Origin of the sequence: Sorangium sp. So ce363 (assembly GCF_051520435.1) — a bacterium.
In the GTDB taxonomy this organism is placed as follows: Bacteria; Myxococcota_A; Polyangia; order Polyangiales; family Polyangiaceae; genus Sorangium; species Sorangium cellulosum_B.
This window is the reverse complement of the sequence record NZ_CP150333.1, coordinates 7,740,438-7,855,780: the sequence shown is the minus strand read 5'-3', so window position 1 is coordinate 7,855,780 and position 115,343 is coordinate 7,740,438. Positions and strand designations below refer to the sequence as shown.

The window sequence follows — 115,343 nt, the reverse complement described above, 5'->3', positions numbered from 1 at the left end:
CGATCAGCGCCATCGCCAGGGACGCGTTCACACGCTTCGAGCCCGCCATGGCGCCGGAGCATCACTCGCTTACGCCTCCGGCGTCAAGTGACCGTACGGCTGGTTCGACCTGGGGCCGTGGTTCGATGCACGCACGACACGCGTGCTCGTCAAATCTGTTACAATCGTAGCAATCGCATGTTCATGGACGCCGGCACGCATGACCGCCGCCCCCGAACTCGGCCTGATCGCCTTGCCGTGCGCTGCCACGTCGTGGCTCGCCATGGCACAGAAAACCAGCGTGGTTCTCTCGTGCCGGAGCGGGCATGTCCCGTGCTCGACGCGGCGGCCATGACACACAAGTGCTTTCTCTGGTTGGCTCGTGGTTCCTTCATTGCGTGGGCGACGCTGGGCGGCGCGGCGTGCGGCGAAGATGACCATGGACCTGCGAGCGCGGAATCCACCAGCACCAGCGGAGCGGGCGCGAGCGGCAGCGCCGGCGCTGGCGGCTCCGGGGGCGGCGGCGGCAGCGCCGCCAGCGGCGGGGCCGGCGGCTCCGGGGGCGGGGGTGGCAGCGCCGCGAGCGCCGGCGCTGGCGGCTCCGGGGGCGGCGGCGGCAGCGCCGCCAGCGGCGGGGCCGGCGGCTCCGGGGGCGGGAGCAGCCATGGCCTGACGTGCCGCGAGTCGAGCTTTCCGGCGTTCAGCAAGGCCTGCGAACAGGCGAGCGACTGCGTCGTGTTGCCGCACGTCACGACCTGCTGCGGAGACATCCTGTTCGTCGGCGTGGACGCGGACGACAAGGAAGCGTTCGAGGCCGCCGAGGCGGCGTGCCTCGCAGGCTCGCCGCTGTGCGATTGCCCGTCGCGTCCGTCGCTCGCGGAGGACGGCCGGCGGCTCGAGAGAGAGAGCGAGCAGGCGGTCGCGGCGCGCTGCGACGAGGGCTCGTGCACGTCGGAGATCAGAGATCTGCCCTAGCTCGACCTTCGTTCGCGGGGACACGAGGTGCTGGCGTCACTCCAGATCCCGGGTGTCGTGCGGTACATCGCGAACGGTGCGACCGCCGCGGGGTGCCCCTACCTCGCGATGGAGTGGCTCGACGGCGAGACGCTTGGTGAGCGTTCGCCCCCGCGCCGCTACGCCGTGCGTTCCACCGAGCTGTCGGCCGCGCTCGCGGACCGCTTCAGGCCGAGGCGCGAGAGCCGGGCCGGGGCCTCCCCGGGCGCGGGGTGCCGGATCGTCCCTCTCGGCTCGAGCGGCGGCGCGGCCGGCTCGTTGCCGGTGAGCTGCTTGAGGCCGTAAAAGCCGTTCATCGCCGCCGACAGCATCATGGCGCCGCGGCTCAGCGACCGCGCGCCGCGCGCGAGGCGCTCGAGCACCGCCGCGGGGCCGAAGGCGCGATTCCACATCTGGCGGTGGGCGGCGAGGAGCTGCTCGGGGGACATGCGCGCCGGCCGGAAGGCGACGCCGTAGCCGCTGTAATGGGGCCAGTCACGCTCTTCCAGGATGCGCCCGTCTCGCCGGTGCTCGTCGTACAGCGGCGTGCCCCGGAACGGAGTGAGGATGCTGAGGAACGGGACGTCGACGCCGATCTCGTTCAGCCGATCGGCCGTGGAGGCGATGACCTCCGGCGTCTGATCGTCGAAGCCCGAGATGAAGCCCGCCATCACGCAGATCCCGCGATCGTGCAGCTTCCGGATGGCCTCGCGGTACTCGCGCGCGCGGTTCTGGCGCTTGTCGACGCTCTTGAGATCGGCCTCGTCGAGGCTCTCGATGCCGAGGAAGATGCCGATACAGCCGGACCGCTCCATCGCGTCGAGGAGCTCTCGGTCCTTGACGATATCGATGGATGCCTGCGTGAGCCACCAGCGATCGAGCCCGGCGAGCTCGCGCAGGAGCTCCTTGGCCCAGCGGCGCTGGACGAGCAGGTTGTCGTCCCAGAACCACGCGACCTTCTCCTGCCAGAAGCGGGGGAAATGCGTGGTGGCGATGTCGCGGATCACTTCGTCGACGGGGCGCACGCGGAAGCCGGGGTTGAGGTCGGGCACCGTGCAGAAGCTGCACGTGAACGGGCAGCCGCGCGTCGCCTGGAGCACGCGGGGGACCAGGAAGCGCTCTTCGAGCAGATCGTAACGAGGGGTCGGCAGCCCCGCGAGCGACGCCGGTTCGCCGTGATAGACGCGGCGCTGCGTGCCTCGCGCGAGATCGCGCAGGACCGAGGGCCAGACCGCCTCGGCCTCCCCGGTGACCACCACGTCCACGTGCTGGAGCGCCTCCTCGATCCAGTACGAGACATGCGGCCCGCCGGCGACGACGCGCACGCCGAGGGCGCGGTAGCGATCGGCGAGCGTGTACGCGCGGCGCGCGAAGCCGGAGAAGAACGAGAGCGCGACAACGTCCGGCGAGGCGTCGACGGGGACGGGGCGCACCTGCTCGTGGAAGAGCTCGACCTCGTGCTCCGGCGGGGTGATCGCCGCGAGGTGGATCCCGGTGACCGGCGGGACGAAATGGAAGCGGTGGCCCCGGCGATAGCGGGGGACGTAACTCACGACGATCCTCACCTTCATCAGCGCCTCCTCGGGAGCATGGGTCTCATCGGATCGGACCCGCGATGACGGCGTGGATCCGATGGCGGAAGGCGATCCGATGAGAGACGCCGAGAATAACGGAAGGCGGCCGGTGTCGATTCCAGAAGGGAGAGGAGCTACCGTGGAGGGACGGTGGTGGATGCGTGCGGGGGCGGAGGAAGCGAGAGCCTCATGGGGCCTCGACCGCCGGCGCCGTCTCCGCCTCCGCTCCCGGTTGAGCCTCAGATCAGATCCCGCTTGATCTTCTCCCGCCATTCACGACTGGCGAAGCGGGTGTCGTCCTCGAAGGCGTCGAGCTCGCCGCTGATATAGAAATGGTCGCGGTCGGCGTGGAGCCTGGTCGCCACCTCGATGCGGATGTCCCAGTCCGGGCGCGACTGCACATACGTCTGCCGGCAGGTGAAGGAAGCGTGAAGCGGATCGTCCGGCGCGATGCTGAGCTCGCGGCGGAGTTGGTGCAGCACCTCGGTGCCGATCTCGTCGAGGCGCTGACGCCCTTCTCCGAAGACGCCCACTGTATCCGTCACGGTCGTGACCGCACCCGAGGTGATGTCGAAGGTCACCGAGCGCGTGACGCTGCCCGCGTTCACCTGGGTGATCGACGTCGCTCGCGCCGCTTCCGGCTTCAGGAAGGGTTCACCGCCGTCGGCCGCTTGCGGTCTTCGATGCGGCAGCATGAGGCGGCTGGCGCCGGTGATGATGCCGAGCGTCGCCCGCTCGGGCGCCGGCCAGATCAGCGGCCAGTAGGCGCTGGAAAACGATATCCGCAGGCGATGGCCGGCAGCAAAGCGATGCGCGCAGGCATTCAATACCAGCTTCAGCTTGTAGCGCTTGCCGGGTTCCGGGCAGCTCCCCGACGCAGCCGGCCCCCATCCACTCCCCGCCCTGAAGGCCGACATGCTGGGGCGAGCGCAGCGCCAAGACATCCTCGGCGCCGCTCACCGGGGCGAGGCCGTCCTTGTCGAGATAGAGAGTACAGGGTTGGAGCTCCGGCGACGGCCAGCTCTGCTCGGCCACCCAGTGTCCCGGATGGCGACTTCGTGTCGTTTCCGGCGCCGTGTAGTCCTGCAGCCAGGCGCGCAGCATCGGCTCCTCGTCGACGCCGTTCTCGATGCCGTTCAGCCAGCGATCCCACCAGGCGATGGCATCCTGCAGGAAGCCGATCGCCGGGCCCGGCGTTCCGTCGTGCGGGTAGAATCCAGGCGATCACTTCGAGGGCATCGTCCTGCTCCTGCTTCAGGTACTCGTCCCACATCAGCCCGTCGCTCTCGCCGGATCCACGCATGTCGACCCGCAGCACGGCATAGCCGTGGCCGGCGAAATAGCCATGCATCGGCTCGTCACGGGCGCGGGTTCCGTCCCGCTTGCGATAGGGGATGTATTCCAAGATGGCTGGCGCCGGCTTTCTTCGCGCTCCTTCTGGCAGCCATAGGCGCGCCGCGAGACGGCAGCCATCCCTCAAGGTGATCCAGAGATGCTCGGTAATCTCGACCTTCAGGGGCGTTTCAACCGCGGCCGCCATGGTTCACTCACTGGTTCGCGACCTTCCTCTTGGCAAGGAGGTTCGTCCGCCAGTCGGGATCCAGTTCCGGGACCGACAACAACAGGAGTTCAGTAGAGGCGGGAGTTGGGGGGCGGAGCTGGCCGCTCACCCCATCCCCCGGACGCGGCGCAGCAGCGCGTCCGCCGGCTCGTAGCCCCGCCCCTCCGCGCGAGCCTGCGCCGCCTCGGTGGGGACGAGCTCTCCGGAGAACGCCCTGGCGAGGATCGTGTGCGGGAGCCTGTCGGCCCGGGCCGCGGCGCGGGCCACGCGCTCCTCGACCTCGCTGGCGAGCGCGAAGAGCGCCTGTGCGCGGCGGACGATCTCCGCCTGCTCCTCCGCCGGCGGCACCGACACGGGGATGCCGTTGAGCGCCGCCTGCGTGAGCTTCGGCTGGGCCGAGCCGGTCACGTGGTGCTGCAGGTCGAGCGCGTTCAGGAGCAGCTCGAGGTACCCGAGGACCACGCCGGCCTTCGGTTGGACCACATGAGCATGGTTGTTCACCCAGAACCTCCCGCTCGCGGCGAACGCCACCCGGGTGTTCCTCGACAGGAGGTTCGCGCCGTCCTCGGCGATCAGCAGGTAATCGCCGTCGAACAGGTAGTCATCGATCGAGTCGATGACCCCCGACGCGCCGTAATACGGATATGGCCCCCGGCGCCTCGCTCGAACCGCGGAGCTCACGGGGACGCGTCGGCCATCGTGGTTGTCCACCAGGGCGCCGAACGGGCAGCGGACCCAGGACGGCGGCAGGGGACGCTCCGGACCGTCGCTGCTCGCCCCGGGCGCGGCCGGCGCCGACGTCGAGCAGCGCGGCGGGGGCTCCGCCGGTCCCGCGGGCGGCGCGGCGGCGCCCGGCGCGCGCAGGTCCTCGGTGAGCCTCCCCGAGCACGCCGCCCCCAGCACGGCCTGCCGGAGCCGCCGGAGGAGCAGCGACGACCTCGCCAGCCGGGCCTTCGCCGCGTCCACCTCGCCGAGCAGGGCTTCGGCCTTCGCGACGATGCGGCGCTGCTCGGGGAGGGGAGGCAGGGAGAAGGGCCGCCCGAACGTCTCGCGCACCTTCACGAACGGCTGCGCGGAGCCGCCCTTCACCCAGAATCCCTCGTCGTTGAGGTGGAGGAACAGGTAACCGACGTCGATGGCCCGCTCATCCGGCCAGACCACATGGGTGTTCGCGATCGCCGACCACCGCCCGCGCGCCTTGAACGCCTTCCCGCACCGCGTCCCCACGGCGGAGACCACGATCGCCTCGCCCTCGTGCTCCCAGCCGTCGCACCACACGTCGGGGCCGGCGGCGCTGAACCCCTGGTAGCGCCCTGGCCGCTGCTCGGCGTGGAGCTTCCCCTTGATGAGCTTCGAGCTCCCGCTCCGGTGCGAGCAGATCGACGCGAGCGTCGTCTCGGCCCACCCCTCGGGCAGCGGCCCGCTCACGCCTCCGCCGCCTTCGCCCCGCCCTCGAGCAGCGCGAGCACGCGGTTCAGCGCGGCGACCGCCTCCGTCAGCTCCTGGAGGGCGTCGGTCGCAAGCTCCTCCGGCTCGGGCGGCTCGCCGGCCTCGTCGAGCGACTCCTCCTTGAGCCACCTCAGCCCGTCGAGCTTGAACTCTCGCTCCTTCACCTCGCGGAGCTCGAAGCTGCGGAATCGACCCTCGCTGGAGCTCGCCGCCTCCCGCACGCCGCGCCCGTCGGGGTCGCCGCCGTAGCACCGCTCGAACTCCGCGAAGTGCGCCGGGGAGAGCGGCCGGCCCTTCTTGGTGATCGACGGGACGCCCGTCCGGGCGTCGTAGATCCAGACCCTCTCCGTCGCGCGGCCCTTCGTGAAGAAGACGACGTTGGCCTTCACCCCGGCGCTGTACGGCGTGAAGGTCCCGTGCGGCAGGCGGAGCACCGTGTGCAGGTCGCAGCCCCTGGCGAGGATCTCCAGCACCGCGCCTGCCTGGTCGGCGAACAGGCAATGGTCCGGCAGGACCATCGCCGCCCGGCCGCCGGGCCTCAGGATCGTCAGCACGTGCTGGATGAAGTTGAGCTGCTTGTTCGCGGTCGCGATCGCGAAATCCTCGCGGCGCGGCGTCTCGTAGGCCCCCTTCGTGCCGAACGGCGGGTTCGTCAGGATCACGTCGAACCGATCGTCCGGCGGCGGGGCGTCGAGCGAGTCGCCGAGGGTGATCCTCGGCTCGATCCCGTGGAGGTACAGGTTCATCAGGGCGAGCCGGCGGGGGCGCGCGACGAGCTCCTGGCCGAAGAACGCCCCGGCCTTGATCCGGCGCGCCGCCTCCCGGTCGAGCGCCCCCCGCGCCTCGGCCTCGATCCACTCCCAGGCGGCGACAAGGAAACCCCCGGTGCCGCACGCCGGGTCGCACAGGGCGAAGCCCGGCTTCCCCTGCGGATCGGGCCTGATGCACCGCACGATCGACTGGATCAGGGCGCGGGGCGTGAAGTACTGCCCCGCGCCCTTCTTGCCCTCGGCGGCGGCCTTCTCCAGGAGGCCCTCGTACGCCGCGGCCTGGATGTCCACGCCGAGGCGCGTCCACTCGATCTCGTCGATGAGGTCGACGAGCTTCCCGAGGCTCGCGGGGCTCTTGAAGCGCGGCTGCGAGCCCGCGTAGATCTCCCCGAGGACGCCGGGGGCTCCGTCGAGGGATCGGAGGACGTCGGCGTAGCGGTCGAGCAGCGCTTGACCGCTGCGCGCGCGCAGCGCGGGCCAGGAGCAGTCTGTCGCGTCGACCTCGCCGCGGGGCGTCCTGTGCTCGACGCGCGAGAGATCGATGCCTCGCTCGGCGGCCATCTTCAGGAAGAGCAGGTAGGTGATCTGCTCGATGTAGTCCCCGTGGTCGATGCCGTCGTGGCGGAGCGTGTGGCACAACCCCCAGAGCTTTCCAACAACGTCGGTCATGCGGCGGCGGCTTCGTTCGGGTCGTGGAGCGGGAAGGCGAGGCGCGGGAGGAGCCGGCTTACCACGGCCGGGCGCTTCACGGCGGCCGCCGCGCTCGTCCATGGCGCTGGGACGCGCCGCCGCCGATGTACTAGGCTCGTCCCGTGCCGCGCGCCCTCACCTCGCTGCTCGCGCTTTTCTTGCCGCGATTGCCCCGATCTCCGCGGCTGCCGCTGCCGCTCCTGTCGCTCTTGCCGCTGTCCGGCCTCGCCTGCGCGTCGTCCTCGCTCCCCGATCCCAAGGAGGCGGTGCAGGTCTACGCCGACGCGGCGGCGCGCGGCGACGCCGACGCCATCTACGGCATGCTGAGCGACAAGAGCCGCACCGCGATGTCGCGCGACGAGGTGCGGCGGCGCGTCGCCGAGGCGCGCGCCGAGCTCGCGGAGCAGGCGCGCAGCGTCACGGCGCCCGGGGTCGTGGTCAAGACCCGCGCCCGCGTCCGCTACCCGGACGGCGAGATCGCGACCCTCGAGCTCGACGAGCGCGAGCGCGCCTTCCGGATCTCGGCCGCCGACGCGCTGCCTGCGGGCGGCCGCACCCCCGAGCAGGCCCTCGAGCAGCTCCGCCGCGTCCTCGCGCGCCGCAGCTACGCCGGCCTGCTGCGCGTCCTCACGCCGGCCACGCGCGCCGCCATCGAGAGCGACCTCCGCTCGCTCGTCGAGGGGCTCGCTCAGCCCGAGGGGCTCGAGGTCCGGATTGCCGGCGACTCCGCGACGGTGCAGATCCCGGGTGGGCACGAGGTGAAGCTCCGGCGCGAGGCGGGCGTATGGCGGGTCGAGGACTTCGATTGAGACGATGGCTCGGCCGGCTCGGCGCTCGCCGGCCGCGCGGCCGGGGCGGTGAGGTGGCGCTGCCGCCCTCGCGCCCCGCCGCCTCGGCCCGGCCGCGGCGCCTCGCGGCCGCGGCGCTGGTGCTCGTCTCCGCGCTGCTCCTCCTTGCGGTGCCGCGCCCCGTGCGCGCCTTCGGCGAGGAGGGGGCGTGGAACCCGCGGCCGCTGCTGACGGGCGACGCGCGATGGGAGGGGGTGCGCGCCACCGCCCCCGCGCGCTGGTCGTTCGAGCTGGAGCGGCGGACGAGCGCGCCGGCGCGCCGCAACCCGACCACGGTCCGCGCCGACGACCCGGCGCTGCTCGCCGAGCCGTTCGCGCTCTGGGGCGGCGAGGGCGATCTCCCGCCGCTCACCGAGCGCGAGGTCTTCGGCCTGCGCCGCTTCCTCGCGCTCGGCGGCGTGCTCCTCGTCGACGACTTCGCCCCGGGCAGCGGCGCGTTCGGCCGCGCCGCGCGGCGCGAGCTCGCCCGCGTCCTGCCCGAGGGCTCTCCCATCCCGATCGGCACGGAGAACGTCGTCTTCCGCTCCTTCTATCTCCTCCCGCGCGCCGTCGGCCGCGTCGAGGGCCCGCCGAAGCTCTCCGCGATCGTGCGCGGCGGCATGCCGCAGGTGATCTTCTCCGACCACGACCTCGCCGGCGCCCTGGCGCGCTCGGAGGGCGGGGGGCCGAGCGTCGAGGTCACGCCCGGGGGCGAGGCGCAGCGGGAGCGCGCGTTCCGCCTGGCCGTGAACATCGCGATGTACGTGCTCTGCTCGAACTACAAGGACGACCAGGTGCACGCGCCGTTCCTGATGCGCCGCCGCGCCATCGACGACAACCGACCCCGCTCCGCGCCTGCGCGGCCGTGAGGCGCGATGACATCGGGTCGCCTCGCCGCTGCGCCGAAGCTGGTCTGGCAGGACGACCACTTCACCGTGCTGTTCGACGCGTCCCTGCACGTCGTCTGGACCGTCCGCAGCTCCAGGCCGTTCGTGTCGCTGGAGGAGATCGAGGCCGTGATGGGAGAGCTCATCCGCGTCCTCGACCGGCTGGGCCGCTCCCATCACGCCCTCTTCGTCGACGTCCGCGCCGTCCCCGGCAGGAACGATCCGTCGTTCGAGGCGACGATGAAGCGCTTCCGACCGCACTGGCTGCGGGGCTTCCGGCGGGTCGGCGTGCTCGTGCAGAGCGTCGTCGGCGCGCTCCAGATCCAGCGCTTCGCGAGGGATGACGGCATCGAGCGGCTGATCACGAGCGATGAGGCCGCGCTCCTCCGGTACCTCACGCAGGAGGGCTGAGCGGCGAGGGGCGGAGGTCCGGCGTGAGCCGAGTCTGTTGTGGCTTGGGTTACGTCGCCCGCGAAAGTTGTGTTTATTCCATGGGATGCATCGACCCCGACCACAACGTGATGTGGTCGCGGGCGAGACGGGTCGGTAGTGGTCACGTTTGCCTGAAACGCGACCACTACCGCGGACTGTGTGCCCGTTTGCGAATGCCACGCGGCCGTCTGCATCGCGAAGGGCAGGGCGCCCGTGTGCGATGAGCGGCTGATGTGCACGCTGGAGCGCCGGGGAGGGACGATGGATTGCGGCGGCGGCTGCCTCTGCAAGGACGGCCGGCGCACGGCTCGCCTGGTCGACGTGCCGACGCCCTGTGCCCCTCTGCGTCAGGAAAGATGTGGCAGCCGGGCGAGGTGCGCCGCGTCGGGGAGGCGCTGCTTAATCGCTCGGAAGCATCGACCCGTCGCGCGCGAAGAACGCCGCCATGGTCCATTTCCCGTCGGGGGTCTCACCCGTCTTCAGCACGGTGGCTGCGCCTTGCCAGAACCGGTCCTGGCGGCGGAACCCTTGCTCGAAGAACGTCGCGACCTCGTCCCTGTCGGCGCAGACGAGCTCCGCTTTGCAGAGCGTGTTCTTGCACTCGACCGATCTCAGGGCGCCCGCGGGGAGGACGCTCTCGATCCCGTCGCGCAGCTTATGGCTCGCCTCTCGCGCCCATGCGTGATCGACCTGCTCGGCCTGGAACACGAGGTCGTGCTTCGCGGCCCTCTCCTCCGGCGTGGACGGCTCGGCCGGGGCGGCGCTCGGGGCGGGCTGCGGCTCGTCTTCCTGGGGAGGCGTGTCCTGCTCCTCCGCTGGACGGGCCCTCTCCTCCACGCGCGCCAGCATGGGTCGAACGACCTGGCTCGTCCTTCGCCCCTGCTCCGCCTTCAACGTGGCTACCTGTGAGCTCAGCTCCTTGCGCAGGTCTCCGACCTCCTGGGATGCACTCCTGCGCTCGTAAACCACGAGCGCGACGAGCGCGATAACAACCAATGCTAGAAATGGGCTGAGGTATTTCACGTGTATCCCCTGTCCGCTTTTGCCAATCTCACCAGATCACGGCGCGCAGGATCCCATCTGCAGAGAACGTCGCCGCAGCGCCATCGAGGGCGCCGCGGCGACGGAGGCCGCGCAGCCGATCCATGGCTCCCTCGGCCCCGCAAGCTCACCACCGCGAGCAGGACGGCGGGCGCGCCTCGATCGGTCGTCGCATCGAGGCATCAGCTATCCCGCTCGGTAGCGCGCGGTCAGAAGGCGATGTGCGCGCTCCCGAGCTTGCTGCCGGCCGGAACCCAGCAATCGATGGAGTAGGAATCACCGTTGTGCAACGTGACGGCGTTGGTCCCGTTCAGGGGCACGTTGCTCGCCGGGCCGCTAGGGAGAGAGGTCCCCCAGTTCTCCTTGAAGCCGACCGACCAGCTCGTCAGCTCCGCGTCCATGGTCACGGCCTGACACTCGAGGGACGTATTGCTGCTGCTGGAGTACACCCATGCATGCACCACGGAGCTGGAGCTCACCGCGATGTCCGACATGAAGGTGACCATCTTGGTCGTGGCGCAGATGTTCTTGAGCTGCGCGCCGTTGTCCTCCCAGCAGGCATCGTTCCCGCTGCGGGGCCGAGCCGTCATCGGCATCATGTGGACCTCGCCTGCGGCGCTGTCGACCGCGAACGTCGCGACGGCACCACCTAGAATCATGGTGGACACGAGGATTTGCATCTTGTTGAACATGGTTTTCTCCTCTGGCGCACGCTGCGCCAGAACGATGGCGTGAGTGCGGCGGACACGTCATGCGGCCGCCATCCTGCATGCGAGGATTTCGGGGCCAGCGTCGACGTGCCCCGGCGCGCTCGGTCGTTCCGCCTCTTCACGAGAGGAGTCGAACGGCGTGAGAAGCTCTGCGCCTGCCCTGTCTGCCTCGAACGTATCGCCGATTGGCAAGGCACGTGCCAGTAGGTGCTCCTCGACTTTCGCGCAACATTGCCGGGCGCGAGCGCCGCTCCACCTCGCGCAGAGACCACAATGATGGAATTTTTGCGGTTACCTGTCGGCTCGGCCGAGCCGTGACATGTCACGGTAGATGTCGTCGCGATGGGACCACAACGTGAAGTGGTCGCGGGCGAGCGGGGTCGCGATGGGACCACAACGCGGAGTGGTCGCGGGCGAGCGGGGTCGCGATGGGACCACAACGCGGAGTGGTCGCGGGCGAGCCGAGCGACGGCTCGCCGCTACCGTCTGGCGTGGCGGAGGGCGTGCGCGATGCCGCTTTGCAGCGTGCTCAGCGTCGTGATCCCGGAGAGATCCACGCCGAGCGTGACGAGCGTCTGCGCCACCTCCGGGCGGACGCCTGTGAGCACCACGCGGGTGCCGAGCAGCTGGGCGGCGCGCGCGGTGCGCGTCAGCGCGTCCGCGACGTGCGTGTCGACGGCGCGCACGCCCGTGATGTCCAGGATCGCCGTGTGGGCGCCCTGGCTGCTGATGCCGGAGAGCAACGTCTCCATGATCTGCTCCGCGCGCCCGCTGTCGATCGTCCCGACGAGCGGCATCGCGACCACCCGGTCGGCGAGCGGGATGAGCGGCGTGGACAGCTCCCGGAGGGCGGCCTGCTGCGCGAAGATGATCTCCTCCTGCAGCGCGGCCCGCTCCGCCTCCGCGCGCTTCAGCGACGTGATCTCGGTCACGACGCCGCCCATGCCTATCGGCGTCCCGCGCTCGTCGTGGATCGGGAATTTGACAGTGAAGAAATGGTGTTGAACGCCGCCTATCGGCACCACCTCCTCGAACTGCATGACCTGCCCGCCGGTGAGCACCTCTCGCTCCTTCGCCACGATCGCCGCGGTGGCCGCGGGGTCCAGGGCGCCCAGCTCGAACTCATCCCGGCCGATGAGCTCGAGGACGTGCCTCTGCATCATCTGCGCATGGATGCGGTTGGCCAGGACGTAGCGCCCCGCGGTGTCCTTGACGAAGATGGAGCTGCGCGCGTTGTCCACCAGCTGCAGGAGCAGCTGGTATCGCCCCTGCACCGTCTTCTCCCTCCGCTGCCGGTCGCTGGTGTCATCGACGAGCGCCGCGATCTCGTGCGCGTCGCCTCGGCCGTCGCGCAGCACGGCGTAGGTCCACCGGCAGAGGAACGCGTGACCTCCCTTCGTCCTGCACTCGCTCGAGGTCGCGGCGAAGCGGCTCTCCTCCCGGGCGAAGTCGAACGCCCGCGCCGCGGCGGCGGACACGGGGACGGCGCCCACGAGGTCGGCCAGCCGGCGGCCGACGGCCTCGCTCGCGCTCCAGCCGAAGAGGCGCTCGGCGCTGTCGTTCCAGTACGTCACCGCGCCGTCCAGGCGCCACTGGATCACCGCCGGCACCGCCGTGGGCAGCCCCTCGAGCGCGTCGAGGGCCTCCACGTCTGCCGTGCCTTCCGGCGCGGCTGCGCTCTGTGCGTGACCGTTGGAGCGCTCCGCCAGCGCCTTCTCCAGCGCCTCGACGCGCGCGCGCAGCGCCGTGTTCTCTGCCCTGAGCCGCCCGGCCTCGTCCAGCTCTTCGCGCATCGTCACGAGGGTTCGAGCCTACGCGCGGCGTACCCGGCGTTTCAAGGTGGCTCACCGTTGTTCGAGGTCGCCCGAGAGGTCGCAGCAACGGCGCCGGGCTGGGACACTCCGCCCCGATGTACTAGGCTCCGCGCGTGCCACGCGCCCTCGACTCGCTGCCCGCGCTGTCGCTCTCCCACGCCGGCGCTGCGAGCGGGACTCCCTCTTCTCGCGCGCTTCCCGCGCTTCTCTCGCTCCCGGAGCGGCCGTGACCCGGAGCTTCGTGCCCTCGGGCGACCTCTCGTCGCCGGTCGTCGCCGTCGCCTGCGTCGTCGCGGCCCTGAGCTTCGGCCTGCTCGTGCTCGAGCTCGTCCGCGCGCGCGGACGCGCCGCCGGGGCGGTGGGCGCCGCGCCCGCGCGCGCGGCGCTCGGCACGGCGCTCACGGGCGCGCTCGCCGTGCTCGGCCTGCTCGCCGCCATCCTCCGCCCGGTCGCGGTCACGTCGCGCGGGAGCCTCGTCGGCCCCAAGGTCGTGGTGCTGGTCGACGGCTCCCGATCCATGGATCTGCCGGGCGTCGCGGGGACCCGCCGCGACAGCGCCGAGCGCGCGCTCGAGGAGCTCGGGAAGCGCGCCGACGTCCGGCTCTCCCGCTACGTGTTCGGCGAAGGGGCGCCGCTGCCGGCCGACGGGCAGGCAGGCGAAGGCGCTGGCGCCGCGCCGGCGCCGGGCGGGAGCGCTGGCGCCGCGCCGGCGGCCGACAGGGACGCGGGCGCGGGGGCGCCGGCCGCCGCCCCCGGGTCGGCCGCGGCGCCCGCGTCGCCCGCGCGAGGCCGACCGCAGCGCCGCTCGGACCTCAGCGCCGCGCTCGAGGCGCTCGCCCGCGCCGCCGACGAGCGGCCGTCGGCGTTCGTCGTCGTCTCCGATGGCCGGCTCGACCGCCCGGGCCCCGACGACACGGCCGCGGCGACGCGGGCCGCGCTGGAGGGGCTCGACGTCCCGGTGCACACGGTCGCGGTGGCGACCGAGTCCGTGCGCGACGCCGGCGTCCGCGCGGTCCGGACCTCCGGCGCCGCGGTCGCCCACCAGCCGCTCTCGCTCCGCATCGACATCGGCTGCAGCGGCGGCCTCGCGTGCGACGCCGTCCCTGTCGTGGCCCGCGAGCTGCGCGAGCAGGGCGCGCCCACGACGCTCGCCACGGGCACGGCGCACGTCGAGGGCGGCGTCGGCACGGTCGAGCTCGGCGTGACGCTCGACCGCGCCGGCACCCGCATCCTGGAGGTGTCGATCAAGGCGCCGGACGGCGACGAGCTCCCCGAGAACGACGTCCGGTACATCACGCTCGACGTCGCGCGCGACCGCATCCGGGTGCTCCACGTGGCGGGCCGGCCGACGTACGACGTGCGCGCGCTCCGGATGTGGCTCAAGGCCGACGCCTCGGTCGACGTCGTGGCCTTCTTCATCCTGCGCACGCCCGGCGACGAGGTGAACGCGTCGTCGGACGAGCTCGCGCTGATCCCGTTCCCGGTCGACGAGCTCTTCAGCGTCCACCTCTCGAGCTTCGATGCGGTCGTCCTGCAGGACTTCGACGCCGCGCCGTACGGCCTGACCAAGCACCTCCCGGCGCTGGCCCAGTATGTCGACAAGGGCGGCGGGCTCATCATGGTGGGCGGCCCGAACGCCTTCGTGTCGGGCAACTATGCGCGCACGCGGCTCGCCCGCGTCCTGCCGGTGGATCTCGACATCGGCCGCGCGCCCAAGGTGGATCTCGGCGCCTTCGTGCCGCGCATCACCGCCGCGGGCCGCGCGGCGCCGGTGCTCGCGCCGCTGCTCGCGCTGATCGGCGACGAGATGCCGGAGATGCCGGGGACCAACGTCGTCGGCGATCCGCTCCCCGGGGCGACGGTGCTCATGACGCACCCGACCCGCACGACGGCCTCGGGCGCGCCGATGCCGGTGCTCTCGCTGGGCGAGCACGAGAGCGGCCGGACGATCGCGCTGACGCTCGACGGCAGCCACCGCCTGCTCTTCAGCGCGTTCGCCTCGAGCTCCGCGGGCCGCGCGCACGGCGCGTTCTGGGACGCCCTTCTCGGCTGGCTCATGCGCGATCCGCGCTTCGAGCCTGCCGCGATCGAGCCGCGCGGCGGATGCCTCGCGGGCGAGGAGACGGCGCTCGTGCTGCGCCCCCTCGCCGGGCAGCGCGGCGAGGCCAGGGTGACCATCGCGCGCCTCGGCAGCGGCGCGGTCGTGAAGACGTTGACCGCGCCGATCGGCGAGGGCGGCGAGCCGGTCGAGCTCGCCGCCGGTCGCCTCGAGTCCGGGGGTTATTCGGCCACGGTGGAGATCGTCCCGGAAGGCGCCGCTGGCGACGGAGGTGACCAGAAGCGGGCGACGACGCGGCGCGACTTCGCGTGCGAGCGCGGCGGCGACGAGTGGGCCGATCCCCGCCCCGACGTCGCCCGCCTGGAGGAGATCGCCCGCGCGACCGGCGGCGCGTCGGTGCTCCCGTCGGGCGCCGGCTCGCTGTCGCTGCCGGCGGCGACGCAGGTGGCGGCCGAGCGCCACGTCGCGCCGCTCCTGCCCCCCTGGGCCTGGACGCTGGCGGCGGCCGCGGCGCTCGGCGCGCACTGGATCGTGCGCCGGCGCGGGGGCCTCGCCTGAGGCGAGGGCGCCGGCCGGAACCCTGGTCTCGTCTCAAGGGAGCGACGGCTTCTCGAGCGGATCGGCCTTGTCGCCGACCCAGACCCTCAGCACCCCGAAGTGCGCGGGGTTCCTGGTGAAGCTCGCGTGATTCACGATGAGCAGCGTCTGCGCCGGGTCGTTGAAGGCCACGTTGGCGGGGGCGTCGAGGGGAATCTCCTCCCCTGGTGCGCTCTCGATGCGCGATTCCTCGACCCCGTCCTCGTCGAGCACCGAGATTGCGTTGGCCGCCGCGAGCGTGACATAGAGCTTCCCCGACTTGCCGAACGCGAACCCGTCGGGCGCCTCGCCAGCATCGTAGTCGTGGACCAGCTCCAGATCGGCCTCTTCGGGGGCTTCGACGAGGGGGAGCCGGTAGATGGACCCCAGGCTCGTGTCCGACGGGGAGAACGTCACCGAGAAATAGACGTGCTCCCGCTCCGGATCGAGCCGGATCCCGTTCACGCCGATCGGCAGGTCGCCGCTGCCGACGAGGGCGGTGCTCTGGAACCAGATCTCCGGCGCGCCGCCCCCGGGTGGGTAGCGGAAGATCGTCGCCTGCAGCGAGTCGGTCACATACGCGTAACCCTCCTCGTCGAAGGCGATATCGTTCGGTATCGGCGGCGTCGGGAAGGGCGTCGGCGAGCACGCCTCTCCCGGCGCGGCCATCACGCACGCCGGTAGATCCGGCAGCGGATCGCCGTAGCTCTCCTGGACATATCCATGTCCAGTCTTCGTGAAGCGCAGAAGGCCGAGCTGCGTGCTGAGCGCGTAGACGCGGCCGTCCTCGTCGACGGCGATGCAGCTCAGCGCATGCTCGGCGGCGAGCGCCTCGCCCGCCACCTGGATCGTGTTCTTGTGGACTTTGCTGTCCCTGTCGAATACGTCGATGGTCGACGGGCCTTGACCTGCGGTGCCGAACGTCGCTGGGCCGGACACGTAGACCCGATTCCCATGGACCGCGATGCCTTCGGGGAACCCCGGAGCCGCCGGAACCGTCGCGAACGTCTTGATCTCGCCGTAGCATCCCCCCTGCGCCAGCGCCGGACCCGGGATCAGCGGCGACACCGCGGAGAGGAGCGCCAGCGCGCCGCAGGCCAACCATTTTCCGTTGGAGTGCGATGATTTTGACGTGACGGAATGCGGCATATGCCCTCCATGGGTCCATGGTTGCGGGACCGGAGTTGTCGAAATAGGCCGCGTCGAGAAGCCAAAGTGCAAATTGCCTGGCTTCGTCAGGCTGACGATGCGGCCATGATAGCTGGAGTATATGCGGTTGAGCTGATTGGCTGTCGAGTCGAAATTCTTCGGATCATGAAATATCAAGGAGGCCGCAGACCGGCTGACCGGCGCCGCGTCGCCTGCGTCCTGTTTCACATGTGTGTCCGCGTAGTTACGCGCTTGCGCCCTGACTGCACGGCGCGGTCACGTCAGTCACGTGGTGCACGTAGTGCACGTGGTGACAGATGTGTGCAACAGGCGGAGAACGCGTCCTGGTGGCGTGTTGGTGAATGCTGCCGAATGTTCCCGAAGGCCATTGATGCGCGTCTGGTGATGCCCTGCCGGCCCGCTGCGCATGCGCCGACGGGAACGCGCGCGTCGGTTGGTCCGCGAGACGGCGGCACGAGGGCGTCGCCGTCGACTCGACGGCTCGGCGGGCTGCGCAGCATCTGGCGCGCGGCGGTCCCCGCGGTCGAGGTGTCGCGCTAAGGCTGCGTCGGCCAGGCGACGCGCGTCGGCACGAGCCGGGGCTCGACGGTCCCGTCGCCCAGCTCGCCGTTCCTGTTGTCACCCCAGCAGAGCATCTCGCCCGTGCGCTTGAGCGCGCAGCTGTGGTCATCGCCGAGGGCCAGCTCGACCACGTCGGTCAGCGCGAGCGGCTCCGGAAGGAGCCCCGGATCCTGCGTGCCGTTGCCGAGCTGCCCCTTCGCGTTGTCGCCCCACATGAGCACCTCGCCGCCCGCCAGCACCGCGCCGGAGTGCCTCGCGCCGAGCGAGATCCGGGTCACGTCCACGAGGTCCGAGATCTTCCGGGGATTCGCCTCAGGGTTCACGACGCCAGTCCCGAGGCGGAACTGCTCTCCCTTGCCCCAGCAGGAGGCCACGCCGCGCGCCGGCGCGGCGCATGTGTGCAAGGCGCCCGCGGCCGTGAGCGCGACGCTGGTGAGGCCCGCGACGGGCTGCGGGGTGCTCTGCTGGTTGAAGTTGCCGAGGCCGAGCTGGCCGCTCTCGTTGTGGCCCCAGCAGTTCATCGTGCGCTCGCCCATCCGCTCGATCATGCCCGCGCAGGTGTGCGAGAGGCCGGCGCTCACGGAGTCCACGCCGTCCAGCATCACGGTGGGCTCGACCCGATCGACCTCGTCGCCGTAGCCCAGCTGGCCGGAGCTGCCCTCGCCCCAGCAATAGAGCTCGTGCGACGCCGTCACCGCGCAGGTATGGGTCCCGCCGACGGCGACCTGGATCGCGCCCGCGAGCTCCTTGGCGCGCACGGGGGAAGGGGAGTTCGTCGCCTCGCCGTCGCCGAGCTGTCCGCTGTTGCCCGCGCCCCAGCACGCCACCGCGCCGTCGGTGAGCACCGCGCAGGTGTGCGCGCGCCCCGACGAGATGCTCGCCGCGACCCTGGCGGCGCCGCTGAGGCCCATGACCGGCCTCGGGATCGGTCGATCCTGCTGCAGCGTCCCGTCGCCGAGGTTGCCCCAGGTGTTCCTGCCCCAGCACCAGACCGAGCTGTCGCTGAGCACCGCGCACGTGTAATCCGTGCCGGCCGCGATGTGCGTGGGCACGATGCAGGCGCCCCGTACGCACTGGCCGCCGCAGGGCTTGTCGCACCTGCCGCAGTGCGCGGTGCTCGTGAGGAGGTCCACCTCGCAGGCGTTCTCGGGGTCCTTGTCGCAGTTGCCGCGGTTCTCCTCGCACGCTGGCGACTGGCAGACCCCGTCCTGGCAGGTCGGCTCGCCGCCGAAGGTCGGGCAGGCGACGTCGCACGCGCCGCAGTGCTGCGCGTCCGTCATCGGGTCGACGCATGCGTCACCGCAGACCATGCCGCCTCCAGGACACCCACCGCCGCTCCCGCCGCTCCCGCCGCTCCCGCCGCCGGTGCTCGAGCTCGTCGACGCGTCGGGCGGGCGCGCCGTGAACTCGTCGCCGCACGCGGCAAGGGCGATGGCGACGGCGGCAGGCATGTACGCCGCCGCGAGGGGCAGCGAGGCGAACGGGAGCCGGCTGGCCCGAGGTCGATGCGTGGAAGCCATGGAGGGCGTTCTTCCCTTGCGTTGAGGCGCGGCTGCGCCACGAGGCGCGGCGTGCGACATTCTAGACGAAGTCGCGCGCAGAGATCTCTCGCCGCGCGCCGCGCCTGTCGCGCCGCGCGCCCGTCGCGCCGCTCAGCGCGTCGCGACGAGCACCTCGTCGATCGGCGGCGCCTTCTCGAGCACGCCGAGGTCCACGAGCTGCTTCGCGAGCGTCTCCCAGCGCTCGCTGGTCATCACGCCGAGGCCCTTCTCCTTGGTCTCGGTGGTCTCGATCAGCGGCCGCTGCGCCTCGGCCGCGGCGACGAAGGTCTCCGCGTCCATCGAGGTGTTGAGCTTGGCCATGATCTCGTTGGACCGCGTCGGATCTTGGAGGTATGTGCGCCAGCCCTCGCGCGTCGCGCGGACGAACGCGCGGACGCGCTCCGGGTTCTCCTTCCAGAGGGCTGCGCGCGTGATCACGACCACGACGTACGGGTTGAACCCCTCGCTGGCCACCAGGAACGCGGCGGGATCGCTCCCCTTGCGCTTGGCCGCGATCGGCTCGGCGGTGATGAAGCACTGCTGGGAGAAGTCCTTGTCGGCGACGAAGCGGGCGACGCCGCCGTCGTACGGCACGACCTTCACCTTGTTGAACCCGTACTTCTTCTTGAGGTACGCGGCGTAAGGCAGCCCCGGCTCGATCGCGAGCGTGCCCGACTTGAGGATGTCGGCGATGCTCTTCGCGCCGCGGCTCTCGTGGGTCATGATGGCCTGCGGCGAGGTCTGGAACACGGCGAAGAGGGGGAGCACGTCCGCGCCGCGGGCGCGGGCGGTGAGCACCTCGTCGGCGCCGGAGATGCCGAAATCCACCTGCCCGCCGGCCACCATCTGGACGACCGGCACGCCGGCGCCGCCGCCGAGGATCTCGACATCGAGCCCCTCCTTGGCGAACGCGCCCGACTCGCGCGCGGCGTAGAACCCGCCGAACTCGGGCTCCGGGACCCAGTTGAGGGCGAGCTTCACCTTCGCGGCCGGCGCATCGGGGGCAACCGCGGCGGGCGCGGCCGGCGCGCTCTGCGAAGGCGCGGCCGGCGCGCTTCCTTGCGGGGACGCGGACGAGGCGCGCCCGTCGCCTTCCGGCGACTGCGAGCGCGAGCACGCGGGGGCGAGGAGGGGGACGGCGGCGAGGGAGGCGAGGCGTCGCAGGAACAACCGGCGGCTGTCGGGGAAGTGCATCAGCGATTGATCTCCGAAGGATGCCAGCGCCGCAAGAGCCGCCTGCCGGCGAGGTCGACGGCGCCGAACAGCGCGAGGCCGAGCCCGGAGGCGAGCAGCACGGCGGCGAAGAGCAGATCCGTGCGCAGCTGGCGGTAGGCGGAGAGGACCAGGATGCCGAGGCCGGCGGCGTCCTCCGAGAAGCCGGCGACGAACTCCCCGACGATCGCGCCGATGACGGCGAGGCCCGCCGCGATCCGGAGCCCCGTCACGAGGTGGGGGAGCGCCGAGGGCAGCTCGAGCTTGCGGAGCGTGGCGAAGCGGCCCGCCCCGTAGAGCCGGAAGAGATCCCGCAGCGCGGGCTCGACGGAGCGCAGGCCCGCGAGCGTGTTCGCGATGACCGGGAACACGGAGACGATGAACGCCGAGACCGCGACCGCGCGCAGGCCGGGGCCGCACCAGAGCACGAGCAGCGGGGCAATGGCGACGATCGGGACGGTCTGCAGGAAGACGGTATAGGGATAGAGCGCCCTCTCGAGCGGGCGCGACGAGGCGAGCGTGATGGCGGCGAGCACGCCGACCGCGGCGCTGAGGAAGAAGCCCGCGAGCGCGGCCTTCGCCGTCGTGACGGTGCCGGCGAGCAGGGTGGCGGCGTTCACCGCGCCCGCCCGCGCCACGTCCGAGGGGGGCGGCAGGAGGTAGGCAGGGACGCTGAGCGCTCGGGCGAGCGCCTCCCAGAGCGCCAGAAGGATCACGAGCGCGGCGAGCGGCGGCGCGACGGCTTGGAGCGGGGTGGGTCGCACGGCTCGGCCTTCTCTAGCGCGAGGCCGCCGCGCCAGGAAGATGCTGCGGTGGAAGAAATCAGGCTCGTCCGTGGCCCGGCGCCGAGCGACGCGCGCGCCGAGCCACGGGAGAGGCGAGCGGGGACCTTTGTCGAAGCGGGGAGTGAACCGCGCCGAGCGCGACCCCGCTCGGTCCGGCTACTTGCCCTTCTTGGCGGGCGCGGCCGGAGCAGGCGACGCCTTGGCGGTCGCGGCTGCCTTCTTCTGGTTCTTATCCGCCGTGTCCTGCTTCTTCTGTCGCTCTTTGGCCTTCGGAGATTTGTCACCCATGGGAGCACCGCCTCGGTGGATGTGTTGGTGTTATCCGCCTTGACCGAGGCTAGCACCATCTCTCGTGGCGCAGTCACGAACTTTGTACTTCGCGAGCGCTTATGTCTCGGCTTCTCCGCGTCTCGTCTGGTCTCGTCTCGCCGCCTCGTCGGTTTGTCTCTCGGTCGCCTCTGGGTTGCCTCTCCCACCGACAGGCAGGGCGGCGGGGAAACCGTCGACGCGTTCGGCTGGGACCCTTGCTGGTTCCGGCGGATGGGTGGCCGCTGCGGGCGTCCACGACGTGAATCGCGCCGGCCTGGCGCTCGCGTGCGCGCGTCCTTCCGATGAGAGGCCGAGCGTGGCGCCGGCCTGGCGCTCGCGTGCGCGCGTCCTTCCGATGAGAGGCCGAGCGTGGCGCCCGCTGCCGCCGGGCTCGCTTGCCGGCATCGAGGGGCGGCGCTACGAAGGCGCCGCGTGTTCAAGGCCATCCTCTGGGACAACGATGGAGTCCTCGTCGACACCGAAGGGCTTTACTTCCAGGCAACGCGCGAGACGATTGCGTCGGCCGGCGTCGATCTCACCATCGACGACTATCGCCAGCTGTTCCTCGTCGAGGCGCGCGGCGCCTGGCACCTCGCCAGCGCTCGCGGGGTCGACGAGGCGGGCGTGCGGCGGCTGGCCGACGAGCGGGATCGCCGGTACCTCGAGCTCGTCGCGGGCGGAGACACGCTGTTGCCGGGCGTGCGAGAGGTCGTCACGGAGCTCGCCGCGCGCTTTCGCATGGCGATCGTCACGAGCAGCAAGCCCGAGCCGTTCCACCGAGCGCACGCGGCGACGGGCCTCCTGCGGTGGTTCGAGTTCGCGCTCACGCGGGATCAGTACGCGCGCGCCAAGCCGGATCCCGAGCCGTACCGGATCGCCTGCGAGCGGCTGGGGCTCGCGGCGCGCGATGTCCTCGTGATCGAGGACTCCGAGCGCGGGCTCCGGTCGGCCAAGGCCGCGGGCCTGACGTGCTGGGTCGTCCCGTCGCCGCTCACGGCGCCGTCGGACTTCACCGGCGCGGACGCGGAGCTCGGATCGCTGCGCGAGGTGCTCGCTCGCCTCCGAGGAGCGTGAGCGCGACCTCACGTTCGCGCGATGAGGTAGCTCACCGCGCCTGTGTGTGCGCGCCGCCGCCGCGCTGCGTCGCCCCCACCCCTGGATTTTTGCACGCTGCACATCTGCTGGGTGCATGACCATCTGGCGGTTCACGAACGGTTCGTGGCACCTTCGGGCCCGTGGCTTCCGGTGACGGCATCTCGCTCATCGAGCTCGTCGTCCTCGGCTGGTCCTCGGCCACCGCGGCGCCGGCGCCGATCCCCATTCGCATCGACTTCGATGCCCCGGCGGACTGCTCGACCGCCGACCAGTTCTACGAGGGCCTCCGTGCCCGGTCGGACCGCGTGCGCCTCGCGGCTGACGGAGAGGACGGCTGGGGTGTCCGCGTCCGGCTGAGCCGCGGCGGGGCCGGGGTCCACGGCGAGCTGCGCGTCGTTCACGCAGGCGGCGAGACCGACACGCGGATCGTCGATGCCACGTCGTGCGACGTCGTGGTCCAGGCGCTCTCGCTCACCGCGGCGATCGCGCTCGACGAGGTGGTCGAGGTGACCGCGCCCCTCGCTCCCCCTGCGCCGCCGCCCGCTGTCCCCCCTGCGCCGCCGCCCGCCCCGCGAGAGGCGCCTCCGCTCAAGTTCGCGCTCGGCGCGCACGTGGTGGTGACCCAGGTCGTCGCACCTCATGCGAGCCTGGGCGCCGCCCTCGGTGCCCGGGTGACCCCGCACGTCGAGGGCCCGTTGAGCCCTTCGTTCGGCCTCTCGCTGATGTACGCGCGGAACGACCTGCTGTCGGGCGGCGACGCCCTCATCCAGTGGGCGGCCGCGGCCCTCTCCGCGTGCCCGGTGCGCTGGCAGCTCGGCCCTATCGTCAGCGCAGAGCCGTGCGTCGTCGCCGCCGGCGGCTGGCTCGCGGCGACGGGACGAGGTATCTCGAACCCGGAGTCCGCCGTGCGATCGTGGTGGAGCGCGGGAGGCTTCGCGCGCGCCGCTGCGCTCCTCGGCGGGGGCACCACCCTCGAGCTCGAGGCCGGCGTCCTCGTGCCGCTCGTTCACCGGCGGTTCACCATGGGGTGGTCTGCAGAAACCGTCGGCGAGACTCCGGTGATCTCGCCGCTCGTTGGCGTTGGAATCGTGCACAACTTCTAAGCCAGGATTCTGTGATCACTCCGACTCGCGCTGGGAATTATGACCCATGGACGGCATCCGGAAGCTGGGCCGCAGGCACGCTGCCCTCCCCGACCCGAGGACAATGTTCCGCTCTGGCTGTCGCCCATTGCTTCCCGGTAGAGTCCATTCTTCACTGGTCTCATGCCTCGCCTCGCGGTGAGTATGGTTGCCGACGTCATGACATCGCCTGCTTTGCCTGACAGCGAGCCGGCGAGCGTGGCTCCATCGGCGGCCAACGTGAAGCAGCGGGACGCGCGCCTGCGACGGATGGTGGACGCTCATCTTGACTTCATCGGGCGGGTGCTCCGCAACGCGGGGACCCCTGCTGCCGAGATCGACGATGCGGTGCAGCGCACCTTCATCGCCGCCGCGCAGCGGCTGGACGACGTCCGGCCGGGCGCCGAGAAGAGCTTTCTTCTCCAGACCGCGCTTCACGTAGCCGCCCACGCGCGCCGCAGCGCCGCGCGCCGGCGAGAGTTCCCCGCGGCCGAGCCGCCGGAGGTTGTGGACGCTGCGACACCCGAGCAGCTCACCAGCCAGAAACACGCGCGACAGATGCTCGATCAGGTCCTCGACCAGATGGAGTCCGATCTGCGGACCGTGTTCGTGCTGTACGAGTTCGAGGAGATGAGCATGGTGGAGATCGCCGGCGTGCTGGGGATCCCGCAGGGCACCGTGGCCTCTCGGCTGCGAAGGGCCAGGGCCGATTTTCGTGAGCGCGTCCGCGCGCTGGAGCTCGTTTCGACGAGCGAGGTGAGACGATGATGGAACCACGTCGCCTACTGGAGGAGAGCGACAACCCGCTCGAACGCGCGCTGCTGAACGCAGGCGCGTCGTATCCCACGTCACCGGAGACGCGCGCGAAGACGCTGGCCGCGCTGGGACTCGCCGGCGCTGCCGCCCTGACGGCCAGCGTGGCGGCGCCTGCGGCGCTCTCCGCGGCAGGGGTGTCCGCTACGTCCTCGTCGCTCGCCGTGAAGCTCGGCTGGACCAAGATCCTCGTCGCGCTCTCGACGGTGGGCATGCTCGCCGGCATCCCCGCGGGCTACCTCGCCTGGCGCGGGCAAGACGCGCCGGACGTCACCGCGGCGCACCGCTTCGGCGCCGCGCTCGCCGACCCGGTCGCGCAGATGGCGGTGCAGCCTGTGCAGGCGCCTGCCTCGGAGCCAGCGCCGGTGGAGGCTCTCGCGGAGGAGACGATGGCACCGGCGCCTGCGGGTGGCAGCAGCGCTGCGGCCACGAAGCTCGATCCGAAGCCGTCCGGTACGGGCGCCGCCCTGGAGGCGGAGCTCGGCGCGCTGGACGCGGCGCGCACGATGCTCGCGAGCGGGAACGCGCGAGGCGCGCTCTCGCTCCTGGACGCCTACTCCAGGGCGCATCCGCGCGGGCGGCTGAGCCTCGAGGCCGAGGTCCTGCGGATCGACGCGCTCGCGAAGAGCGGCCGCTCCGACGCTGCCTCGCAGCGCGCCGCGGCGTTTCTTCGCCGGCATCCGAACAGCGTGCTTGCTTCCCGGGTACGGCGCTATGTAAACAACTAAACTCTGGGTCATGCGTTGCCCTGCCCTCCTCCGTTCGTTCCGCGCAGCTTCCGGCGTCGCCGGTGCCTGGATGGCGGTGTGTGTGCTGCCTGGGTGTGTGACCACGGTGGATTCGCTCGGCTACGACCGGATGAGCAGCGATGAGCTCGGCCCGCTGACGGGCCCCTCCGAGTACCCCAACGCGTTCCGCGACGTGCTCGGCAAGACGGACGAGGAGATCGCGGCCAAGATCGAGGACAGCTTCGATCAGCTCTTCTACGGCGATCGCGACAACGAGACCGTCTACTACCCGGTGCCTGGCACCGAACAGGCCTACATCTGGGACGACTACCACAATAACGTGCGCTCCGAGGGCATCGGCCTCGGGATGATCATCACGGTCGAGCTCGACAAGCGAGACGAGTTCGACCGGATCTGGAGATACGCCAAGTCCACACTCCAGCTCAAGTCCGGTCCCGGCCAGGGATATCTCATGTCATGGTGCGACGTCCCGGGGGGCACGGTGGTGGCGTGCTTCGATCCTTTTGGCCTCCAGCAGATCGCGATGGCGCTGTTCTTCGCCCACGGCCGCTGGGGGAGCGACACCGGGACCATCGACTATGGGCTGGACGCGATCGGCCTGCTCGAGGTGATGCGCCACAAGGAGGCCCTGAACGGGGGGGTCGCCTCGGGGGTGACCAACACGTTCGATTCGACGACGAAGCTCGTCTACGACTACCCGCACGTCTCGGCGGCGGACGTCACCCGTCCTTCCATCGAGATGCCCGCCTATTACGAGCTCTGGGCGCAGGCCATGCGCGACCCCTTCTGGTCCGAGGCTGCCGCCAGCGCGCGCACCCACTGGCAGGAGGCCGCGCACCCGAGCACCGGGCTCATCCCTGTGCGCGCCCACTTCGACGGCACGCCGGTGCTCAACTGGGACTACTTCGGCTCCGAGGCCTACCGCACGCAGCTGAGCCTCGCGCTCGACCACGTCTGGTTCGGCGTCGACCCGTGGCAAGTGGAGGAGGCGGACCGGCTGCTCGGGTTCTTCTCGAAGCTGGGCATCGACAAGTACGGCGCGGTCTTCAAGATCGACGGCGCGATGCTCAACGCCACGCCGGAGTCGGCGCTCATCTTCATGAACGGGGTCACCGGGCTGATCGCGACGAACGACGATCGCGACGCCTACATCGAGGCGGTGTGGACGACGCCGCCGGCGACCGGGGAGACCCGCTACTTCTCGAGGTTGCTCCACATGCTCTCGCTGTTGACGCTGAGCGGGCAGTTTCGCGTGTACTGATCCGGCGCGCGGGCATCTCCGCGCGGCGGCTCCTCTCGGTCCGCGCCCCGGGGGAGGGACATCGCTCCTCGGGGGCAACGCCGTTGCGCGAACCGCGAGGCTCATTCGAAGCGGAGGTGGAGGACCGGCGGCGCACCTCTGCCGCGGTGCCGGCCAGGCATCCCACGCAGGCCGCGCAGCGCTCGCTCTGGCGCCGGAAGAGCGTCGCTCTCGCCGACCGGCCGCAGCCGCGGGTAGCGCGCGACCGAGCCATCCAGGGCCGGGATCTCCAGGCACGCGCGCTGCCGGAGCGACGCTCGCAGGGGCGGGGACACCTCGTGATCGAGGATGATCTCCGTCCCTGTCGGGAGGCGCGCGGAGGCTCGCGTGAAGAAGGCGTCGGCGAGCTCGCGAGGCTGCCCGGCCAGGGCGCCCTCGGCGATGAGGAGCGTCGGCACGTCGCTCGCGCCGCGGAGGGAATCCATCCAGCCCGTGCACGCGATCGAACAGCTCCTCGCGAGGGCGTGGCGCTCGGACGCGTGGCAGAGGCGGTGCGCGCACTTGAACTCCGCCACGTGGGGCGGATCGAGATCCACCCAGCGGAGCGTCCCGTTGTCGATGCGCGAGAACCGCGTGCAGAGCCCGGCGTTGAGCGCGATGGCGAGGCCGAACGGGTTCCGCTCGAAATAGCGCCTGACGAGCCCGTCGATGATCATGGCGCGCGCCGCCGAGGTCCGGAGCGCGCTGGCGTCGAAGCCAGCCGGATCCACGTCGAGCGTGGCCAGCATCGCCTCGGCCCACGGATCGGCGAAGCCGAGATCCGGAAAGCGCACCCGCGCCTCGGCGCGCCCGACCAGCGAGAGCACCGCGTCCCTGGAGACGGTCATGGAGCTCATGAGCCCTCCTTGCATCGCCGGACACGAGGCCGCGCGAGCGCGGGCGCCCCCCGGAGACACGGCGTCACGACGCCACCCCGCCGTGGCCTCGAACGACCTCGGCGACGAGGGCGAGCTCGAGGCGGAGCACCGCCACCCGCTCCGGGAGCTTCGCCTCGACCAGCCCGCCGAGGAGCGTCGCGAGCTTGTCGTAGTCGGGCGCCTGCGCCTTCCAGTTCGCGATCGGATACGCCTCGTAGAGCCCGCGCGTGAGCCGCGAGGGCGTCAGTATCGAGACGCGCGCCTCGGGGTGCCAGAGCTGCAGGTGCCAGAAGCCGTGCGTGACGAAGTAGTCGAACTTCCGTCCGCCGAAGAGGCGTACCTCCCAGCCCGCGACGACGAGCGCGAGCTCGCGCTCGCGAGGATCGTGCGGCGGCGGAGGCCAGCCCTCCTCGCTCGCGGGCTCCGGCAGGCACGAGGGCCCAGACGGGAGCGGGCGGCCGACGGAAAGCGGTGTGCGAGAGCTCACGAGGCTTCTCCCTGGCGAGCGTCGGACCAGAGGAAAGCGGCGAGCGCTGCGCATCGGTACAGGCTCGGGGCAGGAGGCGTCTCTCGGATCACGTTGGCTCCGTTGTTGATATTGAAAGTGATGTTCAACTTCGATATGCTGTGATCTCGCTGACGTCAAGAGAAAAACGGGCGCCGTTGAAGGGGGCCGCTCCGATGGCGGGCGACGGCATGGGCGCCGGCGGGAGGTCCAGGGGAGCGTGCTCGCGCCCCGGCTTCTGGATGGCCCCGAGGGTTCTGTCGGAAGGGGATGGTGATGCTGGGGGGGCGGATCGGGATCAGCGCGCACGTCGTGGCGATGGCTCCGGCGGGGCCGCGGCGCGGATACCGTGTTGACGCCTGTGTCCGGTCTGGGTGGAAGAGCTGGTGTGCTCGGGTCTGCTGGCGCGCCGGGACGAACAAAGCTTTGGGCGGGTGATCATCGGAGACCGGCGTTGGTTACAATGAGCGCTAGATGAAGCCTCTCCGCGCAGCTCGTCCTCTCGCGATCTCCACGAAGTCCCTTGTTGCCCTCGTGCTTTCCGCGTCGCCGGCCGTCGCGTTCGGCGCGGGCTGCGGCGTGGCGGACAGCGTGCCGATCCCGAGCGCCGGAGCGCACGAGGGGACAGGCCATGAGCCGACCAGCACGGGCGCCGCGAGCATCGGCGCCGGGCCGAGCGGCGGGAGCGCAGCGGACCCCGGAGCGAGCTCGGGCGCGGGGCGCGCCGAGGTCATCGGGGCCGTCGTCTCTCGCCATGATGTCGTCAGGATCATCGCTCTCGGCGACACCGGAGAGGGAAACCTCGCGCAGAACCAGGTCGCCGATCGGATGAGCGAGAAGTGCATCGAGGTCGGGGGCTGTCATGCCGTGATGATGAACGGTGACAATTTCTACGACCACGGCGTGGTCGACACGAGCGATGCGCAGTGGGGTCCCAAGTTCGAGCAGCCCTACGACAGGCCCGGCCTGAACGGCCTCCCGTTCTATGCGGTGCTGGGCAACCACGACCATGGCCCCAGCAGCAGCGGCGTGCGGCAAGCGCAGATCGACTACTCGCAGCTGCCCGTGGGCGACGGGCCTGGCATGCGGCTGACCGCCAAGTGGCACATGCCCGCCTCGTATTACGACGTTCGCGTCGGCGACGTCCATCTCTTCGGGATCGATACCGTCGACTTCACCTCCGATGACCAGGCGCGCGACATGAGCGCGCGGGTCGCCGCCTCGGACGCCACGTGGAAGATCGTCTTTGGCCATCACCCCCGCTACACGTCCGGAGTTCACGCCTCGGACAACCCGTCGCTCGGGATGAGCGGGATGTTCGCCATGCAGCAGGCCATCTACTGCGGGGCCGACATGTACATGGCCGGCCACGACCACAACCTCGAGTTCATCGACAAGGGGCGAGACGAGGGCTGCCCGAACGTCTATTTCGCCATCAGCGGCGCCGGTTCGAAGACCCGCCCGGTCGTCTCCTCGGTCCCGACCGAGCGGGGGCAGCTCTTCTTCACGGACAAGACCGAGGGCTTCGCCTATCTGCGGTTCGAGGGGAGGAACCTGCTGTTCGAGTTCATCGACAAACAAGGGGCGCCGATCTTCACGACGACCATGACCAAGTGAGCGGGCGCCGCCCTCGGCGGCCGAGCGGCGCCGCGGCCGTCAGCGGCGCTCGTCGTCGCGCGGCGGGCCGTCGTGCTCGTCGTCGCGCCGCCTCCCGAACGAGATCGTGCTCTCGGTGCCCGCGAGCATCCGCCGGATGTTCGGGATGTGCTTGAGCCAGACGAGCGCGGCGAGGAGCAGCGAGAGGCAGAGGGCCGGGGCGCCCCGCTCGCCGAGGAGCCAGAGGAAGAGGGGCAGGGCGAGGGCGCCGGTGAGGGAGCCCGCCGAGACCATGCGGGTCGCCCGCACGATGACCGCGAAGACGGCCAGCGTGGCGAGCGTGGACCGCGGCGCCAGCACGAGCAGGACACCGCAGGACGTCGCGACGCCCTTGCCGCCCCGCATCCCGAGGAAGACCGTGTAGTCGTGGCCCAGCACCGCGGTGAGGCCGCCCGCCGCGACGACCCACCCGCCCGGCGCGACGGAGAGCCACGACGCGAGGGGCCCGGCGACGAGCGCGCCCTTCGCCACATCCGCGGCGAGGACGGCCAGGCCAGGCCCCCAGCCGAAGGCGCGCAGGACGTTCGTCGCGCCGATGTTCCCCGAGCCGACCTCGCGGAGGTCGACCCCTTTGACGAACCGCGCGAAGAGGTAGCCTGTCGGGATCGCTCCGAGGAGGTAGGCAAGGGCCAGGTAGATTGCCGTCATTGCCGTCATCGCGCGCCTCCATGCCCGCGCTCACGGCGGGTGTAGCACGCGCGCCGCGTCGAGCGCGCGCCAAAGAGCCCATGTCACGATGGCGATCATGGTATTCTGCGAACATGGCTGACCTGGCGCCCGTCTCGACCCGGAGTGGCCGCGCCCCCAAGATCGCGCTCGTCCTGGCCGGCGGTGCCGCGCGCGGCGCTTACGAGGTCGGCGTGGTGCAGCACATCCTCGAGGACGTCTCTCGCGATCTCGGCCGCGAGGCGCCGCTCGATATCCTGTGCGGCACCTCGGTCGGCGCCATCAACGTCTGTGGGCTCGCCGCGTTCGCGGACGAGGCGCGGAGCCGCGCGCGGCGGCTCGCCGCGGTGTGGACGCGCCTGCGCATCGACGACCTCGTGCGCCTCGACGTGCGCGGCGTGCTCGCGGTCGGGCACGACCTGCTCCGCGGGGGCGCCGCGAGCGCGCGCGCGCCATCAAGCGGCGGCCGCGCCGCGCTCCTCGACACGTCGGGCCTCGAGCGGCAGATCGCGGAGGCCGTGCCCTTCGAGCGGATCGACGGCCACCTCGAGAGGGGGCTCCTGTCGGCGCTGACCGTGTCGACGACGCTGGTCAAGAGCGGCCGCACGGTCGTCTTCGTCCACCGTCGCGAGCCCGGCCTGCCGCCCTGGAGCCACGACCCGACGATCTCCCCGCGCGCCACCGCGATCCGCGCGCAGCACGCGCTCGCCTCGTCCGCGCTCCCCATCCTGTTCCGCCCGGTGAACATCGACGGAGAGCTCTACTGTGACGGCGGGCTGCGCCAGAACGTCCCGCTGTCGCCCGCGCGGCGCCTCGGGGCCGACGGCGTGATCGTGGTCAATCCGCGGTACATCGAGCCCGCGTCGAGCGCGGCCGAGCGCGACGGGCCGGGCTTCCCCGGGCCCCTCTTCCTGCTCGGCAAGACGCTGAACGCGCTGATGCTCGACCGGATCGACAACGACCTGGCGCGGCTCGAGAGCATCAACGGGATCCTGGAGGCGGGGCGGCGGCGCTATGGCGAGGGCTTCATCGGCGAGCTCAACGACGAGCTCGGGCTGCCGCCGGGGCGCGCGCTCCGGCCGATGCGGTCGCTGCTCATCCGCGCCTCCAAGGACATCGGCGGCCTGGCGGCGGAGTTCGTGCGCTCCCCGGCGTTCCGCGCGCGGGCCACGGGCGTGCTCGGCCGCGTGATGCGGCGCCTCGCCGAGGGAGACGAGCAGCGCGAGGCCGACTTCCTGTCCTACCTGCTGTTCGACGGGGAGTTCGCGGGGCGGCTCATCGAGATAGGCCGCGCGGACGCGCGCGCGCGGCACGAGGAGCTGTGCGCGTTCTTCGAGCGGGCGCTGAGGCCGGGCGGGTTCGAGGAGCGGGCGCCCTGAGGGGGCCTGGAGACACAGGCACGCTCTGGATCCGTCCGGATCCTCTCGGGCGCCGAGGCTCAGACGGCGTCGGGGCGCTCGGCGCCTATCTCGGCGCGAGCTCCGCGCGGCCGCGGCGCCCGGTGTAGACTCGCGCCGCGAGATGGCACCTTCGGATCCCTTCGGCTGGGTGGGCGCGACGATCGGCGGCAAGTACCGGCTCGACGCCGTGGTCGGCGAGGGCGGGTTCGGCGTCGTCTACCGCGGCCAGCACCTCGGGTTCGACGAGCCGGTCGCGGTCAAGTGCCTGAAGCTGCTCGGATCGCTGGCCCCGGCGGAGCGCGCGTCGTTCCAGCGGATGCTCCTCGACGAGGGGCGGCTCCTCCACCGCCTCTCCCGGGCGAGCGCCGGCATCGTGCAGGCCCTCGACACCGGCGCCGCGGTCTCGCCGTCGGGCGAGTGGACGCCTTATCTCGTGCTCGAGTGGCTCCATGGCGTGCCGCTCGACCGCGAGATCGCCGAGCGGCGCGCCCGCGGCGAGGCGGCGCGCCCGCTCGCCGAGGCGGTCGCCCTGCTCGCGCCCGCGGCGTACGCGCTCGAGGTCGCGCACGCGCAGGGCGTCGCCCACCGCGACGTCAAGCCGGCCAACCTGTTCCTCGCCGAGATCGGCGGCCGGCGCACGCTGAAGGTCCTCGACTTCGGCATCGCCAAGGTGCTCGGCGAGCTCTCGAGCATGACGCAGGCGATGGCCGAGACAGGGAGCGCGCTCCGGGCCTTCACCGTCCATTACGGCGCGCCGGAGCAGTTTCACCACCGCTTCGGCGCGACCGGGCCGTGGACCGACGTCTTCGCGCTCGCCCTGGTGCTCATCGAGGTGGCCTCGGGCAACCGCGCCCTCCTCGGCAGCGACGTCACGCAGCTGTACATCGCCGCGACCGATCCGGCGTTCCGCCCGAGCCTGGGCGGCGCGGGCGTGAGCGCGCCCGACGCCGTCGAGGCGGTGGTGCGCCGCGCGCTCGCGATCGACCCGCGGGAGCGCTACCGCACGGCAGGCGAGCTCTGGGGGGCGCTCGAGGCTGCGATGGCGACGGCCGCGCCCGCCGGCGCGGTCGCAGCGGGCAGCCCGCCTGCGGGCGCAGCGCCCGGCGCTGCGGCGCTGGGCGTGTCGGGGACAGAGCGCGTGGCTGCCGGCCCTGCCGCGCTGGGCCTGGCGGACACGGCGCATACGCCGGCCGCGCTCCCTGCGCGTGAAGGCGGCGCGCTCGCGTCCACGTCCATGGACGGCGCGCCTGCGCCCGCCGGGACCGCGCTCGCCGGCGCGCCGCCCGCGCCATCCCTCACGACGATGCGTGGCCTGGCGACGAGCGCGCCGCCGCAGGCCGCCCCGCAACCGGCGTCGCCCCCTCCCACGCCCCAGGCCGCCAGGGCCGCCCCGCGGCGGCGCCTGATGCCCGCGCTCGTCTCGGTGGCCGCGCTGGCCGCGGCCGGCGCAGGCGCCGTCGCGTTCGTCCGCCACCGCGCCCCCGACGAGGCGCGGCCGGCGCGCGTGCTCGGCGGCCTTACCGCGCCCCGGATGAAGGCGCCGCCCCCGCCCGACATGGTCCGGATGCCGGCGGGCCGCTTCACGATGGGCAGCACGAAGGGCGGCAAATCCGAGCGCCCGCCCCACGAGGTGACGCTGACCCGCGCGTTCGACGTCGATCGCACCGAGGTGACGGTCGCCGCCTACCAGCGCTGCGTCGAGGCGGGCCGGTGCACGCCGAGCGGCCTGCACGGCCCCCGCGCGACCGACGCCGACGTCGAGCAGCGCGGCGCGCTCTGCACCGCGGCGGATCCCGCGAAGTCGCAACACCCGATCTCGTGCGTCGACCAGGCGCAGGCGGCCGCGTACTGCGCCTTCGCCGGCAAGCGGCTCCCGACCGAGGCCGAGTGGGAATACGCCGCGCGCGGCGCCGACGGCCGCGAGTATCCGTGGGGCAACGAGCCGCCAGGGTGCGCGCACGCGGTCGTGTCTCGGCCTCCTGGGCAGGGCTGCGGCGGGCGCGGCCGGGGCACCCAGGAGGTCGGCTCGGCCAAGGCCGGAGCGAGCCCGTCGGGCGCGCTCGACATGGCGGGCAACGTCTGGGAGTGGGTGGCCGACGGCTGGGACCCAGGCGTGTATGCCAGAGGCGCCCAGACAGATCCCCAGGTGCCGGCGACCGGCAGCAGGGGCGTGCTCCGGGGGGGATCGTGGGACTTCTCCGCCAGCACGGCAAAAGCGACGTTCCGGCTGGCGTATGATCGTGAGGCAGGTGACGTCTCGACCGGGTTTCGTTGCGTTCGCTCGGTCGATTGAACACGAGGTCCCGTGAGCGGGCAGCAGGGAAGCGCGGATCAGCGGGCCAGGCTCATTTCAGCCGCGCCGGGGATAGGCTATCTATCCCATCTTGGTCGAACGTCGATTCACACGCCCGATCGCGAGGTAGGATGTTGGGACACGTAGAGCCGTGCGATCGGGCGCACAAGACCAGGTCACCGCGAGCACGTCCTCCGATGCGGGCCGGCGAGGTCCACCCCGCGCATGAGCCCGGTGACTCCGCTTCCTCACCGGTCAACCCCTGCTGCGCCCACAGGAGCCCATGCAAGAATCCGAGAAGTTGATCTCCATCGAGGAAGGCCGGATGCAACGCGTCATCGATGCGGTTGCGCTCGCGTCCACGGGAGAGGTCGAGCTCGCGCTGAAGCAGCTGGCGGCGGTCGAACACGACGCCTTCGGGGTGATCGAGGAGGCTCTGCGCGTCTTTCTCTCCGAGCTCTCCGCGACCACGCAGCAGAAGAGCCAGGCGCTCGCCGCGCTCGCCGCCTCGAAGCGCGAGCTCGAGCATCAGCTGGACACCATCCAGCGCCAGGAGTGCGCGATCCGGGAGCTCTCGGTGCCGATCATCGACATATGGCACGGCATCCTCACGCTCCCGCTCGTCGGGCTGTTCGACTCGGTGCGCGCCGTCGAGGTGACCGAGCGGCTCCTCGTGCGCGTGGCGGAAGACAGCGACGTCGAGTGGGTGATCCTCGATCTGACCGGCGTCACGCTCATCGACTCCATGACCGCCCAGCACCTCATCAAGCTGGCTCAGGCGGTGCAGCTCCTCGGCGCGCGCTGCGTCCTCACCGGCCTGGGCGGTCATGTCGCGGAGACGCTCGTCGCGATCGGCGTCGCGTTCGACGAGCTGAACCCGATGCGCAGCCTGCGGGAGGGGCTCAGGTTCTGCCTTGCGCAGCGGGGGCGCACGATCTCACCGCGCTGATCCGCGGAGCTCCGCTTCGTGCGGCGTCGCCTTTGCGGAACGCAGCCGGTGTGCCAAGGGATATCCTGTTGCAGCCCATGGAGAACGCGACGATCCCCGCTCGCTTCCAGGACACCGCAGACGCCCGCCGTCGCTTCGGCGACCAGCTCGATCGCCTGGGGCCCTTCCTGCTCCGCGTCGATCCGGTCGCCGACGCCGTCGTGGACGCGTTCGCGTCGATGCCTCCGGGCCAGGGCTTCCGTCTCCTGGAGGCTGCCCTCGCGCGCGGCATCGACGATGACCGCACGGTGAAAGAGGCCCCGGCCGAGCTGCGGGCGCTCTTCGCGTCGGTCGATCACGTGCCCCTCTGGGTGGACTGGGAGGCGGTGAACCGCGGCGGGGCGGCGTTCCTGCGCACGGGCGTCCTCGGCGGGATCCTGCTCGCGATGCAGTCGCTCATCCTCGGGTACGCGTCGCCCGGCGGGAACAAGCCGCTGGTCTTCTCGGGGAGGCTCCGCGAGCAGGCCGAGCGCCGCCTCGCCGAGACGAGCCGGTTCGTCTATGCCGTGAGCCAGGCGAACGGAATGCGCCGCTCCGGCGAGGGCTTCGCGATCACCGTCAAGGTGCGCGTCATGCACGCGCAGGTGCGGCGCCTCATCCGAGCGAGCGGCCGGTGGCAGGCGGCCCTCTGGGGCGAGCCGATCAACCAGCACGACATGGTGGCGACGGCGCTGCTCTTCTCGGTCGCGGTCATCGACGGCCTCGACAAGCTCGCCTACCGCTTCGCGCCCGCCCAGAGGGAGGACCTCGTCCACCTCTGGCGCTACGTCGCCCACGTCATCGGCGTCGAGCCGGAGCTCATCCCCGGCTCCTACGCCGAGGCGCGTCGGCTGGCCGAGATGATCTTCGCGACGCAGGGCGCGCCGGACCACGACTCGCGCATGCTCGTGGACTCGCTGCTCACCCGCAGGGTGCGCAGCGCGCGAACCGACGGCGAGCGCCGGAGCGCCGAGCGGTTCATGGCCGTCTCCTGCGGCCTCTCCCGGGCCGTGCTGGGCGACGAGCTCGCCGAGCAGCTCGGCGTGCCCCGGCAGCGCTCGCCCCTCGTCGTGCCGCTGCTCCGCGCGGTCGCCGCCGCGTCGAGCCGCGCGCACGCGCTGCCGCCCCTGCAGGATCTCGCGCTCGACCTCGGCGACCTCCGCTGGCGGCGCGTCATCTCGATGGGCCTCGGCGGCCGCCCGGCCGACTTCGCGCCCCCGGAGCGCCTCGCCGGCAGCGGCACCTGAGCGGTCACGCCGCTCGCGGGGCGAGGCGGCCGCGGCGCCGGATGTCCAGGGCGACGGCGTGGGAGCGGGCGCGGCAGTCGGGGTTGAACCGCCCTCCGGTTCTGCGGTACGAGACCTCCGGCATGGAGATCATCCCTTACGGCGGTTGGAAGCGCGCCGCGCGCCTCGTCTGCGGCGACACGGAGCTCGTCGTCACGCTCGACATCGGCCCGCGCATCATCCGGTACGGCGTCATCGGCGGTCCGAACGAGTTCTCCGAGATCCCCGAGGACATGGGCGCGACAGGCGGAACCCACTACAGGTTCTACGGCGGTCACCGGCTCTGGATCGGCCCCGAGGACGAGCAGCGGACGCTGCAGCCCGACAACGATCCCGTGCAGCACCGGGAGGAGAACGGCGCGCTCGTGCTCCGGACCGCGCCGGACAGGTACGGAATGCAGAAGGAGGTCCGCATCGCGGCGGACGCGGCGGCGGGCAGGTTCGTCATCGATCATGCGATCGAGAACCACAGCGCTTATGCGGTCGAGTTCGCCCCGTGGTCGCTCTCCGTGATGGCGGGCGGCGGCGAGTGCCTGTTCCCGCAGGCGCCGTTCGTCCCGCACCCCGATCGCGTCTTGCCGGCGCGGCCGCTCGTGCTGTGGTCGTACACCGACATGGCCGAGCCCCGGTGGACCTGGGGCAAGCGCGTGATCCGCCTGCGGCAGGTCGCGGGCAAGGGGCCGCAGAAGGTGGGTGCGCTCGTGACCCAGGGCTACGCGGCGTACGCGAACCACGGGAACGTGTTCCTGAAGCGGTTCCCGTTCATCGAGGGCGCCACGTACCCGGACATGGGGTGCAACTTCGAGACGTTCACGAACGCGGACATGCTCGAGGTCGAGTCGCTCGGCCCGCTGCAGCGCGTTTCGCCCGGCGCCCGCGCGGAGCACCGGGAGGCGTGGTATCTCCTCAAGGGCGTTCAGCCGCCCGCCGAGGACGGCGCGTGCGCGGACTGGCTCGAGGCGGCGGCGAAGGACAGGCCGCTGTGAACCGCTGATCCTGAGCGCGTGGGGGGCGGGCCCTCCTCGCCACCGTCCACGGCCCTCCGCGGGGGGCGGCGAGGCGAGCGGCGCTCAGGCCTCCACCTTGCCGGCCGCGCGCCTCAGGAAGCCCTCGATCGCTCGCGCCGACGCCTCCGGCGCGAGCTGCAGCACGAGGTGCGGAGCGTCGACCGTGACGCACTCCAGGTCGGGCCGCATGCGGCGGAGCTCGCGCAGCACGCGCGGCGGCACCAGCGTGTCGCCCGCGGCGCCCAGGTAGAGCAGCGGCGCGGCGCAGCCCTGAAGCGCCGCGCGCGCGTCCACCGAGAGCACCTCGCGCACGCGCGCCGCCATCACCGCGGGATCGACGGTCTCGACGTTCGCGGCCACGCGCTCGAGCCACGCGGCGGAGGCGTCTGCGCCGACGAGGTAGTGGCGCGAGACGAGCTCCGGCGCGCGGCGGCGGAAGAGCCATGGGCCGACGAGGTGCCGCGCCAGCGGCGGGACGGGCCACACCGGGTTCGTGACGAAGGTGGCCACGAGCACCACGCCGACGAGCTGCCCGGCGCTCCGGCAGGCCAGGCGGAGCGCGAGCGGCCCCGAGAACGACTCGCCGAGCAGCGCATACGGCCCGTCCGCGGGCAGGCGCGCCGCGACCAGCTCTTCGAGCGCGTCGTAATCGAGCGCCCTGTCCGCGGGGTAGGAGACGACCTCCGGCGCGATGTCGGCGGACAGCGTCGAGAGGAACGGCTCGAAGAGCGCGCCGGTGCCGTCGAGGCCGGGGAGGAGCAGCAGGCGGAGCGGTTCGTCGCTGGGTGCCATGGGCCGTCAGTCGGGGGTCCGCTCGGCGCGCACCGGCGCGCTGGAGACGACGACGGGCGCACGCCAGAGATACCTGTCGAGGAACGTCAGCACGCGCCGGTCGATCTCGGCGCCACGGAAGCCGTGCCCCCACGCCGCGACAGGCACGAGCACGCTCGGCGCGCCCGCGCGCAAGAGCGCCCTGTGCATCGCTTCTGAGAGGGCGAACGGGACCACTTCGTCGCGCGTGCCGTGCATCAACAGGAACGGCGGATCCCGCGCGTCGACATGGTGGATCGCGGAGGCCGAGCGCACCAGGTCCGCGCGCTCCTGCGGAGGGCCGTTGAAGAGGGGATCGAGCCGGCCGTGCATCTCGGCGATCGCGTCGGGCGTCGTCGCCGAGGCGAAGAAAGCCGCCATGTCCGTCGGTCCGCAGAAGTTGATGACGGCCTGGACACGGCTCGTAGGCGGCCGGGGGCCGCCCGGAGGCGGCGGGTCTCCCTCGACCGCAGCGTCGCCGGCCGTCGTGCCGAGCACGCTCGCGATCTGGCCGCCGGAGGACTCTCCCCAGACGGCGATTCGCTCTGGATCGATGCCATAGCGGTCCGCCGCGGCGCGCGCCCAGCGGACGGCGGCCTCCGCGTCGCGGAGCTGCGCGGGCCAGGGGAAGGTCGGCGTGAAGCGGTACTCGATGGTGATCCCGACGTAGCGGCCCGTCGCGACGAGCTGCGGGAGGAACTCGTGGCCTTGCTCCCGCGTGCCCCGCCTCCAGCTCCCACCGTGGATGTACACGACGGCCGGCAGGCGGGCTGCGCTCGGTGGATCGGGCCTGAGGACGTCGGCCAGGAGCCGCTGGCCGCCAGCGAGGCTGTACTCGACGCCGCGCTCGACGACGACGGCGCTCCGGCGCGCAGCGGTCGAGGCGGCCTTCCGCGGGGCCGGCGCGCCGCCGGCGGCCTGCGCGCCAGCGCAGCCGGAGAGCGACGCGAGGAGCACCAGCGCGACAGCGATGGCGCGGCCGCGCTGGCGCATCGTGCGGTCTCGGTTGCCCCGTGTCATCGCCTGCCCCCCGTCATTGGCCAGGCGAGCATACTGTGGCACAGGAGGCGCAACAGCAGGAAGGAAGGCGCTCCGAGGCGCCACGCGCTCGGCCTGCGGCGTGCGCTCGCGCGGGATCGAGCGCACGCCGCTCGCGTGGACAGGCGGAGCACCCGCTGTGCGCTGCGGAGGGCTTTGTTCGTCCCGCGCGCTCGGCTATGCGGAGGCTCATGCCGCTACACCCCCTCGCGGGCCGCAAGGCCCCTCCCGACGTGCTGATCGATCCCGACACGCTGTGCGCGCAGTACTACAGCGAGCGCCCCGACATGGGCGATCCGCAGCAGCGCGTCGCCTTCGGCACCTCCGGCCACCGCGGCTCGGCCGCGCGGCGCAGCTTCAACGAGGCGCACGTCCTCGCGGTCGCGCAGGCCATCTGCGACTACCGCGCGAAGGAGGGCACGACGGGCTCGCTCTACCTCGGCATGGACACGCACGCGCTCTCGGAGCCGGCGCAGCGCAGCGTGATCGAGGTCTTCGCGGCCAACGGGGTCGACGTGCTCATCGCCGAGCGGAACGGCGTCACGCCGACGCCGGCCATCTCGCACGCGATCCTCACCGCCAACCGCGGGCGCACCTCCGGCCTCGCGGACGGCGTGGTGATCACGCCGTCGCACAACCCGCCCGACGACGGCGGCATCAAGTACAACCCGCCGAACGGCGGGCCGGCCGACACCGCCGTCACCGGCTGGATCGAGGAGCGCGCCAACGAGCTGCTCCGCGCCGACAACGCGGGCGTGAAGCGCACGCCCTACGAGGCCGCGCTGCGCGCCCCGACGACCCACCCGTACGATTTCATCGGCCCCTACGTCGCCGATCTCGGCAACGTCGTCGATCTCGAGGCCGTCCGCGGCGCGAAGCTGCGCATCGGCGTCGACCCGCTCGGCGGCTCGAACATCGCGTACTGGGCGCCGATCGCCGAGAAGTTCGGGCTGGATATCACGGTGGTGAACCAGGCCGTCGACCCCACCTTCAGCTTCATGCCCCTCGATCACGACGGCAAGATCCGCATGGACTGCTCGTCGCCGCACGCGATGGCGAACCTCATCGCGCTCAAGGACGACTACGATCTCGCGTTCGGCAACGACGCCGACTCGGATCGCCACGGCATCGTCACGCGCAGCGCCGGGCTGATGAACCCGAACCATTACCTCGCCGTGGCGGTGTCCTACCTGTTCCGGAACCGCCCGCTCTGGCGGTCCGACGCGGCCGTGGGCAAGACGCTCGTCTCGAGCAGCATGATCGATCGGGTGGCGAAGGACCTCGGCCGCCCGCTCCGCGAGGTGCCGGTCGGCTTCAAGTGGTTCGTCGACGGGCTGCTCGACGGCTCGCTCGGCTTCGGCGGCGAGGAGAGCGCGGGCGCCTCGTTCCTGCGGAAGAACGGGCAGGTGTGGTCGACGGACAAGGACGGTATCCTCCTCGACCTGCTCGCCGCCGAGATCCTCGCCCGCACCGGGCGCGACCCGGCCGAGCACTACCGCGACCTCACCGCGCGGTTCGGCGCGCCGATCTACACCCGCATCGACGCGCCGGCCACGCCGAGCCAGAAGAGCGTGCTCAAGAAGCTCTCCCCCGACGCGGTGCGCGCCAAGACCCTCGCGGGCGAGCCGATCACCGCGAAGCTCACGCGCGCGCCCGGCAACGGCGGCGAGATCGGCGGGCTCAAGGTCGTCGCGGAGAACGGCTGGTTCGCCGCGCGGCCCTCGGGCACCGAGGACGTCTACAAGATCTACGCGGAGAGCTTCAAGGACCAGGCGCACCTCGATCGCGTGCTCGACGAGGCGCGCGCGATGGTCACCGACGCGCTGTCGGCCAAGTGAGCTCCCCGGGCGCGCCCGAGATCTCTTGATCTCCCGGCGCTCCTCCGGGGACTCCGCCACGCGCCCGCCCGCCCGCCCCCGGGTTCGCCTCGCGCGACCAGCGCCGGGTCAGAACAGCGAGAGCTGCCGCCGCGCGCCCGTCATCTCATCGAAATCGGCCCCGCCCAGCCACCGCAGCACCGAGTCCGCGATCGGCTTGAGCTGCTGCGACACGTAATGATCGTAGTCCGGCGGCGCCGTCGTCTGGCCCGCCGGCTCCGGGCCAGCGCGCGTGATCACATAGGCCACGATCCGCCCCGCGTCCCCGCCCAGCTTGCGGGCCGCCTTCACGTGCGGCGGCGTCGTCTTCGTGTAAGCGCCGAGCGGCTTCCTCAGCGCCTTCTTGTACACGAGCTCCGCGTCGAACCGCCCCGCGCGGAGCTCCGTCACGAAGCTCCGCACGAAGCCCTCGACCGGGCGATCGTGGAAGACCAGGTCGAGCAGCTCCCGCTGGAAGCGCCGCGCGACCGCGCTCGCGTCCCGCCGGACCGCCTCGAGCCCGACGATCTCGAGCTTGTCGCCGCCCTCCCCGGCGACGAGGCCGGCATAGCGCTTCTTGCTGCCCTGCGCGGCGCCGCGCAGCTCGGGCAGGAGGAAGCGCGCATAGACCTTCTCGAACTCGAGCTCCAGCCGGCTCTCGCAGCCGAACGTCCTCGCGATCTCGGCGGCGACCGACCCGGAGATGGCGTCGCGGAGCTCCTCGGCCCGGGCGACGGCGCGCGCCGTGTCCGGCTCGCCGATGTCGACGAAGAGAGAGTCGGTGTCTCCGTAAAGCACCCGGTGCCCGGCCCTCCGCACCGCCTCGGCCGTGAGCCTGATGACGTGCTGCCCGGCGCCCGTGATGGCGTTCGCGACCTCGGGGGAGAACAGGCGCGACGCGGGAGAGCCGAGCACGCCGAAGAGCGAGTTCATGAGGATCTTGATGGCCATCGCACCCCGCTCGTCGCCCGCCCGCCGCGCCTCGGCCCGCTCGTCCCAGAGGCGCGCGACGAGCTCGGGCAAGATGCCCGGCTCGCCGCGCCGGAAGGCCGCGCCGCCCGGCGTCACGATGAGCGCCTCGGGCGGCCCGGCGCCCCCGGCGACGAACGTCAGCGGGTCGATGTTGAACGTGCGAATGAGGCTCGGATAGAGGCTCTTGTAATCGTACACCACGATGTTGCGGTAGAGCCCCGGGAGCGAATCGAGCACCAGGCCGCCGGCGATCTCCGCCCCTCCCTCCGGCCCCTCCCTCGATACCGAGGGCGCGACCTTGCCGCGGGCGCGGAGCGCGGGCAGGTAGAGCGAGTCGATCGCGGCGATCTGCGCCCCCACGCGGTCGAGCTGCATGCCGGTGAGCAGGCTCCTCCGCACCGAGAGCTCGATGAGCCCCGTCTTCTCGAGCAGATCCCGGACGAGGCGCGCGTCCTCGAGGTTGTACTCCGCGAGCCGCGCCGGGTCGTCGCGGTACGACGCCTCGATCTGCTCGCCCCGGTCGTCTGGCCCGAACAGCTTGCCGCGCCCGAGGATCGTCCGAGCGGCGGTCTCCAGGCGGTAATCGTCGAGCCGCAGGAAGGCGCCGCGGAGGAGCGCGAGGCCGTCGAGCACCACCCGCCCCGACAGGACGGCGCGCGCCTCGCGCGAGAAGCCCGGATCGCGCAGGATCGCGATCTCGTCATCGCCCCTCCCGAGCGCGCACAGGAGCCCGGCGCGCCGGCAATAGCGCTGGAGCGCGGGCAGATCGAAATCCGGGATGTTCCAGCCGGTGAGGACGTCGGGGTCCGCCTGCGCGACGAGATCGAGGAAGCGCTCGAGGAGCGTCCGCTCGTCAGGGAAGCGCTCGACGAAGGCGGGGAGCCCGCCGGGCACCGGCGCGTCGCGGACGAGGAGGCAGCGCTCGCCGCCCGCGCCCGCCACGGCAATCGCATAGAGGTGCTCGCCGTCGAGGCTCGTCTCGATATCGAGCGAGAGCACGCGGAGGCGGGGGACGAAGCTCGCGGGGACGAGCGTGGGATTGCGGTACACGCGCCCGACGCCCGGGTGGAGCTCGAAAGGCCCGGAGACGGCGAACGCCCCGCGGATGCCGCGATCGATGAGAAAGCGGTAGGGAAAGCGCACGTCCGCCTCGAGGGCGTCGGCGCCGGCCTCGGCCAGCCTGTCGCGCAGCGCCGCGACGTCCCGCGGGAGCGCGGCCTCGACGCGCAGGACCGGCTCTCCGTCGAGCGTCTCGAGCGCCTGCGGAGAGACGCGGCGATCCGCGAGCCGCCGCGCGACGTCCTCGTCGCGGGCGCGCACGAAGAAGTAGGGCCTGAACCTGTCCTCGATGACGAGCGCCGGCGCGCCGTCCTCCATCACCGCGTGGAGATGGATCTCCGGGCACCCGGCGACGACCCGGGTCGTGGGCGTGAGGATGAAGCCGCGGTCAGGCATGTGCGAATTCGCGGAGGCCCCCCGGGCGAGCTCTTCGCCAGCGCGCGAGGCGGCCCGGGGGCCGCGCCACGCTGCACTTGACCACCGGGACCGGCGCCCCGCAAGCCCCTCTCGCCCCGGGCGAAGGGGATTTCCCGGAGGAGCGCGATTGCCGAGGGAGCCGGGCCTCCGCCGGAGAGGGCGCCTTTCGAGGAGGCGAGCGCCTTTGTAGGGTTGCACGCTCGATTCAACGGGGAATGGCGAGCCCTCTTGGCTTGACGTGGAATCCCGAGACGCGGCGCGGACGACTCCCCGGGTGTGCGGCGATCGCCCCGCGAGCGCGCCCGCGCGCAGCGCCGTGAGCAGGGCAGTCCCTCAGATTACGTCGAGAGCGGGTCCGCCGCTTGCTTGGCGTTCGAGACGTCGTGAGCCGCGGGCATCCACGGATCGGCCGGTGAAGCGCGCCGCGGAAATCCAGGAAGGGAATCCACCATGATGCGCCATCATTTCAAGCATCGCGTCGCCGTGATCGCCGCGCTCGCCGCGAGCGTCATCGGCAGCTCCGCGCACGCGGGTGGGCGAGGCGGTTACGTCCATCAGGGCGCGCAGATCTCCCAGCTGCAGCAGCGGCTGGAGGAGGTGAGCCCGCGGTCCGAGGAGACACAGGTGTCGGACGGCGCCCTCGCCAAGGTGATCTCCGCGGTCAACGAGGTTGAGATCTCCCTTGCGATGATCGCCCGCAAACAGGCGCGGTCGCGCGAGGTGAAGGATTTCGCCAGGGAGATGCTCGAGGCCCACACCCAGGGGGAGATCCGCCTGAGCGCGCTCCTCCGGCGTCTCCGGATCAAGGCGGAGCCGACGCGGGCGAGCGCGATGATCGCCGGGCACTCGTCCATCATCGCGGCGTACCTCCAGAAGCAGCCGGCCGAGAAATTCGACCAGACGTACATAACCATCCAGGTGAGGATGCATGCCCATGCCGTGCGGATGCTGGACGAGCAGGCCATCCCGAGGGTGAAGAACCAGGCGCTGAAGCAGGAGATCCAGCGCATTCGCGACGAGGCGGCGAGCCACCTGAAGCGGGCGCAGGCCATCCAGGCGACGCTGGCGAAGGGGCAGGAGCGCTAGCTCTCGCGGTCGGGGGCGGCGGCCTCGCCCAGGGTCAGGGGGCGAACACCGCGCGCACGCACGCCTCCGCGCGCGCCTCGAAGAGGCGGTATCCGCGCGGCCCGTCGTCGAGGCACATCCGGTGCGTCAGGAGGTACGACGGATCGATGTCGCCGCGCTGGATGTGATCGAGCAGCCGCGGGATGTACCGCTGTCCGTGCTGCTGGCCGGTCCTGACGATGAGCGCCTTGTTCATGAGCGCGCCGAGCGGGATCTTGTCGGCGAACCCGGAATAGACGCCCACGATGGACACCGTGCCGCCCTTGCGGCAGGCCAGCATCGCCTCGCGCAGCACGAGCGGGCGGTCGCTCTGCATCCGGAACGCCTGCTTCACCCGATCGACCGCGTGCTGCAGGCCCGTCCCGTCGGCTTCCATGCCCACCGCGTCGATGCAGGCGTCGGGGCCGCGCCCGCCCGTCATCTCGCGGAGCGCCTCCTGGACGTCGACCTCGGCGTAGTCGAGGGCGTCGGCGCCCCCGTGCGCCTTCGCCATCGCCAGGCGGTCCGCGATCCGGTCGATCGCGATGACGCGCTCGGCGCCGAGGAGATAGGCGCTCTTGATCGCCATCTGACCGACGCCCCCGCACCCCCAGACGGCGACGACCTGGCCCGGGCGGATGTCGCAGAGCTCGGCCGCCATGTAGCCCGTCGAGAGCGCGTCGGAGGCGAACAGGGCGCTCTCGTCCCGCACCCCGTCGGGGACCTTGAACGCGCCGTGATCCGCGAACGGCACGCGCACGTACTCGGCGTGGCTCCCCGCGAAGCCCCCGAAAGCATGCGAGTAGCCGAAGATCGCGGCTGTCGTGTCCCCGAACACCCTGTCCGTCACCACGTGATGAGGATTCGAGTTCTCGCAGAGCGACCACAGCTCGCGCTGGCAATACGCGCACCGCCCACACCCGATGATGGACGACACGACGACGCGATCGCCCCGCTGAACCCGCTTCACCTCCGCGCCGGTCTCCACGACCTCGCCGAGGAACTCGTGCCCGAGGATGTCGCCCTGCTTCATCGTCGGGACGTACCCGTGGAGCAGGTGCAGATCCGAGCCGCAGACCGACGACAGGGAGACGCGGACGATGGCGTCGTGCGGGCTGATGAGCTTCGGCTCGGGCACCGACTCCACGACGATGTCATCCACCCCATTCCAGCAGATCGCGCGCATGGTCACTCCCTCTCACGGTCTGCCCGGCCGGACGGCTGCCCCGCCGTCGTCGGGATCTCGCCGATCTCGATCCATTGCCTCAGACGCCGCAGCTCGCCCCGCAGCTGCCGTCTGGGCAGCTCCGCCAGCAGCTCGCCCGCCGCGCGCGCGAGCCGCCCCCGCGGCCGCGCGCCCGGCAGCACCACCTTGATCTCCGTGCCCCTGTCGCCCGGCGCGGTCGCGAGCGAGACGACGCCTGCCGGCGTGCGCTCCGGGCCACCCGCGCCGGCCGCCCGGATCGTCGAGGCTTGCCTCTTCGCGCCGGCCTCCACGCGCCCGATGCTCGGCAGGAGGCGCCGCACGCCCGCCGCGTCCTGCAGCGCGTGCAGGACCGCCGCCCGCGCGCGGCTCACCGTGACGCTGCTCACGACCCGCGGGGCGCGGGCCCCGAGCGCCCGGAGCGCCGCCGCCGCGATCTCGACCCCGAGCGCCGGCCGCTCCTCGGACAGCCCGGCGACCCGCTCGTAGATGCGGTATGCCGCCGTCTCCAGCCGGCTCAGGAGCAGCCCCGCGATTCCCCTCCTCCCCGGCAGCCGCGCGCAGCTCCCGCGCTGCGCCGCCGCGCTCTGCCGCTCTCCCAGCGGGGCTCTCTCCTGCTCCGTCGGGGGCGCGCCTTCGCCGCCGCTCCGCTCCCGGTCCGCGCTCTGCGCGCCCCTCTGCGCCGCGGCGCGCGCTCGCCGGCCAGCCTTCGCCCGTGCCATCTCTCCTCCTTCGAGCCTCGCCGAGAGAGCCCGCGAAGGCGCCTTGCAAGCAGGCGGCCACCCGCGCTGATCCAGGCGCTCACGTCTCAACGACGTTCCGAACATGCCACCGCCGTTGCGAGCGGCCCCAACAAGGACATTCGCGCGAGCCTCGCCTCCAGGGCGAACGACGGCGAGCGAAGGCGAGCGAAGACAAAGATGGATTGCAGCGAGGAAAGAAGAAGGTTGCAGGGGCTGAACTTCCAGGCGATACTCGCCGCGCCAGGACGCTCCTCGATTCAATTGACGTCCGGCCCAGAGCGAGCACTGATTAGCATAACGTAGATACGGAGATACGAACGTATGAAGACTAGAATTTCCCTGCGTGCTTTTAACTTGGCGGTCTGTGGACTGGCTGTCGCGGCGTTCGCGGCGTGCGGTGGCGACGACGGCGGCGGGAGCGGGGGCGCTGGCGGCGCCGGCAGCGCCGGCAGCACGACCTCCGCGGGCACCGTGGACCCGTCGACCACGACGGCGAGCACGGGGACCACCGATCCCGCCACGACCTCGACGGCCGCGAGCACCTCGGCGTCGACGGGCGCGGGCGCTGGCCCCCAGACGATCGAGATGATCGATGACATGGAGGACAACGACAACGCCATCCTGGCCGAGGGCGGGCGGGTCGGTTACTGGTACACCTTCAATGACGCGACGGAGGGGGCCACGCAGACCCCGCCGCCCGATCCGGAGGGGACCGGGGAAGAGCCGTTCACGATGACGGCGCTCGATCCGGCGCGCGGGCAGAGCACGTACGCGGCGCGCTCGTGGGGGACGGGCTTCACGGAGTGGGGCGCTGGCTTCGGCTTCGATCTGAACAGCCCCGAGGGGGTCAAGGCCTCCTATGACGCCTCGGCGTACACCGGAATCACCTTCTGGGCGAAGCTCGGCCCCGGCTCCGGCACGAGCGCGACCGTCATGATCTCGGACCCGGGGACGGATCCTGCCGGCGGTGCCTGTTCGGACAAGTGCGACGCGTGGCAGAAGACGTTCCCCGCCACCGAGGAGTGGCAGCAGTTCACCATTCCCTTCGCGGACCTGAAGCAGGGCGGCTGGGGCGATCCGGCGGGCACCGAGCAGATCGACGCGGCGAAGCTCTACTCGCTCCAGTTCCAGATCGGCAAGGCACCCGAGTTCGACCTCTACATCGACGACCTCGGCTTCTACAACTGAGCGCCCTCGCCCGGGCCGCCCCGGGAGCCCCCGCGCAGGGGGCTCTCAACCACTCATCTTCCCCCCCGGCGCTTCCCAGGGAACATGCGTGACGCGCGACACGCGACACGCGACACGCGACGCGCGGCGACCTGCGCGCCTGGATCCTCTGCGCGCTTCCAACAAAGTGCTTGCATCGCAGGCCCCTCCCAGGCGAACGTGGCCGCGCGCTGACGCCCCTTGTGCCCAGGACAATGCCTCTCCTCGAGCTCGCATCGATCACGAAGCAGTTCCCCGGGGTGAAAGCCCTCGATGGCGTCTCGTTCGACCTCCAGGAAGGCGAGATTCACGCCCTCTGCGGCGAGAACGGCGCGGGTAAGAGCACCCTCATCAAGACCCTGTGCGGCTACTACCCCGCAGGCACCTACGGCGGCGAGATCCGCTTGAACGGCGGCGTCGTGCAGTTCAGCAGCATGCGCAGCGCCGAGGAGCACCGCATCGCGCTGATCGCGCAGGAGCTCGCGCTCGTGCCCGATCTCACCGTCGCCGAGAACCTCGTGCTCGGGCGGGAGCCCGTCCGCGGTGGGCTCATCGACTGGGACGCGGTGCGGGCCCTGGCGCGGGAGGCGCTCGCGCGCGTCGGGCTCGACATCGATCCCGAGCGCCCGATCAAGGACCTGGGCATCGGCCAGCAGCAGATGGTCGAGATCGCGAAGGCGCTGCTCAAGGACGCGAAGATCCTCGTCCTCGACGAGCCCACGGCGGCGCTCACCGAGTCCGGCGTGAAGACGTTGCTCGGCCTGCTCCGCGATCTGCGCGCCCGCGGCGTCTCCTGCATCTACATCAGCCACCGGCTCGAGGAGGTCTTCGAGATCGCCGACCGCATCACGGTCCTCCGTGACGGGAAGTCGATCACGACCCAGCCGCGGACCGCGCTCTCGCCCGACAACGTCATCTCGTACATGGTCGGCCGCGAGGTGACGAACCTCTACCCCTGCCCCCCGCCGCCGGAGGGCCCCGTCGCGATGTCGGTCCAGGGCTGGTCGGTCGAGGACGCCGGGCACCCCGGGCGGTTCGTGCTGCGCGACGTGAGCTTCGAGGTGCGCGCCGGCGAGGTGCTGGGTATCGGCGGACTCATGGGCGCCGGCCGCACCGCGCTCCTCTCGACGATCTTTGGTGCTGCAACGAGCCGCGTCACCGGCGCGATCTCGGTCCGAGGCGGGCCCGCGACGCCGCCGTACAGGGCGCCCGAGCAGGCGATCGACGCGGGCATCGCGCTCGTCAGCGAGGATCGCAAGCGCTACGGCCTCGTGCTCGAGGCGACCCTCCTCGACAACATCACGCTCGCGACCCTGCGGCGGTTCGTGAAGGGGCTCTTCCTCGATCACGCCGATCGGGAGGTCAGGGCGGTCGAGCAGATGAAGGCGCTCAGGACCAAGGCGTCTGGGCCGCTCGCGCTCGCGAACCAGCTCTCGGGCGGCAACCAGCAGAAGATCGTGATCGGCAAATGGCTGATGACGGGGCCCCGGGTGCTGCTGCTCGACGAGCCGACCCGGGGAATCGACGTCGGGGCGAAGGCGGAGATCTACCAGCTCATCCACAAGCTCGCTTCGGATGGGCTCGCCGTGGTGCTCGTGTCCTCCGATCTGCCGGAGCTGCTCGGCATGAGCCACCGTGTGCTGGTGCTCAACCAGGGCAGACCGACGGCCTGCCTCGACCGGAAGGACGCGACCGCGGAGCGCGTGATGGCTGCTGCAACGAGGAAGGTGACGGAATGAGCGAGGCCAAGCTTCGCGTGCGTATCCCCTGGCGCGCCCTCTCGATGGTGGGCTCGCTCATCGCGATCTGGATTGCCTTCTCCATCACGACCGATGGGACGTTCGTGACGCCGCGCAACCTGACGCTCCTCGCGCGGCAGATGTCGGTGACCTCGATCCTGGCCATCGGCATGGTGATGGTCATCGTCGCGGGGCAGATCGATCTCTCGGTGGGCGCGCTCGCCGGTCTGCTCGGCGCCTCATCGGCGATGATCTACGTGAGCCTCGGCTGGCCGCTGCCGGCCGCCTTCATCCTGCCGCTCCTGCTCGGGGCCGTCCTTGGCTTCGTGCAAGGGACCCTCGTGGCGCGGCTGCGGATTCCCCCCTTCATCGTCACGCTCGGCGGGATGCTCATCTTCCAGGGCTCCATCCTCGGCTTGACAGGCGGTGTGTCCATCTCGCCGGCGCGTCCTTACCTGTTCGTGGGCCAGGCGTACGTGCCGCACACCCTCGGCTGGGCGGGCGCTGGCATCCTCTGCGTCGGGCTGCTGTACAAGGCGGCGCGCGCGACCGGCACGGCGCGCTACCCGTGGATCGGGCTCGCCGTGTTCTCCCTCGCGTTCGCCGCCCTGATGAACTCCTACGAGGGTGTCCCGTTCCCCGTGCTGGTCGTGCTCGTGCTCGCGACCGTGTTCACGGTGCTCGCGAAGCACACGACGTTCGGGCGGCACCTCTACGCGATTGGCGGCAACCGAGAGGCGGCCTTCTACTCCGGCATCAGCATCGATCGTCACCTCATCGCCGTGTTCACGCTGATGGGCGTGATGGCGGGCATCGCGGGCGTGGTGCTCACCGCCCGCGTCGGCTCTGCGACCTCGGACGCCGGCCGGATGATGGAGCTCGACGCGATCGCGGCCGCCGTGATCGGCGGCACGTCGCTCCTCGGCGGGCAGGGCACCATCTGGGGCGCGTTGCTCGGCGCGCTCGTCATGGCCTCGCTCGACAACGGCATGAGCCTGATGAACACCGAGAGCTTCTGGCAGCCGATCATCAAGGGCATCATCCTCATCCTGGCCGTCGGCATCGACATGGCCAGCCGCAAGACCAGAAGTCACTGAGCGACAGCTCACCCGCTAGCGTCGCGATGACCGAGGTCGTCCTCGCGTTGCGGTTGCGCGAACACGTAGGCCCCGGGGGAGGGGGTCCGCCGCGCGGCGCGGGGGATGGGCCGATGTTTGAGCCTGAGACGATGATCCTCCGGCGAAGCCGGAGGATCATCGTCTCAGGCGAGTTCGGCGGGGCCCCCGCGCCGCGCGGCGGACCCCCTCTCCCGGGGCCGGGCAGCCCGGCGAGATCTCACTGCGGCTGGACCGCCCCGAGCTCGGCGATCTCCTGCTCGAGCTGCTCCCACTCCGCCATGAGCGCGTCGATGCGCGGGCCGAGCGCCTCGTCCTCGGCCTGGAGCGCCGCGATCTCGGCCTGTCCAGTGCGCTCGAAGAAGCCGTCGCTGCAGTAGAGGTCGTGGATCGCCTTCTTCCGCGCCTCGGCCGCCTCGATGGACGCGAGCACCTTGTCGCGCCGCGCGGGCAGCTCCTTCTGCCGGTTGCGACGCCGCTTCTGCTCCTCCCAGGAGCCGCCCGCCTCCGCAGGCGCGGCCGCCTTCTGGTGCTCGCGCTTCGCCTTCAGCACCACCGTGTCGGCGTCGAGGTGATCGTCGCCGCAGCCGGCCAGGTACTCCTCGTACGTGCCGGGGAAATCGCGCGGCCCGCTCGGCGTGACCTCGAGGATGCGCGTCGCCAGCTCGGAGACGAAGTAGCGATCGTGCGAGACGAAGAGCACCGTCCCCTCGAACGCCTTGAGCCCCTCGACGAGCCCCTGGATCGCCTCGAGGTCGAGGTGGTTGGTCGGCTCGTCGAGCACGAGCACGTTGGGCCGCTCGACGATGATGCGGCAGAAGATGAGCCGCGCCGCCTCGCCGCCGGAGAGCGAGCCGACGCTCTTCTCGACGTCGTCGCCCGAGAACAGCGCCCTGCCGAGCTGGCCGCGGACGTAGCTCGGCGACTCGTCGGGGCACGCCTCCCACAGGAAGGAGAGCGGCGTCATCGACCCGTCGACGAGCAGCTCGCGGTGATCCTGGGCGAAGTAGCCGACGCGGGCCTCGTGCCCCCACGACGCGCCGCCGGCGTCCGCCGCGAGCCGGCCCACGAGGATCTTGAGCAGGGTCGATTTGCCTAGCCCGTTCGGCCCGATCACCGCGACCCGCTCGCCCCGCCGCACTGACAGCGAGACGTCGCGCAGCACCTGCTTCGCGCCATACGACTTCGAGATCCCCTTCGCCTCGAGCACGTCGCGCCCGCTCGGCCTCTGGATCGCGAACCGGAACAGCGGCGAACGCCGCGACGTGTCGGCGAGCTCCTCGACCTCGATCTTCTCGATCTGCTTGAGCCGGCTCTGCGCCTGGCGCGCCTTGGTCGCCTTCGCGCCGAACCGCTCCACGAACGCGCGCTTGTCCGCGATGATCTTCTCGGCGCGGGCGATCTCGGCCTGCTTGCGCTCGCGGATCGCCCGCTTCTCGACGACGAAGGCGGCGTAGTTGCCCGTGTAGAGCGTGATGGTCTCGTAGTCGACGTCGAGGATGTGCGTGGCGACGTTGTCGAGGAAGCGCTGGTCGTGGGAGATGACGACCGCGCAGCCCTTGTAGCCGGCCAGGAACCTCTCGAGCCAGCGGATGGAGAGGATGTCGAGGTGGTTCGTGGGCTCGTCGAGCAGCAGCACGTCCGCGCCGCCGAGGAGCACCTGCGCGAGCAGCACGCGCAGCTTGAAGCCGCCCGAGAGCGTGGAGAGCGGCCTCCGGTGCGCCTCCACGGGGATGCCGAGCCCCTCGAGGACGGCGCTCGCGCGCGCCTCCAGCGTGTAGCCGTCGTGGGCGCGGATGCGATCCTCCAGGTCCGCCACCCGGCCGGCGTCGCCGCCGTCCTCCGCGAGGCGGCGCGACTCGACGAGCGCCTCCCACACGACGCGATCGCCCATCATCGCGAGATCCAGGATGATCTGGTCGTCGCTGAGGAACCGGTCCTGCCGGAGCACACCCACGCGGGCTTCCTTCGGGATGCTGACGCTCCCGTCGCTCGCGGGCTCGTCGCCCGCCACGATCTTCAGGAAGGTGGTCTTCCCCGAGCCGTTCGCGCCCACCAGGCCGTAGCGGGATCCGGGGTTCAGCTTGAGCGAGACGCCCTCGAAGAGGGTCCGATCACCGAATGATTTCGAGAGGTTCGAGGTTCCGAGCATGGCGCTGTGGGGGCTTGGGTCGCGGCGCGCGGGGCGCGGGGTGCGGCGCGCCGGTGCGGCGCGCCGGTGCGGCGCGCCGGTGCGGCGCGCCGTCAGCGGCGCGGCGGGGCGCACAGGCATAGCACCGCGCCCCGGGCGGGAGCCGGTGATCGTGCGTCAGCGCGCGCCAGCGCGGCGCGCGACGCCGGCGTGGCGCGCGTCCGGCTGGCGGGGAGGCCCGCCGGCCGGACGCCGGCGCGTCAGTTGATCTCCGGGCACAGGATCTTGTCCGAGGCCGCGTCCTTGTTGTTTCCGTCGTTGCACTCGTCGATCGCGCCGTCCGGGTCGACGACGGCGTAGATCAGGATCGACAGGTTCGACGGGAACTTCTCGATGGTGGCGGTGAGGTTCACGCTCGCCCCGGGCGCGATCGGCCCCGGGATGACCTCCTCGTGGAGCACCGTCCCACCCTGACCGGGATCGCCCGCGTAGTACCGGATCCGCACGTCGCTGGCCGGCGCGGAGCCGGCGTTGGTGACGGTCGTCGGGACGTCGACCTGCTTCACGGCGCACTTCGTGGTGTTCACCCGGCCGACCTCGATCTGGAGGTCCGGGCGCGCGCTGCCGGCGTCGAGGGGCGCGGTGAGCGCGTTGTTGTCCTCGTGGCACTCGCGCTCGATGGCGTCCTCGTCCACGACCGCGCGCACGCGGGCGGGCAGCGTCCCCTGCGCGTTGTGCGCGGCGCTGTAGCTCACCGTCAGGAGCAGCGAGCTGTGCGGCTCGATGCTGCTCTGGAGGACGAACTGCAGCGGGGCGAGATCCTCACCGTAGAGCGGCTCATCAACGTCCGGCGTGTCCCACTCGCCGTAGAATTTGATGGCGACGCCGGGGCCCACGCGGAGATCGCCGAGGTTCTCGACGCGCACGGTGATCGCGACCTCGTCGGTGAGCTCGCCGCAGGTCGCGTCCGGGGACGAGACCTGGATGCCGCTCAGCGCGAGATCCGGCGCGACGCCGTACGACCGCGGGTTCGAGCGGTAGGTGTTGTAGACGCGGCCGCCGTACGGCTTCCAGCTCTCGGGCTCCTTCAGGGGGATGCCGCCGCTCTCGAGCACGTTCGTCACGTGGTAGCTGTGCTGGTTCCAGATGCGGCGCGCCGAGACCCAGAGGTCGTTCTGCGCGCCCCAGACCTCGAGGCCGTTGTTGTAGTCGGTGCCTTGCGAGCAATGGGTCGATTCGTTCGAGGTGCCGAACACGATCTCCGCGTTGCCGTCGTTGTCGACGTCCGCGACGATCGGGTACTCGGATCGGGTGCGGCTCGGCGAGGGCACCTTGAACAGGACGTCGGCCGTCACGCCGTCGTAGATGCGGAAGTAGCACTCGTCGTTGTAGATGACCTCGGCGGCGCCGTCGCCGTTGAAGTCGAACACGCTCGACCCGGTGGTGCGGCTCGAGTCGTCCTCGGTCAAGCGCTGCCAGCCGTTGTGGTAGCAGACGCAGGTGCCCCGCTGCTGGTTGCACGTCGCCGCGCCCGGGGCGCCGCATTCCTCGTCCGTGGTGCACGGCTTCCCGTTCGGGGTCCGCTCCGGGTTGCCCTGCAATCCCGTGCCCGCGTCGGTGAACGCGTTGGGCCACGCCGGGCACTCGGCCGTCGGCGCCTGGAGATCGAACATCATGTAGCGGAGGCCGAACGCCGTGCCGACCTCGGGGAAGCCGTCGCCGTCGAAGTCGTCCACGTTCGGGGCGCCGCCGTCGAACGTGGTGCCCTCGGCCGTCATCACCTGGCGGCGCTTGATGGTGCCGTCCTGCCCGTTGAGCACGAAGAAGTACCCGTTGTTGAACAGGATCACCTCCGGGCGCTGATCGAGCGGGTTGTTCGGCCCGGGCGCGGCGTCCTGGTTCGCTCCGAGGACGTCGGCCACGGCGCAGAGGCCGTCGCGCTGCGCGTTCGGGATCCCGGCCGTGCCGTTGACGGCCTGCCCGTCCCAGAGCTCGAGGAGCTTCCCCTCGCAGAACGCCGTCGCGTCCTTGTCGGCGTAGGGCGGCGCGCACCCGGCCCTGCTCGTCACGCCGGGCGGCGGGCGGGGCAGAATATAGGCGGTGCTGCCCGCGACGATCTCCAGCCGGGGGTCGTCGTCGAGGTTCGCGACGCACGCGATGGGCCCGAGCCGGTTCTGCTGGTTCGTCGGAGACCCCTGTATCCCTTGAGCCTTGTCGCCCTTGAAGTGGTCGACGATGGAGAGCTCGCGGGTCGCCTCGTCGACGCGCAACGTGAACACGTTCGGCCCGACCACGATCTCCGGGAGCCCCTGTCCGTCGATGTTGGCGAGCGCGGGCGACGGCTCGTTGTAGCCCGTCCAGATCTCGTTCACGAGGACCCTGGTCTCGCCTGTGTTGCTGAAGATCTGGAGCCCTGTCTTCGTCACCTCCGTGGCCCCAGACCCCGTCACGACGGCGGTGATCGCGACGATCTCGGGGACGCCGTCGCCGTCGAGATCGCCGACGGCCAGCCCGGAGGTCGGCATCAGCGTCGCGTCGGCGCAGGCGTAGGGCGCGTCGATGGGGTCGCCCTCGTGCCAGACCTGCGCGCCGAGCACCGCGAAGTAGTTCTCTCCCTTGCGGGGCCCGCCGCCGTGGATCGCCCGGAGGACGCCCTGCTTGCCGAAATTCGAGCCGCAGAACGTCGTGAAGATGATCTCGGGGAAGTCGAGCTCGTTGATGAGCCCGTCGCCGTTGTCGTCGTCGAGGTTGGCGACGAGCGGCGTCATGACGGTCTGCGCCGAGGTCTTGAACGGGCTGTTGGCGGCGTCGGAGTTGGCGCGGTTCTCCCCTCCCCACTGGATCTCGTTCTGCGGCAGGGCGCCCGCGAACGGCTCCGGCGGCAAGAGGCACGTCGGCGCGGCGCCCGTGCCGGAGCAGGAGCCGACCTCGCAGGAGGCGTAGGTCGGGCAGTCCCAGTCGTCCTCGCAGGGGCAGCTGGCGGTCCCGGCGCCGTCGTCGGTGCACTTGCTCTCGAAGTACGCCGATCCGCCGCACGTGAAGAGCTCGCTCGTGGTGCTGCCGTTCGACACGCACAGCCGGAGGCTGTCTCCGTCGCACGTCCGCTCGCCGGCCGTGCAGGCATCGACGACGCAGATGGTGCCGTTGCAGAACTGGTTGAAGGCGCACTGGAGGTCGCTCTGGCAGGCGATATCGACGCAGCGCGCGCCTGCGTCCGGGGGCGTCTCGCACACCTCGGTCGCGTCGCAGGTGAGGTCGTCGCACGTGTTGTCGACGCAGGTGCCTTGTCCGTCCTCCTCCTCGCAGTGCTGGTCCGCCCGGCAGCTCACGCCCTCACAGCCACTCTCGCCGCCTGCGCCGCCCGAGGCGGCCATCGACCCGACGAACCCGCCGCCTTCGCTCGAGCTGCTGCTCGTACCGCCGTCGCCCCCGCCGCCATCGCCGGGCGGCGTGACGACATTCGGATCACCGCCGCAGGCCGCTGCAGCGAGCAAAAACCAAGGAAGGGCGCGGGGAAGCAACTGCCGGGGGCACGTGGGCATGAGGCGATTGTACGAGCGCGCTGTCGGCATGGAAGCGCGTTCGCGCGCGGGATCGTGCGGCAAGTGGGAGCTCTGCCCACGATGGCCACGATGGACGTCGCGCGCGGCAGGGGGGCAGCAGCGCGATGGAATGGGCGCGCGGACCGCCGCGGAGGCCGTGGGGACGGCCGTGCCGGGGAGGGGCCGGGCTCAGCGGGCGCGCGGGAACGACGGTTCGACTTGGCGGCGCCGGGGTCGCTGCCCTGTCACGATCCGGCCCAGAGCACCGTGGCGCCGTAGCGAGTGAGCAGCTCGTCCACTGTGACGAGCGCTGCGCCTTCGCAAAGCGCCTGTGCCACGAGGAGGCGATCGAAGGGATCTCGGTGATGGTACGGCAAGGCCGCGGACGAGATCGCGTGACGCGAGGTCACGGGGAGCTCGATCGCTTCGAGAGCGGCGATGACCCGCGGGACAAGGAGCTCCGGCCTTTCGGGGAGCGGGAGCTTGCCGATAGCGTGCTTGACCGCGATCTCCCAGGCGCTTGCGGCGGAGATCAGGAGGGTGTTGTGAGGATCCTCGATGGCCTGCCGGGCCGTGGGGCGATGCGCTCCGGCGTGAGCGCAGCCCAGAGCCACACATGGGTGTCAAGGAGCAGCTTCACGTCTCTCCATCTCCCTCGAAGGCGTGAAGCATGTCCTCGGGCAGGGGATCGTCGAAATCGTCAGGGACGTCGAACAGGCCTCGGAGCGCCCCGAGCTTGCGCGCCGGCGGCGTGAGGCTGCGCGGGGCCGACTCCTCCTCGAGGATGATCACCTCGACGTTCTTGCCCGCGAGCGCCGAGAGCTCCGGGATGTGGAGGAGTTCGGAGGTGACCTGGGTGCGAATGCGGATCGCGTTGGCCATGGTGGGCAGGAGGGACTGTAGCGCACGTCAGCAGTCTCGCGGCGCGCCGCTGTCAGAGCGCGGCGGCAAACGGGCGCGGGAGGGACCTCCGCGCCTCACGCCCCGCCGCTCTCCAGCGCCTCTTGCAGCGCCCGCACCTCGCGCGCGAACGCGGGCTCGGTGCGCAGCGCGGCCGTCCGCTTGTCCGGCAGCGAAAGCGTGCGGTCGGCGACGACGCGCGCCGGCCGCGGGGACAGGACGACGGCGCGCTCGGCGAGGTAGGCGGCCTCGGTGATCGAGTGGGTCACGAAGAGCACCGTCATGCCGAGCTCGGCCCAGAGCGCGCGGAGCTCGTCGTCGAGCCGGCTCCTCGTGAGCTCGTCGAGCGCGGCGAACGGCTCGTCGAGCAGGAGCAGCCGCGGGCGCGTGACCAGCGCGCGGGCGAGCGATACGCGCATGCGCATGCCGCCGGAGAGCTCGGCCGGGTACCGCGCGCCCGCGTCGGCGAGGCCGACCTGGACGAGCGCCGCCCGCGCCGCCGCGCGGCGCTCGTCGAGCGGCGCGCCGGCGAGCTCGAGCGGCAGGGCGGCGTTCTCGAGGACGCTCCGCCAGGGCAGGAGGTGGGCGTCCTGGAAGACGTACGCGAGGGGCGCGCGCGCGCCGCCAGCGCGGCGTTCGCCGCCCGGCGCCTCCTCGGCCTCCACGACGGCCGCGCCGGCGTCGGCGCGGTCCAGCCCGGCGACGAGCCGCAGCAGGGTGGATTTGCCGCACCCGGAGGGCCCGAGCAGCGCGACGAACGCGCCAGGCGCGATGTCGAGATCGATGCCGTCGATCGCGATCACGCCGGGGGCGCCGTCCCTCGGCGCGCGGCCCGCGTCGTCCAGCACCGGGAAGACGCGCCGGACGCCGGTCAGCCGCACGCGGACGCCGCCGCTCGCCCTGGCCCTGTTCGTCTGCATCTGCGCCCGGCGTTCTATCCGCGCCGCCGCCGGTTGACCAGGCGCTCGTGCGCCGCGCGCCCGCGCGGAGCAGCCGCGCGCGCCGAACAGCCGAGCCCGCGCCGAACAGCCGAGCCCGCGCCGAACAGCCGAGCCCGCGCCGAACAGCCGTACGTGTGCCGAACAGCCGAGCCCGCGCCCTCAGCTCGACGAGGCCGTTCGCACGCAGCGGAAGCCGCCGCCGGCGAAGCGGTAGTGCGCCTCGAAGCTCGTGCGCGCCCAGGTGCGGAGCGACTGCGCGCCGTACATCCACGAGCCGCCGCGCATCACGAGCAGCGGCCGATCCGAGGGCCGCGTGTTGCGCGGGTTGTGGGAGGGGCCGTCCGCATAGAAGTGCGGATCGTCGTAGTCCTCGCACCACTCCCACACGTTGCCGGCGAGGTCGAGGATGCCATAAGGAGAGGCGCCCCCCGGCAGCGAGCCGACGGGCACCGTCCCGCCCTCGCGGTTGTCGTAGTTCGCACGCGTGGGCCCGGGCTCGGCGCGCCCCCACGGGTATTTGCGGCCGTCGGTGCCGCGCGCGGCCTTCTCCCACTCGGCCTCGGTCGGCAGGCGCTTGCCGGCCCAGTTGGCGTAGGCCCGCGCGTCGTCCCACGACACGTACACCACGGGGTGGTCCTCGAGGCCCGCGGGGATCTCGCCGCGCCTGAAATGGGCGAGGAGCCGGCTCGCGTCGTCGTCGTCGGGGCGGTACCCGGTCACGTCGAGGAATGCCTTGAACTGGCGGTTCGTGACCGGCGTGCGATCCATGTAGAACGCGTCGACATGGACCTTCCTGCGCTGCTGCCCGCTCAGGAACGGCCCGCCGGGGACGAGGATCATCTGCTCGCCGGTCTTCTCGCGGACCGTCGGCGCGAGCTCGCGCCCGTCGGACGAGGGCCGCGACGGGGCGGGCGAGAACTCCGAGAGCGCCTCGTCGAGCCGCGCCCGGAACTCCGCGCACGACGCCGGCCTCCCCGCCGGGTCCTTCGAGAGCGCGTCGAGCACGAGCCGGTCGAGGGCCGGCGGGAGGTCGGGGCGCAGCGACGAGGGGGGCGCCGGGGCGTCGGCGACGTGGGCCATCATCACGGCGAAGTGGTTGGGGCTGTCGAACGGCACTTGCCCTGTCGTCAGCTTGTAGAGCGTCACGCCGAGAGAGTAGATGTCCGAGCGCCGATCCGCGGCGTGGGGGCTCTTCACCTGCTCGGGCGACATGTAACAACACGTCCCGAGGAACGCGCCGCTCAGCGTGTACGTCGTCCCCTCCAGGATCTTGGCGATGCCGAAGTCGACGATCTTGGGGTAGAGGCCGTCTTTCCCGGTCGTGACGAGGATGTTGTCGGGCTTGAGATCGCGGTGGATGATGCCCATGCGGTGCCCCTCGTCCATCGCGTCGAGGACGCCGCCGAACAGCGCGCGGATCTCCTGGAAGGGGATGCGCCCGCGCCACCGCTCGAGGTGCCGCACCAGCGTCGACCCGTCGACGTACTCCATGACGATCGCGAGCAGGTGATCGCGCTCGACGAAATCGTAGACGGCGACCACGTTCTCGTGGCTCCAGGAGCGGAGCACCCGCGCTTCCCGCGCGAACCGCCGCCGGATCTCCGGGTTGCCGCAGAGGTTCGAGTGCAGGCATTTGACGGCCACGACGCGCTCGCGCGCCCGGTCGTAAGCGCGGTAGACGACGCCCATGCCACCCTCGCCGAGCGTCGACTCGATGCGATAGACGCTGATCTCCGTCCCGGGCAAGAGCCGCACCGGCGGCAGCGGCAGGGAGGCTGGCGGCAGCCCGACGGCGCCGAGCTGCGTCGCGGGGAACGCCGTCGCGGCGAGGGCGGGGCTGGGATCCGGCGCGGTGACGAGCTGGCCGCACGAGGGGCAGAAGCGGGCGTTCTCCGGGAGCGGAGCGCTGCAGCCGGCGCACCGGGGAGGGGAGTCCTGGCCCATCGGTGGCCAGGGAGTCTGGCACAGGTCGGGGCGGCCGTGGGCGGCGAATGTGTGGCGCGCGGGAGCCGGTGACATCGACGGAGGTGATGGTAGATCCGTCCCATGGACGACTGGCTCCGCCGCGCGCCGACCGCCTTTGGCGGCAAGCGCATCTTCCGGCTCGGGCTCGCGGCGAACTACGGCATCGATGAGGGCGGGGTGCGCGCGGCGATGGACCGCGGCGTCAATCTCTTCCTCTGGACGATGCGCTCGGGCGGGCTCGGCAACCCGCTGCGCGAGGCGCTGAAGGGGCGCCGCGACAGCGTGGCGGTGGTCGGCTTCGCGCAGGCCGGCTGGTTCGGCTGGGGCGTGCGCCGGGGCGCCGAGAAGCTGCTCCGGGAGCTCGGGACCGATCACCTCGATGTCTATCTGCTCGGCTGGCTCGGCGTCGGGTCTGCCTGGACGAGCGCGACCGAGCGCGAGCTCGTTCACCTGCGCGAGAGCGGCAAGGTGCGGGCGCTCGGGGTGAGCATCCACGACCGCGCGCGGGCAGGCGGCCTGGCCGGGTCGTCGCCGCTCGACCTGCTCATGATCCGCTACAACGCCGCGCACCCCGGCGCGGAGCGGGACATCTTCCCGCACGTGCGCGACGCGAAGCCGAGCATCCTCGCCTACACGGCGACGGCGTGGCGCCGGCTGCTGAAGCAGCCGAAGGGCTGGGATCGCCCGGCGATGACGGCGGGCGACTGCTATCGATTCCAGCTCTCCAGCCCGCACGTGGATCTCGCGCTGACGGGGCCGAAGAGCCGCGCCGAGGTGGAGGCGAACCTCGACGCGCTCGCGAAGGGGCCGCTCACCGCGGACGAGGAGGCGTGGATGCGGGAGTTCGGGCGCGCCGTGCACGGGTGAGGAGGCGTCGGTGGATCGGCTGATCATCGCGAGCACCGTTTGTCTGCCGCCGGAGGCGGCGCGCTCGCTCTCGGAGGGCGTCGCGCCGCACGCGCTCGAGCTGGCCGCGGCGCGCTCCGCGAAGAACCTCGCCGTCGTCGCGCCGGATCCGCTCGTCCTAGGCGCCGAGGTCGTCTTTGGCCAGCCGCACCCGGACGACGTGTGCGCGGCCCCGCGGCTCCGCTGGGTGCACCTCAGCACCGCGGGGTATGCCCGCTACGACGTGGCGGCCGTGCGCGCCGCGCTCGCCGCCCGCGGCGCCGCGCTGACGACGAGCAGCGGCGTCTACGCCGATCCCTGCGCGGAGCATGCGCTCGCGTTCCTGCTCGCGGCCTCGCGGCGGCTGCCCGAGTGTCTCGAGAACCAGCTCGGCCCGCGCGGCTGGCCCGACGCCTCCGTGCGGTCGAGGAGCGCGCTCTTGCGCGGCCGGCGGGTGCTCCTCCTCGGCTTCGGCGCCATCGGCCGCCGCCTCGCCGAGCTGCTCGCCCCGTTCGAGGTGGATCTGCGCGTCCTGCGCGCCCGCCCCCGCGGCGGCGAGCCCTTCCGCGTGGTCGTGAGGGAGGAGCTGGGCGACGCCTTCGCCTGGGCGGATCACGTGGTCTCGAGCCTGCCCGAGGCCGAGGGCACGCGGCGGCTGGTCTCGGCCGCGCTGCTCGCGCGGATGCGGCCGGACGCGTGGCTCTTCAACGTCGGCCGGGGCGTCACGGTGGACCAGGCCGCGCTGCTCGAGGCGCTCGAGGCGCGCCGGATCGCGGGCGCGTACCTCGACGTGACGGATCCCGAGCCGCTGCCGCCGGACCACCCGCTCTGGCGCGCCCCGGGCTGCGTCATCACGCCGCACACGGCCGGCGGGCGGCGCGAGGAGCCGATGGCGCTGGTGGAGCATTTCCTCGCGAACCTGCGGCGGTTCGAGCGGGGGGAGCCGCTCGTGGACCGGGTGATCTGAGGCGGCGGCGGGCGCCGGGCCGCGGGCGGCGCGTCACTCCAGCTGGATCTGATACCGCGGCAACGGGTCTCTGCCCGTCCCCTGCAGCCACCTGGCGTCGGGCCTCCACGCGCCGTTCATCTCCTCGCGGCAGCGCGTCTCGACCGTCATCGTCCCCCCGGAGAACAGGAGGAGATTGTACTGGAGCGGGTATCCCGGCACCCATTGCCGCGCGGGCGCGCCGAAGGTGCCGGCGGAGACGATCTCGAGCCGCCTTCCGCCAGGGCTCATGTCGTACCGGTAGAGCTGGTTCTCGGCCCGGTGGACGTGGCCATGGAGCGCCACGCGGAAGCCGGCCACGGCGAGCTGCTGCCACGGGAGCGCGGGCGCGATGTCGGGATAGCGGGGATCGCCTCGCCGATCGAGACGTCCCCGTCGTCGGTCCGGGACAGCATCCACAGGAGCGCGAGGCAGCCGCCTCGGGGCGGCGGCGCCTCGTCATACGCCGCGAAGTCCCGGAGATCCCCGTGGTAACGTGCGCGGAGCTCCTCCTGGATGGACTCCATGACGTCTGTCGGACCGAGCGTGACGTCCCGGAGCCGCTCCTGCGCCGGATCCCGGCGTTGACGGCGGCCTGATAACAGAGGAGCTGTGCGATGAAGAAGCTCCCGCCGGCCTCCGTGATGAGCTCATCGCGACGCGTGAATCGGATGTTCGCCGCTTGCTCTCCTTTGATGATCAGCTCGGCGATCTTGACGTCCTTCTGGCGATCCATCTGGATGATCCGGAATCGACCCGAGAGGTCGGGCAGCGCCTCGGTGAACGAGCTGCCGATCGGGTTGATCCCGATGAGGGTCACCTTGGCCTAAGGCCGCTCCTGATCCGCGAGGATCTTCATACGGCAGCCGGCGCAGAGCGAGACAAGGGGCGCGTCGGCGTGCCGCGGGCACACGTCGCCCTCCGGGCGTTGATCTGGCCCGGGATGTTGTCGCGATGCGCTACGCGGCGTCGCCGAGCGCCTTTTGGCGCAGGACGGTGCTCTTCCAGTACGGCGGTACCCGGTCGGGTGAGCGACAAGGAACGTCGGTCGGCGCGCCGAGCGCGGAGAGGAAGCGGGCGATGCTACTTGGCTCGGTCACCGTGGCGGCTCTCGCGCACCCCGCCGTGAATTACCAGTGCTGCCCTCACGGTGGAAAGATGCCGACAGCCTGGAGCGATCTCCGGCGTGGATTGCGTCATTTCGAGAATCGGCGCTTGCCTTGTTGCACGGTCGACCTTTCTCGCCCTATTCTGCGACGATGATTCATTCGAGCCGACGCCACTTTGGTCGCCAAGCGTTTATGAGCATGCTGCTGCTCGCGATAGCCGGTGTCGAGCGGAGCGCCCGGGCGGACGGGGTGGCACCCCTGGAATTGACGGCAAAGCTCGTTGAGATTCCCTCCAAGATGCCCCCCGATGACCTGTACGATTACGCCTACGTGATGCGCTACCAGGTCCAGGGCGGGGCGCTCGACAAGCAGTTCATCCTTGTCGCGCACTACAAGCCGCTCGTGCCGCGCTCCAAGATCAAGGACAAAATGAAGGAGCAGGTCGGCGGCAAGCTGCGCAGCTTCAACCAAGGCGACGTTCACAAGATGAAACTGACGGCTGATCTGAAAGCCATCTGGAAAGGTGCACTCGTAGACGAATATGCCGCTACGGATCGCGGGAGCGTCCGCTATTGGTGCCTCCAAGTCGACCCAGCTTGACCTTGCGCTCGGGAGAAACTCGATTGAACTTCAGACGACTACGTGTCCCGGGCGCCTGGCTGGTCACATGTGGTTTGGCCGCGGTCGCCAGCTTTCCGTTCATTGCGGCCGAGCGCGCGGCTCGGCAAAACGATGTGCGAGTGGCCCGCCTGGAGGCGACTCTCGGCGAGCGAGGCGACGCGCTCGCCGAGCTCGGACCAGCGCTGTCTTTACGAGTTTCACGGTTGGAAGGCCTGCTCTCGAGCTGGGAGACGATCGGCGGCTGCGGAGCCGGTAGCTCCACGGGCGCGGGGGGCGGAATCAAGTGGATCGGCCGCAGCGTGACCGGGGGGCTATTTGAGCTGCAGACACTCGGCACGTACACGCATCTGGACGACGGCTACAACCTCAGCTTCAGTCCTCAAGTCTCGCGTAATTTGAGCGAGAAATGGAATGTGGGGCTCGTGGTTCCGCTGCTCTACAAGTACTACCGCGACTACTACGGCCTGCCCGTGGACATCTCGAACTCCGGCGTGGGTGACGTCGCGGGGTTCGTCACGCGGCGCTTCGGCGAAATCAACTCCACCAGCCTGACGTTGCTGGTCGGTGTCCCGACCGGCGTGCACGACGCCCAGTACAAGAACGACTATCTCACGCAGGAAAAGCAGCTTGGCCTTGGCAAGGTGAGCGGCAGCCTGACGCTCGACCATACGATCGACAAGACGTGGGGGCTGATCGTGCTGGGCGGCTCGTTCGGCTACCGCGGCGGGGAAAACGAGCTGGGCAACTACCGCGCACCGGCGGCCGCGATCTACGGCTACTCGGGCTATTTCTGGGGGCCGTTGGTGCCGTCGCTCGGCCTGTCGCTGTCGCATTTCTTCGGTGCGGATCGTGACCGTGGGCTTGACCAGGAGGTGCAGCTGTGGGCAGTCACCGGCACGCTGGCCGTGGAGTGGTCGAACGCCTGGCTGGCGATCTTGGGAGGCGTGTCGCTGCCGCTCGGCTGGGACACGCGCGGAGTTGTCGACGGCGCCGCCAACAGCAGCCAGGGCGTGGGCCTGCAGCCGTGGACGGCAGGCATCGGCTTCACCGTTTCACCGTTCTGAGAAGTGGTCATGTTGCCCGTCGCCGCCCTGCTCCGCCATCGCACGCCGCTCGTCGCGGCGTTGCTCGGCCTGGGTGCGGCCTCGACGGGGCTCGCGCCTTCGGCCGACGGTGACATCTGGTGGCACCTCGCGGCAGGTCGCGAGATGGTCGCTCGGCGTGGGCTCCTGTTCACCGATCCCTTCTCGGTCAGCGCGCAAGGGCGTGCCTGGGTCGACGTGCACTGGCTCTTTCAGCTTGCGGTGTACGCGGTGCACCAGGCGGTCGGCCTCGTCGGGCTTGTTTTGGTCAAGTGCGCGCTGATCGGCCTGGGCGCGGGCCTCCTCTACTTCGCGCTCGAAGCGCGGCGCGGCTCGTGGGCGAGGGGGCTCCTCGTGACGTCGCTGGTCGGCGGGCTTCTGGCCGCTCGCTCGCTCTTGCTCGTCCGGCCCGTGATAGGCACGCTCGTCCTGCTCGCGTTCTTCTGGTTCGCGCTCGAGCGCTTTCGGCGCGACGGCCGGGTCCGGCACCTGCTGTTGTTGCCCTTGGCGCAGCTGGTTTGGGCGAATTTCCAGGGCCTTTCGGCGCTTGGCCCCGCGGTGATCGCGGCGTACGCGGTGGCGGCGCTCGGCTGGGCGAGCTTCGGCCAGACGCGTGCGTGGCCATTTGCGCGCGAACACGCTGGTGCGCTGGCACCGTGGGCGCGGGTACAGCAGCTGTTCGCGACGCTGGGGGGGTGTTTGCTGGCGACGTGTCTCACGCCGTTTGGCTTGCGCGGCGCAGCGTTGCCGGCGCTACTGCTCGGGCGCTTGTTGCCCGGCGAGCACCAAGTCTTCGCCCACGACGTGGCGGAGAACCTACCGCCCTTCGAGCTCGAACGCCTGTCAGACGGCGAGTTCTGGCACTTCAAATGGTGTCTGGCGCTGCTCGCTCTGTCCGTGCTCCTGGCCGGGCGCCGCTTGAGACTGAGCCATGCGCTGCTGCTGCTCGGCTTCGCGGGGCTGGCCTTGATGAGCAACCGTAACGTGCTCCTGCTGTACTGGGTCGGGGCGCCGATCTTCGCGGTCAATCTGGCCCCGGCGCTCCGGCGGCTTTGTGTCTCGAGCTTTCGCCGCGCGGGCGTGCGCGCGGCGGTGGGTCTCAACGCGGTGCTCCTGAGCGCGCTGCTGCTCGTTTCGGCATCGGCGGCGGCGCGCGAGCCGCCGCTGGCGGATCCGAGCCCGTTCCGGGTGCCGGCCGAAAGCGCTGTGCGCCTCGACGCGCTGCCCGGGGGCGACGTCTTTGCGGCCGATCATTACGGAGGCTACCTGATCTGGCGGCTCTATCCGCGGTTTCGGCCGTACATTGACACTCGGCTCGTGTTGCGCACCGCCGACGAGTTTGCCGAGTACCTGAGGCTTGCGGACGAGCCAGAGCGTTTCGAAGCTTTTCAGGCGCGTCATTCCTTCGCCTACGTGGTCTTGCCGGTGATGTTCCCCGAGCGCTACCAGCGCTTGATTGGCCACCTCTACGCGAGCGCCGATTGGAAGCTGCTCTACACGGACGGCTCGGAGGTGCTGTTTGCTCGCCGCGACCTTACGCCCGGCGTCGCGGAGCAGCCGTTCCGTGACGCCAGCGAGACCGACCGCACCTTGGTCCAGCTGGGGCAGCGCTTCGCGGATTCCCCAAAGGTGCACGCCGCGGCACGTCTGAGCCTGGCCACGTTGCACGGCGTGCTCGGTCAGCTCGAGCAAGCGGAGCGAACGCTCGCGAGCCTCGACACGCCGCAAGCCCGAGCCCTCGAAGCGCGTCTTCGCTTTGCAGCGGGTGAGCTCGATGCCGCCGAGCGGCTCGCCCGGCAGAGCTTGGTTTCCCAGGACGACGACGTCGGGAGCCTGAATCTCATGGCGTTGATCGCCCTGCGAAGGGGCGAATCCGCGCAAGGCCTGGGCTTTCTACGGCGTGCCTTGCGCGTCCGGCCTTTCGACCCCGAAGCGACGCGGATCTTGGTGAACTTGGAGGAGAGTCGACGATGAAAACACTTCTCAACGTGAGCCTGTCCAGGTCTCGGTGGGCGCTCGTTTCCTTGTTCGCGCTGGTCGGCGGGCTCGCCTGCGGGGTCGCCGAGCACCCGCACGACACGCAGGCCGTCGGGACGGGCGACGACTTCGTGGCATCGAGCGGCGCTGGAGCGGCGACCACTACGGGTGGAGCTTCGGTCGGCGGTGCCATGACTGCGGCGAGTGGGAGCGGTGGCGGCGGGAGCAGCGGGACCAGCGACGCGGGGTCCGGCGGTGGGCCGGCGCCTTCGGGCGTGACCATCAACCTTGGAGGCGTTGACGTTCCGAGGGAGCACGCGATCGCCTTCATTCACATCGGTCACTCCAACATGGCCGGTCGCGCCACGAGGCCCCAAAGCTCACGCCCGTTCCATTTCACGGAGACCCATCCGCACGCCTTCATGTACCACCCTGGCTCGGCGCCGGAGCTCGCGATCGAGCCGAAGACCGCGGGTGACACTGCCGCCGGCGGGCCGGGTACGGCGCTGGTCAAGGAAGCCGCGATGCTCGCGCCCGACTATTATTTCATCTCGCTCGGGTTTGGGTGGCCCTCGGCCTACTGCTCCCAGTTCATTCCGGGCGGCCTCTACTACGACCAGCTGATCGCCGCACCGAAGGCCATCAAGGGGCGGGTGACCTTTGGCGGCATCTTCATCTATCTCGGGATCACCGAGCGACACGGCACTGCCGCCGATCGCTCCGGTTTTCCCGAATGCATCAATACTCTCGTGACCGCCATTCGCAACGACATCGGCGAGCCCACGCTGCCTGCATTGATGAACGACTACGAGGTGGAAAGCTCGGGCGAGTTCGTGGTCGGCGGCGCCGTGGCGAACGCCATCCGTCCCGAGATCGAAAGGTGCCCGAGCGTGGTGTCGAACTTCGCGCTCGTCTCGGCCGAGGGCGTGGGCATGCAAGACGACCATCACTTCAATTTGGACGGCCATCGCACCTGGGTGCAGCGAGCGCTCGCGACGATGAAGGACAAGGGCTGGCGCCCGTGGGCCCCGTGAGCCGCTGATATGGTCTTTTCCAGCCATATCTTCCTATTCTACTTCTTGCCGCTGGTACTGGCCGCGTACTACGCCCTGCCGGGCCGGGCCCGCACGGCCCTCATCGCCGTGTCGAGCTACGTATTTTACGGCTGGGCGAACCCGAGCTGGGCCGTGATCATGTTCTTCGGCTCGAGCGTCGACTACGTGTGCGGCCTCTTGCTTCTGAAGATGTCACGGCTGCCCGACGTCGACGGCTTACCGCCCGTGATTGGTCCCGAGGTCGTGCGGACCCGCCAGATGAAGCTGGTGCTGGCGACGTCCATCGTCACCAACCTCGGGATGCTCGCGGTGTTCAAATACACGGGCTTCGTCGCCGAGAACATCAACGCGCTTGGCGCGCTCTTCGGCAGCTCGACGCAGATCGTGCCGGTCTTGCACATCGTTCTGCCGGTGGGCATCTCCTTTTACACGTTCAAGGCGATGAGCTACGCCATCGACGTGTACCGCGGTGACGCCCGACCGATGCGGCGCTTCACCGACTACATGTGTTTCGAGGCCTTTTTCCCCGACTTGGTGGCGGGCCCCATCATCCGTTATGCGGCGCTCGAGGAACAAATGCGCGTGCGCCAGCACACGCTCGAGAAGTTCGCGCGCGGCGTCGCGTTCTTCTCGCTGGGAATGGGTAAGAAGATTCTGCTGGCCAACCCGATGGGGCACATCGCCGATACGGCGTTCGCCGGTGGCGCCAAGCACTTCTACGACGCGTGGTTCGGGCTGGTCGCTTACGCGTTCCAGATTTACTTCGATTTCTCCGGCTACTCAGACATGGCCGTGGGCTTGGCCCTGATGCTCGGCTTCGTGCTGATCCAGAACTTCGACTCACCCTACAAGTCGCGCAGCATCACGGAGTTCTGGCGGCGCTGGCATATCAGCCTGTCCACGTGGCTGCGCGACTATTTGTACATCCCGCTCGGTGGCAATCGCAAAGGCCCCCTGCGCACGTACGCCAACTTGATGGTTGTCATGTTGCTCGGTGGGCTCTGGCACGGTGCCAGCTGGAACTTCGTAATCTGGGGCGGCATTCACGGTGGCATGCTCGGGGTGGAGCGCAGGCTCGGTAAAGCTCATCCGCTGCGCCGCCTGCCACCTGCTGTCGGCGTCGCCTTCACCTTCTTGATCGTGTGCCTGTCGTGGGTGTTCTTCCGCGCCAAGACGCTCGATCAGGCGGTGACCTACCTGGGCTCGCTGTTTGGGCTCGCCGCCGTTTCGCCGGCGGCGGACGTCGTGACGGGCGCGCTCCACCCGCGGTACTACGTGGGGCTATTCGCCTTGGCCGCGGTCGTGATCTTCGGCATGCCCAACAGTTGGGAGCTCACGCGGCGCTTGTCCTTGCCCCGTACCGCGTTCGTGGCGGCCACGATGGTGCTCGCGACGTTGATGATGTGGACGCAGACCATCAACCCGTTTCTGTACTTTCAGTTCTGAGGCCGCGCGATGCAAAGTACCTTGCCTCCCTCGTCCTCCGCCATCGAACGCAGTGGCGGTCCGACCGATCCCACAGGCGACGAGCAGCTGCGCCGCGGTATCATCGCGACCGACGTGAGTCGCGGCGCGGCCTGGCTGCTCACGCTGCTGTTTCTAGGGGCGATCTACGCTGTTCCGCTCGCGCAGGCCTACCTCGAGAAGCGCGAGGGTGAGGAATCGCCTCTCGCGGATCTGGTGCGCCGCCCACCGACGGCCGAGAACCTGCGTCAGCTCGAGAAGGGCATCGAGGATGCCTCGTACGCCAAGTCCTGGGTCCAGCCCCGCGTGCAGCTGCTGCTCACTCGTCTACGTGTGGGCAACAAGCTCGCGGTCGTCGGACACGGCGGCTGGCTCTATTACACGCCCGGTGTGCTGCACGTCAGCGGGCCCGGCTTCTTGGAGCCCGAGGTGCTGCGGGGCCGCGCCAGGGAAGCGCTCGACGCAGGCCAGGAGCCCATCCACCCGGATCCGCGACCCGCCATCTTGGCGTTCCAGCGAGCGCTCGCGCAACGCGGGATTCGCCTCGTGCTCCTGCCGATGCCGGACAAGGCTGGGATCGAGCCGGGTCCACTTCTTGGGCGTGATGGGCGCGTCGAAATGGCGCAGAATGTCGACTACGACCGCTTCTTGAGCGAGCTTCGAGCAGCCGGCGTGGCCGTGCTCGACGCGCGCCGCAGCGTGCCTGAGCCCCGTACCGAGCCGCTCTTCCTGGCTCAAGATACGCATTTTACGCCCGGCTACATGGAGCGCATCGCCGCCGACCTCGGCCAGCTTGTGATCGGGCTCGGGGTATTGCCAAAGCTGGCAGAGAAGCCCGTGCTGCACGGCGTTCCGCAGTCGGCTTCGCGCGTCGGTGATCTGGTCGACATGCTCAAGCTGCCCGACGATCAGAGCCTGTTTCAAGCGGAGAGCGTGGTCGTGCACCAAGTGCAGGACGCGGCCGGCGCGCCCTGGGAGCCTGACGAGAGCGCCGACGTGCTCCTGCTCGGCGACAGCTTCACCAACATCTTCACGCTCGAGGGAATGGGCTGGGGCAATGCGTCCGGCCTGGCCCCGCACTTGGCCCTGGCGCTTGGTCGCCCCATCGACGTGATCGCGCAGAACGACTCCGGTGCCTTCGCTACGCGCCAAGCGCTCACGCGCGAGCTGAACGCCGGCCAAGATCGCCTGGCGGGCAAGCGCGTGGTGGTCTGGGAGTTCGCTGCGCGCGAGTTGTCGGTCGGAGATTGGATTCCGCTGGATTTCCCGACTCCCAAGCCTGCGGGGGCTCCGTAGGATGCCGACAGCCCTGGTTACCGGCGCCGCCGGCGTGATGGGCGCCCGCTTGACGGCGCGGCTGCGCATAGCGGGCTGGCAAGTGCGAGCGCTCGTGCTGCCCGGTGATCCGTTGCGAGCGCGCATGGATGCGCTGGGCTGCGACGTACGCGAAGGCGATATCAGCGATCCGAACACATTGGCCGGCGTGTGTCGCGGCGTCGACCTCGTCTACCACTTGGCCGCCATCATCATCACCCACGACCCCACGATGTTTCAGCGCGTCAACCGCGACGGCACGGCGCACCTTGTCGCGGAGGCGCGAAGAGCGGGGGTGCCGCACTTCGTGTACGTCTCGTCGGCCTCCGTCGTTTACCCCCGTCGCACGCGCTATGCCGAGTCCAAGCTCGAGGCCGAGCGTCTCGTCCAGGGCTCAGGGCTCGCCTACACGATCGTGCGGCCCACGCTGGTTTACGAGCAGGGCGGCGGCCAGGAGCTCCTGATGTTCCTCGACTACTTGCGGCGGTTTCCGGTGGTGCCGTTCATCGGCGCCGGGGGCGCGCTCAAAAGGCCCGTTTGGTCCGAGGATGTCGTCGACGGCCTCGTGCGGCTCGCCAATGCGCCGATCGCGCACGGCAAGACCTACAACTTCAGCGGCGCGGAGGTGATTTCGATGCGCGAGCTCGCGGAGCTGCTGCTGCTTCATCACGATCGGCCTCGGCCGTTCTTGCACCTACCGGTGTGGGCGTGCCGGGCGCTAGCAGCCGTGCTCCCCGTGTTCATGAAGCGGCCCCCGCTCACCTCGAGCGCGATAGCCGGCGTCGTCAACGACGCCGATCTCGACCCGACCGAAGCCATGAACGACCTCGGCTACGCGCCGCTCGGCGTGCGCGCTGGGTTGCGTCACTGTTCTCCTTCACCCGCCGTCGAGGCGGCCACCCTCGCACCCCGCGCGAGTGAAGCTCGAGAAAGGACAAATTAGATGAGCCTGCGTTTCCCACTGCAGCAAATTGGTACTCTGTGCTGCTCGGCTGTGCTCGGATGCTCGGCCTTTTCGGGCGAGCCCCCGAAGGGTGCCGACGAAGCCCCGCCCGCGGAGGACGTCGCGCTGATGCGCGAGGTCGGCGAAAAGGCCAACGGCACCATCGTCTGGTCCAGCTCCCGCGTGGGCAATCACGACCTGTTCACGATGAAGACCGACGGCTCGGACGTCAAACAGATCACCAAGGGCGACGAGGTCGACTGGTTCCCGAGGTTCTCTCCGAGCGGCGCGCAAATCCTGTTTTCCCGCAGCAAACAAGGCTGGGTGAGCGAACGCGACGCCAACACCAGCGACAAATGGGACATCTACACGATCAAGCCGGACGGCTCCGAGCCGAAGAAGGTCGTCGAGAGCGCGAGCTGGGGTAGCTGGATTTCGGAGGATGAGATCCTGTTCGTACGCGGCACGAAGGTCTTTCGCAGCAAGCTCGGCAGCGGCGCAGAGACGCAGTTGATGGACAGCGAGGGCGTATCCGATCTGGACGGCGCCTTGCTGCAGCAGCCGGAGCTTTCGAGTGACGGCAAGTACCTCGCCATCACGCTGCGCGGCTCGAAGCGCGAAACCGGCATCTGGAACATCGCCAAGAAGGCCTGGACCCAGACCGGGCTGGGCTGCCAGGTGAACTGGACGCCGGATCACACGGCCATCTACTGGGTTCACCCAACCGGGAACGGCGATAGCCGGGTGCTGCGCATGCCGATCGATAACGGCACGCCGCCGGAGGACGTCGACTTGGACAAGCTCCAGTTCATGGACTTGCCGGGTCGCCGCTCGCACGAGTACTTCCCGCAGCTGTCGCGCGACGGCAAATGGATGGTCTGGGGCATCACCCAGCGCGGTCACGACCACGACACCGCCGACTACGAGATTTACCTGTGGGAGGTGGGCACGCCGCCCGAAAAGGCCGCGCGCCTCACCTACAACTCGGCCAATGATCGCTGGCCCGACGTCTTCATTCCGTCGGCCGGGAGTGGCTCACCGTGAGGGAAACGCGCATCGCCGTGGTCGGCGCGGGCGGCTTCATCGGCTCGCACCTGGTGCCGGCTTTGCTTGAGCGCTTTGCCTGCCAGGTCGACGCCGTCGACGTGGATTTGACCAAGCTCGAGTGTTGGGACCCGCGCGTGCGGCGCATCGAGGCGCGCGTCGAGGCGCCGGGGCTCGTCGAGAACGTGACCGAGCGCTGTCAGGTCGTGATCTCGCTCACGGCGCTTTGCAACCCAGCCCAGTACTCGACCATCCCGCTGGAGGTCATCGACGCCAGCTTCACGCACCTGTTGCCGCTCGTGAAACGCTGCGCGGAGCGCGCCGTGCGCTTGATTCATTTCTCGACCGCCGAGGTTTACGGGCGCACCGCGCTGGACGCGCAGGGGCTGCCGACCGCGCGTATGCACGAGGACGACTCGTGCTTCTTGCTCGGCCCCGTGGGGCGCGAGCGCTGGACGTATTCGTGCGCCAAGCAGCTGCTCGAGCGGGTGATCTGGGCGCACGGTCAGCACGGCGCGTTGCCGTTCACGATCATTCGGCCCTTCAACACCATCGGCGCGCGCATGGACTTCCTGCCCGGCATCGACGGGGAGGGGACACCCCGCGTGCTGGCCTGCTTCATGAGCGCGCTGCTGCGAGGGGAGCCCTTGCCGCTCGTGGGCGGCGGCGCGCAACGGCGGGCGTTCATGGATGTGAGCGACATGGTCGAAGCCGTGTGCCGCGTGCTCGAGCGGCCGAAGCAGAGTAGAGGTCAGATCTTCAACATCGGTAACCCGGACAATGACGTCAGTATCGCGGAGCTCGCTCGGCTGCTGGCCGACGCTTTCGCTGAGCGGTTACCCGAGCGTGCGCCTGCCCAGTTTCGCGCGGTGTCGGCCGCCGAGTTCTATGGCCCCGGCTACGACGACACGCAGGAACGCATCCCCGACGTTCAGAAAGCGCAGCGACTGCTCGGTTGGAAGCCCCGGCGACGCCTGGCCACCTCCTTGCCGCCGATCGTGCACGACTACGTCGAGCGCTACGGCGCTCGCGTCGCAGCGGCATCCTCGCTCTCCCAGCTCGCGAGCTCCGCATGAAGGTAACGGTCGTCATCCCTGCGTACAACGCTGCCCGGCACATCGAGTCGGTGCTGGAGCGCGTCGGCGGCTTGGCTTCGTCGGGGCCCACCCACGTGGTGGTCGTCGACGACGGCAGTCGCGACGACACGGCCCGTAGGGTCGAGCGCCACAGCTCGTCGGCGTTTCGCCTCAGCTTGCTCCGGCGGCCCAACAACGGCGGTTACGGTGCGGCGATGAAAGACGGTCTGGCCAAGGCTTGCGCCGATGCGCCGGATCTGGTCGCCTGTATCCACGCCGACGGTCAGTATGCGCCCGAGGCCTTGCCCGGGCTGATCGGGGAGCTTTCGCGTCGCGGGCTCGATCTGCTGCAGGGCTCGCGCATCGCTGCGGGCACGGCCTTGCAGGGTGGTATGCCCCTCTACAAGTACGTCGGCAATGCGCTGCTGAACCGCATCGAGAACCGGACGCTGTCGCTTTCGATGACTGACTACCACAGCGGCTACCTGCTCTATGGGCCGCGCGCGCTGGCGCTGCCGTTTCACGACTTGTCTGACAGCTTCGATTTCGATCTGGAAGTCATCGCCTCGGCGCGGGCACGTGGGCTTTCGGTCGGCGAGGCGCCGGTGCCCACGCACTACGGGGACGAGGTCTCGCACCTGAACCCGCTGACGTACGGGCTCCGGGTGCTTCGAGTGATGTGGAACTATCGTCGAGGTCGCTATGACGCAGCGTAAGCGCGCTCTTGGGTTTTGGGGCTTGCTCGCCGCCGCATCGGCGCTTGGCATTGTTGCTTGTCACGCCGGGTCTGCGAAGTTTCCCTGGGGTGATGCGAGAGAGGGCACGCGCGTCGAGCACGCTTACGTCCATACGCTGAACGAAGGCTATGCGCGAACGCGCTCGCAGGTCTGGGTGCGTGAGGTGGCACGCCCGACGCGCGCCGCGTTGGACTACGCCGCCTATCACAGCAACTTCATGATCGCCGACCCGGAGCCAGAGACGCCCATGTCGGCCGCGGGCACGCCCGATACCTCGCGCGCGTTCGCGGGTCGGCTCGACCAGGGCAGCCTGACGAGCGATCTCGCGAAGACGCCGCTCTCGCCGGTCGAGCAGCAGCAAGCGCTGGCGTTCGCGCCGCTGTCGGAGTTTTTGCAAGCGCACAAGGTAGCGGGGGCCGAAGCGCTGGCCGAGGTTGGCTCAGCCGTGCGCAGCGAGCGGTGGGGCCTGCAGCTGCCGCCCGGCTCCTCCGGCCAGCTGCTGAGCGAGGTGTTCATTCATCAGGCCGCGTCGGGCGCAGTGGAGTTGTGGGCCAAGGTAGAGTTTCAGCCTTGGTTCAAGCCTTTTGCGGGCTCCGCCGATCAGGACGGGGACGGCTTTCCCGAGCTCTATGGCCGAGTGGCGCCTGGCGTCGTCACTCCCGTGCTTGTGGCTGCGATTCAGAAGGACTACGTGGCGCCGGTGCTGTCGCCGAGCGAGGTGACTGCTTGGGCGAACCAACTCTCGTCGTATTGGTACCCGTCCTTCAACACCGATCTCATGCCGGTGGGACCGAGCTTTCCGGACGCGCAGACCGAGCCCTACATCAAGCAAGAGCTGGGCGGGCGCGCTTTTCCGGCGCCGACCATCGTGCTGCGCGGCAAGCCGCAAGGCAAAGCCACGTACAACGTCTTTCTGGTGCGTGGCGAAGGCGCGGCGCTCGCGGCCGCTGCGCCCGCGAAGCCGGCGCTTCGGCTAAGCAAGACACGTCCGTCGCCGAATCCCGCGCCGGGGCTCGAGGCGGTGCAGCGCGAGCTGGCCCAGGCGGGCGGCTCTTGGCCGATGTGGATGGCCAAGCTCACGCCGACCCATGACGCCCTGAAGAAACGGCTCAAAGGCATGCCGCCGAAGGTCAAGGCGCTGGCTGGGCGAGATGGCTTTCTGTTCTACCGCAACGACCTCGAGTACGTCAGCGGTGGTGATCTCGAGCAGCAACGCAAGGGAAAGAACCCGCTGCCGGTGATCCTCGAATTCAAGAAGCTGCTCGACGAGCAGGGGGTCGACTTCTTGTTCGTGCCGGTCCCGACGAAGCTCGAGGTGTATCCGGAAAAGTTGGACCCCGCTTTCACAGCGCTCTCGGGCCAGGTCATCAATCCGGCTTTCCGCAAGCTGATCGAAAGGCTCAGCAAGGAAGGCGTGGAGATCGTGGACCTGCTGCCGGCATTTCTGCAGGCAAAGGTCACGAGCGCAGCGGGGCCGTTTCTGTTCCAGCGCCAAGACACGCACTGGACCGACCGTGGGCTGCGCTTGGCCGCAGACCTCTTGGCCACCCGCGTGAAGAAGTACCCCTGGTACGCCGATCTCGCCAAGCAGAAGCGCGCTTACGACTTGCGCGAGACCAGCTTCACCCGTTTCGGCGATCTGCATTCGCGACTGCCGGAAGCTGAGCAGAAAAAATACGCGCCTGAGACGCTCGTGGCGCACCGGGTCGTTGCCGACGGCAAGCCGTACGACGACGACCCGGATAGCCCGGTCGTGCTCTTGGGCGACAGTTTCACCGCCGTCTATCAGCTGACGGACGCCGAGCACGCTGGCGTCTCGGCGCACCTCGCGCGTGGCATCGCGTATCCGCTCGACTTGGTCATGAGCTACGGCGGCGGCCCCAACGTGCGGCAAAAGCTTCTGCGTCGCAGCGTCGAGGCGCTCGGCACGAAAAAGCTGGTCATCTGGATGATGACGGCGCGTGATCTCTACAACTACTGGGAAGACTGGGAGCCGCTGAAGAAGCCATGAAGCGCCGCTCGCTCCTGCTCCTGCTCTTGCTCGCGGGCGGCGGCTGCTTTCGCGTTCCGCGCCGAGAGCTTGCGTTCGGCCGCGCCCTGATCGGCCTGGCCCGTGACATCGCGTTTGTCGACGAGAGCCAGGTGACCTGGAGCCTGACGGAGCTTTCGCGTCTCGTCGACGAGGCGGAGAGCGCGCTCGCTTCGTCGCCTCAGCGCTCGCCTGCTACGGTGTTGAGTGAGCTCTTGTTCGGTCGTTGGAGCTTCGTGCGCGAAGTGGCCGACACGAATCTAGCCTTCGTGTGCCTGCCCGGCGTGCTGGAGCGCCGCCGCGGAAGCTGCGTTGGCCTTGGTACCTTGTTTCTCGCGCTGGCTGACGCGCTCGGCTATTCGGCGTCCGGGGTGATGATGCCTGGGCACTTCTACGTGCGGGTGCAGGAACAGGGCGGCGCGCGCAACGTGGAGCTGCTGCGCGCCGGTGAGGCGATGCCGGACGCGTGGTACGGCCAGCGCTTTCCGGTACCGGGCGGCTCGGCGCGCGAATATGCGCGTCCACTCAGCCAATCCGAGGTGCTGGGCGTCGTCGAATACAACGTCGGCAACGAACGGCGCCGGCAGCTACGGCTGACCGAAGCGCGAGCAGCGTTCATCCGCGCCACCCGCGTCTTTCCGGAGCTGTCCGAGGCCCACGCCAGCCTTGGCGCCGTCGAACAGCTGCTCGGTAATCTCGAGAGCGCGGAGGCAAGCTACCGTCGCGCTTGCAACGCCAATCCGCACTTGCCCGGCATCGAGCAGAACCTTTCGCTCTTGGCAGCGGAGCGCACGACCGCGACGACTCCGCGGGCGTGCCCACTGCCGCCGAGCTACTGATTGGCGAGGGGATCTCGGTGGGCCGTGTCGTCAAAGCGTCGCGAGCGCCCCGAATCGTCGCTCGCCCTCCCTCGAGATCCTCAAGGATGCCTCGGTCGGGCTCGCTAGCTTCGGGGCGCTCGCGACGCTTTGACGACACGCCTGGCTGCGCTGGGCGCGGGCCGATGCGCTTACGCCATGGACTTGCGGACGCCCCCCGGCCTGGGCAGCGTGAGCGCAATGTGGCTCTCGAGCGAGCCCGGGACGTGCAAGCCGACGGGTGGCGATCCCATCCACGACAAGGTGGTCGGCGACGCCAAGACGGTCTGCTGCCTGCCGAAGGCGCTGGAGGCGCCGTGAGGGCCTGGTCGAGAACACCGGTGGGCGGCGGGCGCGCCGCCCGCGGCAGGAGCCAACCGGTGGTACAGCGTGCACGGGCTCCTCGCGAGCGCGTGGGGAAGGCGGTGATGTCGCGATGAGGTGGAACAGGAAGGGGTGGCTTCTGCGCGCGTCGATCACGCTGTCGCTGGGGGGCCTGGGCGGCGTGCTCGTCGCGAGCGGCTGTGGCAGCGCAGAGCCGCCGTGCGGCCTCCCGGGAATCTCTGCCACATCACCAACGAGGACGGCACCAGCAACGGCGTCTGCGCCGGGAGGTGCGTGATACAGCCGATGGTCGGCTTCTACGATCCGCTGCTCCTGTGGATCGGAGACCCTGACGAGCCCGAGCCGTCGTGCGGGGACCTCACCGGATACGACGGCGCGGGATGGATCGTGCACGCCGTTCACCGTGGACGAGCCCTCTCCGCCGGCGGGCCCTGCCAAGATCGCGATCGCGTGCAGTGGCGGGGTGGCCCACTTCGAGTGTCCAGTGGGCGGGGATGTCTGCATGATCAACCAACAAGAGGCCAAGGTGCCCCCCGGGCGGCGCTCCTGCATGATCGGGATGGAGGGGGATAGCGGATGCTACCCGCCCGCCGGTCCGGGGGATCCGCCCGTGTTCTCGGAGAAGTTCATCTTCTATGACCAGGACCTTCAGCGGAGCTGCGAGCCGTGCGCCTGCGTGCCCAGCCGCACGCCGAGGGAGTGCGTCGCGCGGGTGAGCGCCTACTCGGATCGCGCGTGCAGCGAGGGCGCGCTCCTCGGGACGACGCCGGTCACGGCCGGCGGGGCGGATCGGTGCCTGAGTCCCGAGGAGGATGGTGCGGCCCTCGGTAGCATCCGCGCCGAATGGGAGGTCAACCATGTGGGGTTCTGCGAGCCGGCCGGCGGCGAGGCGCGCCCGACGACCGTCTGCTGCCTGCCGGAGCCCGCCGGATGACGCGGCCGTGAACGGCGGCGGCCACGCGGACGCGGCCCTCTTCAATCACCCCAGGCTGCACGCGGCGGTCTCCCTCGGCCGCTTCAGGGCCTCTTGCGTGTACGTCTCTCCCGAACCACTGGAAGCGCGCGGCGCGGCTGGCCGCGTCCTACGCGCGCGCTCTCAATCACGAGTTCCACCGTCGTAGCGGCACATGATGGGAACCATACCGAGGAACGTACAGGCGTCTCCGTTTTCGTCATCGTACCAGCAGCTGCTGGCCAGGCGGAGCGTAGGATACCGGCGATCGACGCAAGCAGCGGTCCACGTCGATCGAGTGGGACGGTGCCATGCGGCAGGGACATCTAACGCCTCGATTGCGCGCTTCGCCGGCAGCATCCGCAACACCTCGTCGATGTTGAGCCCAACAGGAGCTGCGCGACGGCCAACGGGGCACGCAAGATCTGCGTCGACGACCGCTGGGCTGCGCGTTTCGGCGCTCGGTTCCGCGTGAATGGACGGCGCCATCGGCGTCGCTCCTGGTTTGGCACGCAGGCTGCAAAATCAAAAAAAGGCAAGTGAGAGACGGAGTCGGCTGCAGACGACCAGGCGTCGGCCCGGCGCGGCAGGCGATTCCGGGAAAGAGACACGTCATGCGGCTCGGATTGGCCCTCCTGATCGCGCTCCACGGCGCGATTCACCTCGTCGGATACCGCGAGTGGTCGAAGCTCGCAGCCACCGGTCTGCCGAGCGATCGCACGCTCTTGCCCCTCTCTCCCACGGGCAGTCGGGCCTTCGCTCTGCTCTGGCTCGCGGCGGTGATAGCGCTGCTCGCGGCGGCAGCGCTCCAGGTCTTGCGACGCGACGCGTGGTGGGCGCTGGCGCTCTTCGGCGTGCTCCTGTCCCAGGGCCTCGTCGTCCTCGCGTGGCCTCTGGCGAAGTTCGGGACGCTCGTCAACGTGCTCCTCCTCTTGCCGATCGTGTCCGCAGCCGCACACGCGCGCTTCCGCCATGAGGTCGATTCGGAGGTCCGAGCGCTGCTCGCCCGCCCCTCCGCGTCTGACACCTCCAGCGTCGACCCCTCCGAGCTCGAGCGCCTGCCCGCGCCGGTGCGCACCTGGCTAGAGGCCTCGGGCGTCGTCGGCCGGGAAAGGGCTCAGACGGTCCGGCTGAAGCAGCGCGGCGAGCTCCGGACCAGCCCCGACGCCGCCTGGATGCCCGCGGAGGCCGAGCAGTACTTCTCCGTCGACGAGCCTGCGTTCGTCTGGAAGGTCACCACGAAGATGATGGGCATCCTCCCGATCGAGGGCCGCGACAAGTACGCCGCCGGCAAGGGCCAGATGCTCATCAAGGCGGCGTCGCTCGTCAACATCGTCGACGCGGCCGACGAGAAGATCGACCACGGCGCCATGCTGCGTTTTCTGGGCGAGATCGTCTGGTTCCCGTCAGCGGCGCTGAGCCCCTACATCGCGTGGGAGTCGATCGACGCGACGAGCGCGAAGGCGACGATGCGCCACGCAGGGAAGGTCGCATCGGCGGTGTTCACGTTCGATCCTCGGGGGCGCATGGTCGGGCTGCAGGCAGAGCGTTATCTCGGCGGCGGCGCGGACGCGAAGCTCACGCCCTGGTCCGTGTCGTGCTCGGACTGGCGCACGTTCCGGGGTATCGGGGTTCCGAGCCGAGGGGAGGTCCTGTGGAAGCTCGAGAGCGGGAATTTCAGCTACTACCGCTGGGAGATCCTCGACGTGGAGCACAACCCCGCCGGGCCAACCCGGGAGAGCGGCGGTCGCACTCTTGCCGATCCAGCGCCTTCCGAGCCAGCGCCGAAGAAAGCCCGATGACCCCTCTCGCCGCCCCGCGCGGACGGCGCCGCGAGCTGCCTGCCCGAGCCCATCGGATGGCGCTGCGGTAGAATGACAACGACCATGTAGGCGCGGTCCTCTCCTAAAAGGATCTCCCCGCGCCCCGCAAGCCCGCGTTATCATGGTCACCCCAATGCCTTCGTCGGGTCCACCTTCGTCCGATCCGCCGCACCGCTTCCCCGAGACATCCTGGGGCCTGGTCGGGAGGGCCGGCCTGCCGCTCACCCCGGAGGGGAGGCAAGCGCTGGCCGCGCTCTGCGAGCTGTACTGGTATCCCGTCTACTCCTTCGTGCGCCGCTACGGCGCTACGGCCGACGAGGCGCAGGACCTGACCCAGGGCTTGTTCGCCCGCCTCCTCGAGAGGAACGACCTCCCGACGGCCGACCAAGAGCGCGGCCGGTTCCGGTCGTGGCTCATCGCGTGCGTCAAGCATTACGTCGCGAACGAGCGCGCGCGCGCTCGCGCCCAGAAGCGTGGCGGTGTCAGCAATGGAAGCGGCGCGCTCCGCGGATTCGACGCGGAGCGCGCGGAGCGGTGCTATCAGGCAGAGCCGGCCCACAGGCTCACCCCGGAGAGGCTCTACGAGCGACGCTTCGCCCTGCAGCTGCTCGAGCGCACGCTCGCCACGCTGAAAGCCCACTATGAGGAGGCCGGACAGGGGCCGCTCTTCGAGGCGCTGAAGGGGCGCCTGTCCGGGGAAGGGGACGAGCGGCGGCACAAGGAGGTCGCAGCAGCGCTGGGGATGAACGTGGAGGCAGTGAAGACAGCGACCTCCCGCCTTTATGACCGCTACGAGCGGATTCTTCGCGAGGAAGTGGCGCGCACGGTCGCGCGCGTGGAGGACGTGGACGACGAGCTGCGCGCTCTGCTCCAGTCGCTCAGGGGAGATCCGTCGGAGGACGGTAACCTTTCTGGCGGGATCCAGAATGATGGGTGATGGCTAGTGAAGATCACACACCCACCGCCCTGGCCCCGACGCTCCGCGTCTGTCCGATATGCCGCTCGGAGATCACGAGAGACGCGCCGCACGGCCTCTGTCCATCCTGCCTGATCGCCCGCGTGGCCCTCCGCGGCGCACCGCCGGCCGAGTCCGACGCACCCGGCCAGCAGGACAGCTCCCTCCCGTCGCTGCGCCACGGCGGCTACGAGATCCTCGGCCGCATCGACGCCGGCGGCATGGGCGTCGTCTACCGGGCCCGGCAGGTCCGCGCCAATCGGATCGTCGCCCTCAAGATGCTCCCGGGCGGCCCCTTCGCGACCGACACCGCGGCACGGCTGTTCCAGCGCGAGATCGCGCTCGCGTCCCGGCTGGATCATCCCAACATCGTGCCGATCTACGATGTCGGCGAGCACGAGGGCCAGGCGTTCTTCACGATGAAACTCATGGAGGGCGGCACGCTCACCGCCCGCCTCGAGCACTACCGCGACCCGCGCCGCGCCGCCGGGCTCGTCGCGAAGCTCGCCCGCGCCGTCCACGAGGGCCACCGCCGCCACGTCCTGCACCGCGACCTGAAGCCCGCGAACATCCTCTTCGACAACGACGGGGCGCCCTATGTCGCGGACTTCGGGGTGGCCAAGCAGCTCGGCCAGGAGGGCGGCACCATGACGGGCGATCGCCTGGGGACCCCGGGCTACATGGCGCCGGAGCAGGCGATGGGCCACGCGAAGCGGGTCACGGCGGCGGCCGACATCTTCAGCCTCGGCGTCATGCTCTACGAGCTGCTGACCGGGCGACGCCCCTTCGACGGCTCGACACCGATGCAGTCGTTGCGCCGCACCATCGAGGAGGAGCCGGCCGCGCCGCGCTCCCTCCGCCGCGACCTGTCCCGCGATCTGGAGGCCATCTGCCTCACCTGCCTCCGCAAGAAGCCCGAGCGCCGGTATGGCTCCGCCGAGGCGCTCGCCGATGATCTGGAGCGCTGGCTGCGCGGCGAGCCCGTCGTGGCCCGCGCCCGCGGCCTGGTCGGGCGCGCGCTCCTCTGGTTCGCCCGCCACCCGACCGCGGTGGCGCTGATCCTGGCCGCGACGCTCGCATTGGCGGGCGCGGTGGCCACGGCGTGTGCCCAGCAGGAAGCGCGCCGGCAGGAGGTGCTCGATGGCAATGTCTACGCAGCCCGGGCCGTCGCCGGCGCGGTGCTCGCGCAGCTCTGGCACTACGGCGTGCTCGTGTACCGCGCCGCCGCCGATCCAAGGGCTGCGGCGCTCGTCGAGCAGCCGCACCTCCCGGCGCTCGATGAGCTCCGCAAGGCGTACGTCGGCCGGAATGGAGGCCCGTCGCTGGTCACCTGGTTCGTGGTCGATCGGGAGGGCGTGCTCCTCTTGCACTGGCCGCGGGCGCCGGCGCCTCAGGGGAAGTACGACTTCCGCGACTACTTCCAGGGGGCACGGCGCCTCGCCGAGGGGCCGGACTCCGGCGTGGCGTATGTCTCCCGCGTCTTCCGGTCGGAGACCGACCACCAGCACAAGTTCGCCCTGGCGGCCCCGATCCGCGGCGCTTCCGGCGAGTTCGCCGGGGCGCTCATCGCCACCATCGCGACGGACTCCCGGCTCGGTGCGCTCCAGCTCAGCGACGGCCGTCGGTTCGCCGTGCTTGCAGCGCGCCGCGATCGCGAGCGCGGCGGTCCGGCTCCGGCGAGCGACGAGTTCACGGTGCTCGTCCACGATGGCGTCGGTCATGGCGAGAGCGCGGCGCTGCGCAGCGCGATCCTGAGCGACCTCCTGCCCGCGGCTCCGGCCTCCGGCGCGCCTGCGCTGGATCAGCTTCAGCTCCCGCCGCCCGACCGGGTAGCCTCGGTGGACGACTGGCGCGATCCGCTCGCCGAGCGCGATCCCGCGAAATACGGCGGCGCATTTCTCGCCGGGGTGGCGCCGGTCGGTCACACCGATCTCGTGGTCATCGTCCAGAGCCGCGCCGACGAGGCCACCGCGCTCGATGCGGACCCACGCCTCCGGGTCGTCGCCTGGAGCGGCGTCGCCTTGACCCTGCTCGGCCTCGCCTTCGCGGCTGTGTCGGCGGCTCGACGCCGTCGCCGCCGTCTTGCCTACGAGCGGTAGCCCAAGGGCTACCGCGTCGAGCTCGCCGGGCGCCTGTCCGTCTCCAGGCGCCGCGAGGCCCTCTTCCCGCCTACTTGGCGAAGATCGACCCGTTCCAGACGTACCGCGCCGGCTGCGCGCCCCCCCACGGCAGCAGCAGCGGCTCGAAGCCGCCGACAGGCGCCTTGTCCTGGTTGAAGGGATACGTCTGCTCCGTCCACTCGACGGCCTTCCCCGGGGCGAGCTCGATCCCCATCTTGTCGCCCACGCGCACGAACTTGAGCTCGCCGGCGATCTTCTTGTCGCCGATGCTGCGCGCCACCTCGGCCGCGAAGATCCGCTGGATGCTCTCGCCCTCGACCCGGAAGATCTGCACGACGTCGCGGTCCACGGTCCCGCCGCCCGCCTCCTTGGGCGCCGCCGCGCGGACGGTGCCGTGGACGATGATCTCCGCCTTGCCGTCGCCGGTGAGATCGAGCGCGCGCACCGAGCGGATGTCGGCCGGAGACGCGAACTGCGCGAGCGTCATGAACGCGTACCCCGCGCCGCCCCGGAACCCCTTGCCGAACACGACGATGTCGCGGTCGTGCAGGAGCACCCGCTCGGGCTCCTTGCCGGCGGCCACGTCGGCGCCGAGGTCGAACCGTGGCTTGCTCGACGAGGCGTTCCGGTCGCGCCGGTAGAGGGCGTACACCTTGTCGAGCATCTCGGCCGGCGAGAGGCCGGCCGGCTTGGGCGCGGCCCGCGCCTCCTCGGCCCTCGCCGGCGCCGGGCGCTGCCCCGCGGCGCCCGCCTGCCGCTGCTCGCTCGCCTTGGTGAACACCCCGCCGGTCAGCTTGTAGAGCTGCGACTTGATCGACCCCCACGGCAAGAGCAGCGGGTCGTACGTCGTCTCGACCCCCTCCGCGTAGTTGCTCGCGTCGTACCGGGTCGCCTTGCCCGGCTCCACGCGGATCGCCATCTTGTCGCCGTCCGCCACGAAGTCGACGTCGTTGACGACCGAGCCCTTGTCCGTCGCGATCGCGATCTCGTGCTGGAAGATCGGCCTCGGCGTGTCGCCGGCGCCGAACTGGAGCACGTGGATCACCTCGCGGTACTTCGCGCTGCTGCCGGAGCGCTTCCGCAGGATGAGCTCGGCCTGGCCGTCGCCCGTCAGGTCGCGCGCCGTGAGCGACGGCACCATCCCGTCCTTGGCGTCGACCCCGAGGTCCTCGAAGTAATACTGCGCGCCCTTCCGGAACCCGGGGCCGAGGACGACCAGGAACCGCTCGTGGACGAGCACCCGCTCCCGCATCCCGTCGCCGGCCACGTCGGCGACGAGGTCGTAGCTCGCGCGGCCCTGGATGCCCTTGCTCCGGAGGAGGCCGTCGGTGAGCGCGAGCTCCGGCTCGGTCGCGAGCGGCGACAGCGACCCGTACGCCTCCGAGGCGGCGCTGCCGACGACGGCGTCGACCCCTCCGCCGTCGTCGTCGTGGACGAAGAGCCCCGCCCGCAGCCCGACCCGGGTCGTCGCCGCCTCGGGGAACGCCGTCCAGGGGACGCTCGCCTCCAGGGTGTACCCGCCGCTCCGGGGGGCCTCGATGACCCTCGCCCCGGCCACCGCCTTGCCGCCCGGGATCTTGACGCTGCCCGCGGTCTTGCCCGGCTGTCCCGGGTAGAGCGCGACCTCCTGGACCTTTCCGCCCGGGAACCCGATCACGACCTTCACGTGATCGGCGCCGCCTCGCAGCGCGTCGTCGGTCACGTCGGCCGCCACGTAGATCCGCGCGTCGTCGTAGGCGATGGCCACCTGCGCGGCCAGATCGGCCTTGCTGGGCTTGCCCTTCACCTTGAGGCCGAGGGAGGTGAACGCCACCGGCCACTCCTTCGGGATCCCGTCGAGCTTGAGCCATTTCGACTCGACGAGCGGCGCCGCGATCGGCGTGCCGGCGGCGAGGGCAGGGGAGGGGGCGGCGGCGGTCAGCGCCGCCAGCGCGACGGGCGCGAGCGCGGCGAGGCGGGAGCCGGAGGCATGAGCCCCCAGCGCACGGAGGTGGTGTGATTTACGTCTCATAAGCTCGGGTTTGGACGCCTCTCCGCGCCCGCTTGTTCTTACCACGAGCACTTTCTTTCCGGATCGCTCCGCGTCGCCCACCCGAGGCGGCACCCTGGACGCCGTGAGGTGGCCGTCTGACGTGGCAGGCGAGGGGGCTCGGCGCTGCCGAGGCCCCCACCCGGCGGTCATCCGTGGGGCTTGGAGGCGGGCGTGAGGCGGGCGGGGCCGGCGCCTTCGGGGCGGATCCGGCGGTACACGAGCTTTGCGATCTCGACGGCCGGGACGATGAGCGCCGAGAGGACGAGCAGGAGCATCCACTCGTCCGACGACATCGCGTACGTGCGGAAGACCGGGCGCAGCGCGGGCACGAGCAGCGCAATCAGGTGGATCGCCGCGCTCGCCGCGACCGCCAGGAGGAGCGGGAGGCTGATGAGCGGCTTCGACGCGAAGAGCGAGATGACCGGGCTACGGCAGCTCCAGGCGTGGAAGAGCGGCGACAGCGCCAGCAGCGAGAAGGCGACGGCGCGCGTGCGCAGCAGCGCCTCCTCGGTCTGGTCCGACGTCGCGTAGAGCGCGACGGCGGCGAGCCCCATGATCGCGCCGACGTACAGGATCCCGAGGTAGTCGCGCTTGACGAGCAGGCCCTCGTCGCGCGGCCGCGGCGCCTCCGACATGAGCTGCGGATCCGGCGGATCGATGCCGAGCGCGAGCGCGGGCAGGCCGTTCGTGACGAGGTTGATCCAGAGGATCATGAGCGGCGTCAGCGGCGGCCACTTGCCGAAGAACGAGACGACGAACACGGCCACGAGGAGGCCCATGTTCGACGAGAGGAGGAAGAAGATGAACTTCTGGATGTTGCGGTAGATGGCGCGCCCCTCGCGCACCGCCTCGACGATGGTCGCGAAGTTGTCGTCCGCCAGCACGAGGTCCGCCGCCTGCCGCGCCACGTCGGTGCCCCCGCGCCCCATCGCCACGCCGATGTGCGCCTCCCGGAGCGCGGGCGCGTCGTTCACGCCGTCGCCCGTCATCGCCACGATGTGGCCGTGCGCCTTGAACGCCCGCACGAGCCGGAGCTTCTGCTCCGCCGTCGTCCGGGCGAAGACGCGCAGGTGCATGATCCGCCGCGCCAGCTCCTCGTCGCTCATCACCGCGAGCTCCGCGCCGCTGAGCGCCTCGTCGCCCTCGTCCCAGAGCCCGATCTCCTTGGCGATCGCCGTCGCGGTGAGCCGGTGGTCGCCGGTGATCATGACGGCGCGGATGCCGGCGCGGCGGCACTCGGCCACCGCCTCCTTCACCCCCTGCCGCGGCGGGTCCATCATCCCGACCAGGCCGAGGAACGTGAGCTCGCGCTCGACGTCGTCCTCGTCGCGGCTGACCCGCACCCGGCGGCAGATCGCGAGCACGCGCAGCGCGGCCGCGCTCATGCGATCGGCCTCGGCGACGATCGCGGCGCGGTCGTCCTCGGACAGCGCCCGCACGCCCTTGTCGTCGGCGAACTTCACGCAGAGCGGCAGGAGCACGTCGACGCTCCCCTTCACGTGCGCGATCTCGCGGCCGCGCTCGTCCCGCGTGATCACCGTCATCCGCTTGCGGTCGCTGTCGAACGGCAGCTCGTGCACGAACGCGTGCGACGGCGCCACCGACTCGCGCGAGTAGCTGCCCTTCGCGGCCAGCGTCAGCAGCGCCCCCTCGGTCGGATCGCCGACGATGTTCCAGCGGCCCGTCGCCTGGTCCTCGTTGAGCGACGCGTTGTTGCAGAGGGCGACCGTCGCGAACAGGTAGGTGAGCGGCGCCGAGTGCTCCACGACCTCCGCGCCGTGCTCGTCCCGCAGCGCGCCCGTCGGGTCGTACCCCTCGCCGGTCACCGTGTAGCGGCGGCCGCCCGCGTACACGTTGCGCACGGTCATCTCGTTCTGGGTGAGCGTGCCCGTCTTGTCCGACGCGATGATCGTCGCGGCGCCGAGCGTCTCGACCGCGGGCAGCTTGCGCACGATCGCCCCGCGCCGCGCCATGCGCTGCATCCCCAGCGCGAGCGTGATCGTCGTGATCGCGGGCAGCCCCTCGGGGATGGCGGCCACGGCGAGGCTCACGCCCTCGAGCAGGAGCTCGTGCCACGGCCGTCCGCCCCGGATGAACCCCCAGCCGAGCAGCACCGCGGAGAGCGCCAGGCACACCCGCAGGATCACCGAGCCGAAGCGATCGAGCCGCTCCTCGAGGGGCGTCTTCTGCTCGCCGACCGAGCGGATCATCTCGCCGATCCGGCCGAGCTCGGTGCTCACGCCGGTCGCGGTCACCACCGCGCGCCCCTTGCCGCGCACGACGCTCGTGCCCGTGAAGATCATCGTGACCCGGTCGCCGAGCGGCGCGTCGCGCGCGACCGGGGCGAGCGCGTCCTTGACCGCGGCCGCGCTCTCGCCCGTCAGCGCCGCCTCCTCGGTCGCGAAGCTGATCGTCTGCACGAGCCGCGCGTCGGCCGGGACCGAGTCGCCCGCCTCGAGCTCGAGGATGTCGCCGGGCGCGACGTCCTCGGCCGCGATGACCACGGTCTTGCCGCCGCGGCGCACGCGCGCGTTCGGCGCGCTGAGCTTCTGGAGGGCGTCCAGGGCCGCCTCCGCGCGCCGCTCCTGGTAGTAACCGAGGAAGGCGTTCAGGATCACGATGAGCAGGATCGCGATCGCGTCGCCGAACCGGTGGAGGAAGCTCTGGTCCTTGTCGGCGGTGAAGCCGACGACCACGGCGATCGCCGCCGCGGCGAGGAGCGTGAGCACCAGCGGGTTCGCGAACTGCTCGAGGATGCGGACGAGCGCGCTCTTCTTCTTCGTCTCGGGCAGGCGGTTCTTGCCGTGCTCCGCGAGGCGCTTCTGCGCCTCGTCGTCGGAGAGCCCGCCGGACGAGCTCACCCCGACGCGCTCGAGGAAGGCGCCGACCTCTTCGGCGTGGACAGGGATGGGGGCGGCGGGAGGCGCGTTCGATCCGGCCGGGCGGAGCGCCGTGGCGGCTTGGCTCATGGGCGGGCGTGCTCTAGCGCTTCATCCTGGCTTGTTCACGTTGTTCTTCGGCCTCGAGCTCCGCGAGCGCCGCCGCGAGCTCGTCCTGCTCGGCCTGGGGCGCGGCGGCCGGCGCGCCGCCCGCGCCGGCCACGCGCACCTGCGGCGGCGGCGCCGCGGCGGGCGGCGGCTCGGGCGGGAGCACGCCCATCTTCCGCTTGAGCGCGAGCAGCTCGTCGTCCGCGCCCGCCGTCGCCTCGAGCTGCCCGAACTTGTGCGCCAGCGTGTCGCCCGTGTACTGCTCGGCGATCTCCCCGGCGGCCTCGGCCTCGGCCTCGATCTGGTCGATCTTGTTCGACATCCGGTCGAACGTCTCGAAGGCGGAGGCGTTGTTCAGGCCGCTCATCGTCTCCTGGATGGCCTTCTGCGCCTCGGCCCGCTTCTTCCGGGCGATGAGCACGTTCTTCTTGCGCTTCGCCTCCTCGATCTTGTTGTTCAGGAGGCGCAGCGCCGTCTTCAGCTGGTCGACGGCCTGCTTCTGCTTCTGCCACTGGTCCTTGTAGGAGGTGGCGAGCTGGTCGTGCTCCTTCTTGCGGTTCAGCGCCTCCTTGGCCAGCGCGTCGTCGCCCGCCTTGATAGCGAGCATGGCCCTGCGCTCCCACTCCGCGGCGTTGGCGGCCTCCTGCTCGGCCTGCTTGGCCAGCCGCTTCTCGTCGGCGATCGAGACGGCGACCTGCTTCTTCGCCTCGATCAGCTGGTTTGCCATGTCGATGACGACCTGGTTCAGCATCTTCTCGGGGTCCTCCGAGCGGCTGATGAGGTCGTTCAGGTTCGACTTGATGAGGGTCGCAAGGCGCGCGAAAATTCCCATAGATCAGCTCCAACTCTCGGGGTGCGCAGGGTCGAAAGGCGCGGCGGGTCTGCTCAGCTGAGCGCGAGATCGTGCAGCACGGGGACGTGGCGGGCGAGCGCGAGATCGATGTCGCTCAGGATCGCCTCGAGCTCGTTCATGTCGAGGTTCTCGAGCTCCAGCGCCGCCGACAGGACGACGGTGCCCGCCTCGATCCCATACGAAGCATGCATGAGATCCGTCGCGTTGTACTCGAGCAGGCGGCGGAAGAGCCTGGTCTGGTGTGCGTCGTCCCCGGGGACAGGGCCGATCGAGACCCGCACCGCCACGATCGGCGGGTCGATGCGGATCGCGATCGGCGGCGCGTCCGGGCCCCCCGAGACGAGGTAGGTACCGGCGTCGTTCTCGAACCGGCGATCGAGCTGCAGGAGGTAGGTTTCGACATCCTCGGCTGTACGCGGCATGGCGCGGCGAGCCTACAGAATCATGTCGCGTCGGGCTAGTGCCGCGTCCCTCGGATTCTTTCCGGGATTCCGCGAGCCGCGGGCTGCGGCCTACGGCCACCACCATCGCGTGCGCGCGGCTCGCCGTGGTCCTCCGAGTAGTCCTCCGAACCATCGCGTCCCCTTCGTTGGGTTCGTGCTCCGATCGCACCGGCGCGCTGTCACGTCGTGAGCCCGCAACACGCGCCGCGAGCCGCAACACGCGCCGCGAGCCGCGCTCCGTGATCGGTTCCGCTCGCTCCCGGAATCACCGCGTTTCCCCGGACGCTCGCTTTTTTCTCACCCGTTCGAGAGTCGCGGTGGTACGGTCCCGATCCAGGTTACGTGGCGATCCACCCGGGCGACGTCGTTGCTGGCTACCGTGTCTCCCGCCTGCTCGGGCGGGGCGGCATGGGCGAAGTCTGGGCAGCAACACGGGAATCGGACAATCAGCAGGTCGCCATCAAGGTCCTGCTCGCGCGCGCCGCGATGAAGCCGGATCTCGTGCGGCGCTTCGACCGTGAGGCGAAGATCGCCTCGGCCATCCAGAGTCCGTACGTCTGCCAGCTGCTCGAGGTCGGCCAGACGGACGAGGGCGAGCACCTGCTCGTGTTCGAGCAGCTCGACGGCGAGTCGCTGGCGGATCGGCTGAAGCGCGAGCAGTACCTGCCGTTCAGCGAGGTCGGCCCGATCATCGATGACGTGCTCCAGGGGCTCGTGGCGGCGCACGCCGCGGGCGTCATCCACCGCGATCTGAAGCCGGGCAACATCTACCTCGAGCACCTCGGCCTGCCGGACCGGCGCGAGCGCGCGAAGATCCTCGATTTCGGCATCTCGAAGCTCACGCGGCGCGAGAAGGAAGAGCCGACGCTCACCGCCTTCGACGCGACGCTGGGATCGTTCGCGTACATGGCGCCGGAGCAGGTGCGGGGCGCCGCGCGGGCCGACGAGCGGGCCGACATCTACGCGGTCGGCGCGGTGGCCTTCCGGGCCCTGTCCGGGCGGCTGCCGTTCGAGGGGGCGAACGCCGCGGTGCTCGTCGCGATGAAGCTCGACCGCCCGGCGCCGTCGCTCGCCGAGGCGACTGGCGAGAAATGGCCGGTGGGCATCGAGCGCTTCCTCGAGAGGGCGCTCGATCGCCGGCGCGAAGGGCGCTTCGGCTCCGCGGCAGATGCGCTGTCGAGCTGGCGGGCCATCCAGCCGGCGAACATCACGCGCGCGACGCGCCGCACGCAGCGGAGCAGGTATCCCTCCGAGCTGCCCGACGCGTTCCTGGAAGACAACCCCACGGTCGTCGACGGCCCCCCGACGATGACGGAGAACGGCGGCTTCAGCGACGCCGGCCACAGCTCGCCGCCCCCTGCTTCGCTCGCCCCTCCCAGGGCCAGCACCGTGCCCCCGCCGCCACCGAGCAGGGCCGGGAGCACCGTGCCCCCGCCGCCGCCGAGCAGGGCCGCTGCGCCGCCGGCGTCGCCGAGCAGGACCGGCGTGGGCGCACCGCCTGCGCCGCCGAGCAGGACCGGCGCGGGCGCGCCTCCGGCGTCGCCGAGCAGGACCGGCGTGGGGGCGCCGCCGCCACCGCCGAGCAGGGCGGGCGCGGGCGCGCCGCCGCCACCACCGAGCAGGGCGGGCGCGGGCGCGCCGCCGCCACCGCCGAGCAGGGCGGGCGCGGGCGCGCCGCCGCCACCGCCGAGCAGGGCGGGCGCGGGCGCGCCGCCGCCACCGCCGAGCAGGGCGGGCGCGGGCGCGCCGCCGCCACCGCCGAGCAGGGCGGGCGCGGGCGCGCCGCCGCCACCGCCGAGCAGGGCGGGCGCGGGCGCGCCGCCGCCACCGCCGAGCAGGGCGGGCGCGGGCGCGCCGCCGCCACCGCCGAGCAGGGGCGGGGGCGCAGAGATTCCCCGGCCGGAGGGTCCGCCTTCGCGCCGCAAGACAGAGAGGCACTGAGTTGCTCGACGCGACGGTAGGCACGAAGAACCGGGTCGAGGTGCGCGGCGGGCGCATCCGCCTCACGAAATCGTCGGCCGCGCGCGGCGGCGGATGGATCGAGATCGGCACCGATCCCGTCATCGTGGGCCGCAACGCGGCCTGCCAGCTGGTCCTCGACGACGCCAAGGTCAGCGCGGTGCACGCCGAGTTCGTCGCCACGGAGCAGGGCGTCCGCGTGCGCGATCTCGACAGCAGGAACGGGACCTTCGTCGGCGGCGTGCGGGTCGGCGACATCTACCTGCTCACGAGCACGAAGCTGCGGCTCGGCGAGACCGAGATCCAGTTCGAGCCCCTGCGGCCCGAGCGCATCACGGTCTCGGCGATCCCGTCGTTCGGCCCGCTCGTGGCGAGCAGCCCCGGGATGCGGGCCATCTTCGAGCGCCTCTCCAAGATGGCGCCGACCGACCTCACGGTGCTCATCACGGGCGAGACCGGCACGGGCAAGGAGCTCGTCGCCCAGGCGCTGCACCTGGCGAGCGCCCGCTCGAAGAAGCCGTTCGTGGTCGTGGACTGCGGCTCGATCCCGCCGACCCTGGCCGAGGCGACGCTGTTCGGCCACGAGCGCGGCGCGTTCACGGGCGCGGTCGACAAGCGCCTCTCGCCGTTCATCGAGGCGGACGGCGGCACGATCTTCCTCGACGAGCTCGGCGAGCTGCCGCTCGAGGTGCAGCCGAAGCTCCTCCGCGCGCTCGCCGAGCGCCGCATCAAGAGCGTCGGCGGATCGAGCTACCGCGAGGTCGACGTGCGCGTGCTCGCGGCGACGCGCCGCGACCTCGTGCGGGCCGTGAACGGCGGCAACTTCCGGAGCGACCTCTACTTCCGCGTCGCGCAGATCAAGATCGAGCTGCCGGCGCTCCGGCAGCGCGTGGAGGACATCCCCGTGCTCGTCCGCCGGATGCTGAAGGATCTCGGCGACGAGAGCGCCTACGAGCGCGTCTCGAACATGACGCTCGAGCGGCTAATGCGGCACGACTGGCCGGGCAACGTCCGCGAGCTGCGGAACGCGGTCGCCGTCGCGTTCGCGCTCGCCGCCGAGGGCGAGGAGATCGACATCGCGGCGCACCTCGGCGCCCTCACCGAGACGCCGGTGCACCCGAGCTCCTCGCCGTCGATCCCCCCGGGCGCCGGCGGCAGCGCGGCCAGCAGCTCGTTCGCGTCGATGAAGGGCCGTCAGTTCCAGGAGGCGAAGCGCGACGTCCTCGCGCGGTTCGAGCGCGACTACTTCGCCGCCCTGTCCGAGGACGCGAAGGGCAACGTGAGCGAGATGGCGCGGCGCGCGGGCATGGAGCGGGCGCACGTGCGGGCTTACCTCCGCCGCCACGGCATCGGCGCGAAGCAGGAACAGGAGTGAGCGAGCCGACGGCGGCTCGCTCGCTTCGCGTCACACCGCCGCGGCCTTGTCGTCCCTGCCGGACGGCGCGATCTCGTCGGACTCGAACAGGCCTTCGAGCTCCTGCGCCGCCTGCTTCGCCGCCTCGATGAGCTTGACCTCGTCGTTGTGCACCGCGTGCCCGCGGAGGAGCACCTTCTCGTCGTGGGCCCTGAACCGCTCGATGGTCGCGCGGGCGTCCCGCTCCCGCATCCCGAGGCCCTCGAGCACGCGCGCCGCCACCTCGAGCGACGACAGGAACGTCTCCCGCTCCAGCACCGTCACGCCGATATCCATCAGCTGATACGCGTGCTGGCGGTTCCGGGCGCGCGCGTAGATCAGGAGGTCCGGGAAGTGCCGCTTCACCACCTCCGCCGTCTTCACCGACGACGCGACGTCGTCGATGGCCAGCACGAAGATCTTCGCCTTGTCGGCGCGCGCCGCGCGGAGCAGGTCGAGCCGGGAGGCGTCCCCGTAGTAGATCTTGTTGCCGTACTTGCGGACGAAGTCGACCTGCGTGGGGCTCGCGTCGAGCGCGGTGAAGGGGATCTTCCTCGTGCGGAGGACGCGAGAGACGATCTGGCCGAAGCGGCCGTATCCGGCGATGATGACCCTCGGGTCGTCGTCGTCGATCGCGTCGAACTCGCGCTCTGGCCCGCCCCCCTGCCATCGCTTGACGAGCGCGTCGCCGAGCGCGATGACGAGCGGCGTGACCGCCATGGACAGGGTGACCACGACGACCAGGAGGTCGGCGAGGAGCCTGTCCATGAGGCCCTGTCCCGCGGCCATCCCGAAGAGGACGAAGGCGAACTCGCCCCCCTGCGGGAGCGCGAGCGCGAGGTCGCGCGCGGAGCCCTTCGCGTGCCCGGCCGCCCTGCCCAGGAGGAGCAGGACGGCGGCCTTGAGCGCCATCACGCCGAGGACGAGCCCGAGGACGAGCAGCGGCCGCTCGATGACGAGGCCGATGTTCGCCGACATCCCGACGGCGATGAAGAAGAGCCCCATGAGCAGGCCCTTGAACGGCTCGATGTCCGCCTCGAGCTCGTGGCGGTACTCCGAGTCGGCGAGCAGCACGCCCGCCATGAAGGCGCCGAGCGACATGGAGAGGCCCACCTGCACCATGAGGAGCGCCGTGCCGAGCACGACGAGCAGGGCCGCCGCGGTGAAGATCTCGTGCGCGTGGGTGGCGGCGATGGCCCGGAAGACGGGGCGCACGAGGTAGCGGCCGCCGGCGACGACCGCGAGCAGCACGGCCACGGCCTTGAGCGACGAGGCGACCGCGCTCCCCTCGGCGGGGGCCGCGCCCGCGGGGCCGAGCAGGGGGAGCACCGCGATCAGCGGGATCACGGCGAGGTCCTGGAAGAGCAGGATGGCGAACGCGGAGCGGCCGTGCTGCGACTGCATCTGGCCCTTCTCGGCCAGGATCTGCAGGACGAACGCCGTCGACGAGAGCGAGAGCCCGACGCCCGCGATGGCCGCCGTGTCGGCGCGCAGGCCGAGCGCGGCGCCGATGAGCGCGATGAGCGCGCCCGTGACGGCGACCTGCGCGCCGCCGAGGCCGAACACGGCGCGGCGGAGCACCCAGAGCCGCGACGGCTGGAGCTCGAGGCCGATGAGGAAGAGGAGCAGCACCACGCCGAGCTCCGAGAAGTGGAGGGTGTCTTCGACGTTGGCGATGATCCGCAGCCCCCACGGGCCGAGCAGCGCGCCCGCGACGAGGTAGCCGAGCACCGCGCCGAGGCCGATCCGCTTGAACAGCGGCACGGCGACGACGGCCGCGCCGAGAAAGACTGCGGCGTCAGAGAGCAAGCTCATTCGTCGTGGGTCTCCTTGGGGCTCCGTGATAAGCACGATCCGCCATGCAGATCGAGCTCATCGCCACGGCAAGCGAAGATTCCGCGTACCTGCCTCGTGTGGGGCTCGGCACCCTCGCGGCGCTCACGCCCCCCGAGGATGAGATCATCTACACCGATGACGTCGTGCAGCCCTTCGATCTCCAGCGCGACGTCAAGGACGTCGACCTCGTCGGGATCAGCGTCGACAGCAAGACCGCCCGCCGCAGCTACGATATCGCCGCCGCTTACCGCAGGCGCGGCGTGAAGGTGGTGCTCGGCGGCATCCACCCGACGGCCTGCCCCGACGAGGCCCTGCAGCACGCGGACGCCGTCGTGGTCGGCGAGGCGGAGGACGCCTGGCCCGCCCTGCTCGCGGACGTGAAGCGCGGCGAGCTCAAGCCGTTCTACCGCCCGGAGCTGCCGAACCTCGCGGGCAGGCCCCCGCCGCGGCGCGACCTGTTCACCTCCAAGAAGTACATCCCGTTCCAGGTCGTGCAGACGATGCGCGGCTGCCCGTATCCGTGCGAGTTCTGCAGCGTGTCGACGGCGAACGGCACCACGATGCGGTTCCGTCCGACCGACGAGGTGCTGAGCGAGCTCCGGTCGCTCGGCAAGCTCATCATGTTCGCGGACGACAACGTGATGATCCACCGGGCTTACTCGAAAGAGCTCTTCACCCGGATGATCCCGCTGAAGAAGCACTGGATAGGCCAGTGCTCGCTCGCCGCGGTCAAGCGCCTCGAGAACGTGAAGCTCATGGCCGAGAGCGGGTGCAAGGCGCTCTTCATCGGCTTCGAGAGCATCGACGAGGAGACGGTGAAGTTCACCGGAAAGCGGCAGAACCGTCCCTCCCAGTACAAGGACACGATGGCGATGCTCCACGATCACGGCATCTCGGTCTGGGGGAGCTTCGTCTTCGGGTTCGATACGGACGATCCCGAGGTGTTCGATCGCACCGTGGAGTTCGGCATCGACATGAAGCTGACGATGGCGCTGTATGCCATCCTCACCCCGTACCCCGCGACGCAGCTGTACCGCCGCCTCAAGGCGGAGGGGCGCCTCACGGACGAGCGCTGGTGGCTGCGCCGCGACCACGACGCCGGCTCGCCCTATTTCGTTCCCAAGCAGATGTCGCGGGAGCGGCTCCGGGAGGGGTGGGTGTCCGCGTGGACGAAATTCTACTCGCCGTCCTCGATATGGCGCAGGTTCACCCTCACACGGCAGTCGAGCTGGATCCAGCTGGCGGGCTTCTTTCCGCTGAATTTCATGCAGCACACGCTGGCGCACCGCAAGATCGCGGGCGGCGAGCAGCGCTTCCGCTCCGGCGTGCACATCGAGGAGACGGCCGCGTCGTCCGTGGCGCAGCCGCAGCCGGAGCCGCAGCCTGCGAGGGCCAAGGGCGCTCGGCAGCTCCCGATCATCGGATAGGCGATCCCCTGGCGCCAGCTTCGCGTCCTGTGCGTGCGTGGGCGCCGTCCTGCACGCTGCGGGGCAATGGTACGCTGCGGCGCAATGGTGCCGCGCTCCGCTCGTCGGCAATGAGGCGGCGCCCTGGCGCGGCGCGCGTCGTCTGGGCGCGCCGCAGGACGCCGCGCCTCGGCCGCTCGGGCGCCCGCGGCAGGCCAAGCGCGCCGCGGCTCGCGGAGCGCCCGCTGCGCATCGGTGGATGTGGGCAATCGACCGCTCGCGGATTGACAGCAGCGCACGGTGAGCGAGCGACATTCTTCTGTCGCGCTTGCAGTGCGATTGTCGCTTGCTGATTTTGCTACACTCGCGTGAGCTCCTGGAATGCCGGGGTGTCGAGCGGGGTGTGAGCCCGCTTTGTCGCGGCATCGAGGATCCCCAAGCGGAGGTGTCATGGGTCGACGTCGGTTCTCCTTCTCGCTCCTCATCGTGGTTGGCGCCGCCGTGTCCAGCGCTGGCTTCGCGGCCAGCTGCAGCGCGACGGGTTCGTCCAACGTGCTCGACTCGAGCGGAGCTGACGAACCAGGCGTGGGAGCGGGCGGCACGACCGGCGGAGGCGACGGGCTGGGTGGGTTCCTCGACATCGATGGAGGGCAGGAGCCGCACAGCGATGTGATGGTGAACCCTTGTGGGAGCGCGTGCGGCGACAAGGAGCTATGTACCGGCGCGACCCTCGGCCTGGACGACGACTGCGATGGTTCGATCGACGAGACGTGCGCCTGCATCCCCGGTCAGGCGCACTCCTGCTTCCGCGGCGATCCGTCGTTCCGGAACAGCGAGGGCTGCTTTCCTGGCACCCAGCTCTGCGACGAGACCGGCACCTGGGGCCCGTGCGTCGGCGGCGTGCACGCCGACGAGAACTGCCATATGGATAGCGGCGCTCCGTGCCGCCCGATGCAGGCGTCGCCCTTCGCGAACCTCGACCTCAAGGCAGCCATTGGCACGTTCGGCGCGGATGCGCTCGCGGGATCCGAGCTGTGGACGGTGGACTGCCCCGATGGCGTCGACCCGTGCCCCGGAGTGACCGGCTCGGATCCAGCGGACGATTTCAAGCCGCTGCAGTCGGGGGAGTACACTGTGACGTACACGAAGCGCGTCGCGAGCGGCGCTACCCAGAGCTGCGAGTACCCGCTCTTCGTCAGCGCGGGCGGCCTGCGCGTCGAGCTCGAGTGGGAGCACGACGTCGGCGACGTCGATCTCGATCTGCACCTCCACAGGCCGAACAACACGCAGCCCTGGAAAATGCTGGGGTCGTCGGTGGATTGCGGATGGAACAACTGCGCTATCTCGCACTTCGCGACAAAGTCACCGGAGCCCTCGGATATCCGCTGGTTCTTGAACAGCGCGAGGCTGCCGAATCCCGTGAACTGGTACCTCGACCCGGTGCCCGGCAACAATGGCTGCTTCAACGCCCCTCGGGGCGTGGGGGAGCAATGGATGGCCAACGGTCTTGGCTGCCACAACCCGCGGATCGACCTCGACAACAGGGGGTGCGACCCCACCCGGACTGATCCCGATCACACAAGCTTCTGCGCGCCGGAGAACATCAACCTCGACTATCCGCCGAAGCGTCAGTGGATGCGCATCGGCGTGCATTACTATGATGAGGGTATGGTGAAGAACGATATTCACCCCCGTATCAAGATCTTCTGCGACAGCGCCCTCGGGGCGGATCTGGGGCCCGCGGGGTTCTACAGCCCGGAGCGGCCCGTCGCGTTCAGGCCCACGGACGGACGCACCATGTTCTGGCTCGTCGCCGACGTGCTCTTCCCAGAGCCGGACGAGTGCGGCCAGGCGGCCTGCGTCGTGCGGCCGCTCTATGAGAGCGCCAGCGCGAAGACGCCGCTGCTCACCACGCGGGACGACGTCGAGGCGAGCTTCGGTCCCGCCTACCCGACGCTGCCCTGAAAGGCGCGCGCGCCGCGCGCCCGACCCGCCTCCAGATCACCGCGATGGCCAGGGCCTCGCGACGTCAGCGCCCGCGAACGCGCCGGCGCGAGCGCACAAGCTCTGCCGGCGCCACCTCGCCCCACGCGCGGAAGCCGTGAGGCGCAACGCCACACCGGCCAGCAAGGCAAGCTTCGTGGTGATCTGTCTGAGGATGATTTCTCTGACTCCTCGGGTGAGCTGGTGGTTCGCCTGACTCCGCATCTGGCGAGAGCGCGCCTCGCCGGCTGAAAGCGGCTCATTGTGGCCATCGCCGGCCGGAGTCCGTGCTAGGGAGTCCTCCTCCAGCGACTCACCCTGCTGAGTCTGCATGGCAGTAGTCCTTATTACTCGATGAGGGTCGGGGCTCCGTGATCTGCCGTCCCGAGCCGCGCTTTCGCGCGCGCTGGGGACACCGGTATCCGCTTTGCTTCACGCTGTCGTGCCTGGTGCACGGCGCGCTTCGCCGTCGCGCGGAGCGGGCGCAGGCCGCCGCGACACCGCGTCTAGGTCTCCAAGTGGAGGTATCATGTCTCGTCTTCGTGTCTCCTCCGTGCTCCCCGTCGTGATCGCGATCGCGGCGTCGGGCGCCGGTTTCGCGGCCGGCTGCAGCGCGGAAGGCAAGCGGCTCACGTTCGATCTGACGACGGGCGGCAGCTCGCACGCCGACGAGGCGGGCAGCGCCGGCGGGGCGGGCGGCGCCGGCGTGGCGACGGCCCAGCCTGGCGACTCGGAAGGCTACGGCGGCTTCCTCGGCGATATCGATGCAGGGGCGCCTGAGGGCCTGCCGGTGACGATCAACCCGTGCGGGAGCGCCTGCGGTCCCACGGAGCTGTGCGGTGTGGATGAGCTCGGCGTGGATCACGCCGGGCTGGACGACGACTGCAACGGGCTGATCGACGAGAGCTGCGGGTGCATCGCCGGGCAGGCGCACTCCTGCTTCCGAGGCGATCCGTCGTTCCGGCACAGCCCGGGGTGCTTCCCCGGGACCCAGATATGCGACGAGACGGGCACGTGGGGCCCCTGCGTCGGCGGCGTGCACGCGGACCAGGACTGCCACCGGAACGACGTGGCGGGCTGCCACGCGCTCCAGGCGGCGCCGTTCGCCACCGTCGATCTGAAGGAGGGCACCGGCTCGTTCAGCGAGGACGCGCGTCCGGACTCCGAGGTGTGGACGGTGACGTGCCCGCCGGGCGTGAACCCGTGCCCCGCGGTGGGAGGGCAGGGGCCGGCGGACGACTTCAAGCCGCTCCAGTCGGGCGAGTACACGGTCACGTACACGAAGAGCCTGGCGAGCGGCGAGACCGCGACCTGCGTTTACCCGCTGTTCGTCGGCGCCCGCGGCCTCCGCGTCGAGCTCGAGTGGGAGCACGAGCCGGCCAGCGTGGATATGGACCTCTACCTCCACAAGCCGGACAACATGCAGCCCTGGACGGTCGGCGGCTCCAGCGCCGCGTGCGGCTACGGGAACTGCACGCTCGACAGCCTCTCGGGCGGCTCGGCCATCACGTGGTTCAGCGACACGGCGACGCCCCCCGAGCCGGTGAACTGGTACCTGGATCCGGAGGAGACCAACAACAGCTGCTTCTACGCGCCTCGCGGCGTGGGGGACGACTGGCGCGCCCACGGCAGGGGGTGCCATAGCCCGCGGCTCGATCTCGACAACATCTCCTGCGCCCACCGCACCACGGACCCGGACGACCCGACCTTCTGCGCGCCCGAGAACATCAACGTCGATTTCCCGCCCAAGGCCAGCTGGATGCGCATCGCGGTGCACTACTTCGGCGGCAGCGTGTCGTTCGACGTGCACCCGCGGGTCAAGATCTACTGCAACGGCGAGCTCGGGGCCGACCTCGGGCCCACGGGTTTCTACGACCCCGAGGTGCCCGTCGCCTTCGTTCCGGAGGACTCAGGCGACAGGTTCTGGCTCGTCGCCGACGTGATCTTCCCCGAAGCGGGGGAGTGCGGAGGCGATACGTGCGTCGTCAGGCCGATCTACCGGGACGAGACCGTGAAGACGCCGTACCTCTCGACGGTCCGCGACGTCCGCAACGACTTCGGTCCGGCCTACCCCAGCCTGCCGAGGCCCTGACGGCGCGGCGCTGGCCGGCGGCGGGCGCGCCCCTCACGCCTCGACGCCGGCCCGCCTGAGGAAGGCGAGCGCGGGTCCGAGCGCGTAGGCGGGCGCCCTGCCCAGGCGCAGCTGCTCCCCGGTCGACAGGTGGAGGAGCAGCCAGCGCGGCGCGAGGCCCGGCTCGTCGACGTCCGTGTCCGAGGCCGGCGGGGTCGAGACGCCGACGATCGCCTGGATCGGCAGGATCCGCCGGAAGCCACGGCCGTCCTGGATGAGCTCGTCGCGCTCGAAATCGAGGCGGAACAGCCCGTGGAGCCGGCGGCGCCGGCGGACGGCGAGCAGCGCGGCGGCGGCTCCGGCCGTCCACGTCCCCGCGATGAAGAGGATGGGAAAGGGGGCCGCGCGCGCCGCCACGATGCCCGCCACGACGAGCGAGGCGACGAGCGCGAACGCGGCGACGCGACGGACGGCGAGGTCCAGGCCGTCGCCACGGCACTCGCAGACGAGCACGGCGGGGCCTTGCGCCAGGATGGTGCCGTCGGTGTTCGAGAGCAGGACGTCTCCGTCAGGCACTGCGGTCCTCCCGATCGGGTGAGGTGGTCGAATACCGCAGCCTCGCGAGCGAGGCGAGGGGTCGACGGGAGAGAAGCTCGCGCCGAGCCGCCGGGGCCATCCTGGACGTTAACCAAGCTTCGCGCTGCGTTCTCCTACCTCCGAACGTTTACGTTTACGTGAACGTAAACGCTCACGTTCACTTTGGTGATCGATGGTGGGGTGAAGGGGACGGGCTTCGTGCCCTGAACGTGACCGAATCCGTCCCCGCCCGGAGAGGCTCGGCGAAGAGGCAGCGGCGGCCGTCAATCGCCTAACGCCCGGCGGCGCAGCGCGGCCGCGCGGTGAGCGGGGCGCGAGGCTGAAAAGGCATTGAATGGACGTGGATTGGCCAGGAATGGCGAGGGTGTGGCGCGCGTGGTACGTGGTATGCCGCGGTGCCGGCGAGGGCGAGCAGGCACGCCCCTCGCGCGACCGGGGCGGTCGTCGCGGCGACTCGGGCCGAGGTTCTCATGGGGGCATGCGCGCTCGGGACCGAGCTGCCAGAGGAGGACTCTGCGATGAGGTGGATTGTGAGACAGGCATTGCTCGCGGCAGCGGTGAGCTTGATCGCGGGCTGCGCCGAGGAGCGGCCGGCCATCAGCCAGGTTCAGGCGAACGCGCTGGCGAAATCGTTCTTCGTCGGCGCCGATCTGCAGAGCAGGGAGGACGATCCCGAGTTCTGGGCGCGGACCACGGTGGTCGACGTGGGCTACGGCGCCTCGCAGGACGGGCTCTTCTCCTCCTCGTACGCTCAGGCCGATGTCGCGCGCATCAAGTGGATCATCCAGGAAGACCTCCTGCTCGGGCGCCTCACCTACGAGCGCGTGAACGACAGCGACGGCAAGGGCGCCGGCGCCGCCACGGACGATGGCGTCGTGGTCGTCGCCTACAAGATCCTCTCGCACTTCGACGTCCAGCGCGATTACAACCGAGCGACGGGGGAAGAGAGCAACGTCGTCGTCGAAAATACGACCGACCGTCCATGGTATGAGCGCGAGTACATGCGGGTCGACTGGTCGAAGAACCTGAACGTCGACTCCTACGACTTCGACACGCTGTCGCTCATCGGCGTCTACGGCGGCGTGCAGTACGAGCCGCTCTCCTACTACGTCAGCGACCCGAGCCACCCCGACGCGCCCCATTTCGACCCCGAGGAGGGGTATTTCGACGTCACCAACAAGGCCTTCGCGGTGCCCCAGCTCGTCGATCTCAGCCACCTCGGGTGGGGCATCGACAGCTTCCCGGCCTGCATGCTCGACACGGACTTCGCGGGCGGCACCGCGCCGGTCGGATCGTGCAACCCCGTCGAGATCACCCTCCGGCAGTCGTTTCGGCGCGTCGTCGATCGGGACTACGAGCCGGCCGAGTGGGACGGGTACCGGTTCCGGGCGTTCGGCGCCTTCGTGCGAGAGCGCTTCGGCTACGCCCGCAACTACGGCATGAGCGACGCCAAGTGGCACCGCATGATCTCCCGTTACAACATCTGGGAACGCAGCCACTACTACGACGATCCGGAGAGCATGACGGGCGAGATCCCGTGCTTCACCCCCGAGACCACCCCCGCCGGCGCAGATCCGCACCGCGACCAGGACCGGAACGGGACCGAGGACGAGTGCGAGGTCGTCACCGGGGCCTCGATGGCCCGGGACGGAGGGATGGAGGCGGTGGGGCCCGGCTCGCGGTGCGACACCTTCAAGCAACGGTGCACCCTGCCCTACCAGCGGCGCGAGGCCGTGCCGCAGGCGTGGTACGTGACCTCGGACAGCAACCCCGACTATTTCGTCGCCACGGACATGGCGGCCCACGAGTGGGACGTCGCCCTTCGCAGCGCCGTCGTCACCGCCAAGTACGCCGAGTGCGTCCGGACGCAAGGGGACGCGGCGCGCTGCGGCGAGGCGTTCCCGGTCTACGACGGGCAGATGGACGATGACGCCGACGCCATCGCGCTCTCGCGCGAGGTCGACGCGTGCCGGCGCGGCGCGGCGCGCGAGGGGCAGCGCTGCGAGGCCCTCGCCGACGAGATCGGCGCGCGGCGCGGGTACTCGAGGGGCGTCATCGCGCTCGCGAAGATGCCCGAGATGATCGTGCTCTGTCACAGCCCCGTCGAGGCGGCCGACCCCGAGGCGTGCGGCGGTCCGCGGCTCCCGGCGGGCGTGACCGCCAGGATGTGCAGCGACGAGCGCCGCAAGGAAGCAGGGCGGGACCCCGCGCTGATGGGGGCGTGCCGCGAGGCGCTGAACGCGCGGATCGGCGACCTGCGCTATCACCAGATCAACAACTTCGAGGCGCCGCAATCGCCCTCCGCCTGGGGCATCTACAGCGACTCGGAAGACCCGCTCACCGGCGAGAAGGTCGCGGCGAGCATCAATGTCTGGACGCACGTCAGCGACATCTGGAGCCAGGGCGTCGTGGACACGGCCCGCTACATCAAGGGAGAGATCAAGACCGAAGACGTGACCGACGGCGATTACGTCCGGGACTGGGCGCAGGCGAGCGAGGGCGCGTCGAGGGGCGGCGCGCTGCCGCGGCTGACGCGGGAGGAGCTGGCGCGGCGGATCGCCCGGTCCGCCGGGGTGGACGAGGCGGCCGTCACCGAGGGCACCGGCCAGATGGCGCAGAACCCGGCGCTGCGCGAGAGCCTCCGGCGGCTCTCGAAGGAGGTGCGCGGCATCGCGGCCGACGCCACGGCGCCCGACAGCATGCGCGGGGTCTACGCGGCGCGCCGCAGGGCCGCGGCGGGCTCCGAGCTCGAGGCCGAGCTCACGACGAAGGCGATCCAGGCGCTCACCGGCGTCGAGGGGCTGCCGCTCACGGACGAGGTGATGCGCTTTGCCTCGCCGCTCCGAGGGGCGAACCCGAGCGTGCGGCGCGAGCTCGGGAACCTGAAGGAGATCGCGCTGGCCGAGCGCGGCGCGTGCGTGATGCACGAGGCGCCGGCGCCGCTCGCGACCGCTGACCTGGCGGACCTCCTCGAGGAGAAATTCGCGAGCAAGCACGGGCGCTTCGGCGAGGGGGACGCCGCGCAGAAGGCGCGGCGCGCCGAGGCCATGCGGCGCTACCTCGCGCAGCGGGCGCACACCTCGGTGATCCTCCACGAGATGGGCCACTCCGTCGGGCTGCGGCACAATTTCGTGAGCTCCTCCGACGCCTGGGGCTACCGGCCGCAGTACTGGCAGCTCCGCACGAGCAATGGACGGGTGAAGACGCCGTGCGAGACGCTCTCGGAGGACGGCGAGGCCTGCGTCGGGCCGAGGTATTACGACCCCGTCACCGAGAACGAGCGGAAGAACCTGATCTGGATGTTCATGCAGTCGTCGACGATGGATTATGCCGGCGAGCCCACGCAGGACCTCATCGGGCTCGGCGCCTATGATTTCGCCGCGGCCCGCTTGTTCTACGGCGATGCCGTCGCCGTGCACGCCGACCCGAGCTACAAGGCGACCACCCCGCGCGGCAAGGGCGTGCTCGCGAAGATCGACGATTTCGGCGGCGTCCTCGGCATCCAGCCCGAGTACGACGACGAGGACATCCATTACTCCGAGCTGCAGAGCAAGTACGACCTGATCACGCCGCGCAGCTGCGTCGAGGTCGACCCGAGCGCGTACGTGCCCTCGGACTGGGACGAGGAGCTGGACGGCGTCTGGCACCCGTTGCTCGACGGCCACCTCGTGTCGATCGGCGGCAAGACCACGCGGTGCCGGCAGCAGAAGGTCGATTATGTCACCTGGCGCGCGCTGGAGACGCCGAAGGACGTGAAGGGGCCCTCGGTGGACCCGGCGGGGCGGACCCGCCTGCCCTACGGCTTCGCGACCGACCGGTGGGCCGACCTCGGCAACCTGAGCGTGTACCGGCACGACAACGGCGCGGACGCCTACGAGCTCTTCAATTTCTTCGTCACGCAGCAGGAGGTGAACCACATCTTCGACAACTACCGCCGCGGCCGGCAGGCCTTCAGCGTGCGCGCGGCGTCGGAGCGGACCCTGAACCGGTACAACGCGAAGATGCGCGACGGCGCGAAGGGCCTCGGGCTCATCATGAACATCTACCGCGAGTTCGCGCTGGACCGCGGCTACGATTTCGACACGTTCTGGGTCCAGGCCGCGAACAGCCTCTTCAAGGAGAACACGCTCGCGGCCGGGATCGCGTTCGATCACTTCGCGCTCCAGATGGCGCGCCCGCAGCCGGGTGAGCACTTCCTGCCGGACGGGGACGCCGTCCTCCGGTCATCGAGCGATGTCTTCGGCGATCCAGGGGAACCGCTGGTGGTCGTGCCGAACGGCGCGACGGGCTATTTCGGTGACATCGCCGTCGGGGGCAAGCCGCTCGAGAACGCGCTCGCGGCGGACAAGGGCGAGTACGACTCGTCGTACACGATGAACGCCGGGGCCTATTACGACAAGGCGTGGGTGTCGATGCTGATGACCGAGTCGGTCGACAACTTCATCAGCGACTCGCGGCACGACTTCCTCGACGCGCGCTACCGGGCGGTCTCGCTCGCCGACGTCTTCCCGGAAGGGTACCGCCGCTGGCTCGCCAACAACCTCACGGGCGACGACGCCCTCAAGGGTGTGCGCGTCGAGGCGGACCAGCGCGGCCGGCCGGTCCGGGACGCGAGCGGGTATCCGGCCGGCGCGCTCGGCTGGACCTCGTGGTGGGCCGAGAGCGGGCCGGAGAGCTGCTTCCCCGCGGCCGGGAGCATCGTCTGCAGCTCCTATGGCGCGCCCGACAGCGCGCCGTGGAACCCGCGGGCCCCGGCCAAGGTCGCCATCCTCGACCCGCAGATCGGCTGGGAGCAGCAGAAGTTCCTCATCGCATGGACCCTGCTCTACCTGCCCGAGAACGAGAAGCAGAAGTGGCTGGACATGATGCACGTCTGGGAGGCCGGGGCGGACACCGATCCCGGCTTCCCGGACCGGATCGAGCTCCACCACCCGTCCGGGAAGGTGTTCGTGGCGAAGGCCTACGGGACCGAGACCGTCTTTGGCAAGGTCGTGCAGAAGGGCATCGGCGCGCGCGTCCTGGAGTACGGCAATGAGCTCCTGGCGAAGGCGTATGTCACCGAGCCGGGGCCCGACCTCGACGGCGACGGCAAGGCGGACTGGCACAAGGTGAAGCCGAACCCGGAGACCGGGCAGCCGATCGTGCGGTGGGATCCGACGATCGCCGCCATCGCGGACGACGGCGAGGTCCTGCGGGAAGGCGTGGACGGCTGCAAGGCGGACGCCGACGCGGACGACGACGATTTCAGCGATTTCTACAAATGCACGTGCTCCTCGAACCGCGCTTGCGGCGCGCTCGAGAGCTACCTCTCGGTGCCCGCCTTCATCCGGCAAGCGCTGGCGGCGTTCAAGCTGGGTGACCCGACGATGAAGGGCCTCCACTGAGCCCGCGCCCTCGCGAGCGAGCCCGGCGCGGAGGACAGGAGCCACGCGAAGGGATGAGCCCGGCGAGGGCGTGAGCGTGGCGCTCTTCCCCACGCCCCGGGGTGAGAGCGACCCTCGTCCCACGAGAGATCACGAGAGCACCAGGCTCATCGAGCGCGGCCGACGCCGCGCGGGTGACAGGCTACGTCCGAGCACATCCGATTCTGTCCGATGGCGGCCCCACGATTCCGAGCACATCCGAGCACACCCGAGGGCAGCCTCGCGATGACGGGGCCGAGGTCTGGCGACGCCACAATGGTCGGGGCATCTTGCCGCATGGGGCGATTCGCCCCACGCGGTCGCGCGTTCACCGCGGCGCTCCAGGTGCGCCGGCGTGGCTCAGGTTTTGCTGAACTTTTCCATGAAATGACGTGCTGCTGGATATCGCCCACCCCATGCGGCTCCTGTGTCGGTGACGCAGGACGGCCGGGCGGGTCGCGGTGCCGATGAGCTGCAACCCGGGCCTGCCGTCGTGGAGCGCGGATTCGATCGTAGCGCCGCCGCCGGGACACGGGAAACGCAGAACAGAGTGGCTCTCCTGCGCCGCGAGCGCCGGGAGAGCCGTTGGCTCGAGGTGCGGAGAGGACCAGCGATGGAGTTCGAGAATGTCACGCACGTCCAGAGAGCGCAGGCGCGGGTGGGAACGTCGCTCAACGGCGCGTGGCGGCTGGACGCGCTGATCGGCCTCGGCGGGATGGCGGCCGTGTATGCCGCGACGCACCGGAGGGGCCAGCGGGTCGCGATCAAGCTGCTGCACCCCGAGCGGGCGAGGGATCGGGGCGATCGCGCGCGGTTTCTCCGCGAGAAGGCCATCGCGCAGACCGTCGATCACCCGGGGGTCGCCGCGGTGATCGCGGACGACGTGACCGAGGATGGATCGCCGTTCCTCGTGATGGAGCTCCTCGAGGGAGAGAGCCTCCTCCAGCGCTGGAAGGCGCAGAGGGGCCCGCTCCCGCCGGCCGAGGTCCTCTCCGTGAGCGAGCAGATCCTGGAGGTGCTCGCGGCCGCGCACGCGAGGGGCGTCGTTCACCGGGATCTGAAGCCTGACAACCTCTTCCTCACGCGAGAGCGCGGGGTGAAGATCCTCGATTTCGGCATCGCGCGCCTGCGGGCCCCCTCGGGGCAAACCTCCCTCGTGGGGCTCCGCGCGATGGGCACGCCGGCGTACATGCCGCCCGAGCAGGCCCGCGCGCGCTGGGATCTCGTCGATGCGCGGACGGACCTCTGGGCGCTGGGCGCGACGATGTTCTCGCTGCTGACGGACCGATACGTCCAGGAGGCGCCGACCGTCAACGAGCTCTTCTTCCTGAGGATGACCTGCCCGATTCCGTCGCTCGCGCGGATCGCGCCGTCGATGCTTCCGGCCGTGGTGCGGGTGGTGGACCGCGCGCTCGAGTTCGCGCAGGCGGATCGCTGGCCGGATGCACGGTCGATGCTGGCCGCTGTGCGCGAGGCGCATGCCGCGCTCGCGCTCGCGCCACCCCGGAGCACGCTGGTGCCGCCGCCCCGGAGCACGCTGGTGCCGCCGCCCCGGAGCACGCTGGTGCCGCCGCCCCGGAGCACGCTGGTGCCGCCGCCCCGGAGCACGCTCGCGCCGGCGACGAACCAGCGCGACCTCGGCGCGCTGGACGAACGGCCGCCTTCGGCTCGTCCCCAGGCGCGGCTTTCCCGGGCGGCGGCGCTCTCGTCGCCGCCGTCGCTCGCGACGAACGCGCGCGCGCGCTCGACGATCCCTCGCGTGCCGTGAAGCGAGCCGGAGGCAGCGACGGCCTGCCCCGGCGGCGGGCCACGCGCTTGCCGCGCCGTTTGCGTTTCGCCCTGGGTGTGTGGATCGTGGGGCGAGCCTGCGAGCAGCTCGCCGGGTGATGGGGGCGAGCCTGCGAGCAGCTCGCTGGGTTATGCGTTCAGGCCTGCGAGCAGCTCGCTCGGCCGCAGCACGCCTCGCCGCTCCGACTCGCGCCGGGCGAGGAGGGTCTCGTAGATATCCATGTAGCTCGCCATCATGCGTTCGGCCGAGTAACGCCGCAGCGCGAGCTTCCTTCCGCGCTTGCCCATCGCCGCGGACTGCATGGGATCCCCCTTGAGCGCGGCGAGCTTGGCGGCGAGCGCGCCCTCGTCGTCCGACGGCACGAGGAAGCCCGTCTCCCCGTCGGCGATCAGGGCAGGGATGCCACCCACGGCGGTCGAGACCACCGGCAACCCCGTGGCCATGGCCTCCACCATGGAGAGGGGCAGCCCCTCGGACTTCGACGACAGGACGAAGACGTCGCTCGCGGCGAGCAGCCCCGGCACGTCGTGCCGTTCGCCTGCGAAGACGACGCGGTCGCTGATGCCGAGCTCTTCGGCGAGCGCGCGCAGCGAGGCGGCTTCGGGCCCGTCTCCGACCAGGAGGAGGCGCGCGCTGTCCGAGTCGCCCGACAGGATCCCCGCGGCCGCGGCCGCGCGGAGCAGGAGCGCGTGGTTCTTGACCTGCGACAGGCGGCCGACCGCCCCGGCGACCCACGCGTCCTCGGGGATCCCGAGCTCGGCCCGGATGCGGCGCCGGGCCGCGGCGTCCGGCCTGAAACGGGAGAGGTCGATTCCATTCAAGATCACATGTAGCTTCGAGCTCGGTACCTCTTTGTGCTTCAGCATGAAGTCGGCCGTGGACTGCGACACGGCCACGTGCGCGTCGGCGAGCCTGGCGGCCATGTGCCGCAGCCACGCCCTGCGCCCCTGATCGAACATGGCGCCGTGCAGCGTGTGGCACACAGGCACACGGTGCAGCCGGCCCGCGGCCGTGGCGTAGATGAGCGGCAGCTGATTGTGCGAGTGCACGATCGAGACACCGTGCTTGGCGAAGAACGCCGCGAGCTTCCCGGGGAGCTTGAGGTCGAAGCCGGAGCGCTTCGGCAGCATGTGCACCGCGACGTCGCGCTCCCGGAGCTGCGCCGCGCGCGGCCCGTCGGGGTTCGTCTCGATGCCCACGACCATCACCTCATGTCCCGCGGCGCGCTGCAGCCCGGCCAGATCCACCACGACCTGTTCGGCGCCGCCCACCTGGAAGGAGTTCAGTACGTGTGCGATCACGAGACGGTCGTGGCGTGCTCCGTTCATCGTCGCATGCTCGGTGGTCTTCATATCGTAATCTATGCTCATGGTTCCCCTCTGGGGTGCGCTTCGGGCGCATGTGGTCCGATCTGAGAGAAACCCCTCCTTCGTGTCCGCGTCCCGAGGGGGGCAAATTACCACAGCATCTACGAGGCGAGGAGATTTCTCTGTGTGTCTCCTCGATATGCCGGGTACCGCTGGATTGACGTGAGGGGATGTCTTCATCGGCCCGTCCGGTGACTACGTGCGATCGCGCCTGTGGCAGATGGCAACAGCTGTGACAAAGAGCGTCGCGGCGGCTTCACGTGCGTGCCAGGGCGGCTCTCCCTGATCCAGGACAGCAGCGATGCCACGCCGACGTTCCGGCAGAAATGCCGGAAATCGCGCATTTTTTTCGGAATGTGGAAGCGTCCGATGTTCACGCAGGCCACCGGCCAGGAATTCATGCGAAAAGCGTGCAAGCTACCTCACGGGTGCCGGCGGGACATCTGCACCCCCGATGCCGCGATGCTGAGGGGTGTGGTTTTCTGTGGGTGAATGTGTGTGCAATGGTGGCTCTGGTGAACGCGGGCCGCTGATCCGGCGGTGTAAGGGATTCAGGGGAGGGCTGCGACTGGGCCCGGCGGCGTCGCGGGTCGTGCTCCTGGGGAGCACGGGCGGACCGCGGTGTCTGTGCAAGCGGTGCGGCAGGTGGGGGGGCTGTGCGGCGATGGCACGGTGCGCCGCGGTGCGGCGTGCGGCGTGTGGGGAGCACCGGTGAGGTGCGGAGCCAGCTGTCCCCGGCCCTCGCGGTCACGGTGGACGGGCGGGGGACAGCTGCTCGAGAGATGGGCTCGTGCTCACGCGAGCATGGCCCGCCGGTCTCTCGGGATCAGCGCTCGGACAGCTCGGCGCACACGGCGAAGGTGGTCAGCGACACCGTCTGCGCCTTCTTGCCGAAGCCGCTCTCGAACACGGCGGTCGATGTCCAGCCCGCGCGGCCTTCGGTGGGGTCGAACGGCGAGTTCTCGACCACCCTGCTCGTCGCCTGGGCGCCGCCGGAGATCGAGAATCCGCCGCTGATCACGACTTCACCCGCGTCGCAGATCGCCTTGACGTTGACGAACGCGCTCGTGGGCGACGCCTCGCGCGTCACGGAGACCACGCGGATCTTCACGAGTCCAGGCGCTCCGGTCGGCCCCTGGGGGCCACGCTCGCCCTTGGGTCCAGCGAGGCCCTGAGGACCGCGCGCGCCGTCGATGCCCTTGATGCCCTGGAGACCCTGGAGACCGACGATCCCCGCGGGGCCCGCGGGGCCGCGCTCGCCACGCTCGCCCTTGGGTCCGGCCGGTCCCTGGGGACCCGCCTCGCCCTTGGGTCCAGCGGGACCCTGCGGACCGCGCGCGCCGTCAGCGCCCTTGAGGCCGTGAGAGCCGTCGGCGCCCTTGAGGCCCTGGAGGCCCTGAGGACCGACGATCCCCGCGGGGCCCTGGAGGCCGCGCTCGCCGCGCTCGCCCTTGGGTCCGGCCGGCCCCTGGGGACCCGCCTCGCCCTTGGGTCCAGCGGGACCCTGCGGACCGCGCGCGCCGTCAGCGCCCTTGAGGCCCGGAGCGCCGTCAGCGCCCTTGAGGCCGCGCGCGCCGTCGGCGCCCTTGAGGCCCTGGAGGCCCTGAGGACCGACGATCCCCGCGGGGCCCTGGAGGCCGCGCTCGCCGCGCTCGCCCTTGGGTCCAGCGGGACCCTGCGGACCGCGCGCGCCGTCAGCGCCCTTGAGGCCCGGAGCGCCGTCAGCGCCCTTGAGGCCCTGGAGGCCCTGAGGACCGACGATCCCCGCGGGGCCCTGGAGGCCGCGCTCGCCGCGCTCGCCCTTGAGTCCCATGGGCCCCTGGGGACCGACCTCGCCCTTGGGTCCGACCGGTCCCTGGAGACCGATCTCGCCCTTGGGTCCAGCGGGACCCTGAGGACCACGCGCGCCGTCAGCGCCCTTGAGGCCCGGAGCGCCGTCGACGCCCTTGAGGCCCTGGAGGCCCTGAGGACCGACGAGCCCTGCGGGGCCCTGGAGGCCGCGCTCGCCACGCTCGCCCTTGGGCCCCGCCGGCCCCTGCGGACCGCGCGCGCCGTCAGCGCCCTTGAGGCCCTGAGGACCCATCTCGCCCTTGGGCCCCGCCGGCCCCTGCGGACCGCGCGCGCCGTCAGCGCCCTTGAGGCCCTGAGGACCCATCTCGCCCTTGGGCCCCGCCGGCCCCTGCGGACCGCGCGCGCCGTCAGCGCCCTTGAGGCCCTGAGGACCCATCTCGCCCTTGGGCCCCGCCGGCCCCTGCGGACCCATCTCGCCCTTGGGCCCTACCTGCCCCTGCGGACCACGCGCGCCGTCAGCGCCCTTGAGGCCCTGAGGACCGATGAGCCCCGCCGGCCCCTGAGGACCCATCTCGCCCTTGGGACCCATGGAGCCCGCGGGTCCCTGCGGACCGCGCGCGCCATCGACGCCCTTGAGGCCCTGGGGGCCGATGAGCCCGGCCGGCCCCTGCGGACCACGCGCGCCGTCAGCGCCCTTGAGGCCCTGGAGGCCAGTGTGCCCGACCGGCCCCTGAGGACCCATCTCGCCCTTGGGTCCCATGGGCCCCGCGGGTCCCTGCGGACCACGCGCGCCATCGACGCCCTTGAAGCCCTGGAGGCCCTGGGGACCGATGAGCCCCGCGGCGCCTGCCGGCCCCTGCGGGCCGGGCTCGCCGCGCTCACCCTTGGGCCCCTGCGGACCGCGCGCGCCGTCGACGCCCTTGAAGCCCTGGAGGCCCTGGGGACCGATGAGCCCCGCGGTGCCTGCCGGCCCCTGCGGGCCGGGCTCGCCGCGCTCACCCTTGGGCCCCTGCGGACCGCGCGCGCCGTCGACGCCCTTGAGGCCCTGGAGGCCCTGGGGACCGATGAGCCCCGCGGTGCCTGCGGTGCCCGCCGGCCCCTGCGGGCCTGGCTCGCCGCGCTCACCCTTGGGCCCCTGAGGACCGCGCTCGCCCTGCGGCCCAGCGGGCCCCCGCTGCCCCATGGGCCCCTGGGGACCGCGCTCCCCCTTCTGATACTGCTGATACTGCTGTCCCACGAACCCCTTGCCCCTGCCGGGCATGTGGTGCCCGACCTCGTCGGACGCCCCGGCCTCCGCCTTGACGTCTCGCGAATCGCCGGCCCAGCTCGCGCCTGCGCTGGCCATCACCCCGGCAAACCCGGCGAGGATCCCAGCAGAAACCGCACTCGCTCGATATTTTCGCATGTGACTCCGCCTTTCTATCGATTCCGAGCTTCAATGCGCTCGATCCCGCAGACAGCCGCGTTCAGATGAGGTGGAGCCCAGCAGGCGAGTGATTCGGGCGAAGGCCGACTCCGGGACGGATCTCCGCCCGTGCCCCGCACCGACCTCTCGATGAGAGTCCCACCAATTGCCGGCACGAAAAGTCAGGGCGATTCGTCGATGCGGCACGACAGGCCACGCCACGACGTGGGCGTGACCAGGTGCAGCCAGCGCTCGAAGGCTCCAGTCGCCAACCCGCTGTGTCTGGAGCGATCCTAAGTTAATGGGGGCGGTTCACCAAGCCCCTGAGGAGGGGTTGACAGCCGCGACGCCCGTCGAGCAGTCGGCGTTCATTCTCACTCGCGCCGGGGGAACCCCGCGTCTCCATGCGAAGCCGGGGTATTTGCAGGTATCGAGAGCAGAGCAGGGCGAACGCGTGGAAAGACAGCAGCTCGCGCATGGGAGCGCGCAATGGCGCGAAGGGAGCACCAACGCGAGAATCAGGAGACGGCCGCGCACGGGACAGGAAATGGCGAACACGGCGCTCTGCGAGGCGGCGCTCGGCGCGCCTCCGATGGGCCGGCGCGGCGAGCACGCGGTGCGCTCGTCAAGCCGCGGCAGCACGGCCTCGCTGGAACATCCGGTGCCGATTCAAAAGCGCCCGACATGGCATCAAGAGCGTCCGACATGGCATCAGGAGCGTCCGACATGGCATCAGGAGCGTCCGACATGGCATCAGGAGCGCCCGATACGCTCTCGAGCGCGATCCTCTCCAGCGACCGGACAGGCTCTACCATCGATGGCCGGCGGCCACCGTGACGCGCCGATACGCGCCGCATCACCCGCGTGTGGCGTACGCACCTTGGCTCGCCTGCCGGTGCGCGCCAGATCCATGCGCGCCGGCGCCCCGTGATGGGTGAGCGCTGCGCCGTCGCGGCGGACCGGGTAAGATCGCCCGGTGCCCGGCCTCGACACCGACGATGACGCCCTCCTCTTGACGGAGCGCCTGCGCCTCCGCCCCCACCGGCGGTCGGACGTCCCGTTCATGATGGAGCTGAACTCGGATCCCGAAGTGGTCCGCTACACCGGCGATACCGCGTTCGCGTGCGAGGACGATGCGCGCGCGGTCGTCGCGCGGCTCGCGCGCCAGTTCGAGGACTTCCGCATGGGCCGGTTCATCGTCTCGGACCGGAAGACGGCGGAAAAGCTAGGCTGGTGCGGCCTCAGGTGGCACGACGACCTCGAGGTCGCGGACCTCGGGTACCGCTTCTTTCGCAAGCACTGGGGCAAAGGCTACGCCACGGAGGCGGCCGCCGCGTGCATCCGGTACGCAGCCGAGGAGCTCCGGCTCTCACGCCTCGTCGCGCACGCGATGCTCGAGAATGTCGCGTCGGTCAGGGTGCTGGAGAAGCTAGGGTTCCGCCGGACGGGGCCGACCGTGTTCAAGGGGCTCGTGGCCGAAGGGTTCGAGCTCCTCCTGAGGGCCTGAGCCGCCGGCGCTCTCCCGCGACCCGAAGACCCCTGAAATAGGTGAGACCCGGGACTGTAGCCTAGTCCCGGGCCTCGGTTTGCCGCCATCTGCGCACACCCACACGTTTAAGGTCGAAGGTCAGTCCTTACACCGCCGTGTTCTGCCATTGAACTACCGGCCATCATGGACCGCGCGCCGGGGCGGGAGCGCCCCGGCGCCGCGCGAGGAGAGGCGACGCCTCACCGCGGCGCGGGCTGGCCAGGCTGGAATTGAACCAGCATCCGACGATTCAAGCCTTCTCCCGTTCGATTGGGTGATCGGCGGCGAATGCTCGAGCCTGGAGTGAGAGCTTGAGACCATTGAACGGGCCGGCGCTGCCTCTTCCGAGCTGGGCTACCCCGCCGCGAGAGAAAATGAGGTGGCGGGGGCAGGATTCGAACCTGCGCTTGGGCGCCGAGCCCATCAAGCTGAGCTTGAGCTTCAACTTGCACTCCGCGGCCACGATATCGCTCCGGCGGCCGCGGCGCAAGCGCGGCCGGGGCAGGGGGCGCGCGTCAGGTGCGCGTCAGGTACCGAAGAGGAACCCGAGGACGGCGGCGCCGACCTTCTGCTCCTCGACCGTCTGGTTGTTCGCCTCCTCGCGGGCGAACTTGACCGCCTTTTGCAGCTTCTCCACGCGATCGAGCAGCTCGTTGATGCGCCGCGCTGGCAGCGCGCCCGAGAACTTGACCGTCTTCCAGTAACCGACGACCACGTCCTCGTGATAGACCTCCACCTGCGCCGGGTGTTTGTCCGTCGCCTCGGCCTTGACGTGGTTGCGGGGGATCTTCTTGGTCCGCGCCGTCTGCACCGGCTCCGTCGCCCAGGAGTCCGCGGAGGGATCGAACGTCCAGCTCTCCGACGCGTCGAGCACCGGCAGCTTCTTGATGAAGGTGTTCATGTCGACGAGCTGCTTCTCCAGGAAGAGCAGGTAAGTCACGGGCGCCCCCGTGAGAAGCACCTTGCCGTCGACGACCACGTCCGCGCGGGCCTTGCAGTTCGCATAGTCCTTGGTGGCCGTGACGTCGAAGAGCTCGCCCAGGATGTCGGCGGTGCTCCGGATGATGTCCTCGGCCTTCGCCTGCACCCTCGTCGCCTCGGGCGGGAGCTGCTCGCCCTCCTCGTCCTTCGACCGGTAGGTGCGCGAGATCCCGGAGAGCAACGCCGGCTTCTGCAGCGCGTGGTGCGCCTCGGTGAGGCGCTGGTGGGAGCGGGCCTTGACGCCCTTCTCGATGGCGATGATCTGGTTCAAGCGAGGCATGGCGGTCTCCTAGGAGGACCACCCTATCAGAGGAGCAAAGCGCCTGTCAGCGCCGTCGCGTGAGCTTGCACAGCGGGGCTCGGGCGCTCCGTTCGCGTCGCTCACCTGGCCGGCGGGGCCGGCGCCGTCTCCGGTCCGGCCGGGCGCAAAGGGAGCTCGACGATGAACGCAGCGCCTGCGCCCGGCGCGCTCTCGACGCGGGTGGTTCCGCCGTGGGAGGCGACGATCCATCGAGCGATGTAGAGGCCGAGGCCGAGACCGCCGAAGTTGCGGACGGAGACGGCTCGCTCGAAGCGCTCGAAGATCCTGGCTTGATCGGCCTCGGCGATGCCCATGCCGTGATCGCGGACGACGAGCAGCGCGCGGTCGTCCTCGCGGCGCACGACGACGTGAATGGGGCCCCCGGCGCCGTACTTCATCGCGTTGGACAGGAGGTTGATGAGGACCTGTTCCATGCGAGAAGGATCCCA

At 70.7% G+C, this 115,343-nt stretch carries 87 protein-coding genes and 1 pseudogene (2 of these 88 cut by a window edge); 48 read left to right on the top strand and 40 right to left on the bottom strand.

Going from position 1 to position 115,343, the window contains the following annotated elements; translation table 11 throughout:
- Window positions 1-49: the 5' portion of a hypothetical protein gene (locus WMF12_RS29315; protein WP_437850715.1), read on the bottom strand. Its footprint begins 479 nt before the window's first position; 49 of the gene's 528 nt are visible here — the first part of the coding sequence; the start codon lies at window positions 47-49; its stop codon lies beyond the left edge, outside the window.
- A 281-nt stretch (window positions 50-330) separates the two neighbouring features.
- Between WMF12_RS29315 and WMF12_RS29310 the strand changes: the two genes are divergently transcribed.
- Window positions 331-954, top strand: coding sequence for a hypothetical protein (locus WMF12_RS29310; RefSeq protein WP_437850714.1), 624 nt, complete (start codon window positions 331-333; stop codon window positions 952-954).
- Between the two features lie 158 nt (window positions 955-1,112).
- Here WMF12_RS29310 and WMF12_RS29305 read toward each other — a convergent pair whose 3' ends face one another.
- The 5 genes and pseudogenes from WMF12_RS29305 to WMF12_RS29285 form a co-directional block, all read right to left on the bottom strand.
- Window positions 1,113-2,543 carry a B12-binding domain-containing radical SAM protein gene (locus WMF12_RS29305; protein ID WP_437850711.1) on the bottom strand — a complete coding sequence of 477 codons (1,431 nt, stop codon included), beginning with the start codon at window positions 2,541-2,543 and terminating at the stop codon, window positions 1,113-1,115.
- A 242-nt stretch (window positions 2,544-2,785) separates the two neighbouring features.
- Entirely contained in the window at window positions 2,786-3,463 is a 678-nt protein-coding gene (locus tag WMF12_RS29300) for a CocE/NonD family hydrolase C-terminal non-catalytic domain-containing protein (RefSeq protein WP_437850709.1), read from the bottom strand.
- 70 nt (window positions 3,464-3,533) lie between these two features.
- Window positions 3,534-4,086: pseudogene (locus WMF12_RS29295) on the bottom strand (CocE/NonD family hydrolase); the annotation flags it as partial.
- A 126-nt stretch (window positions 4,087-4,212) separates the two neighbouring features.
- On the bottom strand, window positions 4,213-5,535 hold the full coding sequence (locus tag WMF12_RS29290) for a restriction endonuclease subunit S (RefSeq protein ID WP_437850707.1): 1,323 nt from the start codon (window positions 5,533-5,535) through the stop codon (window positions 4,213-4,215).
- A complete protein-coding gene (locus WMF12_RS29285) occupies window positions 5,532-6,995 on the bottom strand; it encodes an N-6 DNA methylase (RefSeq protein WP_437850705.1) in 1,464 nt (487 codons plus the stop codon). Before WMF12_RS29285 ends, WMF12_RS29290 begins: the two co-directional genes overlap by 4 nt.
- A gap of 143 nt (window positions 6,996-7,138) precedes the next feature.
- Here WMF12_RS29285 and WMF12_RS29280 point away from each other — a divergent pair, with 143 nt between their 5' ends.
- From WMF12_RS29280 to WMF12_RS29270, 3 genes are read left to right on the top strand one after another with little or no spacing between them, the layout of a single operon-like run.
- Entirely contained in the window at window positions 7,139-7,825 is a 687-nt protein-coding gene (locus WMF12_RS29280) for a hypothetical protein (RefSeq protein ID WP_437739979.1), read from the top strand.
- On the top strand, window positions 7,822-8,712 hold the full coding sequence (locus tag WMF12_RS29275) for a DUF4159 domain-containing protein (protein ID WP_437850703.1): 891 nt from the start codon (window positions 7,822-7,824) through the stop codon (window positions 8,710-8,712). Before WMF12_RS29280 ends, WMF12_RS29275 begins: the two co-directional genes overlap by 4 nt.
- A gap of 6 nt (window positions 8,713-8,718) precedes the next feature.
- Window positions 8,719-9,141 (top strand): hypothetical protein, encoded by a 423-nt coding sequence (locus WMF12_RS29270; protein ID WP_437850702.1) that lies wholly within the window; start codon window positions 8,719-8,721, stop codon window positions 9,139-9,141.
- A gap of 420 nt (window positions 9,142-9,561) precedes the next feature.
- On the opposite strand, the gene WMF12_RS29265 is transcribed toward WMF12_RS29270, so the two are convergent.
- From WMF12_RS29265 to WMF12_RS29255, 3 genes are all read right to left on the bottom strand, one after another.
- Entirely contained in the window at window positions 9,562-10,011 is a 450-nt protein-coding gene (locus WMF12_RS29265) for a hypothetical protein (protein ID WP_437850700.1), read from the bottom strand.
- A 401-nt stretch (window positions 10,012-10,412) separates the two neighbouring features.
- On the bottom strand, window positions 10,413-10,895 hold the full coding sequence (locus tag WMF12_RS29260) for a hypothetical protein (protein ID WP_437850698.1): 483 nt from the start codon (window positions 10,893-10,895) through the stop codon (window positions 10,413-10,415).
- A gap of 497 nt (window positions 10,896-11,392) precedes the next feature.
- Window positions 11,393-12,706: a PAS domain-containing protein gene (locus WMF12_RS29255; RefSeq protein ID WP_437850696.1), complete on the bottom strand. Its 1,314-nt coding sequence runs from the start codon at window positions 12,704-12,706 to the stop codon at window positions 11,393-11,395.
- 247 nt (window positions 12,707-12,953) lie between these two features.
- On the opposite strand from WMF12_RS29255, the gene WMF12_RS29250 reads away from it, so the two are divergent.
- On the top strand, window positions 12,954-15,344 hold the full coding sequence (locus WMF12_RS29250) for a glutamine amidotransferase (protein ID WP_437850694.1): 2,391 nt from the start codon (window positions 12,954-12,956) through the stop codon (window positions 15,342-15,344).
- A 33-nt stretch (window positions 15,345-15,377) separates the two neighbouring features.
- Here WMF12_RS29250 and WMF12_RS29245 read toward each other — a convergent pair whose 3' ends face one another.
- From WMF12_RS29245 to WMF12_RS29225, 5 genes are all read right to left on the bottom strand, one after another.
- On the bottom strand, window positions 15,378-16,430 hold the full coding sequence (locus tag WMF12_RS29245; RefSeq protein ID WP_437850692.1) for an SMP-30/gluconolactonase/LRE family protein: 1,053 nt from the start codon (window positions 16,428-16,430) through the stop codon (window positions 15,378-15,380).
- 638 nt (window positions 16,431-17,068) lie between these two features.
- Entirely contained in the window at window positions 17,069-18,613 is a 1,545-nt protein-coding gene (locus tag WMF12_RS29240) for a hypothetical protein (protein ID WP_437850690.1), read from the bottom strand.
- A gap of 132 nt (window positions 18,614-18,745) precedes the next feature.
- Window positions 18,746-19,828, bottom strand: coding sequence for an ABC transporter substrate-binding protein (locus tag WMF12_RS29235; protein ID WP_437850688.1), 1,083 nt, complete (start codon window positions 19,826-19,828; stop codon window positions 18,746-18,748).
- Complete coding sequence (locus WMF12_RS29230; protein ID WP_437739972.1) at window positions 19,828-20,610, bottom strand: ABC transporter permease; 783 nt, start codon at window positions 20,608-20,610, stop codon at window positions 19,828-19,830. The genes WMF12_RS29235 and WMF12_RS29230 overlap by 1 nt, the downstream gene beginning before the upstream one ends.
- A 177-nt stretch (window positions 20,611-20,787) precedes the next feature.
- Window positions 20,788-20,919, bottom strand: a complete 132-nt coding sequence (locus WMF12_RS29225; protein WP_437739971.1) for a hypothetical protein — start codon at window positions 20,917-20,919, stop codon at window positions 20,788-20,790.
- Window positions 20,920-21,372: 453 nt separating this feature from the next.
- Here WMF12_RS29225 and WMF12_RS29220 point away from each other — a divergent pair, with 453 nt between their 5' ends.
- From WMF12_RS29220 to WMF12_RS29200, 5 genes are all read left to right on the top strand, one after another.
- Window positions 21,373-22,014 (top strand): HAD family hydrolase, encoded by a 642-nt coding sequence (locus tag WMF12_RS29220; RefSeq protein WP_437739970.1) that lies wholly within the window; start codon window positions 21,373-21,375, stop codon window positions 22,012-22,014.
- A 161-nt stretch (window positions 22,015-22,175) separates the two neighbouring features.
- On the top strand, window positions 22,176-23,138 hold the full coding sequence (locus tag WMF12_RS29215) for a hypothetical protein (protein ID WP_437850686.1): 963 nt from the start codon (window positions 22,176-22,178) through the stop codon (window positions 23,136-23,138).
- 198 nt (window positions 23,139-23,336) lie between these two features.
- Window positions 23,337-23,924: an RNA polymerase sigma factor gene (locus WMF12_RS29210; protein ID WP_437542422.1), complete on the top strand. Its 588-nt coding sequence runs from the start codon at window positions 23,337-23,339 to the stop codon at window positions 23,922-23,924.
- Window positions 23,924-24,697: a hypothetical protein gene (locus WMF12_RS29205; RefSeq protein WP_437850684.1), complete on the top strand. Its 774-nt coding sequence runs from the start codon at window positions 23,924-23,926 to the stop codon at window positions 24,695-24,697. The genes WMF12_RS29210 and WMF12_RS29205 overlap by 1 nt, the downstream gene beginning before the upstream one ends.
- Before the next feature lie 10 nt (window positions 24,698-24,707).
- Window positions 24,708-25,979, top strand: coding sequence for a glycosyl hydrolase family 8 (locus tag WMF12_RS29200; protein WP_437850682.1), 1,272 nt, complete (start codon window positions 24,708-24,710; stop codon window positions 25,977-25,979).
- 101 nt (window positions 25,980-26,080) lie between these two features.
- Here WMF12_RS29200 and WMF12_RS29195 read toward each other — a convergent pair whose 3' ends face one another.
- Window positions 26,081-26,854 carry a class I SAM-dependent methyltransferase gene (locus WMF12_RS29195; protein WP_437850680.1) on the bottom strand — a complete coding sequence of 258 codons (774 nt, stop codon included), beginning with the start codon at window positions 26,852-26,854 and terminating at the stop codon, window positions 26,081-26,083.
- Between the two features lie 64 nt (window positions 26,855-26,918).
- Window positions 26,919-27,362, bottom strand: coding sequence for a hypothetical protein (locus WMF12_RS29190; protein WP_437850678.1), 444 nt, complete (start codon window positions 27,360-27,362; stop codon window positions 26,919-26,921).
- A gap of 492 nt (window positions 27,363-27,854) precedes the next feature.
- On the opposite strand from WMF12_RS29190, the gene WMF12_RS29185 reads away from it, so the two are divergent.
- Window positions 27,855-28,997: a purple acid phosphatase family protein gene (locus tag WMF12_RS29185; RefSeq protein ID WP_437850676.1), complete on the top strand. Its 1,143-nt coding sequence runs from the start codon at window positions 27,855-27,857 to the stop codon at window positions 28,995-28,997.
- Between the two features lie 39 nt (window positions 28,998-29,036).
- Here WMF12_RS29185 and plsY read toward each other — a convergent pair whose 3' ends face one another.
- The gene (gene plsY, locus WMF12_RS29180; RefSeq protein ID WP_437850675.1) at window positions 29,037-29,693 is read right to left on the bottom strand and encodes a glycerol-3-phosphate 1-O-acyltransferase PlsY; all 657 of its coding nucleotides are present in this window, start codon (window positions 29,691-29,693) and stop codon (window positions 29,037-29,039) included.
- Window positions 29,694-29,797: 104 nt separating this feature from the next.
- Between plsY and WMF12_RS29175 the strand changes: the two genes are divergently transcribed.
- The 5 genes from WMF12_RS29175 to WMF12_RS29155 all read left to right on the top strand — a co-directional run bounded on the left by WMF12_RS29175 (window position 29,798) and on the right by WMF12_RS29155 (window position 36,634).
- Window positions 29,798-31,081: a patatin-like phospholipase family protein gene (locus WMF12_RS29175; RefSeq protein ID WP_437739961.1), complete on the top strand. Its 1,284-nt coding sequence runs from the start codon at window positions 29,798-29,800 to the stop codon at window positions 31,079-31,081.
- 142 nt (window positions 31,082-31,223) lie between these two features.
- Window positions 31,224-33,395, top strand: a complete 2,172-nt coding sequence (locus WMF12_RS29170; RefSeq protein WP_437850673.1) for an SUMF1/EgtB/PvdO family nonheme iron enzyme — start codon at window positions 31,224-31,226, stop codon at window positions 33,393-33,395.
- A gap of 283 nt (window positions 33,396-33,678) precedes the next feature.
- Window positions 33,679-34,344 carry an STAS domain-containing protein gene (locus WMF12_RS29165; RefSeq protein WP_437850671.1) on the top strand — a complete coding sequence of 222 codons (666 nt, stop codon included), beginning with the start codon at window positions 33,679-33,681 and terminating at the stop codon, window positions 34,342-34,344.
- A gap of 77 nt (window positions 34,345-34,421) precedes the next feature.
- A complete protein-coding gene (locus tag WMF12_RS29160) occupies window positions 34,422-35,609 on the top strand; it encodes an oxygenase MpaB family protein (RefSeq protein ID WP_437850669.1) in 1,188 nt (395 codons plus the stop codon).
- Window positions 35,610-35,731: 122 nt separating this feature from the next.
- Window positions 35,732-36,634, top strand: coding sequence for a hypothetical protein (locus tag WMF12_RS29155; protein WP_437850667.1), 903 nt, complete (start codon window positions 35,732-35,734; stop codon window positions 36,632-36,634).
- A gap of 84 nt (window positions 36,635-36,718) precedes the next feature.
- Here WMF12_RS29155 and WMF12_RS29150 read toward each other — a convergent pair whose 3' ends face one another.
- Together WMF12_RS29150 and WMF12_RS29145 are read right to left on the bottom strand one after the other, a co-directional pair.
- Window positions 36,719-37,447, bottom strand: a complete 729-nt coding sequence (locus WMF12_RS29150; RefSeq protein WP_437850665.1) for an alpha/beta fold hydrolase — start codon at window positions 37,445-37,447, stop codon at window positions 36,719-36,721.
- A gap of 6 nt (window positions 37,448-37,453) precedes the next feature.
- On the bottom strand, window positions 37,454-38,458 hold the full coding sequence (locus WMF12_RS29145; protein ID WP_437850663.1) for an alpha/beta hydrolase fold domain-containing protein: 1,005 nt from the start codon (window positions 38,456-38,458) through the stop codon (window positions 37,454-37,456).
- A gap of 236 nt (window positions 38,459-38,694) precedes the next feature.
- On the opposite strand from WMF12_RS29145, the gene pgm reads away from it, so the two are divergent.
- A complete protein-coding gene (pgm, locus tag WMF12_RS29140; protein ID WP_437850662.1) occupies window positions 38,695-40,341 on the top strand; it encodes a phosphoglucomutase (alpha-D-glucose-1,6-bisphosphate-dependent) in 1,647 nt (548 codons plus the stop codon).
- Window positions 40,342-40,449: 108 nt separating this feature from the next.
- Here the strand turns inward: pgm and WMF12_RS29135 are convergent, their stop codons facing one another.
- A complete protein-coding gene (locus tag WMF12_RS29135) occupies window positions 40,450-42,786 on the bottom strand; it encodes a DNA polymerase II (protein WP_437850660.1) in 2,337 nt (778 codons plus the stop codon).
- Between the two features lie 471 nt (window positions 42,787-43,257).
- Between WMF12_RS29135 and WMF12_RS29130 the strand changes: the two genes are divergently transcribed.
- Window positions 43,258-43,893, top strand: a complete 636-nt coding sequence (locus WMF12_RS29130) for a DUF4142 domain-containing protein (RefSeq protein ID WP_437850658.1) — start codon at window positions 43,258-43,260, stop codon at window positions 43,891-43,893.
- Between the two features lie 34 nt (window positions 43,894-43,927).
- Here the strand turns inward: WMF12_RS29130 and WMF12_RS29125 are convergent, their stop codons facing one another.
- Both WMF12_RS29125 and WMF12_RS29120 read right to left on the bottom strand, forming a co-directional pair.
- Window positions 43,928-45,097 (bottom strand): zinc-dependent alcohol dehydrogenase, encoded by a 1,170-nt coding sequence (locus tag WMF12_RS29125; RefSeq protein ID WP_437850656.1) that lies wholly within the window; start codon window positions 45,095-45,097, stop codon window positions 43,928-43,930.
- A 2-nt stretch (window positions 45,098-45,099) separates the two neighbouring features.
- The gene (locus WMF12_RS29120) at window positions 45,100-45,837 is read right to left on the bottom strand and encodes a hypothetical protein (protein WP_437739951.1); all 738 of its coding nucleotides are present in this window, start codon (window positions 45,835-45,837) and stop codon (window positions 45,100-45,102) included.
- 375 nt (window positions 45,838-46,212) lie between these two features.
- On the opposite strand from WMF12_RS29120, the gene WMF12_RS29115 reads away from it, so the two are divergent.
- From WMF12_RS29115 to WMF12_RS29105, 3 genes are all read left to right on the top strand, one after another.
- Window positions 46,213-47,046 carry a CIA30 family protein gene (locus tag WMF12_RS29115; RefSeq protein ID WP_437850654.1) on the top strand — a complete coding sequence of 278 codons (834 nt, stop codon included), beginning with the start codon at window positions 46,213-46,215 and terminating at the stop codon, window positions 47,044-47,046.
- A 233-nt stretch (window positions 47,047-47,279) separates the two neighbouring features.
- Window positions 47,280-48,803, top strand: coding sequence for a sugar ABC transporter ATP-binding protein (locus tag WMF12_RS29110; RefSeq protein WP_437850652.1), 1,524 nt, complete (start codon window positions 47,280-47,282; stop codon window positions 48,801-48,803).
- The gene (locus WMF12_RS29105) at window positions 48,800-49,900 is read left to right on the top strand and encodes a sugar ABC transporter permease (RefSeq protein WP_437850650.1); all 1,101 of its coding nucleotides are present in this window, start codon (window positions 48,800-48,802) and stop codon (window positions 49,898-49,900) included. The genes WMF12_RS29110 and WMF12_RS29105 overlap by 4 nt, the downstream gene beginning before the upstream one ends.
- A 238-nt stretch (window positions 49,901-50,138) precedes the next feature.
- On the opposite strand, the gene WMF12_RS29100 is transcribed toward WMF12_RS29105, so the two are convergent.
- The 6 genes from WMF12_RS29100 to WMF12_RS29075 all read right to left on the bottom strand — a co-directional run bounded on the left by WMF12_RS29100 (window position 50,139) and on the right by WMF12_RS29075 (window position 59,376).
- Window positions 50,139-52,070, bottom strand: coding sequence for an ABC-F family ATP-binding cassette domain-containing protein (locus WMF12_RS29100; protein ID WP_437850648.1), 1,932 nt, complete (start codon window positions 52,068-52,070; stop codon window positions 50,139-50,141).
- A gap of 239 nt (window positions 52,071-52,309) precedes the next feature.
- A complete protein-coding gene (locus tag WMF12_RS29095; RefSeq protein WP_437850646.1) occupies window positions 52,310-55,591 on the bottom strand; it encodes a CARDB domain-containing protein in 3,282 nt (1,093 codons plus the stop codon).
- Window positions 55,592-55,836: 245 nt separating this feature from the next.
- Entirely contained in the window at window positions 55,837-56,205 is a 369-nt protein-coding gene (locus WMF12_RS29090) for a type II toxin-antitoxin system VapC family toxin (RefSeq protein ID WP_437850644.1), read from the bottom strand.
- A 22-nt stretch (window positions 56,206-56,227) separates the two neighbouring features.
- Complete coding sequence (locus tag WMF12_RS29085) at window positions 56,228-56,473, bottom strand: type II toxin-antitoxin system prevent-host-death family antitoxin (RefSeq protein WP_437850642.1); 246 nt, start codon at window positions 56,471-56,473, stop codon at window positions 56,228-56,230.
- A 95-nt stretch (window positions 56,474-56,568) separates the two neighbouring features.
- Entirely contained in the window at window positions 56,569-57,411 is an 843-nt protein-coding gene (locus WMF12_RS29080; protein WP_437739945.1) for an ABC transporter ATP-binding protein, read from the bottom strand.
- A 180-nt stretch (window positions 57,412-57,591) separates the two neighbouring features.
- Window positions 57,592-59,376, bottom strand: a complete 1,785-nt coding sequence (locus WMF12_RS29075; protein ID WP_437850640.1) for an SUMF1/EgtB/PvdO family nonheme iron enzyme — start codon at window positions 59,374-59,376, stop codon at window positions 57,592-57,594.
- 102 nt (window positions 59,377-59,478) lie between these two features.
- Here WMF12_RS29075 and WMF12_RS29070 point away from each other — a divergent pair, with 102 nt between their 5' ends.
- Both WMF12_RS29070 and WMF12_RS29065 read left to right on the top strand, forming a co-directional pair.
- A complete protein-coding gene (locus WMF12_RS29070; RefSeq protein ID WP_437850638.1) occupies window positions 59,479-60,264 on the top strand; it encodes an aldo/keto reductase in 786 nt (261 codons plus the stop codon).
- Between the two features lie 10 nt (window positions 60,265-60,274).
- Window positions 60,275-61,249 carry a D-2-hydroxyacid dehydrogenase gene (locus WMF12_RS29065; RefSeq protein WP_437850636.1) on the top strand — a complete coding sequence of 325 codons (975 nt, stop codon included), beginning with the start codon at window positions 60,275-60,277 and terminating at the stop codon, window positions 61,247-61,249.
- Between the two features lie 33 nt (window positions 61,250-61,282).
- Here WMF12_RS29065 and WMF12_RS29060 read toward each other — a convergent pair whose 3' ends face one another.
- Entirely contained in the window at window positions 61,283-61,588 is a 306-nt protein-coding gene (locus WMF12_RS29060; protein ID WP_437850634.1) for a hypothetical protein, read from the bottom strand.
- A gap of 638 nt (window positions 61,589-62,226) precedes the next feature.
- Window positions 62,227-62,367: a hypothetical protein gene (locus WMF12_RS29055; RefSeq protein WP_437850632.1), complete on the bottom strand. Its 141-nt coding sequence runs from the start codon at window positions 62,365-62,367 to the stop codon at window positions 62,227-62,229.
- A 159-nt stretch (window positions 62,368-62,526) separates the two neighbouring features.
- On the opposite strand from WMF12_RS29055, the gene WMF12_RS29050 reads away from it, so the two are divergent.
- The 17 genes from WMF12_RS29050 (at window position 62,527) to WMF12_RS28970 (ending at window position 82,749) form a co-directional block, all read left to right on the top strand.
- The gene (locus WMF12_RS29050; protein ID WP_437850630.1) at window positions 62,527-62,976 is read left to right on the top strand and encodes a hypothetical protein; all 450 of its coding nucleotides are present in this window, start codon (window positions 62,527-62,529) and stop codon (window positions 62,974-62,976) included.
- 140 nt (window positions 62,977-63,116) lie between these two features.
- Window positions 63,117-64,061: a hypothetical protein gene (locus tag WMF12_RS29045; protein ID WP_437850628.1), complete on the top strand. Its 945-nt coding sequence runs from the start codon at window positions 63,117-63,119 to the stop codon at window positions 64,059-64,061.
- Window positions 64,062-64,070: 9 nt separating this feature from the next.
- The gene (locus WMF12_RS29040; RefSeq protein WP_437850626.1) at window positions 64,071-66,053 is read left to right on the top strand and encodes a tetratricopeptide repeat protein; all 1,983 of its coding nucleotides are present in this window, start codon (window positions 64,071-64,073) and stop codon (window positions 66,051-66,053) included.
- Window positions 66,054-66,103: 50 nt separating this feature from the next.
- Entirely contained in the window at window positions 66,104-67,090 is a 987-nt protein-coding gene (locus WMF12_RS29035; protein WP_437850624.1) for a sialate O-acetylesterase, read from the top strand.
- Between the two features lie 9 nt (window positions 67,091-67,099).
- On the top strand, window positions 67,100-68,557 hold the full coding sequence (locus tag WMF12_RS29030; protein ID WP_437850622.1) for an MBOAT family O-acyltransferase: 1,458 nt from the start codon (window positions 67,100-67,102) through the stop codon (window positions 68,555-68,557).
- A gap of 9 nt (window positions 68,558-68,566) precedes the next feature.
- Window positions 68,567-69,871, top strand: a complete 1,305-nt coding sequence (locus WMF12_RS29025; protein WP_437850620.1) for an alginate O-acetyltransferase AlgX-related protein — start codon at window positions 68,567-68,569, stop codon at window positions 69,869-69,871.
- Window position 69,872: 1 nt separating this feature from the next.
- Window positions 69,873-70,832 carry an NAD-dependent epimerase/dehydratase family protein gene (locus WMF12_RS29020; RefSeq protein WP_437850618.1) on the top strand — a complete coding sequence of 320 codons (960 nt, stop codon included), beginning with the start codon at window positions 69,873-69,875 and terminating at the stop codon, window positions 70,830-70,832.
- Window positions 70,833-71,876 carry a TolB family protein gene (locus tag WMF12_RS29015; protein WP_437850616.1) on the top strand — a complete coding sequence of 348 codons (1,044 nt, stop codon included), beginning with the start codon at window positions 70,833-70,835 and terminating at the stop codon, window positions 71,874-71,876.
- Window positions 71,873-72,952: an NAD-dependent epimerase/dehydratase family protein gene (locus tag WMF12_RS29010; protein WP_437850614.1), complete on the top strand. Its 1,080-nt coding sequence runs from the start codon at window positions 71,873-71,875 to the stop codon at window positions 72,950-72,952. The genes WMF12_RS29015 and WMF12_RS29010 overlap by 4 nt, the downstream gene beginning before the upstream one ends.
- On the top strand, window positions 72,949-73,668 hold the full coding sequence (locus WMF12_RS29005) for a glycosyltransferase family 2 protein (protein ID WP_437739931.1): 720 nt from the start codon (window positions 72,949-72,951) through the stop codon (window positions 73,666-73,668). Before WMF12_RS29010 ends, WMF12_RS29005 begins: the two co-directional genes overlap by 4 nt.
- On the top strand, window positions 73,655-75,700 hold the full coding sequence (locus WMF12_RS29000) for an alginate O-acetyltransferase AlgX-related protein (RefSeq protein WP_437850613.1): 2,046 nt from the start codon (window positions 73,655-73,657) through the stop codon (window positions 75,698-75,700). The genes WMF12_RS29005 and WMF12_RS29000 overlap by 14 nt, the downstream gene beginning before the upstream one ends.
- On the top strand, window positions 75,697-76,557 hold the full coding sequence (locus WMF12_RS28995; RefSeq protein WP_437850611.1) for a transglutaminase family protein: 861 nt from the start codon (window positions 75,697-75,699) through the stop codon (window positions 76,555-76,557). The genes WMF12_RS29000 and WMF12_RS28995 overlap by 4 nt, the downstream gene beginning before the upstream one ends.
- 177 nt (window positions 76,558-76,734) lie before the next feature.
- Window positions 76,735-76,896, top strand: coding sequence for a hypothetical protein (locus WMF12_RS28990; RefSeq protein WP_437850609.1), 162 nt, complete (start codon window positions 76,735-76,737; stop codon window positions 76,894-76,896).
- A 526-nt stretch (window positions 76,897-77,422) separates the two neighbouring features.
- Entirely contained in the window at window positions 77,423-77,854 is a 432-nt protein-coding gene (locus WMF12_RS28985) for a hypothetical protein (protein WP_437850607.1), read from the top strand.
- Between the two features lie 632 nt (window positions 77,855-78,486).
- Window positions 78,487-79,674, top strand: coding sequence for a DUF6544 family protein (locus WMF12_RS28980; RefSeq protein ID WP_437850605.1), 1,188 nt, complete (start codon window positions 78,487-78,489; stop codon window positions 79,672-79,674).
- 142 nt (window positions 79,675-79,816) lie between these two features.
- Window positions 79,817-80,632 (top strand): RNA polymerase sigma factor, encoded by an 816-nt coding sequence (locus WMF12_RS28975; RefSeq protein WP_437850603.1) that lies wholly within the window; start codon window positions 79,817-79,819, stop codon window positions 80,630-80,632.
- Window positions 80,632-82,749, top strand: a complete 2,118-nt coding sequence (locus WMF12_RS28970; protein ID WP_437850601.1) for a serine/threonine protein kinase — start codon at window positions 80,632-80,634, stop codon at window positions 82,747-82,749. Before WMF12_RS28975 ends, WMF12_RS28970 begins: the two co-directional genes overlap by 1 nt.
- Window positions 82,750-82,819: 70 nt before the next feature.
- Here WMF12_RS28970 and WMF12_RS28965 read toward each other — a convergent pair whose 3' ends face one another.
- The 4 genes from WMF12_RS28965 to WMF12_RS28950 form a co-directional block, all read right to left on the bottom strand.
- Window positions 82,820-84,781, bottom strand: coding sequence for a sugar-binding protein (locus tag WMF12_RS28965; protein ID WP_437850599.1), 1,962 nt, complete (start codon window positions 84,779-84,781; stop codon window positions 82,820-82,822).
- Window positions 84,782-84,948: 167 nt separating this feature from the next.
- Window positions 84,949-87,771: a cation-translocating P-type ATPase gene (locus WMF12_RS28960; RefSeq protein WP_437850597.1), complete on the bottom strand. Its 2,823-nt coding sequence runs from the start codon at window positions 87,769-87,771 to the stop codon at window positions 84,949-84,951.
- Window positions 87,772-87,784: 13 nt separating this feature from the next.
- Window positions 87,785-88,621: a PspA/IM30 family protein gene (locus WMF12_RS28955; RefSeq protein WP_012238103.1), complete on the bottom strand. Its 837-nt coding sequence runs from the start codon at window positions 88,619-88,621 to the stop codon at window positions 87,785-87,787.
- Window positions 88,622-88,674: 53 nt separating this feature from the next.
- Window positions 88,675-89,064, bottom strand: a complete 390-nt coding sequence (locus tag WMF12_RS28950) for a hypothetical protein (RefSeq protein ID WP_437542369.1) — start codon at window positions 89,062-89,064, stop codon at window positions 88,675-88,677.
- 363 nt (window positions 89,065-89,427) lie between these two features.
- Here WMF12_RS28950 and WMF12_RS28945 point away from each other — a divergent pair, with 363 nt between their 5' ends.
- Together WMF12_RS28945 and WMF12_RS28940 are read left to right on the top strand one after the other, a co-directional pair.
- Window positions 89,428-91,026 carry a serine/threonine-protein kinase gene (locus WMF12_RS28945; RefSeq protein WP_437850595.1) on the top strand — a complete coding sequence of 533 codons (1,599 nt, stop codon included), beginning with the start codon at window positions 89,428-89,430 and terminating at the stop codon, window positions 91,024-91,026.
- Between the two features lies 1 nt (window position 91,027).
- On the top strand, window positions 91,028-92,419 hold the full coding sequence (locus WMF12_RS28940; RefSeq protein ID WP_437850593.1) for a sigma 54-interacting transcriptional regulator: 1,392 nt from the start codon (window positions 91,028-91,030) through the stop codon (window positions 92,417-92,419).
- 30 nt (window positions 92,420-92,449) lie between these two features.
- Here the strand turns inward: WMF12_RS28940 and WMF12_RS28935 are convergent, their stop codons facing one another.
- Window positions 92,450-94,252 carry a monovalent cation:proton antiporter-2 (CPA2) family protein gene (locus WMF12_RS28935; protein ID WP_437850591.1) on the bottom strand — a complete coding sequence of 601 codons (1,803 nt, stop codon included), beginning with the start codon at window positions 94,250-94,252 and terminating at the stop codon, window positions 92,450-92,452.
- A gap of 44 nt (window positions 94,253-94,296) precedes the next feature.
- Between WMF12_RS28935 and WMF12_RS28930 the strand changes: the two genes are divergently transcribed.
- The 3 genes from WMF12_RS28930 to WMF12_RS28920 all read left to right on the top strand — a co-directional run bounded on the left by WMF12_RS28930 (window position 94,297) and on the right by WMF12_RS28920 (window position 99,754).
- Window positions 94,297-95,700 carry a B12-binding domain-containing radical SAM protein gene (locus tag WMF12_RS28930; protein WP_437850589.1) on the top strand — a complete coding sequence of 468 codons (1,404 nt, stop codon included), beginning with the start codon at window positions 94,297-94,299 and terminating at the stop codon, window positions 95,698-95,700.
- 429 nt (window positions 95,701-96,129) lie between these two features.
- Window positions 96,130-97,644, top strand: coding sequence for a hypothetical protein (locus tag WMF12_RS28925; protein WP_437850587.1), 1,515 nt, complete (start codon window positions 96,130-96,132; stop codon window positions 97,642-97,644).
- A gap of 547 nt (window positions 97,645-98,191) precedes the next feature.
- Window positions 98,192-99,754, top strand: a complete 1,563-nt coding sequence (locus WMF12_RS28920; RefSeq protein ID WP_437850585.1) for a hypothetical protein — start codon at window positions 98,192-98,194, stop codon at window positions 99,752-99,754.
- A 33-nt stretch (window positions 99,755-99,787) separates the two neighbouring features.
- On the opposite strand, the gene WMF12_RS28915 is transcribed toward WMF12_RS28920, so the two are convergent.
- Window positions 99,788-100,309, bottom strand: a complete 522-nt coding sequence (locus WMF12_RS28915) for a hypothetical protein (protein ID WP_437850583.1) — start codon at window positions 100,307-100,309, stop codon at window positions 99,788-99,790.
- A gap of 539 nt (window positions 100,310-100,848) precedes the next feature.
- Between WMF12_RS28915 and WMF12_RS28910 the strand changes: the two genes are divergently transcribed.
- Together WMF12_RS28910 and WMF12_RS28905 are read left to right on the top strand one after the other, a co-directional pair.
- Window positions 100,849-105,714, top strand: a complete 4,866-nt coding sequence (locus WMF12_RS28910) for a hypothetical protein (RefSeq protein ID WP_437850581.1) — start codon at window positions 100,849-100,851, stop codon at window positions 105,712-105,714.
- 631 nt (window positions 105,715-106,345) lie between these two features.
- Window positions 106,346-107,500, top strand: a complete 1,155-nt coding sequence (locus WMF12_RS28905) for a protein kinase domain-containing protein (protein WP_437850579.1) — start codon at window positions 106,346-106,348, stop codon at window positions 107,498-107,500.
- A 149-nt stretch (window positions 107,501-107,649) separates the two neighbouring features.
- Here the strand turns inward: WMF12_RS28905 and WMF12_RS28900 are convergent, their stop codons facing one another.
- Complete coding sequence (locus tag WMF12_RS28900; RefSeq protein ID WP_437850577.1) at window positions 107,650-108,891, bottom strand: glycosyltransferase; 1,242 nt, start codon at window positions 108,889-108,891, stop codon at window positions 107,650-107,652.
- Window positions 108,892-109,714: 823 nt separating this feature from the next.
- Window positions 109,715-112,024 (bottom strand): collagen-like triple helix repeat-containing protein, encoded by a 2,310-nt coding sequence (locus WMF12_RS28895; RefSeq protein WP_437850575.1) that lies wholly within the window; start codon window positions 112,022-112,024, stop codon window positions 109,715-109,717.
- Between the two features lie 1,036 nt (window positions 112,025-113,060).
- Here WMF12_RS28895 and WMF12_RS28890 point away from each other — a divergent pair.
- On the top strand, window positions 113,061-113,591 hold the full coding sequence (locus WMF12_RS28890) for a GNAT family N-acetyltransferase (RefSeq protein ID WP_437739912.1): 531 nt from the start codon (window positions 113,061-113,063) through the stop codon (window positions 113,589-113,591).
- A gap of 547 nt (window positions 113,592-114,138) precedes the next feature.
- On the opposite strand, the gene WMF12_RS28885 is transcribed toward WMF12_RS28890, so the two are convergent.
- Complete coding sequence (locus WMF12_RS28885; protein WP_437850573.1) at window positions 114,139-114,873, bottom strand: DUF7873 family protein; 735 nt, start codon at window positions 114,871-114,873, stop codon at window positions 114,139-114,141.
- Window positions 114,874-114,974: 101 nt separating this feature from the next.
- Window positions 114,975-115,343, bottom strand: partial view of an AAA family ATPase gene (locus WMF12_RS28880; protein WP_437850572.1) — the end only. Its footprint extends 5,595 nt past the window's final position; the window shows 369 of its 5,964 coding nt (coding positions 5,596-5,964); its start codon lies beyond the right edge, outside the window; the stop codon is at window positions 114,975-114,977.

Bases quoted from the DNA above. Each gene is read 5' to 3' on its own strand.
- WMF12_RS29135 (WP_437850660.1), bottom strand. From the start codon at position 42,786: ATGCCTGACCGCGGCTTCATCCTCACGCCCACGACCCGGGTCGTCGCC.
- WMF12_RS28895 (WP_437850575.1), bottom strand. From the start codon at position 112,024: ATGGCCAGCGCAGGCGCGAGCTGGGCCGGCGATTCGCGAGACGTCAAG.
- WMF12_RS29195 (WP_437850680.1), bottom strand. From the start codon at position 26,854: ATGAGCTCCATGACCGTCTCCAGGGACGCGGTGCTCTCGCTGGTCGGG.
- WMF12_RS28930 (WP_437850589.1), top strand. From the start codon at position 94,297: ATGCAGATCGAGCTCATCGCCACGGCAAGCGAAGATTCCGCGTACCTG.
- WMF12_RS29130 (WP_437850658.1), top strand. From the start codon at position 43,258: ATGATGCGCCATCATTTCAAGCATCGCGTCGCCGTGATCGCCGCGCTC.
- WMF12_RS29095 (WP_437850646.1), bottom strand. From the start codon at position 55,591: ATGCCCACGTGCCCCCGGCAGTTGCTTCCCCGCGCCCTTCCTTGGTTT.
- WMF12_RS29210 (WP_437542422.1), top strand. From the start codon at position 23,337: ATGACATCGCCTGCTTTGCCTGACAGCGAGCCGGCGAGCGTGGCTCCA.
- WMF12_RS29110 (WP_437850652.1), top strand. From the start codon at position 47,280: ATGCCTCTCCTCGAGCTCGCATCGATCACGAAGCAGTTCCCCGGGGTG.
- WMF12_RS29310 (WP_437850714.1), top strand. From the start codon at position 331: ATGACACACAAGTGCTTTCTCTGGTTGGCTCGTGGTTCCTTCATTGCG.
- pgm (WP_437850662.1), top strand. From the start codon at position 38,695: ATGCCGCTACACCCCCTCGCGGGCCGCAAGGCCCCTCCCGACGTGCTG.
- WMF12_RS29000 (WP_437850613.1), top strand. From the start codon at position 73,655: ATGACGCAGCGTAAGCGCGCTCTTGGGTTTTGGGGCTTGCTCGCCGCC.
- WMF12_RS29200 (WP_437850682.1), top strand. From the start codon at position 24,708: ATGCGTTGCCCTGCCCTCCTCCGTTCGTTCCGCGCAGCTTCCGGCGTC.
- WMF12_RS28925 (WP_437850587.1), top strand. From the start codon at position 96,130: ATGGGTCGACGTCGGTTCTCCTTCTCGCTCCTCATCGTGGTTGGCGCC.
- WMF12_RS29085 (WP_437850642.1), bottom strand. From the start codon at position 56,473: ATGGCCAACGCGATCCGCATTCGCACCCAGGTCACCTCCGAACTCCTC.
- WMF12_RS29075 (WP_437850640.1), bottom strand. From the start codon at position 59,376: ATGGGCCAGGACTCCCCTCCCCGGTGCGCCGGCTGCAGCGCTCCGCTC.
- plsY (WP_437850675.1), bottom strand. From the start codon at position 29,693: ATGACGGCAATGACGGCAATCTACCTGGCCCTTGCCTACCTCCTCGGA.
- WMF12_RS28900 (WP_437850577.1), bottom strand. From the start codon at position 108,891: ATGAGCATAGATTACGATATGAAGACCACCGAGCATGCGACGATGAAC.
- WMF12_RS29100 (WP_437850648.1), bottom strand. From the start codon at position 52,070: ATGCTCGGAACCTCGAACCTCTCGAAATCATTCGGTGATCGGACCCTC.
- WMF12_RS28935 (WP_437850591.1), bottom strand. From the start codon at position 94,252: ATGAGCTTGCTCTCTGACGCCGCAGTCTTTCTCGGCGCGGCCGTCGTC.
- WMF12_RS28885 (WP_437850573.1), bottom strand. From the start codon at position 114,873: ATGCCTCGCTTGAACCAGATCATCGCCATCGAGAAGGGCGTCAAGGCC.
- WMF12_RS28950 (WP_437542369.1), bottom strand. From the start codon at position 89,064: ATGCCGCGTACAGCCGAGGATGTCGAAACCTACCTCCTGCAGCTCGAT.
- WMF12_RS28970 (WP_437850601.1), top strand. From the start codon at position 80,632: ATGGCTAGTGAAGATCACACACCCACCGCCCTGGCCCCGACGCTCCGC.
- WMF12_RS29015 (WP_437850616.1), top strand. From the start codon at position 70,833: ATGAGCCTGCGTTTCCCACTGCAGCAAATTGGTACTCTGTGCTGCTCG.
- WMF12_RS29150 (WP_437850665.1), bottom strand. From the start codon at position 37,447: ATGGCACCCAGCGACGAACCGCTCCGCCTGCTGCTCCTCCCCGGCCTC.
- WMF12_RS28960 (WP_437850597.1), bottom strand. From the start codon at position 87,771: ATGAGCCAAGCCGCCACGGCGCTCCGCCCGGCCGGATCGAACGCGCCT.
- WMF12_RS28955 (WP_012238103.1), bottom strand. From the start codon at position 88,621: ATGGGAATTTTCGCGCGCCTTGCGACCCTCATCAAGTCGAACCTGAAC.
- WMF12_RS29265 (WP_437850700.1), bottom strand. From the start codon at position 10,011: ATGCTGGCGCGCGTGGAGGAGAGGGCCCGTCCAGCGGAGGAGCAGGAC.
- WMF12_RS29125 (WP_437850656.1), bottom strand. From the start codon at position 45,097: ATGCGCGCGATCTGCTGGAATGGGGTGGATGACATCGTCGTGGAGTCG.
- WMF12_RS29030 (WP_437850622.1), top strand. From the start codon at position 67,100: ATGGTCTTTTCCAGCCATATCTTCCTATTCTACTTCTTGCCGCTGGTA.
- WMF12_RS29170 (WP_437850673.1), top strand. From the start codon at position 31,224: ATGGCACCTTCGGATCCCTTCGGCTGGGTGGGCGCGACGATCGGCGGC.
- WMF12_RS29040 (WP_437850626.1), top strand. From the start codon at position 64,071: ATGTTGCCCGTCGCCGCCCTGCTCCGCCATCGCACGCCGCTCGTCGCG.
- WMF12_RS29145 (WP_437850663.1), bottom strand. From the start codon at position 38,458: ATGCGCCAGCGCGGCCGCGCCATCGCTGTCGCGCTGGTGCTCCTCGCG.
- WMF12_RS29105 (WP_437850650.1), top strand. From the start codon at position 48,800: ATGAGCGAGGCCAAGCTTCGCGTGCGTATCCCCTGGCGCGCCCTCTCG.
- WMF12_RS28920 (WP_437850585.1), top strand. From the start codon at position 98,192: ATGTCTCGTCTTCGTGTCTCCTCCGTGCTCCCCGTCGTGATCGCGATC.
- WMF12_RS29080 (WP_437739945.1), bottom strand. From the start codon at position 57,411: ATGCAGACGAACAGGGCCAGGGCGAGCGGCGGCGTCCGCGTGCGGCTG.
- WMF12_RS28905 (WP_437850579.1), top strand. From the start codon at position 106,346: ATGGAGTTCGAGAATGTCACGCACGTCCAGAGAGCGCAGGCGCGGGTG.
- WMF12_RS29270 (WP_437850702.1), top strand. From the start codon at position 8,719: ATGACATCGGGTCGCCTCGCCGCTGCGCCGAAGCTGGTCTGGCAGGAC.
- WMF12_RS29050 (WP_437850630.1), top strand. From the start codon at position 62,527: ATGATTCATTCGAGCCGACGCCACTTTGGTCGCCAAGCGTTTATGAGC.
- WMF12_RS29260 (WP_437850698.1), bottom strand. From the start codon at position 10,895: ATGTTCAACAAGATGCAAATCCTCGTGTCCACCATGATTCTAGGTGGT.
- WMF12_RS29300 (WP_437850709.1), bottom strand. From the start codon at position 3,463: ATGTCGGCCTTCAGGGCGGGGAGTGGATGGGGGCCGGCTGCGTCGGGG.
- WMF12_RS28910 (WP_437850581.1), top strand. From the start codon at position 100,849: ATGAGGTGGATTGTGAGACAGGCATTGCTCGCGGCAGCGGTGAGCTTG.
- WMF12_RS29240 (WP_437850690.1), bottom strand. From the start codon at position 18,613: ATGGCTTCCACGCATCGACCTCGGGCCAGCCGGCTCCCGTTCGCCTCG.
- WMF12_RS28995 (WP_437850611.1), top strand. From the start codon at position 75,697: ATGAAGCGCCGCTCGCTCCTGCTCCTGCTCTTGCTCGCGGGCGGCGGC.
- WMF12_RS29020 (WP_437850618.1), top strand. From the start codon at position 69,873: ATGCCGACAGCCCTGGTTACCGGCGCCGCCGGCGTGATGGGCGCCCGC.
- WMF12_RS29205 (WP_437850684.1), top strand. From the start codon at position 23,924: ATGGAACCACGTCGCCTACTGGAGGAGAGCGACAACCCGCTCGAACGC.
- WMF12_RS29165 (WP_437850671.1), top strand. From the start codon at position 33,679: ATGCAAGAATCCGAGAAGTTGATCTCCATCGAGGAAGGCCGGATGCAA.
- WMF12_RS29255 (WP_437850696.1), bottom strand. From the start codon at position 12,706: ATGCGCGAAGAGCTGGACGAGGCCGGGCGGCTCAGGGCAGAGAACACG.
- WMF12_RS28975 (WP_437850603.1), top strand. From the start codon at position 79,817: ATGGTCACCCCAATGCCTTCGTCGGGTCCACCTTCGTCCGATCCGCCG.
- WMF12_RS29175 (WP_437739961.1), top strand. From the start codon at position 29,798: ATGGCTGACCTGGCGCCCGTCTCGACCCGGAGTGGCCGCGCCCCCAAG.
- WMF12_RS29305 (WP_437850711.1), bottom strand. From the start codon at position 2,543: ATGAAGGTGAGGATCGTCGTGAGTTACGTCCCCCGCTATCGCCGGGGC.
- WMF12_RS29185 (WP_437850676.1), top strand. From the start codon at position 27,855: ATGAAGCCTCTCCGCGCAGCTCGTCCTCTCGCGATCTCCACGAAGTCC.
- WMF12_RS29160 (WP_437850669.1), top strand. From the start codon at position 34,422: ATGGAGAACGCGACGATCCCCGCTCGCTTCCAGGACACCGCAGACGCC.
- WMF12_RS29225 (WP_437739971.1), bottom strand. From the start codon at position 20,919: ATGGGTGACAAATCTCCGAAGGCCAAAGAGCGACAGAAGAAGCAGGAC.
- WMF12_RS28985 (WP_437850607.1), top strand. From the start codon at position 77,423: ATGATCAACCAACAAGAGGCCAAGGTGCCCCCCGGGCGGCGCTCCTGC.
- WMF12_RS29120 (WP_437739951.1), bottom strand. From the start codon at position 45,837: ATGGCACGGGCGAAGGCTGGCCGGCGAGCGCGCGCCGCGGCGCAGAGG.
- WMF12_RS28965 (WP_437850599.1), bottom strand. From the start codon at position 84,781: ATGAGACGTAAATCACACCACCTCCGTGCGCTGGGGGCTCATGCCTCC.
- WMF12_RS29025 (WP_437850620.1), top strand. From the start codon at position 68,567: ATGCAAAGTACCTTGCCTCCCTCGTCCTCCGCCATCGAACGCAGTGGC.
- WMF12_RS28990 (WP_437850609.1), top strand. From the start codon at position 76,735: ATGGACTTGCGGACGCCCCCCGGCCTGGGCAGCGTGAGCGCAATGTGG.
- WMF12_RS29155 (WP_437850667.1), top strand. From the start codon at position 35,732: ATGGAGATCATCCCTTACGGCGGTTGGAAGCGCGCCGCGCGCCTCGTC.
- WMF12_RS29005 (WP_437739931.1), top strand. From the start codon at position 72,949: ATGAAGGTAACGGTCGTCATCCCTGCGTACAACGCTGCCCGGCACATC.
- WMF12_RS29070 (WP_437850638.1), top strand. From the start codon at position 59,479: ATGGACGACTGGCTCCGCCGCGCGCCGACCGCCTTTGGCGGCAAGCGC.
- WMF12_RS29285 (WP_437850705.1), bottom strand. From the start codon at position 6,995: ATGACCGACGTTGTTGGAAAGCTCTGGGGGTTGTGCCACACGCTCCGC.
- WMF12_RS29235 (WP_437850688.1), bottom strand. From the start codon at position 19,828: ATGCACTTCCCCGACAGCCGCCGGTTGTTCCTGCGACGCCTCGCCTCC.
- WMF12_RS28980 (WP_437850605.1), top strand. From the start codon at position 78,487: ATGCGGCTCGGATTGGCCCTCCTGATCGCGCTCCACGGCGCGATTCAC.